We start from the raw sequence: 111,560 nt of genomic DNA on the forward strand, positions 1-111,560 counted from the left end.
GGAGGTCGTACGGGCGACGAACGAGCGGGGAGGCAGCCTCCTCTCCGGTCAGCGCCTTCTCGCGGGCTGTCGCCCAGACGGCGCCGTAACTGCTGTCCTGCAGGAGCCCGCCGCGTAGCGTTCTGAAGATTCTCCCGTCCGGTGCGGTGCCGTAGTCCTTCACGTGCTCTTGGAGCATCCGGACGAGGGACGGCGGGATGGGCACGGGGCGCGTGTCCTTGGGGGATCTTGCCTTCAGGCCGCGCTCCTCGTGGGCGTCCCCGTCGTCCGTCCAGTCCCGGCCGGGGTAGACGACGCCCTTGCGCAGGTTGAGCATGCCCCAGCCGCCCTGCGGTAACTGGCACTGGGCGATCCGCAGGTTGATCGCTTCGGCGGGGCGCATCCCTGCGTAGTAGAGGCAGCCGAAGAAGGCTTCCAAGCGGCTGCCGCGTGTGCCCTGCGCGCGTACCTGTGCCAGTAGGCGGCGCACCTGGCGGGGGTTGGCCACGCTCTCCGGGTCTACCTGTTCCACCGTCTTTGGCGCTGACCACTTGACCGTGCCGAGTGGATTGACCCGGGTCGAGAAGTAGCCCTTCTCGACGGCGACGCCGAGGACATCGCTGAGACATGCTCGCTTGCGCAGCGCCGTACGCGCAGCGGCCTTGGTGCCGTCGAGCTTCAGGGCCAGGGCATCCAGCGCCTTGCGGACGACTGCCGGGTCTTCGAAGTCGATGATCGGGATCGAGTGCTTCTCGATCCATTCGAGCGCCGCCGCCCACTCGGGCGGCGGCTCCCCCTCCCCGGTCCACCGCTTCTTGTTGTACGCCCAGCTATACAGCGCCCGACGGAGTACCCGCTGCCCGGGGCCACCCGCGTTGCTCGTCACTAGGGCAGGGGTGATAGTAGCCAGGGCATCCGCGAAGTTCCGCCGCGACTTCCCCGGAGCCTCGGCCCACTTCTGCTCGATGAAGGCGCAGGTGTGCTCATACCAGGTGACGGATTGCTTCAGGGCGCGCAGCTCGGACACCGGAAGCCCGTGCTCGGTATCGAACTGCTCACCCCGTCGCGCGGCCTCCATCAGCTCCGACCGGCGCCCGTCAGCCTGAGCCTTGAGCCGGTAGCTCTTCGAGTGCTTCCGCCGGCGTGCCCCTTCGCCGACGACCCAGCGCACCCGGTACGCCTTGGATCGGTCGGGGCGTACCTCGATGGAGTAGATCCTTACGTCGTAGCTCAGCACGCCAGGTCCTCCGTCCACGACTCAAGCCAGGCGTCCAGGTCGACCCGGCGGAAACGGAGCTGGCCGTTGGGGAGCTTGATGCACCGCGGGGCCTTGCCCCGGGCACGCATCCGGTAGAACGCCGCACGCGACATGCCCAGTTCTTCGAGCACTTCGCAGAGCTTGAGGTGACGGGTACGTGCTCCGGCGGCGGTGACGCTGTGACGGGTGTGACTGATCACTCCTGTGCCTCCTCCTGGTTCGGGACGACGTAGCCGCCGGACTGCCGGATGAGTTGGACGTCGTTGGCCATGCGGGCGCAGGTCTGCCGGACGAGGTCCGGGGCCAGGCCGGTGGCCTGGGTGATCTGCTTGGGTTTGGCGCCGGGGTGATCGCGGACGTAGCGCAGGATGACCGCTCGGGTCTGGTTGAGGGTGTGGTCGGCGGCGGGGCCTTCGAGAAGCTGCCAGGCGCCGACGCCCGAGTGAAAGCGCAGGGCGTATTCCGCCTCGTCCACGTCCCGGCCGGTGACGTGAAGGACACCGTCCGCCTGGCCGCGGGAGCGCTTGAGGACCAAGGTCGCGTCGGCGGCGCCGGCCAGGCCGTTGGTGCCGGAGACTTCGGTGAGGAAGTCGTCGGAAGCGGCCTTGCGGACGTGGTGGACCAGGACGACGGCGATGCCGTAGTGGTCGGCCAGGCGCTTGGCGTGGCCGACCGCGGCGTAGTCGGCGTCGTAGGCCGAGGCGCCGGGGGCGGAAGGGCCACGCATCTTCGCGAACACGTCGATCACGATCATGCGAGCGTCCGCGTGCCGCTCGACCCACTGCGCGATGGCTTCCCCGCCGCCCTGAGGCAGCGGCGGACAGGAGGTGGCGAGCGTCAGCGTGCCCGGTGCGCGGTTGGAATCGAGGAGCTTGCGCATGCGGGTCTGCAGCCGTCGCGGGGTGTCCTCCAAAGCGAGGTAGAGCACGGGGCCGCCGTCCACGGCGATGCTGTCCATCGCGCGCCCGCCGGCGGCGACGGCCAGGGCCAGGCCGAGGGAGAGCCAGGACTTGCCGACCTTCGGCGGTCCGGCGAGGAGGTTCACGCCCTCGGAGATGATCCCGGGTACGGCCCAGCGCGGCTCCGGGAACTCTGTGGCCATCAGCTCGTCCGCGGTCCAGGCGGTGCGGATGCGCTGCTGTGCCGGTTGCAGTGGGCTGGGCTCTGGGCCGGGTGGGACGGAGTACAGGTGGGGCGCGTTGGCGGGGTCCTGGCTCATGCGGCGGCCCTCCGGGCGACCGAACGGGGCCGGTTGGCACCCGCCCGTAGTCCGGACGCGATGGTGCGGTGGGCGGCGCGCTCGTCAAGGCCAACGCCTACAGCGGCGGAGGCGAGTAACGCGGTGACTTCCGCGGTGTCCAGTTCGCCTCCGGCGACGAGTTGACCGAGGGCGACGGAGGCGCGGTAGAGGGCGGTGTTGCGGGTGCCGACCGCAGCACCGGTGACCCGCTGCCACTCCCCCTCCATCGCGCCACGCAAGTACGCGCTCAGCCGCCGCGGACCCAGCTCGGGCAGCGGCACCGGACGCTGCGGGGGCAGCGGCGCGGGGGTGAGGAGTTCGGTCAGCCAGTGAGGGAGCGGGGTGGGCGGCGCGTCGTGGAGGACGGCATACCGCTCGCGACCGATGGTGCTTTCCGCTCCGACGATGTACCCGCCACCGGCCCGGGTGTCGATCTTCCAACCCAGCTTCCCGGCGGTGTTGCGGAGGCAAGTGTCTGCCGGTGCGGTGAAGTACAGGTGCGTGCCGCCGCTCGCGGTACGGACCGCGTAGGTCTGCGTCGGAAGCTCCTGGCCGTGCTCGTCGGCGAGGACGGCGAGCATGTCCGCGCCGTCGACCACTCCAGCGGGTGTACCAGGCGGCGGGGCGTCATCGTGCTTGGGTAGGTCCAGATCGATGACGACCAGCCGTGAGGGGCCGGTGGCGATGCCGAGGTTGTACGCGCCGGTCGACCAGCAGCGCGTGATGCGCGTGTGGTCGACGGTGGCGCGCTGCTCCCACGCGGCGACGGCGGGGCGCTTGGTGCCGGGGACGAGGGGGAAGACGTGCCAGCCGCGTTCGGCGGCGGCGATTGCGGCGTGGTGCAGTGGGCGGGTGGAGCCGTAGGGCATCCTGAAGACACCTCCTGATTCCTGATGGGATGGGAGGCCGGGGCAGCGGGCTTCGTTGACCCGTCGGCCGCTGCCCCGGGCCCTGGTCAGCCGCGGTTGGCGCAGGCTGCCTCGTACTGCCGGCGGACGTAGGCGCGGAAGTCCTCGTCCGTCGCCAGCTCCTCGCCGCGGAAGCTCAAGCCGTGAAATGAGGCGTCGTAGTCGGCGAGCTGGCGCGCGGCGCGACCGGCGGCCGAGACCGCCTCGGCGGCGGCCTCGGGGGTGAGCGTGGTCTCCTCGCGGAGCGCGATGCGGTCCAGCAGCGCCGCCTTGCGGAGCCAGAATTCGCGGTCGATGCCGTGGCTCAGGGGGTACTTGCGGAGGGCGCGCAGGACCCAGGAGATCTCCCACGCGATGCTCGGGGCGTTCGCGTACGCGGTGTCCGTGGTGCTGGTCTCGGGCTCGTTCATGGCGTCCCCTTTCAACCTGCGTCGTTCACGGCGTCGGCGAGTGCGGTCATGATCTGGTCGATGGAGTCGGCGGCTCCGGTCCGGGAGAGGTAGAAGCCGAACATGAGCGCGACGGCCGCGGAGGCAACGCCGACCGCGCGGAAGCGGATCAGCAGCGCCAGTAACAGGCCGAACAGGGCGAGTGCGGTGATCGTGATCGTCACGTGGACTCCTCGGGGTCAGCGGGTGCCTTCGCGGCGCATGTCGGAGAGGGAGTTGTAGACGTGGCGGCCGAAGCGGATGCGGCGCCCATTGCCGCGGCAGGGGCGGCAGTCCCGGCCGCGGACGAGCCGCCCGCGGCGGGTCTGGCGCGTGCGGAAGCCGAAGCCCCGGCAGCGGCGGCAGCTTCCGAACGGGCTGATCGCGCAGAGCGCGGCGTAGCAGAGGGTGATGATGAGGATGCCGGGCATAGCGGAGAGCAGGGAGGACACAACAACCCCTCTCAGGGCCGGAATCAGGGAGTGGGAGAGAAGAGCCGCTAGACACTAGAAAGCAGGTCAGCGGCGGTTTGAAGTGCTAGCGGGGGTGCTAGACCTAGCAGGGATGCCCGCTAGGTCTAGCGGTGCCCGCTAGTCAGGCGGCGACGGCGCTGCCGTCACGTTCTGCGATGGCGCGAAGGATGTCAGCGCGGCGGATGCCGCGGCGGTTGGCACCCTTGCCGTCCTCGGTGGTGCCCCAGACCTGCACCGTGCGGATGCCGTGCGGGCGCAGGGCGGCGGTGAGTTGGTCCGTGGTCCACTCGCCGTAGACCTCCGGCCGGAGGTCGGCCAAGCGGGCTAGAACGGACTCGTTCCAGAGCTTCGGCTTTGCTGCCGGGATGGCGGCGGTCAGGTCGCTCAGGAGGTCGTACGAGGACGCGGGATCGGCCTCCGGCTGTTCGCCGAGGGCGTGACCGGCGAGGGTGCCTGCGCGTTCCCGCGCGGCACGTGCGCGGAGGGAGATCTCGTCGGCCTGCAAGGCGTCGATGTTGGCGGAGCGGACGATACGGGCGTCGGCACCTTCGCCGAGGAAGTAGCAGACACCCTTGTCACCCCACGCGAACATCGACGCCCGCACACCCCGCTTGTACGCGCCGGTGCCCAAGACCATGTCGTTCTCGACCTGGCCCATGACCTTCAGGCACCAGCGGGCGGAGGCATTGGCGCTGATCGCGGTTGGGATGCTGTCCTTGTCCGGCCGCTGCGTCGACAGCAGAAGCACGATTCCGAGGGCCGGGCCGCGCTTGACCAGGTCGGTGCAGATCTCCTTGAACTCCGCGCCGTGCTTGTGGTGCTCGAACCACACCTGGCACTCGTCCACCCCGATCACGATCGGGTGCAGCCCGAGGGACCGTTTCGAGGCCAGCTCGCTCGTCACCTTCGACTCCGGGCACACGTCGCGCGGGAGCGAGCGGATCACCTTCGCGCGGCGGCGCAGTTCGCCCTGAAGCTCGCGCATAGCGGCGATGCCGTACGCGATGTCCTCCGGCTCCTCGCCGGCCCGGTGGCGGTACGCGACGCGGCCGAGGGGGTCCAGGTCGCCGGTGCCCTTCAGGTCGTACGTATGGAGTTCGGCCCGCGGGTCCAGGGCGGCGATGAGGAGGAGGAGCCGGAGAAGGAACGTCTTGCCCATCCGCGGGATGGCTCCGATGACGCCCGCGATGAACATCAGCGTCACGCCGACCCACCGGCCGCGCTGGTCCGTACCCCAGGACACGGGACGGAAGAGGTCCACCGTGCCCGACTTGGCAAGCGGCCAGGGCTCCTGCCGCGCCTGCGACATGTCCTGATCACCGACCCACAGCCGCAGACGGCCGGTGTGCTCGTCCGGCACCGGCTCCGGCCACACCGTGCCCAGCGGGCGGCGCAGGCCAGAAGCCAGCTTGTCTCGGCGCTCGATGACGTCCGTGACGGTCACGCCGTACGGGAGATCGCCCTCGGCGAGCCAACCGGGGCCGTCGCGCGTGATGGGCGCCGAGAAGGAGAAGCCGGGGCCGTCCTTCGACTGCTCCTGGTTTATCGCCTGTATCCCCAAGGCGCCGAGGGCGCGAAGGACGATGTTCGACGTGAGCTTGGTGGTTTTGGGGATCTCGACGGCGCGGTGGATCACCGGTTCGTCGGCCGACTGGCCGAGCCAGCCGAGGGCCGTGGCGACTACATACCCCGAGAAGGCCAGCAACCATGTGGGCGCCAGGACGTATAAGGCGAGCGCTGCGGCAAGCCCCAGGATGGAAGCCATCAGAGCGACGACCGTGCGCCACCTGACCCGGCGGTCACGCTGCCGGGAGAGCTTCAGGTAGTAGTCGATGTCCTCTTTGCTGGCCGCGGCGCTGCGGAACGGCTGTCCCTCGGCGTCGGCAACCCACCGCAGTGCGCCTCCGATGAAACGAGCCGTGCCCCGTGGCAGTTGGAGGGTGAGCCGGAGCTGGTACCAGGGCGTACGCACCGCGTGGTACACCACCACGTGCCAGCCGTACGCGGTGACACCGGAGCCGGCGGCCTTGAACTCACGCCAGGAACGAGCCCAGGGCGGGACAACCGGCCGCCGCTTCGAGCCCGTGACCCGGTCCATGAGCCGTACTGCGGAAGAGCCGCCGGGCCGGTCGACCAACGTGATCTCGTCGGGAGGAGGGCCGCCGGAATCGGCCGCGCTCTCCTCGTTCGAGTCGTCGTGCTTCACTGAATCTTCCTTCCGGTTCGGAGGGAAGCCAGGGCCCGGCCCTACCCGCCAAAGCAGCGGCCGGGCCCCGGCGGTAAGCGATTCAAGGGGCGCTACGGTCGCCCAGCAGCGGCGGACCGCGGGCCGCGTTCGGTATCGAGCCTTACGAACACGCCGTGCACGTAACTCGGTGCGCGGGTCGCTCGCTTCGCGGTCTCGCGTACGGTCAGGCCCTCGGCCCACCCGTTCTCGATGACCTGCTGCGCCTCAGCGGTGCTGAGCTTGTCCGGCTCCAGTTCGGGGACGTGTTCAGGTGAACGGCCACCCCCGTTCAGGGCGGCATCGAGGGTGAACACGCCTGGCTGGCCTCCCCGCCGGATGCTGTCCGTCGCCCGCCGCATCTGCCCGCGAACCTCCTCGGCGAGCGCGGAGGCAACCGGATCACCAGCCGCCTCCGTCCACGGGGAGGCCAGGGGCACCGTCGCCAGCTCGGCCGCGTGCCGCCGGGCCGCGAGCAGTTCGAGCAGCTTCCGCCGTTGCTCCCTGTCCGCTCCCACCGACGCCTTCGCCACCGCGGCCGACAGCCGCCGCGCGATGCGTCGCCCGAACCGCCCGGCCCGCTGTTCCGGCGGCAGGGCCGCCAAGCGCGCCGCCAGCTCGACCGCGCGAACGGTGGCGCGGTCCCGGCTGATCTGGGCCGCGTTCCGGTCCCGTTCGGTGATCCCCAACCGGGAAAGCAGCCGCTCCCGCAGTTCCCGCCCGGCTACGGCGAGCATGCCGCGGGACTCCGCGCCGGGCTTGCGGTGCCGGAGTTCGATACCCATGGCCAGGTGCCAGAGCACGGCCGCCATGACCGGCCCGACGAATGCGCGGACCGTGCCCCCGAGCGGCCCGGACTCGGCGTAGGCGGGGATGACCTGCACACCCGTGATGAGCCAGACGAGGAGCCCGGGGGCGCCGGGTGCCTTCATCGGGCCGTTGAGGTTCTGCCGCGCCATGAGCGCCGAGGCGAACAGCCCCAGTTCCGCGGCGGCGAACATCGCCGCCCGCTCGGCTGTGCTCCCCATGCCCAAGTAGTCCTCGGCGAACCGCCAGGACGTATCCGCGGTGTACGCCGTGCAGCTCGCGGCGGCGAGCGCCGCGACCCGCACGGCGGGGGTGTCGAGCTTCGCGTACCGGGCCAGCCGGCGCAGCGTGAACCAGAGAAGCGCCAGCCCGAGGAGCACCGCCGTGGCGGCAACCACGGCGTTCGTCCCCAAGGGGATGTGAGCGACGGGCTTCATACCGCCCGCCTCAGCCGCGGCGTCCACCGCCGGCCCCTGGCGTACCGGCTGAGCCGCGCCGCGTAGCGGGCGTTCGACCGGGCGATCTCGTCGCCGGCGGCCTCGTCCTGCAGTTCGACAAGAACGTCGTCGGCAACGGCGAGCCGCGCCGCGCGCTCCTCCGCCGACTCGACCGGCCCGGCCGGCTCGTCCGCCGCGGTCGGGCCGAGGAACAACCTGCGGAAGTCCTCGGCCCACGTGGTCTCGAAGCCGAGCGCTAACGCCTCGGACTCGAAGGCGTCCAGGCTCCCCCGGCCGCCGTCGTAAACACGCATGATCTCTCTGCCTCCTCGATGGGATGGGCGAGCCGGGGCGGCGGGCTTCGTGACCCGTCGGCCGCCACTCCGGCGCGGGTGGTCAGACTCGGAAGCGTCGCGGACCCGTGATCCGCTGTACGCCGCGATGCGCTGTCGCCACTGCGGTGAAGGCCCCGTAGCCGGAGAGCAAGGTCAGCAGCCATCCGGCGCCCGCCTGCTGTGCAGCCTGGCAACTGAGGTACGTGCCGATCACGCCAACCAGCAGCGTGAACAGCGCCAACAGTCCCCGGGTGGTCGACGCCGGCGCCGGTCTCCGAGCCGCGACCGTCAGTTCGTGGGGCGGCATCGGGCGGAGGCCGGCGCCGGGGATGTCGACGAGGACGAAGCGGCCGGTGCCGTGGGCGGCGACGCCGACGACGGCACCGAGGGCGTTGTTGCCGCCGCGCTCTTGAACGATGTCACCGATGGCGAGCCACATGGGAACCCTTCGCGTGCAGTAGCGGACGGGTTGCGTCGATCACTCGGCGGAGCGAGTGGTCATGACCTCCGACGCCGCTCGGCGGCGGCGCCAAAGATCAAAAACACTCGTTCGCTCGTCACGCTGTGGAGTTCTCAAGGTGCAGACCGTTCGAGGTAACTCCTTAAGAGATCAAGTCATCAAGTCCTCTTTAGGAGTGCCATGACTATGACGTACGTCGCTCAACTCGTCAAGTCCTCTTTAGGAGCGCTAGGCTGGTGTCACGTGACAGCGCCCTCCACCTGGGGCTCCGAGGCGATGACAAGGGACACGAGCCGTGGCGAAGGAATACGAGCGCATCGCGAACGACCTCCGCGGGTCGATCCGCGACGGCGACCTCAAACCCGGCGACCGGCTCCCCTCCGAAGCGGAGTTGGTGGAGCGGTACGGGAAGAGCGGGCCGACCGTGCAGGCAGCCCTCCGGGTACTGCAGTACGAAGGATTGATCGACAAGCAGCACGGCAGGGGCAGCTTCGTCCGGCGCCCGCGGAGCACGGTGCTGCGGACCAACGAACGCCACCAGTGGGAGAAGGACCGGGCGCGCGAGGCTGAGGAGCACCGGCTGAAGACCGGCGCGACTGAGTACGACACCGGCCTCAAGGTGGATGACCTGGTCTTCCACGCCTCGTACAAGCAGATCGAGGCATCGAAGGACATTGCCGACGCCTTCGGCGTGCCCCAGGGCACGGCCCTCGTCGAACGCACCTACCGCACGCGCTACGCCGCGGAGCGGGCGCCGTTCGCGCTGGTCACCTCGTACCTCGTCCGCGACATGGTCGCGGAGAACCCGGACCTCCTGGACGAGACGAAGGAGCCGTGGCCGGGCGGGACCATGAACCAACTCCACACAGTTGGCATCGAGCTGGCCCGGATAGAAGAACGCTTCACCACCCGGCCCCCGACGCCGGAGGAGGCGGAGGAGCTGGAACTTCCGCCGGGGATGCCCGTCCTCCTGGCGCGCAAGGTCTCGTACGACACGACCGACCGGCCGGTGGAGATCTCGGACATCACGCTGCCGGGTGACCGGACCCACGTGCACGTCGTCACGCACCTGGAGCGGTGGTGACCACGATGGCCCGCCGCATCTCGGTCGTAACCGCCGTCCACGCGCCGTCCGCCGCGTACCTTCAGGATGCGTACAAGTCCCTGGAGATGCAGGAGCTTCCGGCCGGCTGGGAGTGGCACTGGTCCATCCGGGAGGACGGCACGGGCGAGGAAGTGGCGCCCCACGTGCCGAACGACGTCCGCGTGACGTTCCGCCAAGGCCGCGGCGGCGGCCCCGGAGTGACGCGGACGATGGCGCTGGCAGAAGCGCACGGCGAATACGTGAAGGTGCTCGACGCCGACGACCAGTTGACGCCCGGCGCACTGGCCCGGGACATCGCCGTCCTGGACGCCAACCCGGACGTCGGCTGGACGACTTCGCGCGTCCTCGACCTCCTACCGGACGGCTCAACCGCCGGCTTCGACCAGGACCCGGACGACGGCCCGGTCGAGCGCGGAGCAGTGCTGGAACACTGGGAGGCCAACGACTTCCGCGCCCAGGTCCATCCGGCAACCCTCTGCGTACGCCGTGACCTGCTGCTCGCCCTCGGCGGCTGGATGGCCCTGCCGGCCTCGGAGGACACGGGCCTTCTCCTCGCCCTCAACGCGGTCAGCCGCGGCTGGTTCATCCGCGAATCGGGCCTGCTCTACCGCAAGTGGCCAGGCCAGATGACCAGCCAGGCGTCCCACAGCAACGCAGCGGAGCTGGAAGCCCGCATGTCCGTCATCGCGGCCAGGGCCCACACGCTGACGGACTTCGACTGGACCATTCCACTCCACGGCTGATCGGTGCCGTAGCTCAGCTCGACGCAACCAGAGGCAGGGGGAGCGCCACGAAGGCGCTCCCCCTAGCTGCACACACGCGGCACCCTGCCGCCCTCCACCACAGGCTCGACCACCAGTGAAGACCGTGGCTTGACTCCGCATCGCAACTCCTTAAGATAACTTAAGGAGTTGTGATGGCTTCTCCTCCCGGACGCTCATGAGGGAGGAACCTCCTCATGCCCACTCACGGTCCCAGCAGCGGCGCGCGCACTCGCCGGCGCCGCAAGTGGCGGTCCCGCTTCACTCCCGTTGCCGCACGAGCCGATTGGAGGTGATCACACGCATGGCGACTCAATACTGGGACGTCGCTGAGCAGTTGAGAACGCTGATCAGTCAGGGGAGCTACCCGAACGGCACACGGCTCCCTGCCGAGGACAAACTTGCAGTTCAGTACGGCGTCAGCCGCCCTACCCTCAGGCTCGCGCTCGAACAACTGCAGAACGAAGGCTTGCTGGACAAGCGCCACGGCAGCGGCAACTTCGTGCGCTGGCCCGCAGACCGACTGATCTACCCCGGCACTGCACGTATGACGGACGGGCACGACCTCAACACCTTCGTCAGTAGGACGGAGACGAAGGCAGACAACTCCGTTGCTGCCCTCCTTGAGATAGAGCAGGGCGACACAGTGATCGCGTACACCTACCTCGCCCGCCGGGGCACTCGCCCCCGGAGCCTGACCCACGCTTACGTGCCGGCACGGCTGGCTGCGCTGATCTCGCCGAAGCGCTCCTTGCACCCTTGGGGACACGACATCCGTCAGCAGTTGGCGGAGTCAGGCGTACGACTGGCCTCCAGCACAGAACGGCTCATTGCACGACTGCCCACGTCCACCGAGGCCCGCACGCTGCACATCAGCCCGAGGGGGACGGTGCTTGTGGTCGGACGGACGCTCATTGATGTCGCCGGCCGAGTGGTCGAAGCATCGGTAGTCGTCATCCCAGGCCAGTGCGCGGAGGCGATTTTCACCACCCACTTCGCGCTCTCCAGCGAAGAGTGCGAGTCCTCGGCACCGGCAGCCGACCACCACGAAGCAAACCAGCTCGTCCACGGCCTGAACCCGGCGGAGAGCGACAAGGAGGTATCACGTGATTGATGACTGGAAGAACGAGGTCGCGGACGAGAATTGCGGCGAATGCCTGGACCTGGACGAGCAGTTGCGCGCCGCGCGAGGTAAGTACGACTGGAGCGGCGTAACCGACGTCCGGGTCCTGCGGAAGCGACACGTCAAGAGCGCTCACGCAGAGGCCGAGGTGCAGACGTGAACCCACAGGGACCCGAACTACGGCTTTTGCCCTGGGTGAACGACCAGGGGCGCCCCTGCTATGTACGAGAGGGCGGGTGGCTCTCGGAGTACGCAGACCTTCTGGAGAGCCAGCAGCTCGACACCGGCGAGGACGTCCTGCGTATGTCCGAGGCCCTACTCAACGACAAGCCGAGCAAGACCGAACTGCGATTCGTGACGCAGCGGCTGAGCGAGGCACTGCGCGATGCTCTGCGAGTCGCCAAGTCTCGGGGAACCCGGCTGGACACGATTGGCGGTCACGGAGACGTGGCAAAGCGGCCTCTCACCGAGTGGTATCGGGCGTGGCGCCGCAAGGCCAGCAGAGCACTCAAGGCTCGACGCCCGTAGCTGAGAAGCGCTACAGCGAGGGCCGGTCCCCGACACCTCAGCGTCGGGGACCGGCCCTCGCTCGTCAGCTCACGCAAGTTCGTCCGCGTCCACCCTCGAAAAGATCAGATCGCTCTCGCCGTCGACCCGCCCTCGCAGTCGCGTCGGAACGGCCGCCGGTTGCCGAAGCGCCGGCGGATAGCTCCCCGGTGCATAGTCGTTGGCCAGGCGGTAGACGTGAAAGCCGGCCCGCGTCATGGTCTCCATCAGCTCGTCTACGGAGTCGCCCAGTTGCGCCATTCGCTCCGGAGTCACTTCGATCGTGATCTCTGCGTCAGGGCGGAGTTGGTCCAGCAGGGGAGCCAGGCCCCGGGCCACCTTCCCCTCCGCACCTTCGACGTCCACTTTGATGATGCGCGCCTGTGCGACTTCGGCCGGCTCCAGCAGCTCCGGCAGCGGGCACGCCTCGGCCTCGAAGGACGACTCAATCGGGCCGTCATACGGGACGATGCTGTTCGCCCCCGTGTTGATCGAACTGGCCAGGATGAACGTCAGAGTCTCCCGACTGTCAGACACTGCGGCGTTGACCGCCCGCACGTTGCCCAAGCCGTTGAGGCCGACATGGTGCCGGAGCCGGCCGTAGAACTCCGGAGACGCTTCGATGGCCACCACGTGTCCGGCATCCCCCACCAACCGCGATGCAAGCACGCTGAAGTACCCGACGTGAGCGCCGACGTCCACGAACGTGTCCCCGGGGCGGAGCCTCCCCTGTAGCCAGCTCGTCATGTTCGGCTCCCAGATGCCGAACAGGTACACGTACCGCTGGATGAGGTCGCGTGTGTCGACGGCGAACCGCGCCCCGAACAGTGCTTCCGTGACCCGCTGCCTAGGGTGATCGCGGAGATACGGGTTCAGGAAGCGCGCAGCCAGCGCCGCCTTCCCAACGGGCACCGGGGCGTCGCGCACGTACCGCCGGCCGAGGGTGACCAGCGTCTCTGCGATCGTGCTCCGCATTGCGTATGCCTCTCCGCCGGGGTTACCCCGAACGATAACGCCGCTGCCGAGACGCCCTAGGACTGGCTCAGGATGCCCGTTCCCTGGGCGCCGCCCCGTTCCCTAGAATCCTCAAGACGTCTTGACGAGTCTGGCCGGGGAGGGCGGAACGACGTGGAGCTGGGCCAGCAACTCCTGACGATCTCCGCGGTGCTCGTCGGCGCAGCGATGACCTACGTCACCAACACACTCTCGGAACGCCGACGCCTCCGCCACGAGTTGCACACGCGGTGGGATGACAAGAAGCTCGACGCCTACGGCGACTACATCGACCGGGTGCGCGCCTGCGTGTTTCTAGCCGTGTCCCTCTACGAGCACCGGGAGGGCATCCTTGAGGCCGAGCGGAGCGAACAGGACCTCTCAACGGAGCTGGCCGAGGCCATCCGCTTACGCGGCCGGGCCTTCGAGCGCATCATGCTCCTCGGCGGTGACCGAGTCGTAGAAGCCGGCCACGAGGTCAACGCCATAGCCCAGGAGATCGACTGGCAGGCCACCGGCCGCACCACGGGCACCCTCGCCGAGTGGCGCCAACGCCACCGCACAGTGTTCCAGCGAATCAATGCCTTCCACGACTCCGCCCGCGAAGACCTCGGAGTCTTCGGCCGCGTCACCGGTCAACAACACCCTCAACGCGACCTCCTGCTCCCACCGGCCCGACAGGGGCGGGACGACGACACTGTCTGAGACCTCGCACGCCTGAAGACGGAGGCGGCAACACCAGGGGTCACAGCCGTCACTTTGTCACACAGCTGAGCTCACTGCGATTCGTTGCTGGTGTGACTGGCATCGAGCAGCCCGGCCTGAGATAGTCGCGAAAGTGCAGTGTGGACGTGAGGATCAGTAAATAGCTGACGCTTGCGCTGATTCCAACTGCTTATGCATTCGAGTACCTTCTCAGGCGTTACCGGGCGCTCAATCAGCTCATCAGCAGCGAATGATACCGTGCTGAGCAATTCCATTCCGAAAGCGTCCTCAAACCCTGCAACAAGCTCCGAGAATTTATCGGACACCCGCCGGAATTCGACGGATCCCACCAAGAATCCCTCAGCTTCATCGACTGCATCTTTGTTGAGTTCAAGAATTGCTTGCGCTCCACTTGTACCATCACCGTATCCAGTGATGAAGTGGCCTTCCATAGCCGATACTGCCTTGTCGAGGTTCGAGGAATATGGGCCATAGATCCCCTTTTCGAACCGAAGCCCAAGAGGGAGTCCGAGTCTCTGCAAGAAGTACATCACCTTGTGCACTTCGAGCAGTGACACTCGGGCTTCAAAGGCCAGCCCCCGCCCGAGAGAACTTCGAATGTAGCGGTTCAACGCAGCAACGAACGCAGCACGTTGGGGGTTCATCGGAGGTTGATCAGTGAAGTTGGGCATCGCATCGGGGCGCGGAGCACCCGAAGGTTCCCACACTCGGATCTCCGCGTCTGGAATTGTTCCGAGGATTTGCGAGATCAATGGGCCAACATCACGCCACTCCAAGCCGCCATTACCACAACCCAACGGAGGCACCGCGATGGACTTAATCCCTCGCTCCACGATTTCATCGCGTAGCGCCGTCAGCCCGGAAGCAATGTCCTCCAGTCGCGATTTCGCTTTCCAGTGACGCTTGGTCGGGAAGTTAATAATGAACCGCGGACCGCTTAGTTGCTCAACCTCATAGACATGCATGCGACCTACGTCCACTTCACCACGGTCACACGCGTCTTTATAATCTTCAAAATTCCCTGGGAACGCCCGCTTGAACTGCAAAGCGATGCCTTTGCCCATGACACCCACGGTATTGACCGTGTTCACAAGGGCTTCAACATCCGCCAGAAGCAGATTGCCGGTACCACGGGTGATCATTGTGATCCTTCCTCTGCGTTGTCTAGACCTCAGCTGCCCTTGATTCAGTAGTACCACGTGCGTCTGACACTCACAGGCAAGTCAACCGATGCCGACCTGAGCACGCTGCTCACCTGCTCAGCGTGTGCATGGTCGTACGCAGCGACTTCACAGACCGCCGAGAGCGGCAGTCGTTCATGTACCAGGAACTCGGCCATACGACGCCTCATGCGATCACCGTCATCTGCCGTGTTCGCCCATATTCGAGCGGATATTACCTTCCAGTCAACCACTTCAGCGAGCAAATCGAGTTGATCGAAGTGGCGGGTGATCTCGGCGGCGCAGTTGCCGTCACTGAAGACGCAGCACTGACCTGTGGCAACGGCGGCATCAACCGTTGTGACGAAGTACACAAGCGGAGTCTGACCTTCCTGATAGGTAGGCACGCTGCCCTTATTGATCTTGTACAGCATCGGCGACCGTGGCGCGAAGTAGAACGGCACGTAGTCGGATGGCACCCCGTAGGGGTGCACCAAGACACGTCTAGTGCGTCGAGCAGCCTTGATGTCACGATCACCGCACTCCACAGGCACACCGCCGCGAAGTTGCATGGTCGTGTCGGACACCAAGCACTTGTCCGCGAAGATGCCTTGCAGGTTCCGTATGTGGGTGAAGTGGAACAACTGTCGTTCACCAACTTGTGTCACCGGGAGTGCATACCACAGTTCACTCCGTGTGCGGCACCCTCCATATGGCCCAGCGCCGGCAGGCCTTGCGTTGGCATCGCTGCGCGGGCCTGAAGGGCGCGCCCGCTCCCGTGCATGTCGGCATCGTTCGCTGCTGTGCGCCCACCCCCCGTCTGACCTGCCCCCTCGCCGCACAGCTAGTAGGTGGGCGGCGTCACCCAACAAGATCGAAGTTGATCACTCGTACCTTTGGGAGGCCTGGCGTTCCCTCCAACGCATCCGCCCCAAGCTGCGCCACCTCGTGCCAAGTCAGCCACTTCGGTTCCATCCCCGCTCCGCACGGGCACCAATTCGCCCTTGGACACCGCAGGTTCACCATCACTTGGCTGTCAGAGGTCAGCGCTACGCTGCCGCACGTGAACGATCTCCTGAGTAAGGTCCTGGAACTCCAGCCGTCTTGGTCGGCATCGAACACGGATGCGATGAAGGAGCGGGGTAACGTCATCCGCCACCAGCTGCCCGAGCTGTTGCGGGCGCACTCCACTCCTCTAGCGGGATCGCTGGGCGTTTCGCTCGACAACCTGGGCGTTGAGGGGCGCGACGGCACGGGGCTCAAGTCGGAGATCCCGTGGGTTCGCGTGTTCGGGCGCGAGCAATCACCCAGCTCGACCACCGGATGGTACGTCGTCTACCTGTTCAGCGCATCCGGACAGCGGGTCTATCTGTCGCTGAACCAAGGGACGACGATCTGGACTGGTGGTGTTTTCAAGGCACGGAGAGTCCAAGACCTGCGGGCCCGTGTCGAGTGGGCGCGCCCGATGCTGACAGAGATAATGGGCGTCCGGTCAGACCTGTCCGACACCATCCAACTGGACGCCAGAACCCCATTGGGGCGTGGATACGAGCCTGGCAACGTCGTTGCGATCACCTACGAGCGCAACCAGATCCCTCCACAGGACACCCTGCTGGCGGATCTGCGCTACATGACCCAGCTTCTACGCACCCTGTACGAGTCCGAGCGCATGGCTCCCTACATCCCGGGAGACCCCATCCCGGAGGTGATGGAAGCGGAACACAGCGCGGCGAGGACCGCCGGCCGCCGTACCCGCGGCGCCACGCGGCCTCACCAATCGGGTCAGGGCTTCCTCCTTACAGCCAGCGAGAGGAAGGCCATCGAGCTCCACAGCGTCCGCATGGCCACCGAGCACTTCCAAGCCCACGGCTGGACGGTCAAAGACGTCGGCGACAGAGAGTCGTTCGATCTTCTCCTTACGTGCGGAGAACGGAAGATGCGCGCTGAGGTCAAGGGGACGACTTCCGTCGGGACAGAGGTGATCCTCACCCGCGCCGAGGTCGAGAAACAGCGTACGTACTACCCGGACAACGCTTTGGTGGTCGTGCACTCGATCCAGCTCGACCGAACGGGCACGGAGCCGAGAACATCCGGGGGCGTCCTCCACTGCACCTCCCCATGGAAAGTGGAAGACGACGACCTCACGGTGATCTCGTACGCGTACCGCACGCAGGTGGACACTCAGCCCACTGAGGTCGCTGCTGTAGAGCAACCCCTGCTTCCCCCAAGTGTCCCCCACCAGCGCCATGAGGAGGAAGAAGCGCAGGCTGCAGGTGGTTGAGTCAGCCCGCTGTAAATCTGCCGGCTCAGCCTTCCCAGGTTCGAATCCTGGCGCCGCCACCATCACGAAAAGGGTCCGTGACCAGCATGCATGCTGGGCGGGCCCTTTCGCGTTCCCGGACTCCGTGTAAGTGCCGCGTTGCGGCCGGGGGTTGTGGGGTTGTGCTCGATTGGCTGCTGTGGGGGTGCGGGTGGGGGGTGGTTTGTTTAGGTTTTGGGCTGTATGGGTCTTGCTTGGGGTACGGAGCGGAGGAGCCGTTATGGCCGGTTGGACGGATGACGAGCTGGAGCGGATCGGGACCGCCGAGGAGTTGAATCTGCAGTCGTTGCGGGGCGACGGCAGTCTGCGGGATCCCGTGACCATGTGGGTCGTACGGGACGGGGACGACGTCTACGTGCGGTCCGTGAAGGGGGCGCAGGGGCCGTGGTTCCGGGGGACCCGGGCGCGGCTTGAGGGGCGGATCCGGGCCGGGGGTGTCGACAAGGAGGTCGCCTTCGTGGACGTGGGCGACGCGGGTGAGACCACGCCGCGGGTGGATGCCGCGTACCGGGCGAAGTACGGGCGCTATCCCGCCGACATCTTCGGCACCGTCGTGACGCCGCAGGCGCAGGCCGCCACCATCCGGCTCGTGCCGCGCTGACCCGGAGGCCCCTCCGAGGCCCAGGGCCGGGCCAGGCGCCGCCGGGCGCCGCCCGGTTCTCCGGCCGGCTGGAGAGGCGGGCGGCGTCCCGGCGCCGTCAGGGGCCCCCGCCGGCGTCGACGATTTCGGTGGGGTGGCCCGTAAGCCCTGGCTATAGGCTGCCCGCACACCCGTTCTCGTGGAGGGAGCCGCCGCCGTGACCGACACCACCGAGCCGCCCCCCTCCGGATTCAGCGCGGCCGGTCGCAGGCCGTGACCGGCCGCGTCGAGCTGACCTTTCTGTCGCGCGTCGCCTTCCGCGGGCGGGAGATCACCGCGCCGCGCGTACGCGGCCTGCTCGCCCTGCTCGCCGGGGAGCTGCGGGGCGGGTGCAGCGTGGGGCGGCTGGTGGACGGGCTGTGGGGCGAGGAGCTGCCGGCGGATCCGGCGAACGCGCTGCGCATCCTGGTCTCCCGTGCCCGCGCCCAGGTCGGGGCGGACGTCGTCGTCAGCACGCCGACCGGGTACCGGCTGGCGCTGGCGGCGGAGCAGGTCGACACCGCGGCCGTCGAGCGGTGCGCCGAGGACGCGGCGCGTGCCGTACGGGCCGGGGACCACGCCGCGGCGCTCGCCGCCGCCGAGGAGGGGCTCGGGTTCTGGGACGCGCCGCCGGAGGCGGCGGCGGTGCCCGGCGATCCGGTGGCGGAGCTGCGGGCCGAGCGGGCGCCGGTGTACGGCGATCTCGTACGGGCCAGGGCCCTCGCCCTCGCGCGGACCGGCCGGCGCGCCGAGGCCGCCGCGCCGCTGGCCCGGCTCCACGGCGACTCGCCCCGCGACGAGGAGGTGCTCGCGGAGCTGCTCCGCGCCGAGGCCGCGGCCGCCGGGTCCGCGGCGGCGCTCGCCCGCTACGACACGTACCGGCGCCGGCTCCGCGACGACCTCGGCGCCGACCCGGGTGCCGCGCTCAGGGCCGTCCACCAGGAGCTGCTACGGGCCGAGGCCCCCGTCGTCCGGCACGGCGTGCCGCACGACCCCAACCCGCTGCTCGGCCGCGACGGCGACCTCGCCGCGGTCGGCGCCCTGCTGCACTCCTCCCGGCTCACCTCGATCGTCGGGCCCGGCGGCCTCGGCAAGACGCGGCTCGCGTACACCGTCAGCCGGCGCGCGGAGCAGCGGCTCGTGCACTTCGTCTCGCTGGCCGGCGTCCGCGCGGACGAGGACGTGGCCGGCGAGGTGGCCTCCGCGGTGGGCGGCGGCAGCGGCGCCCCGGGCGCCGACGTCCACGCCACCCTCATCGCCGCCCTCGGCGGCCAGCCCGCGCTGCTCGTGCTCGACAACTGCGAGCAGGTCGTGCACGGCGCCGCCGATCTCGTACGTGACCTGCTGACCAGCGCCGCCGACCTCCGCGTGCTCGTCACCAGCCGCGCGCCCCTCGGGCTCAGCTCCGAGGCCGTCTACCACCTCCCCCAGCTCACCCCCGCGACCTCCGCCGAACTCTTCGCCCAGCGCGCCCGCGCCGCCCGCCCCGACGCCGAACTCCCGCCCGCCGCCGTCGCGGAGCTGTGCCGGCACCTCGACGGGCTGCCGCTGGCCGTGGAGCTGGCGGCGGCGCGGGTGCGGGTGCTGTCCGTACCGGAGATCGCGCGGCGGCTGGGCGACCGGTTCGCGCTGCTGCGCGGCGGGTCGCGGGACGCGCCCGAGCGGCACCGCACGCTGCACGCCGTCGTGGAGTGGAGCTGGAACCTGCTGGAGGAGGAGGCCCGCGCCGCGCTGCGGGCGCTGTCGGTCTTCCCCGGCGGCTTCACGGCGGAGGCCGCGGAGCAGTTGCTGACCAGTGGGGACGCGCTGGAGCTGCTGGAGCAGTTGGTGGACCAGTCGCTGCTGAAGGCCGCGGACACCGCCGCCGGGATCCGTTTCCACATGCTGGAGACGGTGCGGGAGTTCAGCGCCGCCCGGCGCGCGGCGGCCGGTGAGGACGAGGCGGTCAGGGCCCGTTTCCTGGGCTGGGCACGGGACTTCGGGGTCGCCCGCCACGACGCGCTCTTCGGCCCCGAGCCGCTACGCCACTGGGCGCCTCTGCGCGCCGAGCAGGACAACCTCGTACTCGCCCTGCGCTACGCCCTCGCCCGCGGCGACCACGCCGCCACCGCCGCGGCCGGCGCCGTCCTCGCCGGCATCTGGATCACCGACTCGGCGAGCTTCCACCGCAGCTTCGCCCTGGCCGCCGACACCGCCCGCCCGCTGTCGCACTACCGTCCCGACCCCCGCCACACCGAGGTCACCCGCACCCTGAGCGCCCTGTGCACCGCCGCCCCCTTCATGGGCTACGGGCCGCTCCAGCCGCGCCACCTCGCCACCCTGCGCCGCCTTCCGCCCGCCGAGCCGGACACCCTGCTGCGGGCGCTCGCCGTCGTGCTGTGCGCCGTGCCTGACGTACGCCCGCCGCACTTCGAAGCCCTGGACGAACTCCGCGCGAGCGACGCCCCGTTGCTCGCCGGCATCGCCGAGTGCGTCGTCAGCTACCTGCTGGAGCACGCCCACGAGCCGGAGCGCGCGCTGGCCGCCGCGCGCCGGACGCTCACCGCGGTCGACGCCGTGCCCAACCCGTCCCTCAGCCTCCTCGGCCACTCCCGCTGCGCCGAGCTGTGCCTGGAGGGCGGCCTGGGCGAGGAGGCGTACGGGCATCTGCTGGCGGCGCTGGACGCGATGGCGCACCTGAGCGACCAGTCGCCGACGACGGGGCTGCGGCGCGGGCTGGTGCTGGCGTGCCTCCAGCGCGGGAAGCCGGACGAGGCGGAGGAGTGGCTGCGGCTGGTGGAGGAGGCGCGGTCGGCGGCGGAGCAGCCGGAGTTGCTGGCGGCGGAGATGGCGGGGTGGGGTGAGATCGCGCTGTCGCGGGGACTGACGGAGCTGGGGCTGAAGCGGTGGCGTACGGCGGTGGAGAAGCTGCGGTCCGGGCGGCCGGCGGAGACGCCGTACCCGCCGGTCGCGGCGCCCGGGTCGGCGGCAGTGCCCGGGTCGGCGGCAGTGCCCGGGTCGGCGGCAGTGCCCGGGTCGGCGCCCGCGCCGGCTGCCGGGCCGGAGCCCGCGCCGGCCGCGCCGCCCGATCCCCTCGACGACTCCTGGGGCCTGCACATCGCCGCCGCGGCCGTCGCCGCGCACGCGTACGCCGGCCGCCTGGAGCCCGTCGCCGGGCTCGTCGCGGAGGTGGAGCGCAGGATACGTACCCTCCTGGCCGACGGCCCAGGACACGGCCCCCGACCCGACGGGGAGATCCCCGCCGAAGCCTCCGTCGACGGCACCGCCGTGCTGTGCCTCGGCCTGGTCCGCCTCGCCGAGGGCGAGCCGGACGCCGTACGGCTTCTGGCGCTCGCCGACCGGCTGTACGTGCCGCAGGCGTTCCACCCCACCCTCTCCGTCGACCGCGCCCGCCGCGCCGCGCAGGACGCCGACGGGGCGGCGTACGCCGACGCGGTGTCGGAGTACGCCGCCCTGGGGCGGAGCGAGCTGCGCGAGGTGGCCCGCGGGCTCATTCCGGTCACTTCGGGTCGCGGTTGAACGACGCCTTGGACCACAGGTAGCCGAGCACGATCAGCCCCAGGCACCAGGCGACGGCCAGCCACCCGTCGTGCCCGATCTCCGTGCCCAGCAGCAGCCCCCGCAGGGTCTCGATCGCCGGGGTGAAGGGCTGGTACTCGGCGATCGGCCGGAACCACCCGGGCATCGCGTCGAGCGGCACGAACGCGCTGGACAGCAGCGGCAGCAGGATCAGCGGCGTGGCGTTGTTGCTGGCCCCCTCGGCGTTCGGGCTGACGAGCCCCATGCCGACGGCGATCCAGGTCAGCGCCATCGCGAAGAGCACCAGCAGCCCGAGGGCGGCGAGCCACTCCAGCACGGTCGCGTCGGTGGAGCGGAAGCCGATGGCCACGGCGATGACGCCGACGAAGACGACGCTGGCCAGGCACTGCAGCACGCTGCCGAGGACGTGCCCGATGAGCACGGAGCCGCGGTGGATCGCCATCGTACGGAAGCGGGCGACGATGCCCTCGGTCATGTCGGTGGCGACGGAGACGGCGGTGCCGATCGTGGTGCTGCCGATGGTCATGAGCAGCAGTCCCGGCACGACGTAGGCGATGTACACGTCGCGGTCGGGGGCGCCGCCGGCGAGGCCGGCGCTCATGGTGTCGCCGAAGACGTAGACGAAGAGCAGGAGCAGCATGACCGGGGTGAGCAGCAGGTTGAGGGTCATGGAGGGGTAGCGCCGGGCGTGCAGCAGGTTGCGGCGCAGCATGGTGGAGGAGTCGCGTACGGCCAGGGCGAGGGTGCTCATCGGGCGGCTTCCTTCTCGGGCGTGGCGGTCAGGGCGAAGAAGACGTCGTCGAGGTCGGGGGTGTGGACGGTGAGGGTGTCGGCGTGCACGTCGGCGGCCTCCAGCCAGTCGAGGATCGCGCGCAGCTCCCGCTGGGTGCCGTCGCTGGGTATCTGCAGCGTCAGCGCCTGGTCGTCGCGTACGGTCTCGCGCAGCGCGCCGGCGGCCCGCTCGTACGCCCCGGGATCCTCGAAGCGCAGCCGCACGTGGCCGCCGGGGACGAGCCGCTTCAGCTCGGCGGCGGTGCCCTGGGCGGCGATCCCGCCGCCGTGCAGCACGGCGATGGTGTCGGCGAGTTCGTCGGCCTCTTCGAGGTACTGGGTGGTGAGGAAGACGGTGACGCCGTCGGTCAGCAGCTCGCGGATGATCTGCCACATGTTGTGGCGGGACCGCGGGTCGAGGCCGGTGGTCGGCTCGTCGAGGAAGATGATCCGCGGGCTGCCGACGAGGGTCATGGCGATGTCGAGGCGGCGGCGCATGCCGCCGGAGTAGGTGGACGCGGGCCGGGTGGCGGCGTCGGTGAGGTCGAAGCGCTCCAGCAACTCGGCGGTGATCCGGCGGCCCTCGGCGCGCGGCAGGTGGTGCAGGTCCGCCATGAGGCGCATGTTCTCCTCGCCGGTGATGAGGTTGTCGACGGCGGAGAACTGGCCGGTGACCCCGATCGCGGCGCGTACGGCGTCGGGGTGGGTGGCCGGGTCGTGGCCCGCGACGCTGATGGCGCCGGCGTCGGCGGTGATGAGGGTGGACAGGATCTTCACGGCGGTGGTCTTGCCGGCGCCGTTCGGGCCGAGGAGGGCGAAGACGGTGCCCTCCGGCACGTGCAGGTCGATGCCGTCGAGGACGGTCTTGTCGCCGTACGACTTGCGCAGCCCGGTGGCGGCGATGGCGGGTGTGTCGGTGGTCGTCGTCATGGCCCGAAGCTTGCGGGGCCCCGCGCTCAACGGCCTTTCAGCTCGGTTTCAACGCCCGGCGGGAACCTGAAAGCCGATGAAATCCGCAGGTCACGGCGGGCGCGGCGGGGAGTCGGGAGGGAACCGTGACGACCGTTCGCACAACCGTGACATGAATCACGGGCCTGCCGGACCCCGCGACCGGAATGCCCGATTCCAAGGTCTGGTCCAGACATGCGGTCACCGCTAGATTCCCTCGCCTCCACTCTGCGTTCACCTGGAGGATCTTGTGAGCATCTGCTTCTTACCGTTCAGAAAGTACGTGGACTTCACCGGGCGGGCGGGCCGGCGGGAGTACTGGTCGTTCTTCCTGCTCACCCTGATTCCGGCCGTCGCCCTCATGGCAGCGCGGGAGTTGTCCGGGTCGCTCGCCGTCTCGTTGGCGACCAGCACCTATCTCCTGGCGACCTTCCCGCCCTGGCTCGCGGTGAACGTCCGGCGACTGCACGACTCGGGCAGGTCGGGCTGGTGGCTTCTCCTGTGGTTCGCCGGCCCGGTGGGCTGGATCGTGTACTTCGTCTTCATGGTGGTGAAGAGCGGCCTGGGGGACAACCGGTACGGGCGCCATCCGGATGCCGCTCCGATCCCGGTGCGCGAAGCGCCCTGGCCCCAGGCAAGCGGCATGCCGCGCGCCGACGGAGCGTGAGTCCCGTACGCACCAGGTGTGGCGGCTGCCCCGCGGCCCTTCCGTCGGGTTGAATCCCCCTCGTCGGTCGTGCGGAGGGAGTGGTGACGGTGGAGCGTGGCGAGGAGCGGTTTCTGCGGCGGGCGTTCGAGTTGGCGAGGGAGGCACGTGGCGAGGGGAACGGGCCGTTCGGCTCGCTGCTCGTGGGGCCCGGCGGGGACGTGCTGGCCGAGGACCGGAACACCACCGTCACGGACGGGGACATCACCGCGCACCCCGAGCTGAAGCTCGCGCGGTGGGCGGCGCGGGAGCTGGACGCGGCGACCGCGGCGGGGACGACGATGTACACGAGCTGCGAGCCGTGCGGGATGTGCGCGGGGGCGCTGGCCCGGTCGGGGCTCGGGCGGGTGGTGTACGCCCTGTCGGGCGCTCAGCTACGTGAGGTGCAGCGCGGTGCCGCGCGGGCGGCGGTGCGGAGCGAGGGGCCGCATCTGTACGACGAGGCGCGGCGGGTCGTCGAGGGGTACGTCCCGTAGGCGGGGCCCGTCGCCGCAGAAGATAATCGGGATGTGTAGCATCCCCTTCATGCATATGGGCGAAGGCGTCGAGTGGGGGCTGCACAGTTGTCTGACCCTGGCCTGGCTGCGGGACGCGGGGCCGGTGCCCATCCGCAAACTGGCCGTCTGGTTCGACCTGCCGCAGGAGTATCTGAAGAAGCGGCTCCAGGCCCTCGCCCGCGCCGGGATCCTCGACTCCACGCCCGGCGCGCGCGGCGGGTTCTCGCTCGCGCGGGAGCCCGGGCGGATCACGCTCATGGACGTGGTGACCGCCCTGGAGGGGCCGCTCGAACCGTTCGTCTGCACCGAGATCCGGCAGCAGGGGCACGGGGGGCAGGGCGCGGGGCGGGAGTTCGCCCGGCCGTGCGGGGTGGCCACCGCGATGCGCCGCGCGGAGCTGGCCTGGCGGCGTGAGCTGGCGGGGCAGACGGTCGCCGATCTGATGGCCGCCGCGCCGAAGGCGAGCGCGGAGCGCACGCGGCGGCAGTACGCCCGGCTGACGGGCTGACCGGGCCGCGCCCCGTCATGCCGCACCCCTTCACGCCCCGCCCCGTCACGCCGCACCCCAACACCGCACCCCTGACGCCGCATCCCGTACGCGACGCACGAAGGAATGGGGATGTCCGATATCCCGGTCAATGGATCCGCGGAGCCGGCGGGAGCCGGCCAGGCGCGCGGGCTCTCCGCCACCCTCGTCCTCGCCCTCGGCACCTTCGCCGTCGGCACCGACGCCTTCGTGGTCGCCGGCTTCCTCCCCGCCATGGCCGGCTCGCTCGACGTCTCCGAGTCCGCCGCCGGGCAGTCCGTCACCGTCTTCGCCGCCGCGTACGCCGTCCTCTCCCCCGTGCTCGCCACCGTCTGCGCCCGCGTCCCGCGGCGGCCGCTGCTTGTCGGCGCCCTGCTCGTGCTCGCCGCCGCCAACCTCGGCTCCGCGCTCGCCCCCGACTTCGCCGCGCTGATGGCCGGCCGCGTCCTCGCCGCCGCCGGAGCGGCGGCGTTCACGCCCGGCGCCGGGGCCGTCGCCGCCGCGCTGGCGCCGCCCGAGCGGCGGGCGCGGGCGCTGGCGGTCGTCATCGGCGGGCTGACCATGGCCACCGCGCTGGGCGTGCCGCTGGGCACGTTCGCCGCGCGGGCGGTGGACTGGCGTACGGCGCTGGGCCTCGTCGCCGCGCTCTGCGCGGTGTGCGCGCTCGCGGTCTACGCCGTCATGCCCCCGCTGCCCGGCGGGGCGCCGGTGCCGCTGCGGGCGCGGCTGCGCGCGCTGCGCCGGCCCGGGGTGCTCGCCGTGCTGCCGCTCACCGCACTCGGCATGGGCGCGGGGTACACGGTCTACGCGTACACCGTGCCCGTCCTGGCGGACGTCGGCATCGGCGCCTCGGGGGTGGTGTGGATGCTGTGCCTGTACGGAACCGGGGCGGTCGCCGGCAACTTCGCCGCCGGGCTGGCCACCGACCGCTGGGGGGCGGTGCGGGTGCTGGCCGCCGGGTACGCGCTGATGGCGGCGGGCCTCGGCGTCATCGCCCTGTCGGCCGCGGCGGGGCAGCGCTTCCTGCCGCTGACGGCGGCTGCGATGGTGGCGTGGGGCGCGAGCAGTTGGTGCCAGACGCCGCCGCAGCAGCACCGGCTCATCTCGGCCGCGCCGCAGGAGACGGCGCTCGTCGTGGGGCTCAACGCCTCGGCGATCTACACCGGCGTCGGGCTCGGCACCCTGCTCGGCGGGGTGCTGCTGCCGCTCGGTACGGCGGAGGCCGCGACGGCGGGGGCGGCGCTCGCGGTGGCGGCGGGGGCGTGGCTGGCGGGGACGCGCCGGTACCGGTGAGGGCGGGCCGGGCGGGGCCCGGCGTGCTCGCCCGGCGGGCACCCCGCGCTTCTGCGGGCGCTCGACTCCCCCGCGCACGGGGGCCGTTGGCGGAAGCCGACGACCGTACGGGCCGAGGACTGTGGCCCCGGTGCACCTCCGCGGCGGCGGCCGCCGTGCTGCAATCGACTATGGCCACGACCACCGACGGCACCCCACCGGCCACCCCGGACGAGCCGGCACACCGGCTGCGTACCGAAGTGGAGCGGTTACGCCAGGACGCGACACGGCAGCGGAAACTCGCCCACCGCAGGGCCGAGTTCTGGGCCAGGACCGACATCGCCCTCGGCTTCCCCGCCGCCCTCCTCGCCGCCGTCTCCGGCGCCGCCGCGCTGGCCTCCGCGGACGCGCGAGTGCCGGCGGCGCTGGGCACCCTGGTCTCCGCGGGGTTCGCGGCGGGGGCGGCGTTCCTGCGGAGCGGGCGGCGGCGGCTGGCGAACAAGTGGTCCCGGCAGGCGTGGGCCGCGGTGGAGGCGCGGGCCACCGTGCTGCTCGCGCGGGACGGGATCGGCGCCGCGGATCTGGCCGGGCTGTTCGAGCTGCGGCAGGCGGCGCTCGCGGCGTACGACGGCGACGAGAACCCCTGGCCGCCTTGCCCGCCGCCGCCCGCCTCACCGGGCCCGACTTGATACGTAGGAAATTTCCTACGTATCATCTGCCGCATGAACATCACCCATGCGCAGTTCGTGACCCTGCCCGTCACCGACCAGGACCGGGCCAGGACCTTCTACACCGACGCCCTCGGCTTCGACGTCGTCGCCGACCGGCAGATGGGCCCCGTCCGCTGGCTCGCCGTCGCGCCCAAGGGCGCGCAGACCCACTTCGTGCTCGCCGCCGCGGAGCAGGGCTTCACCCCCGGCAGCGTCCGCGGCACGGCGCTCGTCAGCGCCGACCTGGACGGCGACTGCGCTGCTCTGCGCGCCGCGGGCGCTAAGGTCGAGGGCCCGGACGACCAGCCGTGGGGCCGCCAGGCGACCCTGGAGGACCCCGACGGCAACCGGTTCCTGCTCTCCCCGGAGGGCTGACGCCCGGGACGGAGAGGAGACGGCGGACTTGCCTGCGACACAGGAAACCCGCGGCGAGGACCGCGTCTTCGGCGCGCTGTCCAGTCCCGTACGGCGCGAGGTGCTGCGGCTGCTGCGCGACGAGGGCCCCCAGCCCGTACAGCAGTTGGCGGCGCACTTCGACATGCGGCGGCCCAGCCTCTCGGAGCATCTGAAAGTGCTGCGGGAGGCCGGGCTGGTCAGCGAGGAGCGGGCGGGGCGGCAGCGGATCTACCGGCTGGAGGCGGAGCCGCTGACGGAGGTACGGGACTGGCTGGGGCCGTACGAGCGGTTCTGGCGGGCCAAGCTGGCGGGCCTGGCGGAGCTGCTGGACGACCTGCCGGAGGCGGGGAGCGGAGACCGTACGGACCATACGGACCGTACGGACGACTCCCGGGCCGGGGCATGAGCGTCCCCGGCTTCCCCGAGCCCGCCGACCCCACCGAGATCCGGCTCGACGCCTTCCTCCCCCACCCGCCCGGCAAGGTGTGGCGGGCCCTCACCGAGCCAGAGCTGCGCGCCCGCTGGCTCATGCCGGGCGACTTCCGCCTCGAAGTCGGCCACCGCACCACGATGCGGGCGCTCCCCCGCCCCGGCACCGGCTTCTCGGGCACGGTGGCGGAGGAGGTCCTGGCGTACGAACCGGAGCGGATGCTCCGCGTCCGCTGGACCGACGCGGAGCCGGGCGCCGAGGACGGAGCGGGGACCGAGGCCGGGACCGGGGGCGAAGCCGGGACCGGGGGCGGAGCCGGGGCCGCCGACTGGACGATCACCTGGACCCTCGCCCCCGAGGGCCGCGGCACCCGCCTCTTCCTCGTCCACGCCGGCTTCGACCCCGACGACCCGCTCCAGCGCCGGGCCCACCGGATCATGGGCGGCGGCTGGGCCTCGCAGGTGCTCCCGGCGCTGGCGGAGATGCTGCGGGAGGACTGACCCGGGGCCGCCGCCCCGGGCCCCTACTCACTCCCCCGGGCCCACCGAAGGCAGGTACCGCGGCGCCCGCCACGCGTCCAGCCGCCCCTCCACCGCGGCGCCCAGCGTCAGCAGCTCACCGTCCTGCCGGTCGCCGGCCATCAGCAGCAGCCCGACCGGCAGTTCGCCGACGAACCCGGCCGGCACCGACAGGGACGGATACCCGGACACCGCCGCCGGCGTGGACGACGGGATCACGTCGTCGTCGCCGCGCGCGCAGTCCGTGGTCCAGGCGGGCGGGTTGGTCGGCGCGGCGATGGCGTCGAGGCGGTGGGCGGCCATCGTCTCGTCGATGGAGCGCTTCGAGAGGTCGTTCAGCTCGGCGCGCATCGCCCGGTACCCCGGGTCGGTGGGCGGCGGCGCGGCCAGCGCCTCCTCGAACAGCTCCTGTCCCGCGAAGCAGGTCCGCTCCTCCGGGTGCGTACGGTTGAACTCGATCAGCCCGGCGAGGTCCTCCGGGCCCTCGCGGGTGGCGAGGTAGGCGTCGATGTCCCGGTGGAACTCCGTCAGCAGCGCCGGGAACTCCAGCTCCCCGAGCCGGTCCTGATACGGCGGCGTCACCTCCACGACCTCCGCGCCCGCGCGCCGCAGCTCCCCCGCGGTCCTGGTCATCAGCGCATCCACCTCGGGGCCGAGCTCGGGCAGCCGCCACAGCCCGATGCGCTTGCCGCGGAGGGCGCCGGGGCGGGCGAGGGCCGCGTACGACGGGAGGGAGGCCCGTACCGAGTCGTCCTCGGCGAGGGCGGCGAGGGTGAGCGCGGTGTCGGTGACGTTGCGGGCCATGGGCCCCGCGGTGTCCTGCTCGGCGGAGATGGGGACCACGCCGTCCTGGCTGACGACGCCGAGGCTCGGCTTGTGCCCGACCACGCCTGTCATTCCGGCCGGGCAGACGATGGAGCCGTCGGTCTCGGTGCCGATCGCGACCTGGGAGAGGGAGGCGGCGAGGGCGGCGGCGGAGCCGGAGGAGGAGCCGCAGGGGTTGCGGTCGAGGACGTACGGGTTGCGGGTCTGCCCGCCGACGGCCGACCAGCCGGAGGTCGGCTTCGCGGCACGGAAGTTGGCCCACTCGGAGAGGTTCGCCTTGCCGAGGATCACGGCGCCCGCGTCCCGGAGGCGGGTCACGAGCGCGGCGTCGTCGGCGGGGGGCGGTCCCGCGAGGGCGAGGGAGCCGGCGGTGGTCGGCAGGTCGCGGGTGTCGATGTTGTCCTTGAGCAGGACGGGGATGCCGTCGAGGGGCCCGCGGGTCTGGCCGCGGCGGTGCCGGGCGTCGCTGGCGGCGGCCTGGCGGAGGGCGGTGGGGTCGGTGCGGAGAACGGAGTCGAGCCTGGGGTCGACGGCGTCGATGCGGCGGAGGTAGGCCCGGGTGAGCGCGGCGGAGGTGAGGGAGCCGCCGTGCATGCGGCGTTGCAGCTCGGGGATGGTGACCGTGTCGAGGTCGACCCCGAGGGCGGCGGGGGTGCCGGGCGGTGGATCGGCTGGGCGGGCTTGGGCGGCTTGGGCGGTGGCGGACGGGCTGGGCAGGCCACCGGGCCCGGCGAGGAGTGTTCCGGCGGCGAGGACGGCGACGAGTGTGGCGGTGCTCCTGTTCCCCATGGGCGACAGCGCACTACAGCCGTGAGGGGAGCACAAGGGCGCACGGCGGTATGGGCGGGGGGTGATGGGGGGCGGGTGCGTGGGTGGGGTGCGTGGGTGGGCCGACGGGGGGCGATCCCGTACGCGCGGAGGACGCGCGGCGGCGTTCTGGCAGGGACCGGCTGCGCGTGCACGAGGCGGTACGCACCAGGGCGGCGCGGGCTCAACGGGCCGCGCGGGCGCGGCGATCCCGCGGTGCGTACACGGCGATCCCGAACGGCCGCGGGACGCGGAACCGCCGGAATCGCCGACGCCGCCTGGTGCGCCTACTCCTTGGCCGCCACCGCCGCGACCGCGTCCAGCACGGAGGCGTTGCCCTCGACGAGTTCCAGCGTCAGGCCCACCGTCCGGGGCTCGTCCAGCAGCGCGACCAGCACGGCCGCCACGTCGTCGCGCGGGATCGCCGAACGGCCCGTCTTCGCGGCGAGGTTGACCTGGCCGGTACCGGCGTCGTTGCGCAGCATGCCGGGGCGCAGGATCGTCCAGTCCAGGCCGTCACGCGCCTGCACGTACTCGTCGGCGGCGGTCTTCGCCCGCAGGTACGCCGAGAACACCGCGTCCCCGCCGGCGGAAGGCTCGCTGCCGGCGCCCATGGACGAGACGACGAGGAAGCGCCGCACCCCGGCCGCCACCGCGGCGTCGGCGAAGAGCACGGCGGCACCGCGGTCGACGGTGTCCTTGCGCGCCTCGCCGCTGCCGGGTCCCGCACCGGCGGCGAACACGGCGGCGTCGGCGCCTTCGAGGAGCCGGGCGACCTCGTCGACACCCGCGGACTCCAGGTCGCAGACGAGGGGTTCGGCACCGGCGGCCCGCAGGTCGTCGGCTTGCTCCGGGCGGCGGATGATCCCCGCGACTTCGTCGCCCCGGGCGGCGAGCAACCGCTCGAGCCGCAGGGCGATCTGACCGTGTCCTCCAGCGATGACGATGCGCATGGCTCCGACCGTAACGCCTGGCCACCCGAAACGCGCGACGTGCGGCAATCGGCGGACCGGAGCCCCGTGTGACGTCCCCCGGCACATCCTCAGGCCCTGCCCCTACGCCCTGCCCCGCACCATTTCCACCCGCACGCCTTCCACTTCCACCCGCACGCCTCCCACGCGCCCACCGCTACCCGTCCACGGTTACCCGCCGTCACCCGCACTCCCGCCCAAGGGTATGCGCCTCCTCTGACAAAGACGATCAGCCCGCGGCGGCCCGCCCGCTCCCCGCCGCCCCCTCCCCGGGACCGCCGTCCCCTCCCTGGGAACGCCGCCCTCTCCCCGGGACCGCGCCCCTCGCACGCGGAGCCGGCCCCTCAGCCCGCCGTACGCGGCAGGCCCTGGCGGGGCAGGTCCAGGTCCGCGGCTCCCGAGTCGCAGTACTCCCGTACCGCGCTCGTACGGGCCACCACCCGCCCGCGATGGATCACGATCCGGCTGTACCCCAGCGACAGCGCACCCGCGACCGAGTCGCCCCGTACCGCCAGCAGCTCCGCCGGAAAGCCCGCCTCCACCCGCACCTCCGGCAGCCCCAGCACCGCGCGCGCCTGCCCGGCCACCGTCGCGTACGCCGCCGCCGGGTCGGCCTCGCCCGCCGAGGCGAGGAGGTACGCGGACTGCAGCGGATCCCCGCGCCCCACGGGGTTCGCCGCGTCGCGCAGGGCACCGGTCCCCGCCGCAACGCGCACGCCGGCGGCGCGCAGCAGCCGCACAGGGGCGTACGCAAACGGCCGCGCGCCGCGAGCGGAACCGCCGCCGCCCACCCCCCGCGCCGCACCGCAGTCCCCCTGCGGCAGACACACCACCGCCACCCCCGCACCCGCCAGCCGCTCGGCCACCCCCGCCGCCGTCTCGTACGGCACCCGCGCCAGCCCGCCGCACGGCCCGACAGCCACCCCGCACCGCAGCTCCCCCGCCACCGCCGCCACCCGGTCGAGCCGTGCGGGATCCGTACCGTCGCAGTGCAGATCGACCGCGCACCCGTGCTCCGCGGCCACGCGCAACACCGCCTCCGCGTACCCCGCCGGGTCCGGGTCCAGGTCCGGGCAGCCGCCGACCGCCGTCGCGCCCATGGCGACGGCGTCGTGGAGCAGCGCCCGCCCCCCGGCCCCCGCGACGCCGGTCAGCACCGGGGCGGCGGCGACCACGGCGACGTCGGCGAGCCCCCGCAGCGCGGCCCGGGCGGCGAGCACGGCGCGGAGTCCGTCGAGCCCGGCGCCGCCGCCGATCCGTACATGCGTGCGCAAGGCGGTTGCGCCGTGCCCGAGTTGGAGGAGCGCGGCCTCGACGGCCCGCCGCTGCACCCCGGCACCGGCACCGGCAGCCCCCGCACCCCCGCCGACCTCCCGGACACCCGCACCAGCACCAGCACCCCCGCCCGCACCAGCCGCACCCCCCACCCCCGTCAACGCCACGTCCAAGTGCGCATGCGCCTCCACCGGCGCCGGCAGCAGCACATATCCCCCGAGATCCACCCGCGCCCCGCATCCACCCGCCCGCCCCGCCAGGCTGCCCGCCGCCCCCACCGCCAGGATCCGGCCGCCGCCGAGACGTACGTCCACCGTTCTGCCGTCCGCGAGCCGTGCGCCGCACAGCACAGGTGTTCCGTCACCCCCCTGTACGGACCCGTGCCGGGGCTGCTGCGGGGGGTGACTGGCGGGCATGTGACTCCTGCGGGCAGGTCAGGGTAAACATCCACGGTGTGAGCAAAATCTCACAGTTGCGATCAGAAGACATCAGACTGCAGCAATCAGCGCGAACGAGCCTAGGTGGGGCGGACGCGCACGCCAGGGAGGAGGAAAAAGTCGTATCGGCGTGGCAACCGACCGGTGCCGCGCACGGCCGGCCCGGCTCCCGCGCACTGGCACCGCAGGTCCGGCCCACAAGCGGCGCGGGGCCCGCCCACAGGCGTTGATCGGCGCGTACGAGCGGGCGCGATCAAGGGAGGGTTACTGATTTCACCTTCGGCCGCTCAGCGTGTAGTGTCTTCATCGCTCGCCCCAATAGCTCAGTCGGCAGAGCGTCTCCATGGTAAGGAGAAGGTCAACGGTTCGATTCCGTTTTGGGGCTCTGATGCGGTTCGCACCTCGCTATCCTGGGAGGCGCAGAGCATCGCAGCGGTGTAGCTCAGTCGGTAGAGCAAGCGGCTCATAATCGCTGTGTCACCGGTTCAAGTCCGGTCACCGCTACTTACCTCAGGTAGCCGATTGCAGGCTCGGACCTTCGATCGGCTACTCTTTCTGCGTTGAAGAAGTTGTCCGTTCGTCAAGGAGCACTCACGTGGCTGCCACAGACGTCCGCCCGAAGATCACGCTGGCCTGCGTGGAGTGCAAGGAGCGGAACTACATCACCAAGAAGAACCGGCGCAACGACCCGGACCGTCTTGAGATGAAGAAGCACTGTCCTCGCTGCAACGCCCACACGGCGCACCGCGAGACTCGCTGAACGCAGGCCATCGAACCCCTCGTCCCACCCGGGACGAGGGGTTCGCCGCGCTTCACTCCACACACCCGGCGCCCGTCTCCCCACCCCCGCCCGCGCGACAGGAGGGTTCATGCCGCTCGATCAGTCCTTCGTGGGCCGGAGTTATCCGCCCACCGCCCCCTACGAGGTGGGCCGGGAGAAGATCCGCGAGTTCGCGGAGGCGGTCGGCGACGCGAACCCCGTGTACACGGACCCGGACGCCGCGAAGGCCCTGGGCCACCCCGACGTGATCGCGCCGCCGACGTTCGTGTTCGCGATCGCGTTCCGGGCGGCGGGACAGGTGATCGCGGACCCGCAGTTGGGGCTGGACTACAGCCGCGTGGTGCACGGGGACCAGAAGTTCGCGTACAGCCGTCCCGTACGGGCCGGGGACCGCCTCTCCGTGACGTCGACGATCGAGGCGATCAAGTCGATGGCCGGGAACGACATCATGGACGTGCGCGGCGAGGTCCGCGACGAGGCGGGCGAGCACGTGGTGACGACGATCATCAAGCTGGTGGCCCGCGCCGCCGGGGAGGACTGAGGGCCGATGGTGGCGAAGGTGGCGTACGACGCCGTCGAGGCCGGTACGGAGCTGCCGGCGCAGTCGTTTCCGGTGACCCGCGAGACGCTGGTGCGCTACGCGGGCGCGTCCGGGGACTTCAACCCGATCCACTGGAACGAGCGGTTCGCCAAGGAGGTCGGGCTGCCGGACGTGATCGCGCACGGCATGTTCACGATGGCCGAGGCGATCCGGGTGGTCACGGACTGGGTCGGCGACCCGGGCGCGGTGGTGGACTACGGGGTGCGGTTCACCAAGCCGGTGGTGGTGCCGGACGACGGCGTGGGCGCGGTGATCGAGGTGTCGGGCAAGGTCGCGCAGAAGCTGGACGACGACGCGCGTACGGTCCGGGTGGACCTGACGGCGACGAGCGCCGGGCAGAAGGTGCTGGGGATGTCGCGGGCCGTGGTCCGGCTGGCGTAGCGGAGCGGGAGGCGGGACCCGTACGCGAGCCCGGAGGTTGACAAGTTAGTGAGTAGCCAATAACTTACTTCGCATGGCAAGGATGAGCGCAGAAGAGCGACGCGAGAGCGTCATCCGGGCGGCGATCACGGAGTTCGGCCGGGGCGGTTACCACGGCACGTCCACCGAGTCGATCGCCAAGCGGGTCGGCGTCTCGCAGCCGTACCTCTTCCGCCTCTTCCCCAACAAGCGCGCGATCTTCCTCGCCGCCTCCCTGCGCTGCATCGAGGAGACGGCGGCCGTGCTCCGCGCCGCCGCCGAGGAGGCGCCGGCGGGCACCGAGGAGAAGTCGATGGCCGTGGCGTACCAGCGGCTGATCGAGGACCGCGACCGGCTGATGATGCAGATGCAGATGTACGTCGCGGTGGCCACGGCCGAGTCCTCGGGCGACCACGAGTTCGGCAAGCCCATCCGGGCCGCCTGGTCCGAACAGCTCTACGACTTCGCGCTGCTGACGTTCGGCGGGGAGGCCGACACGGCGGCCACCTTCCTCGCGTACGGAATGCTGATCAACACGTTCGTCGCGCTCGGCTACGCGCCGAGGGAGCGGGTGTGGGACGGATTCTGGCCCGACGCCCTGCCCCGCACGTAACCCCGCACAGCCACCCTCGTACGTCGCACACGCATGCCCGCGAAAGTTATTGACTGATAACTAATCCGGAGGGAACCATGTCCGCCCCAGCCCGCACCGGCGACCGCCGCCGCCTCGGCCCCACCTTCTGGGCCCTGCTCCTCACCAGCCTCGCCAGCTTCATGGGCGCGCTCGACAACCTCGTCGTCACCACCGCGCTACCCGCCATCCGCGACGACCTCGGCGGCGGCATGGAGGACCTGGAGTGGACGGTCAGCGCGTACACGCTCACCTTCGCCGTCCTCCTCATGCTCGGCGCCTCGCTCGGCGACCGCTTCGGCCGCCGCCGGATGTTCGCCGTCGGCATCGGCATCTTCACCGCCTCCTCCGCGGCCGCGGCGCTCTCCACCGGCATCGACGGCCTGGTCGCGGCCCGCGCCGCACAGGGCGTCGGCGCCGCGCTGCTGATGCCGCTGTCGCTGACCCTGCTCTCCGCCGCCGTACCCGCCGCCCGCCGCGGCATGGCCCTCGGCGTCTGGGGCGCGGTGCAGGGCCTGGCCGTCGCGTCCGGGCCGCTGGTCGGCGGGGCGCTGACCGAGCACATCTCGTGGCACTGGATCTTCTGGCTGAACGTCCCCGTCGGCATCGCCCTCATCCCGCTGGTCCGGCTGAAGCTGGCCGAGAGCCACGGCCCCAACAACCGCCTCGACATCCCCGGCACCGTGCTCGCCAGCACCGCGCTCTTCGGCCTCATCTACGCCCTGGTCCGCGGCAACGCCGACGGCTGGACCGCCGCCCCCGTCCTCGCCGGGCTGATCGCGGCACCGGTGCTGCTGACCGCCTTCGTCGCGTACGAGCTGCGCGCCGCGAACCCCATGCTGCCCATGCGGCTCTTCCGCAACCGCAGCTTCAGCGCGGTCAACGCGGCGAGCGTGCTGATGTTCGTCGGGATGTTCGGCTCGATCTTCCTGCTGAGCCAGTTCCTCCAGGGCGTCGGCGGCTACTCGCCGCTGGAGGCGGGCCTGCGCATGCTGCCGTGGACCGCGATGCCGCTGATCGTCACCCCGATAGCGGGCGCGCTCTCCGACCGCATCGGCGGCCGGCCGATCATCGCGGCCGGTCTGGCGCTGCAGGCGGTGGGCCTGGTGCTGTGGGCGGTGGCGGTCGAGGTGGGCTTCTCGTACGGGTCGATCCTGCCGGCGCTGACGGTGAGCGGCGTGGGCATGGCGATGTACTTCGCGCCGTCCGCGAACGTGGTCCTGTCCAGCGTCGCCCCGGAGGAGCAGGGCATCGCGTCGGGTGCGAACAACGCGCTGCGCGAACTGGGCGGCGCGCTGGGCATCGCCCTGCTGGCGGCGGTCTTCTCCGCCCAGGGCGGCCACGAGACGCCGCAGAGCTTCGTCGACGGCCTGGCGCCGGCGCTGTGGGTCGGCGCGGCGGGTGTGGGGCTGGGCGCGGCGCTGGCGCTGCTGATCCACAAGCACCGGGCCCCGGCGGCGGCCGCCCCTCGGGCGGCGTCGGCGGCGGACGGGGACCGTACCCCGGTGGGGGTCTGAGTCAGCTTCTGCGGGACCGCCCCGCGCCTTACCGGGCGCGGGGCGGTCCCGTACGCGCTCCGTTTCCGTCCGGGCGGCCGACGGGCCGATAATTGATGGGGAGGGACCGCATCAAAGCGAGTGTCCGGGAGAGGTGCCGATCATGAAGCCCTTGAACCTCCTCTTGAACGTGCTGTGGCTGATCTTCTGCGGAATCTGGATGGCGATCGCCTACACGGTGGCCGCGGTGGTCTGCTTCATCCTGATCATCACGATCCCGTTCGGCGTCGCGTCGCTGCGCATCGCCGGCTACGTACTGTGGCCATTCGGCCGAACCACGGTGGAAAGACCGGACGCGGGAACGCCCTCGGTCGTGGGCAACGTGATCTGGGTGGTCTTCGCCGGCTGGTGGCTGGCACTGGGGCACCTGCTCACGAGCATCCCGCTCTTCCTGTCGATCATCGGCATCCCCTTCGGCTGGGCGAACCTGAAGCTGATCCCGATCTCCCTGATGCCCCTGGGCCGCGAGATCGTCTCCACAGACGAACGCTTCGGCTACGCCCCGCGCTGACGGGACTCCCCCGCGCGTACGCCGTAGGCTCCACCGGTCCGCGAACTGCCGGGATGGTCCCGCGAGCCGTGGTTCCGGTCATGGTGCGGGAGCCGTGCTCCCCGCACAGGCGGGGATGGCTGTTGTAGCCCGGCTGTGCTGTCCTGGCCTTGATGGTGCTACCCGCCCGCGGCGGGATGGTCTCTCTGGCTCCGCTCTGGGAGCGTAGGCCGAACTGTGCTCTCCGCCCGCGCGGGGACAGCCCTCCGACGTTAGGAGACCCATGACGCATCACTGTCCTCCCCGCCCATGCGGGGATGGTGTCTGCCGACGCTCCGTCAGCGTCCGCACGCCCGCGGTGCTCGCCGCCTGCGCGGGGGCGGTTCCCGTGCATGCCCCCGCGCCGCGTACGTCCACCGGTCGGTAGCCGGTGAGTATGAACGACTTCGTGCAGGTCTACACCGCGGCCGAGACCCGCGAAGAAGCCGTGGCGCTCGGCCGGGGAGTGACGCGGGCGCGGCTGGCGGCCGGGGTGCAGGTGGTCGGTCCAGTGGTGTCGCTGTTTTGGCACCAGGGACAGTTCGGGGAGGGAGAAGAGTGGCAGGTCATCTTCAAGACCACTGCGGCCCGCTACCCGGAGTTGGAAGCGCACCTGCTAGAACATCACCCCTGGAGCAATCCGGAGATCACCGCCATCCCGATGTCTGCCGGCTCGCAGCCCTACCTGGATTGGGTACGCCGTACCGTCGAAGCCCCCGGCAACGAGACGGCCTGATCTACGCCCCGCGACGCAGCACCTCGGCCACAGGCTCCAGGGACCGATGTGGATGCAGGCGGGTCAAGAACGTCTGGATGCGTTGCCGGGGACGGACCGAGCCGATCCCTTCGGAGAGATCGATAGCCCTGCCGATCACTTGCGCCGACTGCTCGACCTCCCCGGCGTCAAGGTAGGCGTGCGCCAGCCAGGAGAGGTAGAGGGCCTTGTCTCTGGCTTGTGCGTCATCGAAGTCGGCCAGCGCCGCCTCCAGTTCCGGCACGGCGCGTAACGGACGGTGCAACTCCGTCCAGCAGCGACCCTTCATGATCCGCAACTCTCGCCCGTCGACCCACGAGGCCCACTCGGGGCCCGGTTCATCGGCGCTACTGCTCAGGGCCTCCTCTGCCTGAGCGAGCGCAGCCTCCGATTCCTTCGCCTCCCCGGCACGGGCATGAGCCCAGGCCCGGCGTTCGTGCAGCAGCCCGCGGACGGTGGGAGGCGCGTCGGAGCCTGCGGTACGGCACGCTGCCACCGCGGTGGCCACTCCCGAAGATGCGCCGCTGACCTGCTGATATGCCAGAAAGGCCAGAGAGTTTCCTTCGAGTGCGCGGTCACCGGCTTCGCTTGCCGCCTGATGCGCCCGCCGGTAGAGGATCGACGCCTCGCACTGGTCCCCCGCATCGAACGCGGCCCAGCCGGCTTGTTGCGCCAGTTCGGAAACGATGGTGAGCAACTGCTTTCCGGTTTTCTCCGAGTAACTGGCATGACGCATCAGACTCACCGTTCCGTCCAACTCGGTGCGGTAGATGTGACGCGTGTCCGCCCCGCCAAGAACGTCGTCCAGGCGGCGAAGCCGAGAAGAGCGCATTCTCAACTGCGCTACCTCACGGCGTCCGAGATGCGATCCCGCATTGCGCTCGGGGAGCACGCCGGCAATGCCTGCCACTCCCGATGCCGCGAGGAATCTTCTTCGCTCCACGTCGCCTCCTGCTCGACCGGCTGTTGCCCCAACTGCACGTGCGGAGACACCCGCGGCCCTCGCCTCAGGCGTGGGTAACCGGCAAGTGTGTTCGCCCTGCGGCAGCGCGTCCGGTTGCGTCTGTTCCCACGGACGCGCTGCCAGACCCACCAGGTGGCCAGGGATGGCCAGGGCGTCCGCAATGCGCGTGATCTTCTCGTAGGTGGTGATCGCACCTTCGCCCCGGGCCAACCGCCCCACCCGTTCGGGCTTGATGTCGCAGGCATCGGCGATCTTCACGAAGCTGATTCCGCCCCATTGCCGAGCCAGCTTGAACTCCTTGCCGAAATCATGACACCGCAAGGCGGCCCGCACATCGGCACGTTCGAGCACGTGCGGCGGAAGAGAGATTGACGACATGCGTCCTGACATGCGATTTCCCCGCGATCTACCGCTTGCGGAGTGAGTGCCGATCCGTCCGAGGAGTGTACCCACCATGGGTATCCCCTTCGTCGGGAAACGAGATCCCCAACACCTCGCCCATGGTGTCGGGCATGCAGATTCAGCAGGTGGATGGCGAAGAGAAGGCGGTGGTGTGGCAGTGGCGGCGGCATCGGAGGTGTGTGGGGCTGGCCCGGGCGCAGTTACGGAAGGCGTTGGCGGCGTGGGGGCTGGGTGAGTTGGAGTCTGCGGCGGTGGCGGTGTTGTCGGAGTTGATGGCGAATGCCGTCGTGCATGCACGGGTGTCCCCCGGGCGGGAAATTCGTACGCGGTTTCTGGTCGTGGAGAGCGGGGTGCGGATCGAGGTGCACGACGCCAGTGACCAACTGCCGGTGCCGCGCGTGCCGGATGAGTCCGGTGGGTACGGGCTGGCGCTGGTGGCGGCACTGGCGGAGCGGTGGGGGGTGGAGGAGCGGGGTGGGGTGGGGAAGTGTGTGTGGGCGACGGTGACTTGTTCCGGGGTGGATGCGCATTGAGTGCGCCTTCGCCCCGGTGGGTTCTCCACGCGCGCCGAAGCCCGGAGCCTCCTCTATCCGGGCTCCGGGCTTCGGCGTTCTCATCGCTGCGGTGTCGGTTCGTGGTCCATGAGTACCTTCTCCGTCTCCTCCATCTCCTCCGTCCCCGGCTCCTCCGGACCCGGTTCCTCCCCCGTGATCGGCGGGACCCGCCGGAGCAGTGCCGCCGCCACCGCCGCCGTCACCACCGCCAGCACCGTGCTCGCCACCGCCGCCGTGTGCAGGCCCGCCGTGAAGGCGTCGCGGGCCGCTGCCGCCAGGGCCGCCGCGCGGTCCGGGTCCGGGAGGGCGGTGGCCGTGTCCAGGGCTGCGCCTACCGTGTCGCGGGCTTCGGCGGGGGCGTCGGACGGCATCTCGTTGCGGTAGACCGCCGTTGCCAGGCTGCCGGTCACCGCGATGCCGAGGGCCAGGCCCAGGTCGTACGCCGTCTGCCCGGTCGCCGCCGCCGCGCCCGCCTTCGGCGGGGGTGCGCCGCCTACGGCCAGGGCCGTGCCCAGGACGCTGATCGGGGCGACCCCGAACATGACCACCGTCAGCCCCGCCGCCGTGGCGCCGACGCCCGTCACGGTCGTCAGCATCGCGTAGCCGACGAGCGAGACCAGCAGGCCGCCGACCAGCACCCACGCCGGCCGTACGCGCCGGGCGAGGACCGGCGTCAACTGGGAGCCGGCGACCAGCCCCAGCGCGCCCGGCACCAGCCACAGCCCGGCCGCCAGCGGCGACAGCTCCGTCACGGCCTGGAGGTACTGCGGCACCAGGTACTCGACCCCGTTGAGCGCCGTCATGCCCAGCAGCAGCGTCAGCAGTGCCCCCGTGAACTCCCGGCGGCGGAACAGCGCCAGGTCCAGCAGCGGGTCCGTCAGCCGGTTCTGGCGGCGGATGAAGGCGGCGACCGCCGCCGCGCCCACCGCCGTGGACAGCGCGGCCGTCGCGCCCGGGCCGTGCTCCGCGGTGTGCTTGACCGCGTAGACCAGCGGCAGCACCGAGGTCAGGAAGAGCGCGACGCTCGGCAGGTCCAGGCGGCCCGGGTCCGGATCGCGGTATTCCGGCAGGAGGAGCGGTGCCACGAGCAGCACCGGCAGCATCACGGGCAGCCCGATCAGGAACACCGAGCCCCACCACCAGTGCTCCAGCAGTACGCCGCCGACGATCGGCCCCGCCGCCAGACCGGCGGACAGCGCGGTGACCCACATCGCGATGGCCGTCGCGCGCTGCCGGGGGTCGGCGAACATGTGGCTGATCAGGGCGAGGGTGGAGGGCAGGACGGCCGCGCCGGCCACACCGAGGACGGCGCGGGCGCCGATCAGGGTCGCGGCGTTCGGGGCGTACGCCGCGACCACCGACGCGATCATGAACCCGGCGGAACCGGCCAGCAGCAGCCTGCGCCGCCCGACGCGGTCGCCGAGCGTGCCCATGATCACGAGGGTGCCCGCGGTGAGGAACCCGTAGATGTCGGTGATCCACAGCACCTCGGAGCCGCTGGGCTGGAGATCGGCGGCGAGGTACGGGGTGGCGAGCCAGAGCACGCCCAGGTCGGCGGTCATCAGGGCGACCGGCACCACCAGCAGCGCGAGACCGAGCCACTGACGCGCTCCCGCGCGCGGTGGCGGGGTGTGGCGGCCGGTGGTACGGGCGTTGGCGTCGGTGCTCATGAGGCCACCTCCACGCGCGCGGTTGCGGTGCCGCGAAGGGGTGCCTCACCGGGTTGCCGTGCGGGGTCGCCGAGGATCTCCTGCCGCGCCGCCTCCGCGGCGGCCAGCACGTCGCGCACCCGCGCGGGCCGTACGTGTACGGGGACGCCGGTCAGCTCGGTGCCGTGCAGCAGCCGTACCGCCGACGCGGTGATGCCGTTGTACTCCGAGATGCCGACCCGCAGTTGGGTGTCCATCGCCGTGTCCAGACCGAGGTCGGCGAACTCCGCGGCCGTGCCGCCGGCCAGCCCCAGCCACAGCATCCGCTTGGCGCCGAGTCGCGGGGTGCTGCGGCCGTAGGCGAAGCCGTAGTTCCAGACGCGGTCGATCCAGCCCTTGAGGATGGCCGGCGGCCCGTACCACCACACCGGGAAGACGACGAGGATGTCGTCCGCGGCGGTGATGCGGTCCATGTGGGCGTGGACCTCGGCGGAGTACCGCTTGTCGCGGTTCTCCCAGTCGGGTTCGTCCTCGGGGTACATGCGCGGGTCGAAGCGTTCTGCGTACAGGTCCAGGACGTCGACGGTGCCGCCCCCGTCCCGTATACGGGCCTGGAGGCCGGCCGCGGCCTGCGCGGTGAGGGAGTCGGGGCGCGGGTGGGCCACGACCATGAGCGTGTGGGACATGAGAGGTCTCCAAGGGAGGTCGTACGGGGCGGAGGGGGCGGCGCGTCAGATGCCGAGGCCGGAGCCGCCGCTGACGTCGATGTTCTGGCCGGTCACCCAGCGGGCGTCGGCGGAGGCGAGGAAGGCGACCACGTCGGCGACGTCGTCGGGGCGGCCCACGCGGTCGAAGACCGAGAAGGCGGCGGCGTGGGCGCGGGCCTCGGGGTCCGCGAGCCAGGGGTGGATGTCGGTCTCGATGGTGCCCGGGGAGACGGCGTTGACGGTGATGCCGCGGGCGCCGAGGGCCTGGGCGAGCGTCAGCGTCAGTACGTCGATCGCGCCCTTGGCGGCGGCGTACGCGACCATCGCGGGGAAGGCGGTCTTGGTGACGCCCGACGAGATGTTGACGATGCGGCCCCCGTCACGGAGGCGCGTGAGCCCCTGCTGGATCAGGAAGAAGGGGGCCTTGGCGTTGACCGCGAACACCTCGTCGAAGGCGGTCTCGGAGACCTGGTGGATCTCCCCGCCGCCGCTGACGCCGGCGTTGTTGACGAGGATGTCGAGGCCGTCGGCGTGGGCGTCGAACTCCTGCCACAGAGCGGCGGCGTCTCCGGGCTGACCCAGCTCGGTGCCGAACGCGAAGGCGTTGCCGCCCGCGGCCTCGATGGCGCGGACGGTCTCCTTCGCCGCCGCGTCGTTGGTCCCGTAGTGCACGCCGACGCGGGCGCCTTCGGCAGCGAGGCGCTCGGCGATGGCCCGGCCGATGCCGCGGCTGGCGCCGGTGACGAGGGCGGTCTTGCCGGTGAGGCGGGTGGGGGTGGTGGAGGTGGTCTGGCTGGGGTTCGTGGGGTGGGTGGTGGCGGACATGTCGCGGTCTCCTTGGGCGGGTCCGGACCGCCGGGGTGGCGTCCGGTGCACCTCACTGTCCGGGGGGCCGCATCGGATCGGGCTCGGGTGGTGTTCGGGCGGGGTTCGGGAGCGTTCGGAGGCGGCGGGGGCCGGGCGGGGACGCTCCGGGGCGGGCCTCCGGAGGCCGGTCGTACGGGATCCCGCCGCCGGTCCGGGCGCGGTGCGGGACGTCGGGCCGGTGTCGGTGGGCTGGGTTACCGTGATCGACATGCGATTCGGGGTGCTGGGGGAGACGGCGGTCTGGACCGACGCCGGCCGGCCCGTGCGCGTACCCGAGCTGAAGGTGCGTGCCCTCCTCGCGTCCCTGCTGGCGCAAGCCGGGCAGCCCGTCGCGACGTCGCGGCTGATCGACGACCTGTGGGGCGACGAGCCGCCGGGGAACCCGGCGCGTTCGCTCCAGGCGAAGGTCTCGCAGTTGCGGGGTGTGCTGGAGGCGGCCGAGGCAGGCGGGCGGGAGCTGGTCGCCACGCGCGCCCCGGGGTATCAGCTCGTGCTCGCGCCGGATGCCCTGGACGCCCGGCGGTTCGCGGCGCTGACCGCCCGTGCCCGTACGGCATCGGATCCCGCCGGACGGATCGCCTTGCTGAACGAGGCGCTGGCGCTGTGGCGCGGGCCCGCGTTCGCGGACTTCGCCGACGAGCCGTTCGCGCAGGCGGCGGTGGCGCGGCTGGCGGACGAGCGACTGGCCGCCGTGGAGGCGCGGGCGGACGCGCGGCTGGAGCTGGGTGAGCACGCCGGGGTGGTGGGCGAGCTGGCCGAGTCGGTGGAGCGGCATCCGCTGCGGGAGCAGTTGCGGGCCGTCTATCTGCGGGCGCTGTACGGGGCGGGGCGCCAGAGCGACGCGCTCGCCGGGTACGAGGACCTGCGCGCCCGCCTCGCCGACGAGCTGGGGGTCGACCCCAGCCCGGCGCTCGCCGCGCTGCACGGGGCGATGCTGCGGCAGGACGCGGCACTGGACGCCCCGCCCGCCGCGGCCTCTTCGGCTACGTCGGCCTCTTCGGCCGCTGGGCGCCGTGCTGCGACTGCGGCTCCGCCGCGTACGAACCTGATCGCTCCGCCGCTGGGCGACCTCGTCGGGCGGGACGAGGCGATCGGGGAAGTGGCCGGGCTGCTGGCGGAGCGGCGGCTCGTCACGCTGACGGGGCCGGGCGGGGTCGGCAAGACGCGGCTGGCGCTGGCGGTGATGGAGAAGCTGCGGGGGACGTACCCGGACGGCGAGTGGGTGGTGGAGCTGGCCGGCGCGGCGGGCGGGCCGGCGGGGGCGACGGGGCGGACGGCCCGTACGGAGGCGGACCGTTCGGACGCGGAGGGCCGGCCGGCGGGCGCAGACGGCGGGCGGGCGGGCGCCGACGAGCGGCGGCCGGGCTTCGGCGGCCCGCCGCCCGGTGCCGGGGGCCGGCTGGCCGAGACGGCGGCCATCGCCCTCGGACTGCGCGACGACGGTACGTGGGGCCGGCGCCCCGCGGGCGAGGCGGATCCCGGCGCCGCCGGGCGGCTGGCGGCGGCGCTCGCCGGCCGCCGGATGCTGCTCGTACTCGACAACTGCGAGCATGTCGTCGACGAGGCCGCCGAGTTGGTGGAGCTGCTGCTGCGCAGCGTGCCCGGTCTGACCGTACTGACGACGAGCCAGGAGGCGCTCGCGCTCGCCGGGGAGACGCTGTGGGCGGTGCCGCCGCTGGCGCCGGCCAGCGCGCTCGAACTGTTCACGGCGCGCGCCGCCGCGGCCGCGCCCGGCTTCACGCTCGACGCGGCGGGCAGGGCGGCGGCCGAGGCCGTCTGCCGCCGCCTGGACGGCATCCCGCTGGCGCTCGAGCTGGCGGCAACGCGCGTGCGCGCGCTGGGCGTACACCAGCTTGAGCAGCGCCTCGACGACCGCTTCCGGCTGCTGTCCGCGGGGCAGCGCGGCGCCCCGGCGCGGCAGCAGACGCTCCGGGCGATGATCGACTGGAGCTGGGAGCTGCTGACCGCACCGGAGCAGGCGGTGCTGCGGCGGCTGGCCGCGCACGCAGAGGGCTGCACCCTGGAGGCCGCGGAGGCGGTGTGCGCGGAGGACGGGGTGGCGGAGCAGGACGTACTCGGGATCATGGCGCGGCTCGTCGACCGCTCGCTGGTGGTCGCGGCGCCGGACGGCTCGCGCTACCGGCTGCTGGAGTCGGTCGCCGCGTACTGCCTGGAGCGGCTGGACGAGGCGGGTGAGCGCGAGTCCGTACGGACGCGGCACCTGGAGTGGTACGCGGAGCTGGCCGGGGGCGCGGAGCCGCGGCTGCGGGGGCCGTCGCAGGTGGCCACTCTTGAGCGGCTGGACGCGGAGAGCGCGAACCTGCGTACGGCCTTCGCCACGGCGGTGCGGCGCGGCAGCGCGTGGGATGCGCTGCGGCTCGTGGACGCGCTGGGGTGGTACTGGATCATGCGCGGCCGCCTCGTCGAGGCGCTGCGCTCGGCGACGGACGCGCTGGCGCTGCCGGGGGGCGACGCGGCGATGCGGGCGCGGGTGGGGGTGTGGCGGACGGGGTTCGCGATCCTGACGGGGGACGGGACGGACCGTTCGGCGCGTATCGGGGCTGCGGTCGGTGCGTACGAGGAGGAGCACACGGGGACGGCGGGCTGGCGGGGTCCGGCGTGGGCGGGGTGGTTCCTCGGGCACACGCTGTGCGGTACGGGGAGCATGGCGGAGGGCGAGGAGCTGACGGCCCGGGCCCTGGCCGCCTTCCGGGAGCAGGGTGACCGGTGGGGCGAGGGGGCGGCGCTGTCGGACCGGGCGGTGCAGCGACTGCTGAAGGGGGACCTGGCCGAGACGGCGGCGGCGGCGGAGCGCAGCGCGGAGCTGTTCGAGGGCGTGGGGGACGCGTGTTCGCGGCTGTGGACGGTGTACCCGCTGGCGTCGCTCGCGGAGATCCACGGCGACTACGCGCGGGCAACGGAGCTGTGGCGCAACGGCCTTGCGGTGGCCCGTCGCTTCGGCGCGTCACCGCAGGCCGTCGACCTGCTGGCCGGCCTGGGCCGGGCCGCGCTGCTGGCGGACGACCTGGAGGCGTCGTACGACCACCACGAGGGAGCCAGGCGCGCGGCGACCGAGATCGGCTTCCGCGCGGGCGAGATCAACGCCCGCCTGGGCCTGGCCCTCACAGCGCGCAGGGACGGCCGGCTGGACGCGGCGGAGTCGCACCTGCGGGCCGTACTGGACTGGCACTGCGAGGTGGGCCTGGAAGGAGCCAACGCGCTGATCCTCGCGGAACTGGGCTTCGTCGCGGAGCTGCGGGGCGATGCGGAGGAGGCGCGCCGCCGCCAGGAGGAGGGCTACGAAACGGCCCTCACGACAGGCGACCCGCGCGCGGTGGCCCTGTCCCTGGAGGGCCTGTCGGCGGCCCGCACCCTGACGGGAACGTCGGCCGCCCTACGAGAAGCGGCCCTGCTCCTGGGCGCCGCAACGGCGCTGCGCCGCGCCTCGGGAGCGCCGCTGCCTCCGGCGGAACGGGGGGATGTGAACCGGACGACGGGACGCATCCGGGAGGGCTTGGGAGACGCGGGCGCGGAAGAGGCGCTGCGGCGGGGTGAGGCACTGACACCTGCGGAGGCGGTGGCGGCGGGCCGCGAGTAGCAGGTGGGCTGTCTCCACGCGGCGGAGGCCCTGACCGAGTCGGGGCGGGAGCACGAGAGCAGGGCGGCCGGCGCGTAGGGGGGACATCTGCGCGCCGAGAGTGGCTGCCCGCGCACGACCACCACCATCGAGACGGCCGGGACGAATGTCACCGCGACAAACTCGCGGCAACCCGCCCCGGATACCCACCCAAATCGCCCACCCGACCCGACTTTTGCCCACCGAGGCGCACTCGACCGGGCTGGGCCCTGCCGCCGCCGTCCGCAGTACCCAAGTGGAGAAATTCGGTCGTAACTCCGGGTAACCCGCGGCGATCGGGGCCCAATCGGGCCCCGGAGCCGGGTTTTGCACCGCGGCACGCAGCCGCGCGGTCCCCGAAGCGGCGGCGCCGACCCCCTCCGATGCGGGGTCGCTCCGCGAACGGGGCAGCCGACTCCGGGCAGCCCGGCCACCCCGTCCGCAGGGCACGGCATCCGTAGTCCCATTCGAGGGCGCCCGCTCCCTCCGGGCCACCCATAGCCGCCCGCCTTTCGGGCCGGAGTCCGGTGTCAAGGGTGGGGCGAAGCCCCATCGCGAAGCGACGCTCCACGCAGCGAAGCGGAGAGGAGCGCCCTTGACACCGGACGCAGGCCCGCACACTCAAAAGCGGGGTGGCCCGGGGGGAGCCCTGACGACACAGCCACTCCCCTCGCCGCTCCCCCGATACGGGCCCACCCCACGCACCACCGCGCGCGCCCGGTGCCGTACCCCCGCACCCGGCCAGCACAGACACGACGTACCAGCTCAACGCCCCACCGCCACCGCACTGTCACACCAGCCGCCTACCCTTGGGCGGGTGTGAGGGGAGATGGGGTCCCCCGAGACGCCCGCGGGCCACGACCCGGCCCCGGCGCCCAGGAGAGTCCCGCCCCGGCGACTCCCCCCACCGCCCCACCCCTACCGCCGGCCCACCCCCATCCGCCAGGCCACAGCTCCCGCCGCCGCCAGCCCCCCAATCGCCAGCGCGCTGCTCACCACAAACGGGTTCCCACCCCCCACCGCCGGTGCGAACCCCACGCCCACGTACAGCGTGACCCCCGTCGCGCCGCCCAACTGGTCCGCCGCCCGCTGGACGCCCGAGGCGATGCCCGCGTCGGACTCCGTCACCCCGCTCACCGCCGCGTACTGCAGGCCGATGATCCCGAAGCCCAGGCCCGCCGCGATCAGCAGCATCGCCGGGGTCATCGCCAGCGGGCCCGCCTCGACGTGGGTCACGAACGCGAGCAGCAGCAGCGCCAGCCCCGTCAGCCCGATCCCCGTCAGCGCGCACATCCGCGCACCCCAGCGGCCCAGCAGCCGCGGTACCAGCATCGACGCCCCGATCAGCGTGAACGCCAGCGGCAGCATCGTCAGGCCCGCTTCCAGCGGGCTCAGGCCCCGGTGCTCCTGCAAGTAGTACGTGAACAGCAGGAACGACGTCGACAGCGCCGCGCTCAGCAGTGCCGTCGCCAGGTTCGCCATCACCCGCGGGCCGTTGCGGAAGAACCCCAGCGGCACCAGGGGGTTCGCCGAGCGGCGTTCCACCGCGGCGAAGCCCACCGCCGCCAGCACCGCGCCCGCCAGGGACACCGGCGGCAGCCACGATCCGCCACCGCCCTCCTCCCCCGCCTCCACGACGCCTACCGCGAACAGCAGCGGTGCCGCGGTCAGCAGCAGCGAGCCCGGCAGGTCCATCGGGGTGCGGGCCGGCGGCGGGTCTGCCGGTACGAGGAGGAGCGTCGCCGCGAGGACGACGGCGATGAACGGTACGGACACCAGGAAGATCCACCGCCATCCGAACAGCTCCGTGATCACCCCGGACAGCACGAACCCGAGCACCAGCCCGCAACTCGCCACCGCCCCCCACACGCTCAGCGCCCGCGACCTCCGCGGCCCCTCGGGGAACATCAGCACCACCACCGCCATCGCCGCCGGCAGCGCGACCGCCTCGCCCGCGCCCTGGAGCAGCCGGGCCGCCACGAGCCAGCCGAACGACGGCGCCAGCCCCGCCCCCAGCGACGCGAGGCCGAAGAGCGCAGTGCCGGACAGCAGGACGCGGCGGCGGCCCAGGACGTCGCCCAGCCGGCCGCCGAGCATGAGCAGCCCGCCGCCGGTGATCGTGTATCCGACGACCACCCACGTCAGTTGGCGGTCGTCGGCCGCGAAGTCCGCCCCGATCGACGGCAGGGCGATGTTGACCACGGTCACGTCGACCGCGATGAGGAACTGCAGCATGGCCATGCAGCACAGCACCAGCCATGCGCGCGCCGGGGACGCGGAGTCCGCGCGCGCGGAAAGAACGGAAAGAATGCCTGAGAACACCTGGAAGCTCCGTTGCTCGGAGTCGAGTGAGACGAGTTCCGGGCAGCACGAAGAGGCCGCTCCGGTCGATCGATCACGAAGCGACGGAAATGTACGAGCTTGTCCATGGGCCCGTAGAACGCCTATACGCGCCTACGGGCAGAAGGTGACGTACGTCCCGCCGCTAGCGGGACGTCCTCGTCACACCGGCGCAGCCGGCTCCAGAAGCACCTGACATGAGTCCTACGTTATCCCAGCCGGGCCGGCAGGCCACAGGCGGTTCTTCAGTGGCCGAGGTTCCTGCCCGCCATGCGCTCCAGCCGGGCGATACGTTCCGCCATCGGCGGGTGCGTCGAGAACAGCCGCGACATGTTGCCCGACCCCCGCTGGAACGGGTTCGCGATCATCATGTGGCTCGCCGTCTCGATCCGCGGCTCCGGCGGCAGCGGGAGCTGCTTCGTGCCCGCTTCGAGCTTCCGCAGCGCGCTCGCCAGGGCCAGCGGATCGCCGGTGAGCTGGGAGCCGGTCTGGTCGGCCTCGTACTCGCGGGAGCGGCTGACCGCGAGCCTGATGATGCTCGCCGCCACCGGGCCCAGGAAGAGGACGAGGAGCATGCCGAACGGGCCCGGGCCGTTGCCGTTGCGGTCGCCGCTCGGGATCAGCCAGGCGAAGTTCACCAGGAACATCACCACCGACGCGAGCGCGCCCGCGATCGACGAGATGAGGATGTCCCGGTTGTAGACGTGCATCAGCTCGTGCCCCAGGACGCCGCGCAGCTCGCGCTCGTCGAGGATCTGCAGGATGCCCTCGGTGACGCAGACCGCCGCGTTGCGCGGGTCGCGGCCGGTCGCGAAGGCGTTCGGGGCCTGGGTGGGCGAGATGTAGAGCCGGGGCATCGGCTGGCGGGCCTCGTTGGAGAGCTCGCGCACGATGCGGTACAGGTTCGGCGCCTCGATCTCGCTGACCGGGCGGGCGCGCATCGCGCGCAGGGCCAGCTTGTCGCTGTTCCAGTACGCGTACGCGTTGGTGCCGATGGCCACGACGAGCGCGATGATCAAGCCCGTACGGCCGAAGATGCTGCCGATGAGCAAGATCAGCGCAGACATGCCGCCGAGGAGCGCGGCTGTCTTCAGCCCGTTGTTCGACCGGTGCACGGTGTGCCCTCCAAAGCCTGCCGCCGCAAGTGTCGGCCGTCTCCTTCCAGTGGACCCCTCCCACGCACTGAACGCCCGGCTCACCGGATAAGTTCCCTGGTCAGCGCAGATTCCCCGGGCGCCGCGCGGGTGAGGCGGCGCTACAGCAGGGCTTCGCCCGCAAAGCGGAGTACGAGCTGCGGTGCGCCCGAGAGCGCGACGCCGAGCGCCGCCGTCAGGCCGATGGCGCCGCGCAGCGGGGCGGCCAGGGTGGTACGGACCGGGGCGGGATCGCCGTCCGGAGCCGCGGGGGCCGGGCGGAACAGCAGTGCCGTCCACTGGAGGTAGTAGTACAACCCCACCACCACGTTCGCCGCCATGACCACCGCTAGCCACCCGAGACCCGCGTCCACCGCGGCCCCCAGGACCGTCACCTTCGCGAACAGGCCGATGATCCCCGGCGGCAGCCCGGCGAGGTTGATCAGGAAGAAGGCCAGCGCCAGCGCGACCGGCAGCCGCGTCGCCGCCAGGCCCCGGTAGTCGGTGATCCGGCCGCCGCGGCCGCCCTTCGCGGCCACCGCGGCGACCACCGCGAAGGCGCCGAGGTTCACCACCCCGTACATCAGGGCGTACGAGAGGGTGGCGCCCACGGCGCGCTCCGGCTCGTCAGCGTAGGCCGCGGCGGCGATCGGGACCAGCAGATAGCCGGCCTGCGCCACGGACGACCAGGCCAGCAGCCGGACCGCGCTGTGCGGGGCGCCGACGCGCTGGCGCAGGGCGGCGACGTTGCCCGCGGTCATCGTCAGCGCCGCCAGGACCGCGATCGCCGGGCCCCACACCTCGTCGTACGCCGGGAAGGCCAGGACGGTGACGAGGATCAGCCCGCTGAAGCCCACCGCCTTGCCGACCACCGACAGGTACGCGGCGACCGGGATCGGTGCGCCCACGTACGTGTCGGGCACCCAGAAGTGGAACGGCACCGCCGCCGTCTTGAACGCGAACCCGACCAGAGTCAGCACCACCCCCGCCGCCGCCAGCGTCTCCAGCCGCTCCGGCGCGTCCGCGAGCCCGTCGGACAGGTGCGCCAGGTGCAGGCTGCCCCCGGCGGCGTAGACGAAGCTGATGCCGAGGAGCATGACGGCGGTCGCGGTGACGGAGGAGAGGAAGAACTTCAGCGCCGCCTCGGACGACAGCCTGTCCCCGCGGCGCAGGCCGACCAGCGCGAACGCCGGCAGCGAGGCGACCTCCAGGGCGATCACGAGCGTGGCCAGGTCGCGCGCGGCGGGCAGCAGCGCCGCGCCCGCTGCCGAGGCCAGCAGCAGGAACCAGAACTCCCCCGCGGGCAGCTTCGTCGCGCGCACGTCGTGCACGGACAGCAGCGCGGCGAGCAGCGCGCCCGCGAGCACCAGGAGTTGCACGACGAGCGCGAAGCGGTCGGCGGTGTAGCTGCAGACGTTCGGATCGCCGGTGAGACAGAAGGTGGTGCGGTCGCCGTCGAGGAGCGGCAGGAGCGCGAGCAGGGAGACGGCGAGCGCGGCGACCGCGCCCCAGCCGAGGAGGTGCTTGGCGCGCTCGGGTACGAAGAGGTCGGCGACCAGCAGCGCGACGGCGGCCACGGCGACGATCGTGGGCGGCGCGACGGCGAGCCAGTCGACGGACTGCACGACGGACTCGGCGAGGACCGTGTCCGCCGTCCCGCCTGCCGGGGGTGCGGCGGACGGGACTGCGGCGGCGTGTGCGTACGTCATCAGCTTCCTCCCGCGAGGAGCTTCTGCACGGCCGGGTCGGTCAGGCCGAGGAGTGCGGCGGGCCAGAGGCCGGCGAGGACGGTGAGCGTGACGAGCGGGCTCCAGGCGGCGATCTCGTACCGGCGTACGTCCCCGAAGGCCGGCCGCTCCCCCGGCGTCCTGTCACCCATGCAGACGCGGCGGACGACGACCAGGAGGTACGCGGCGGTGAGCAGGGTGCCGAAGCCGGCGACGGCCATGAAGACCAGGTACGCCGGCCGCGGGAGCCCTGCGGCCGGGTCGTACGCCGCGAACATCGCCAGCATCTCGCCCCAGAACCCCGCCAGCCCCGGCAGCCCCAGCGACGCGACCGCGCCGAAGACGAGCAGTGCGCCCAGCCGCGGGGCGCTGCCGTAGAGGGCGGCGCCGGTGCGGCCGGCGAGGGCGTCGAGGTCGGTGGTGCCGGTGCGCTCCTTGAGGGCGCCGACGAGGAAGAAGAGCAGGCCGGTGATGAGGCCGTGGGCGATGTTGGCGAAGAGCGCGCCGTTGACGCCGGTGGGGGTCAGCGTGGAGATGCCGAGGAGCACGAAGCCCATGTGGCCGACGGAGGAGTACGCGATGAGCCGCTTGAGGTCGCCGCGCGCTCCGGTCCTGGCGAGGGCGAGGCAGGCGAGGGAGCCGTAGAGGATGCCGGTGACGCCGAAGGCGGCGAGGTAGGGCGCGTACGTCTCCATGCCCTCGGGGGCGATGGGCAGCAGGACGCGCACGAACCCGTACGTGCCCATCTTCAGCAGCACGCCGGCGAGGAGCACGGAGCCGACGGTGGGCGCGGAGGTGTGGGCGTCGGGGAGCCAACTGTGCAGCGGCCACATCGGGGTCTTCACGGCGAGGCCGACGCCGATGGCCAGGACCGCGATGAGCTGCGTGGTGTGGGTGAGGTTGGCGCCGTTGTCAGTGGCGAGTGCCACCATGTCGAACGTGCCGCCCTGGAACCCGACGAGGAGGAGGCCGAGGAGCATCACGACCGAGCCGAGCAGCGTGTAGAGGATGAACTTCCAGGCGGCGGCGGTCCGGCCGGCGCCGCCCCAGCGGGCGATGAGGAAGTACATCGGGATGAGCACCATCTCGAACGCCAGGAAGAAGAGCAGCAGGTTGAGGACGGCGAAGGTGGCGAGCATGCCCCCTTCGAGGACGAGCAGCAGCGCGACGAACGCCCGGGGTGACGGCCCGGCGGGCATGACGAAGTAGCCGTAGACCGCGCAGAGGAAGGTGAGCAGCGCGGTGAGGACGAGGAGGGGGAGCGATACGCCGTCGACGCCGAGGTGCAGCCGGATCCCGAGGGCGGGGATCCAACTGACGTCGGAGTCGGCCTGCATGGTGCCGGCGTCGTCGTAGTCGAAGCCGGCGGCCAGGACGACGGACAGGACGAACACGGCGCCGGTGACGGTGACGCCGTGGCGCAGCACCGCCTGGTCGGGGCTCTTGCCCCGCAGGCCGGGCGGCGCGGGGAACAGGGCGGCCAGGGCGCCGAGAAGGGGGAGGACGACGATGGCGGCGAGGACGAGCTGCATCGCTGTGTGGTTCATACGCGGGTGACCTCCGCGGCTTCGGAGGACGGCCGGGGCGTGGGACGGGTGCCGGCGCGGTGCCCGGGCGGGCTGGTGCCGGGGCGGTGCGCGGGGGTGCCGGTGTCCATGCGGCGTCAGCCTCCCGTGACCGACGTGGTGGCGACGACGACCGCGACGGCCAGGACGAGTGCGCCGCCGAGCAGCGCGCTGAGGTAGCTCTGCACGTTGCCCGTCTGCGCGCGGCGGACCGCGGCGCCGAGCAGCCGGGGCGCGGTGCCCGCGCCGCGCACGTACGTCTCGACGACCTCCCGGTCCAGGAAGCGGACCAGCCGGGCCGCGGCCTGTACCGGGCGGACGAAGACCGCGGCGTACAGGGCGTCGACGTGGAAGCCGCGGGCGGCGTGCCGGTAGAGGGCGGGGCCGAGCAGTATGCGGCCAGGGTCCGTGGCGGTGCCGTCGGGGGCGGCGCCGGACGCGGCGGTGCCCTCGTCCGACGGGCTGCCGTACACCGCCTCGTGCGTGGCCTCCGCCTCCACCTCGGTGAGCGCCGGCTCGGCGTCGGGGTGGGCGGCGACGGCGCCCGCGGGCACGCGGGCGGCGAGCCCGGCGGTCTGCTTCCACGCCGCGTACGTCGCCATCATGCCGACGAGCGCCAGCCCCGTACCGAGGACGGCGGTGGCGAGCGTAGGCGTGAGGGAGTGGTCGCCGAGCCAGTCCGGCAGCGTCCAGACGCTCAGCCCGAACGCGAGGGTGGGCAGGAACAGCAGCCACAGCACGGCGTTCATGACGACCGGCTGGCGGCCGTGGTCGGGGGTGGGTTCGCCGCGGCCGTGGAAGGCGAGCAGCCACAGCCGGGCGGCGTACGCGGCGGTGAGCAGCGCGGCGGCGAGCCCGGCGACCAGCACGGTCCAGGCCGCGGCGGCGGGGATGCCCCCCGCGTCGCCGGTCGCGGCGTGCTCGGCCGCGCCCAGGACGGCTTCCTTGGAGAAGAAGCCGGCGAAGGGCGGGATGGCGGCGAGGGCGAGGAGCGCGGCGGTCATGGTCCAGTAGGCGTCCGGCACGCGGTGGCGCAGGCCGCCCATCCGGGCCATCGCGGCCAGCGAGTTGGTGCCGGCGGCGTGGATGACGACGCCGGCGGCGAGGAAGAGCAGCGCCTTGAAGGCACCGTGCGAGAGGAGGTGGAAGACGGCGGCGTCGCGGGAGCCCGCGGCCAGCGCGCCGGTCATGTAGCCGAGTTGCCCGACGGTCGAGTACGCGAGCACGCGTTTGATGTCGTCCTGCGCGAGCGCGGCGAGCGCCGAGCCGACCATCGTGACGGCGGCCATGACCGCCAGCACCACCAGCGCGGCGGCCGAGGCGGCGAAGACGGGCAGCAGCCGGGCGACGACGTACACGCCGGCCGCGACCATCGTCGCCGCGTGGATCAGCGCGGAGACGGGCGTGGGACCCGCCATCGCGTCGGGCAGCCAGGTGTGCAGCGGGAACTGCGCGGACTTGCCCGCGACGCCGGCGAGCAGCAGCAGCGCGATGAGCGTCGGGTGCGCGAGGCCGTCGCCGGAGCCGGCGGCGGTCAGGATGCCGCTGATCCGGAACGTACCGGCCTCGGACGCGAGCGCGAAGATGCCGATGAGGAAGGGGACGTCGCCGAGTTTGGTGACCAGGAACGCCTTGAGCGAGGCGGCGCGCGCGACTTCCGTGTCCCAGTAGTGGCCGACGAGGAAGTACGAGCAGATGCCCATGATCTCCCAGCCGACCAGCAGCACCATCAGGTCGCCGGAGTAGACGACGAGGAACATCGCGGCGGTGAAGAGGGAGACGAGGGCGGCGTACGAAGGGTAGCGCGGGTCGTCGCGCAGATAGCCGGTGGAGTAGATCTGCACGCACGAGGCGACGACGCCGACGAGCACGGCGACGAGCACCGCCATGCCGTCGAGGTGCAGCGCCAGTTCGATCGGCACGGAGCCGGTCGGGGTCAGTTCGGTGGCGGCGGTCACCGGCTCGTCGCCGCCCTGCCGCGCCGCGACGACGGCGGCGAGCACGGCGGCGGTGACGGTCGGCAGTACGGCCAGCGGCTGCACCATGCCCGGGGAGCGGCGGCCGAGGAGCAGGCCGGCGACGGCGCCGAGGAAGGGCAGCAGGGGGACGAGCGCGGCGAGGGTGGTGGTGGTCACGCGGTGGCCTCGGCCTTCTTCGACGCGGTCCCGGACTCGCCGCCGGCGGTGGCGCCCTGCGCCGCATCTTCCGCCGAGTCCTTCGCTCCGTCGCCGGTGTCACCGGCGCCCGCGTCCGTGTCCGTGTCCGTGTCGGCGAGGTCCCGCAGGCGGTCGACGGCGGAGGTGCCCCGGTTGCGGTACACCATCAGCACGATCGCCAGCCCGATGCCGATCTCGGCCGCGGCCACCGCGATGATGAACAGCGTGAACGACTGCCCGGCGCGCAGGGTGTCGCGCAGCCAGACGTCGAAGGCGACGAGGTTGAGGTTGACGGCGTTGAGCATCAGCTCGACGGACATCAGCACCAGGATGGCGTTGCGCCGCGCCAGCACGCCGTAGAGGCCGACGCAGAACAGCAGCACGGCCAGCACCGCCGGATACGCGAGATGCATCAGCCCTCCCCGCCGTCGTCGGCGGCCCCGGCGGCATCGGCGGCCCCGGTTGCGCCGGAGCTCTCGGCGGCGTCCTCGGCCGCGGACCCGCCGTCCTTGCGGGACAGCACGATCGCCCCCACCAGCGCCGCCAGCAGCAGCACCGACAGCGCCTCGAACGGCAGCACCCAGTGCCGGAAGACGCTGGCCCCGAGCAGGTCGGTGGTGCCCTTGGGCTCGTCGAGGTCGATCCACTGCGTACGGAACGCGTCCACCACCAGCGTCACCAGCAGCACCGCCGCCGCCCCCGCCACGCCCAGCGCCACCCACCGGTTGCCCGAGTCGGCGTCCGGCGAGCGGCCTATCGGCGCGCGGGTCAGCATCAGCCCGAAGAGCAGCAGCACGACCACGGAGCCGACGTAGATCAGCACCTGCACCCAGGCGACGAACTCGGCGGTCAGCAGCAGGTATTCGACCGCCAGCCCGCCGAGCGCGACCACCAGCCACAGCGCGGCGTGCACCAACTGCCGGGTGGTCACGGTGATCACGGCGGCGCCGAGGGTCACCAGGCCGGTGAGGAGGAAGACGATCTCGACACCGGTGGGCGACAGGAAGCCGTGGGTCTCGGCGGCGAGGGTCATGCGCCGTCGCCCTCCCCGGCCGCGGGCTCCCCCGCGTCCCGTACGCGCGGGGCTTCCGTCTTCTCCGGGGCTGCTGCCGCCCCCGCTGCCTCCGTTTTCTCCGCCGCCTTGCGCGCCGCGCCCAGTTCCTTCGGCTCCTCCCCCGCCGGGTCCGGCGCGGGCGGGACCGGCACGGTCCACATCCAGTCGCGCAGCCGGTCGCGCTCGTGGGTCAGCTCGTGGATGTCGGTCTCCGCGTACTCGAACTCCGGCGACCAGAAAAGCGCGTCGAACGGGCAGACTTCGATGCAGATCCCGCAGTACATGCACAGCGCGAAGTCGATCGCGAAACGGTCGAGCACGTTGCGGCTGCGCTCGCGCCCGCCGGGGGCGGCGGGCGGCACGGTCTCCTTGTGCGAGTCGATGTAGATGCACCAGTCCGGGCACTCGCGGGCGCAGAGCATGCAGACCGTGCAGTTCTCCTCGAACAGCGCGATGACGCCGCGGCTGCGCGGCGGAAGCGCGGGCAGGGTGTCGGGGTAGTGCGCGGTGTGCGAGCGCCGCGTCATCGTGCGCAGCGTGACCGCGAGCCCCTTGGCGAGCCCCTTCACCGTCAGATCACCACCTTCACGATGCCGGTCAGCGCGATCTGCGCGAGGGCGAGCGGGATGAGGGTCGTCCAGGCGAAGCGCTGGATCTGGTCCTCGCGCAGCCTCGGGTACGTGACGCGCAGCCAGATCACGGCGAAGGCCAGGATCCCGGTCTTCAGCAGCGTCCAGAGCCAGCCGAGCCCGTCGGCGTACGGGCCGTGCCAGCCGCCGAGGAAGAGCACGGCGGTCAGCGCGCTGAGGACGACGATGCCGGCGTACTCGGCGAGCAGGAACAGCGCGAAGCGCAGGCCGGAGTACTCGGTGTACGCGCCGAAGATGATCTCCGAGTCGGCGACGGGGGCGTCGAACGGCGGGCGTTGCAGCTCGGCGAGCCCGGCGGTGAAGAAGACGAAGCCGCCGACGAGCTGCCACGGCAGCCACCACCACTCGAACCCGTCGACGATCCCGACGAGCGAGACCGTCCCGGCGGCCATGGCGACGGAGGCGGCGGCGAGCAGCATGGGCAGCTCGTAGGCGAGAAGCTGCGCGGCGGTGCGGAGGCCGCCGAGGAGGGAGTACTTGTTGGCGGACGCCCAGCCGCCCATGAGGGACCCGAGGACGCCGACGCCCATGACGGCCAGCACGAAGAAGATGCCGGCGTCCAGTGCCTCGCCGACGCCGCCGTCGGGGTGGAAGGGGATGGCGACGAGCACGACGAGGTAGGGCAGGAGGGCGACGGCGGGGGCGAGTTGGAAGACGCGGCGGTCGGCACCGGCGGGGACGACGTCTTCTTTCTGTACGAACTTGAGCCCGTCGGCGACGAGTTGCGCCCAGCCGTGGAAGCCGCCGGCGTACATGGGGCCTACGCGGCCTTGCATGTGGGCCATGACCTTGTGCTCGGTCTGCCCGACGACGAGCGGAAAGAGCAGAAAGACGACGAGCACGCCGAGGAGTGTGAGCAGGATCGCGACCACGTCGTTCACGGACGATCACCGCCTTCGCCGCCCTCGGGGTCGGAGGAGGGTTCGCCTGCGGCGGGCTCGGCGGGTGGGGGGCCTTCGCCTGCGGTGGGTTCGGCCGGTGGGGTCGGCTCGTCGTCGGGCTGGGGGCGTTGCCAGGGGGCATCGGGCGTACGCGCACGGGGGCGCGGCTCCCCGCCCGCGGCGGCGGGCCCGCCGCCGGCGGCCCGCTGCGACGCGGAACCCTCACTGGCGGAACGCGCCCGCCGCGCTCCGCGAGGCGGCCGCCCGGCCCCGGCTCCGCCGGGAGCCGCGCCTGCCGAGTCGTCCGCCGTACCGTCGGCAGGCGCCGGTCCCCCGGTGTCGTCGCCGTCTTGCGTCTCACCCGGCCGGGACGCAGAACTGCCGTCGGCGGCCTGCTGCGACGCCGAGCCCTCACTCACCGAACGCGTGCGCCGCGCACCCCGTGGCGTGCGGGCGGCCCCGGCTCCGCCGGGAGCCGCGGCCGCGGCCGCGGCCGCCGGGGTCTCCCCGGACCCGTCACCCGCAGCAGACCCGCCCCCGGCGTCGCCCCGCGCGCCCTCGGCAGGCGTCCTGCCGCCAGACTTCTCGCCGCCGGAGACTTCGGGCGTCTCGCCCGAAGTCTCCTCGGCCGTCCGCTGCGAGGCGGAGCCCCCGCTCGCCGAGCGCGTCCGCCGTGCGTCGCGGGCCGGGCGGTCGCCGCCGGCTTCGGCGGACGTCGCGCGGGAGCGGCGGGACGGGCGGGCCGGGGCCGGCGGGAGGGTGCCTTTCTGGGGGCCCCAGTCGTTGGGGTCCGGGACGCCCGGGGGTTGCATCTGGCGCCGCTTCGGGCCGCCCGCGTGCGACTCGCCCGGCTCCTTCGCGCCCGGCCACGCCTTCGCCACCCGCGCCGCCAGGACGAAGTCCTTCCGCAGCGGGTGGCCCTCGAACTCCTCCGGCAGCAGCAGCCGCACCAGGTGCGGGTGGCCCGGGAAGTCGACGCCGAACATCTCGTGCGTCTCCCGCTCGTGCCACGCCGCCCCCGCGTAGACGCCCGTCGCCGTCGCCAGCGCCGGGGCCGCGTGCGGGACCGTCGTGCGGAGCAGCAGCCTGCGCGGCGGGGTGCCGACCGCGACGACGTGGGCGGCGATGCGGAAGCCCTCGGCCGGTTCGTCGACGGCGGTGAGCCAGTCGAAGAACGTGCAGCCCAGCTCGTCGCGCGCCGTCCGCAGCGCCACGGTCCAGGCGGCCGCCGGTACGTCCACCGTCAGGACGCCGTACGCCTCCTTCGCCACCGCCTCCGGGCCGAACAGCTCCGTGGCGGGGCGGGGCAGCCAGCCCTCCCCCTGCGGCTCCGTCATCCGGCGTCCTCCGGCGGCTTCACCAGCCCGCTCGTCAGCGCCCCCGCCGGCGCCCCGGACGACGACTTCCCGTACCGCTCGTCCAGCGACTCCCGCGCGATCTTCTCCTGGAGCTTCAGGATCCCCTGCAGCAGCGCCTCCGGCCGCGGCGGGCAGCCGGGCACGTACACGTCCACCGGGATGATCTGGTCCACGCCCTTCGTCACCGCGTACGAGTCCCAGTACGGCCCGCCGCAGTTGGAGCAGGCACCGAAGGAGATCACGTACTTCGGCTCCGGCATCTGCTCGTACAGCCGCTTCACCGCCGGCGCCATCTTGTCCGTCACCGTGCCGGACACCACCATCAGGTCCGCCTGCCGCGGGCCGGGCGCGAACGGGATGACGCCGAGGCGGATGAAGTCGTGCCTGGCCATCGACGCGGCGATGAACTCGATCGCGCAGCAGGCGAGGCCGAAGTTGAAGACCCACAGGCTGTAGCGGCGGCCCCAGTTGAGCACGACCTTCATCGGCTGGGGCGCCAGCCGCTGGAGCAGGCCCACGCTCCGCACGGGGGCGGGCGCGGCGGCGGGGACAGGGGCGGCGGGGTTCACGTCCATTCCAGGACGCCCTTCTTCCAGGCGTACAGCAGGCCCACGGCGAGGAAGCCGAGGAAGATGAACATCTCCACGAGCGTCACCGCCCCGTACCCCGGCGCGGCGAAGACCGTCGCCCAGGGGAAGAGGAAGATGACGTCGACCGCGAAGATCACGTACAGGAAGGCGTACACGTAGTAGCGGACCTGCGTGTGCGCCCAGCCCTCTCCGACCGGGTCCACCCCGCACTCGTACGTCAGCAGCTTCTCCGGCGTCGGCACCGCGGGCCGCAGCAGCCGGGCGCCGCCGAAGGCGACGCCGACGAAGAGCAGGCCCAGCACGGCGACGAGGCCGACCACCCCGTAGCCGTCGAAGTACCCGGCGGCAAGGGCGTCGGCGGCGAGCATGTCCGGCACGTCCGCTCCGCTCCTGACTGCTGTGGCTGGCTGACCCGTGCGTATTCGGTCAGGACATCGACCTGTACGGGCAAGGAGTGTAGGCCCTGCCCCGGGCGCTGTGGCCATCCCGTGTGCGCCAGTTCCTGCGAGCCGCCGACGGTACGGACCGCGCCCGCCTCCGCCGCGGGCCGCGGCGGAGCACGAACCGGAGACTTCTCCGCAAAGGGTGGGGTTAACCCCCGTACGTTCCCCGGTACACCCCCCATGGCGCCCCCGTGCCCCGGCGCGGCACCCTGGGAGGATGAGTCACAGCCGCCCGGGTGCGGAGCCGCCGGTCAAGCCGAGCGGCGACAAGCCGCTGCCCCCACCGCGCCCGCCGCTCAGCGGCACGACCTGGCTGGAGGTCGTGCACCTGCTGGTGAACCTCCCGATGGCGCTCTTCGGCTTCGTCTACGTCTCCTTCTGGCTGCTGCCGGGCGCCGCGCTGTCGATCACCGTCATCGGGCTGCCGATGCTGGCCGCAGGACTCGCCGGAGCCCGCATGCTCGGCTCCTGGGAGCGTGCGCGGGCGCGGGCGCTGCTCGGCGTGTACGTCGAGGAGCCGACGCCGATCCGGCGCAGCACGTACGGCGGCTTCCTGCCGTGGCTGTGGGCGACGCTGAAGGACCCGGTGGGCTGGCGGACGACGCTGTACTGCACGATGCGGCTGCCGTGGGGGATCTTCACCTTCGCCCTCATGTGCGTCTCCATGTTCGTGCTGTGGCCGCTGCTGCCCTGGCTGTCGCGCGCTCTGACCGAGGTGGACCGGGCGATGGTCCGCGGCCTGCTCGGTCCTTCCGACCCGCTGGAGCGGCGCATCAAGGAGCTGGAGGAGAACCGCGGCGTCGTGGTCGACACGGCGGCGGCGGACCTGCGGCGCATCGAGCGCGACCTGCACGACGGCGCGCAGGCCCGGCTCGTGGCCCTGGCCATGGGGCTGGGGCTGGCGAAGGAGAAGCTGCTGGAGGACCCCGAGGCCGCCGCCGAGATGGTCGGCGAGGCGCACGGCGAGGTGAAGCTCGCCCTGGAGGAGCTGCGCGACCTGGCCCGCGGCATCCACCCGGCGATCCTCACCGACCGCGGCCTGGGTCCGGCGCTGTCGGCCGTCGCCGCGCGCTGCACCGTGCCCGTCTCGGTGACCGTCGACCTCAAGGACCGCCCGGCGCAGGCCATCGAGGGCATCGCGTACTACACCGTCTCCGAACTGCTCCAGAACATCAGCAAGCACAGCGGCGCGAAGACCGCGAGCGCCGACGTGTGGCGGGCTGAGGGGCGCATCATGGTGCAGGTCACCGACGACGGGAAGGGCGGCGCCCGGCTGGACGGCGGCACGGGTCTGTCCGGGCTGACGGAGCGGCTGGGCTCGGTGGACGGGCTGCTGGCCGTGCAGTCGCCGAGCGGCGGCCCCACGGTCGTCACCGCGGAACTCCCCTGGCGCAACCGCGAGTCCGAGGCGCAGACGCGCGCGTAGCCCCCCCGCCGGGGGTGGGGTTTTCCCCCGTAACGACAGACCGACCTGCTCCATGGCCCGCGCCGCCCCCGCCGAGGAGGCTGGAGGCACAAGCTCGACAGACCCGTCACCAGCGCTCCGGCAGAAGGACTTCCGACGATGGACAGCACCGCGTACGCACCCGAGGCCCGCCGCCCGCGGCTTCCCCTCGCCCTGCGCGCCCCCTTCGAGGCACGCACCTGGCGCGAGTTCCTCTACCACCTGCTCAGCCTGCCGGTGTCGATCGTGTTCTTCGTCTACACGATCACGATGCTGTCGCTCGGCCTCGGCCTGCTGATCACGTTCCTCGGCGTCCCCGTGCTCGCCGGGATGCTGGCCGGCTGCCGCGGCATGGGCTACTTCGAGCGGACCCGCGCCCGGATGCTGCTGGGCCTGGACATCGACGACCCGGAGCCGCTGCGCCGCCGGGCCTCCGGGTTCATGGGCTGGGTCGGCTCGCTGTTCCGCAGCGGCGAGTCGTGGCGGACGATGCTCTACGGGCTGCTGCACATGTTCTGGGCGGTGTGCTCCTTCAGCATCTCGGTGGCCGTGATGTTCTGGAGCTGGTCCATGGTCACGTACCCGCTGTGGCAGTGGGTCTTCCCGGCGCACTGGGGCCAGGACGGGCTCCAGGTGTACGGGAACGCCGACGGCGACGGCTGGTACCTGGACTCGCCGCTGGAGCAGCTCTTCGCGGTCGGCGTCGGCGCGGTGTTCCTGCTCGCCTCGCCGTGGGTGGTGCGCAGCCTGTCGTACGTGGACCGGGCGATGGTCATCGGGCTGCTGGGCCCGTCGAAGCTGGCGACCCGGGTGCAGGAGCTGGAGACGGACCGCGGGGTCGTGGTCGACACGGCGGCGGCGGACCTGCGGCGCATCGAGCGCGACCTGCACGACGGCGCGCAGGCCCGGCTCGTGGCCCTGGCGATGGACCTCGGCCTGGCGAAGGAGAAGCTGCTGGAGGACCCCGAGGCGGCGGCCGCGATGGTCGACGAGGCGCACGGCGAGGTGAAGCTCGCGCTCCAGGAGCTGCGCGACCTGGCCCGCGGCATCCACCCGGCGATCCTCACCGACCGGGGCCTGGGTCCGGCGCTGTCGGCCGTCGCCGCGCGCTGCACCGTGCCCGTCTCGGTGACGGTGGACCTGCTGGAGCGGCCGGCGCAGTCGATCGAGGGCATCGCGTACTACACGACCTCCGAGCTGCTGCAGAACATCAGCAAGCACAGCGGCGCGAGCCGGGCCATGGTCGACCTGTGGCGCGCGGAAGGCCGGCTGATGATCCAGGTGACGGACGACGGCAACGGCGGCGCGCGGCTGGACGCCGGCTCGGGGCTCGCGGGTCTTGCGGAGCGGCTGGGCTCGGTGGACGGGCTGCTGGTCGTCGACTCGCCGCCCGGCGGCCCGACGGTGGTCACGGCGGAGCTGCCCTGGCGGGCCTGAGCGCTTCTGCGGGGACGCGGCCCCGTCGGGCGTACGGGGACGGGGCGGGCCCGCGGGCCGGCCCCGTCCCCGTACGCCCGACGGCCCTCCGCACCCCCGCCCCGGAAGTCCCGCGCGACCCCACGCCGCCTCGCGCGCCCGCGCCCCGGCCCGCCGCCGGGGCCTCCCGCGCGCCCCGCACCACCGCCGTTCTCCACCCTTTACCTGCCGTTATCCCCCTCCGGCACCTCCCCCGCCGCGGAATCCTGGGATGCTGGAGGTCTACACATCTTCGTATGGGGGGCAGGCAACGGTGGAGGACAGCGTGCGGGTGGTCATCGCCGAGGATTCGGTGCTGCTCCGGGAGGGGCTCACCCGGCTGCTCACCGACCGGGGCCACGAGGTCGTCGCCGGGGTCGGCGACGGCGTGGCGCTGGTCAAGACGGTCGGGGACCTGGCCGCCGAGGGCAGCGCGCCGGACGTCGTCGTCGCCGACGTGCGGATGCCCCCGACCCACACCGACGAAGGGGTCCGCGCGGCTGTCCAACTGCGGCGCGAGCATCCGGACGTCGGCGTGCTGGTGCTCTCGCAGTACGTGGAGGAGCAGTACGCCACCGAGCTGATCGCCGGCTCCAGCCGCGGCGTCGGGTACCTGCTGAAGGACCGGGTGGCGGAGGTCCGCGAGTTCGTCGACGCCGTCGTGCGCGTCGCCGAGGGCGGCACGGCGCTCGATCCGGAGGTCGTCGCGCAGTTGCTGGGCCGCAGCCGCAAGCAGGACGTGCTGGCCGGGCTGACCCCGCGGGAGCGCGAGGTGCTGGGCCTGATGGCCGAGGGCCGGACGAACTCGGCCATCGCCGGGCAGCTCGTGGTGAGCGACGGCGCGGTGGAGAAGCACGTCAGCAACATCTTCATGAAGCTCGGCCTGGCGCCGAGTGAGGGAGATCACCGCCGGGTGCTCGCGGTCCTGACGTATCTCAACTCCTGACCGCCCCCCGCCCCGGCGGTGCGCCCCGGCCCCCGTTCCGGTGACAAGGGATTGTCACACCGGCGGATGGGGTCAAGAGGGGCATTAGATAGTGACAAAAAGGGATATAACCTGACGTCTCGCCACCGTCCAGTTTGCGGACGGGCTCAGGAAGGCATGCCTAACCCGCGTACGATGTTCACTGGGTCAGGCGGTCGGAATCCCGTTCCCGAGCGGCCGCCGCGAGGGAGGTCCACGAAGGTGACCAGCGAGGTCAACAGCAAAGAGGTCAAGCGTCTGGACCGGGTGATCATCCGGTTCGCCGGTGACTCCGGAGACGGGATGCAACTGACCGGCGACCGCTTCACCTCGGAGACCGCGTCGTTCGGCAACGACCTGTCGACGCTGCCGAACTTCCCCGCCGAGATCCGCGCCCCCGCAGGCACGCTGCCGGGGGTTTCCAGTTTCCAGGTGCACTTCGCCGACCACGACATCCTCACCCCGGGCGACGCCCCCAACGTGCTGGTGGCGATGAACCCGGCCGCCCTGAAGGCGAACATCGGGGACGTCCCGCGCGGCGCCGAGGTGATCGTCAACACCGACGAGTTCAACAAGCGCGCGATGGCCAAGGTGGGCTACGAGGCGAGCCCCCTGGAGGACGGCTCCCTCGACGGGTACAGCGTGCACGAGGTGCCGCTGACCACGCTCACGGTCGAGGCGCTGAAGGAGTTCGGGCTGTCCCGCAAGGACGCGGGCCGCTCCAAGAACATGTTCGCCCTCGGGCTGCTGAGCTGGATGTACCACCGGCCCACCGAGGGCACGATCGGGTTCCTGCGGGCCAAGTTCGCCAAGAAGCCGGACATCGCCGAGGCCAACATCGCCGCCTTCCGGGCGGGGTGGAACTTCGGCGAGACGACGGAGGACTTCGCCGTCTCGTACGAGGTCGCCCCGGCCCAGTCTGCGTTCCCCGCCGGCACCTACCGCTCGATCTCGGGGAACCTGGCGCTCGCGTACGGCCTGATCGCCGCGGGGCAGCAGGCGGACCTGCCGCTCTTCCTCGGCTCGTACCCGATCACGCCGGCCTCCGACATCCTGCACGAGCTGAGCCGGCACAAGAACTTCGGCGTGCGCACCTTCCAGGCCGAGGACGAGATCGCCGGCATCGGCGCCGCGCTCGGCGCGGCCTTCGGCGGCGCGCTGGGCGTGACGACCACCTCGGGCCCCGGTGTCGCACTGAAGGCCGAGACCGTGGGCCTGGCCGTGTCCCTCGAGCTGCCGCTGCTGATCGTGGACATCCAGCGCGGCGGCCCGTCGACCGGGCTGCCCACCAAGACCGAGCAGGCGGACCTGCTGCAGGCGATGTACGGGCGCAACGGCGAGGCACCGGTGCCGATCGTCGCGCCGGCCACGCCGTCGGACTGCTTCACGGCGGCCCTGGACGCGGCCCGGATCGCGCTGACGTACCGCACGCCGGTGATGCTGCTCTCCGACGGCTACCTCGCCAACGGCTCCGAGCCCTGGCGGATCCCGGAGGTCGACGACCTGCCGGACCTGCGGGTGCAGTTCGCCAGCAAGACGAACCACACCATGGCCGACGGCACCGAGGTCTTCTGGCCGTACAAGCGCGACCCGCAGACCCTCGCCCGCCCGTGGGCGATCCCCGGCACGCCGGGTCTGGAGCACCGCATCGGCGGGATCGAGAAGGAGGACGGCTCGGGCAACATCTCGTACTCGCCGTCCAACCACGACCTGATGGTGCGCACCCGCCAGGCGAAGGTCGACGGCATCGAGGTGCCCGACATCGAGGTCGACGACCCCGAGGGCAAGGCGCGCACGCTGGTGCTGGGCTGGGGCTCGACTTACGGGCCCATCACCGCGGCCGTACGCCGCGTGCGCCGCGCCGGCGACCACATCGCGCAGGCCCATCTGCGCTACCTCAACCCGTTCCCGGGCAACCTCGGCGAGGTGCTGACCGCGTACGACAAGGTCGTCGTGCCCGAGATGAACCTCGGCCAGCTCGCGACCCTGGTCCGGGCCAGGTACCTCGTGGACGCCTTCTCCTACAACCAGGTCAACGGCATGCCGTTCAAGGCCGAGCAGCTCGCCACCGCTCTCAAGGAGGCCATCGACAATGGCTGAGACGACCGCCGAGGGACCGGCGATCGACACCCTTTCGCTGATCCCCAAGGCCGAAGCCAAGCAGTCCATGAAGGACTTCAAGACGGACCAGGAAGTGCGCTGGTGCCCCGGCTGCGGCGACTACGCCGTCCTCGCCGCCGTCCAGGGGTTCATGCCGGAGCTGGGCCTGGCCAAGGAGAACATCGTCTTCGTCTCCGGCATCGGCTGCTCGTCCCGCTTCCCGTACTACATGAACACGTACGGGATGCACTCCATCCACGGCCGCGCCCCGGCCATCGCCACCGGCCTGGCCAGCACCCGGCGCGATCTGTCCGTCTGGGTCGTCACCGGCGACGGCGACGCGCTGTCCATCGGCGGCAACCACCTGATCCACGCGCTCCGCCGCAACGTCAACCTCAAGATCCTGCTCTTCAACAACCGGATCTACGGGCTGACCAAGGGGCAGTACTCGCCGACCTCCGAGGTCGGCAAGGTCACCAAGTCGACCCCGATGGGCTCGCTGGACGCGCCGTTCAACCCGGTCTCGCTGGCGCTCGGCGCGGAGGCGTCGTTCGTCGCCCGTACGGTCGACTCGGACCGCAAGCACCTCACCGAGACGCTGCGCGCGGCGGCGGCCCACCCGGGCACGGCGCTGATCGAGATCTACCAGAACTGCAACATCTTCAACGACGACGCCTTCGAGGTGCTGAAGGACCGCGAGCAGGCGCAGGAGGCGGTGATCCGGCTCCAGCACGGGCAGCCGATCCGCTTCGGCGCCGACGGCCACAAGGGCGTCGTGCGGAACCCGGCCACGGGCGACCTGGAGATCGTGGAGGTGACGCCGGAGAACGAGGCGGACGTCCTCGTCCACGACGCCCACGCCGCCACCCCGACGACGGCGTTCGCGCTTTCCCGGCTGGCCGACCCGAACACCCTGCACCACACCCCGATCGGCATCCTGAGGGACGTGAACCGGAAGGTGTACGACACGGAGATGGCGGAGCAGCTCGACGACGCGGTGCAGCAGAAGGGCAAGGGCGACCTCGCCGGGCTGCTCGCGGGCGGCGACACCTGGACGGTGCTCGGCTGAGCCGAGTGCCGACCCCGGACTGACGGTCCTGCGACCGCCGGTCCCCCGCTGATACGACCCGGGCCCGGGCCTGAGCACCTCAGGCCCGGGCTTCGTCGTACCCCTCACGCGCCGCGGTCACCGCGGGCACGCTGTCGTTCGCCCAGATCGCCAGGGGCCGTACCCGCAGAGCCGCCTCCTCGCCGAGCGGCGTCAGCGAGTACTCCACGTGCGGCGGGATGACGGGCTTCGCCTCGCGCAGCACGAGGCCGTCGCGCTCCAGCGTCTGCAGGGTCTGGGCGAGCATCTTCTCGCTCACCCCGCCGATCCGCCGCCGCAGCGCGCTGAACCGCATCGTGCCGTCCAGCAGCGCGAGCAGCACCAGCACGCCCCAGCGGCTGACGACGTGCTCCATGATGTTCCGGGCGGGGCAGTCGGCCGTGATCAGGTCCGGAAAGTCCCGCAGCCGGGGCGCCGCATCTCCCTCTGCCTGCATGCTTACCTCCACACCAGTACCTTACGTGAAAGTGGGTACTTTCTCTTCGTAAGTGTGCAGCCTACGGTGGCTGACATGAAGATCACCGTCACCGGAGCCACCGGGCACCTCGGCCGCCACGTCATCGCCGCACTGCTGGAGCAGATGCCCGCGGAGCGGGTGGCCGCCGTCGTACGCAGCAGGGAGAAGGCCGCGGACCTCGCGGCGCTCGGGGTGGAGGTGCGGGTCGCCGACTACGACGAGCCGGCCACGCTGGCGGACGCCTTCCGCGCGGGCGAGCGGGTGCTGTTCGTCTCGGGCAACGCGGTCGGGCGGCGGGTGCCGCAGCACCGGTCCGTGGTCGACGCCGCCGCGGCGGCGCGGGTGGGGCTGCTCGCGTACACCGGCATATTGGGCGGGCCGAAGGCGGACTTCCTGCTGGCGGACGAGCACAAGGCGACCGAGCAGATCATCCTCGACTCCGGACTGCCGTACGCCTTCCTGCGCAACGGCTGGTACCACGAGGTCCACACCGACCAGCTCGCCGCCGTCCTCGAAAGCGGCGCCGTGCTCGGCAGCGCGGGCGCCGGCCGGATCGCCGCCGCCGCCCGCGCCGACTACGCCGCCGCGGCCGCCGCGGTGCTGACCGGCGAGGGGCACGAGGGCCGGGCGTACGAGCTGAGCGGCGACACGGCGTGGAGCCTGCCGGAGTACGCGGCGGAGGTCGCCCGGCAGTCCGGCACCCAGGTCGGCTACCGCGACCTGCCGCCCGCCGAGCACCGCCGGGTCCTGCTCGGCGCCGGGCTGCCGAAGGCGATGGCCGACGTGCTCGTCGACGTCGACGCGGCCGTCTCCCGCGGGCTGCTGGCCGGCACGTCCGGCGAACTGTCCCGGCTCATCGGCCGGCCGACGACGCCGCTGGCGGACGCGGTCGCGGCGGGGCTCGCGGCGGGGCTCGCGGCGGGGCTTGCGGGAGGCTCCGCGGCTCGGTGACCGTAAGGACCCAAATACTGATACAGATATGACAATGGGCTCTCCCGCCCGCTACCGTCGGCACGGCGCCCGCCGTGCGGGCAGCGGAACGGGAGGGCGGCCGTGGGGTCATCAGGTGAAGCACCGGATCGCGCGGCGAGCGAGGCCCGGCTCGGGCTCCTCTACGGCTTCGCCGCGTACGGCAGTTGGGGCGTCATCCCGCTCTTCTGGCCGCTGCTGGAACCCGCGAGTCCGGCGGAGATCCTGGCCAACCGGATGGTGTGGTCGCTGGTCGCCTGCATCCTGCTCCTGCTGGTGCTGCGCCGCTGGTCCTGGATCCGGCCGCTGCTGCGCGAGCCGCGGCGGCTGGCGCTGGTCGCGGGGGCGGCGGCGACGATCACCGTCAACTGGTTCGTCTACATCTGGGCCGTCAACTCGGGCCACGTCGTCGAGGCGGCCCTCGGCTACTTCATCAACCCCCTCGTGAGCATCGCCTTCGGCGTGCTGCTGCTGCGGGAGCGGCTGCGCGGGCTGCAGTGGATCGCGGTCGGGGTGGGCACGGCGGCTGTCGTCGTGCTGACGGTGGGCTACGGCCGGCTGCCGTGGATCGCACTGGTGCTGGCCTTCTCGTTCGGGACGTACGGGCTGATCAAGAAGCGGATCGGACTGGAGGGCATCGAGTCCTTCGCGGCCGAGACGGCGGTGCAGTTCCTGCCCGCGCTGGTGTTCATGGTGATCCTGGGCGCCCGCGGCGACTCGACGTTCCACACCGAGGGCGTCGGCCACGCGCTGCTCCTCGCGAGCTGCGGCGTGATCACCGCGTTCCCCCTGATCTGCTTCGGCGCGGCGGCCGTCCGGCTGCCGCTGTCGACGATCGGCCTGATGCAGTACCTGGCGCCGACGCTGCAGTTCGTGCTGGGGGTCCTGTACTTCCGCGAGTCGATGCCGGCGGAGCGCTGGGCGGGCTTCCTGCTGGTCTGGCTGGCGCTTGCCCTGCTCACGTACGACGCGCTGCGCACCGCCCGCCGCGGCCGGCTGGAGCTGCGCCGGGCGGAGGCGGAGGCGAGGGCGGCGGCCGCGGGCGGCGAGGCGGCCGCGACCGGGGAGACGAAGGCGGCTGCGGGGGGCGTGCCGGAAGCGGCGAACCCGGGCCGGGCCGGCTGAGGCACCGACTGAGACACCGGCCGAGGCAGCGGCCTGCGGGCGGCGTACGTGACGGCGGCGGGACGCCGGCCGGAACGGCGCACGTAAGGTGCGGGGATGGGGCGTGAGCGGGTGGACATGTCGGAGTTGCGGGCGCAGGTGGTGACCGCGGGGGTCATGGGTGCCCTCGCGGGGGCAGCCCTCGCCGGGGGTCGGGGAGCGCGTACGGCGGTCAAGGGGGCGGCCGCCGGGGCGGCCGGGCTCGGGGTCGCCGAGGCGGTCGCCCGGATACGGCAGCGGCCGGGCGAGATCCCGGCACTGTGGCAGCGCATCGCCGCGAGCGGCGCCCTGGCCGCCGGCGCGGGGTGGGCGGGCGCCCGGCTGACGGGCGCGGGCCCGGTGGCAATGGGCACGGTCGCGGGTGCGACGGCGGGTGCGCTGGGCATACGGCCGCACAAGGTCGCCCTGGGCCCGGTGGTGGGCGCGGCGGTCGGCGGCGCGTACGCGCTGCGCGGCGGCGCGGGTGCCCTTGCCTCCCCTCCGCGGCGGCCCCGCGGGACCCGTACGAGCGGGAAGGCCCGCCCGGCCGCGCCCGTCTCCGCGCCCCGCCTCCGGCCCGCGCTCATCCCCGGCCCCGCGCCGGCGGGTTCGTATCCCCTGCGCCGCCGCGGCCGCCCCCATCCCGGCCGGCCCGGGGTCGTCGCCGCGCGGGGTGCCGCCGTGGCGGCGGGGGCCGTGGTGGCGTTCCGGGTGGTCTCCGCGCTGGTGTTCCGGGAGGCGCAGGTCAGCCTCGTCGCCGAGGAGGCCGCCACCGAGGACCTGCCGTTCGTCGTGCCGCTCGAAGCGCGGTCCGCGTACGTCGGCACCTCCTACGTGCGCGACCTCGCCGGCGTCCTCGGCGGTACGTACACCGCCGACGCCCCCGACGTCGGCATCGTCGAGTCGCTCGACGCCCTCGCGGGACCCGGCTTCGACCCCGCGGAAGTGAACCCGCGGGTACGGGAGTTCTACGAGCACACCGCCCGCTTCACCCTCGACATCGAACCCCGCTGGCGCCTCTGGGTCCGTCCCGGCTACCTCCTCTACCGCGCCCTCGTCGCCCAGCCCCTGGGCCAGGCCAACGTGCCGATGAACCAGCGCGAGGTGCAGCGCGGCATGCGCAGCCGCATCGACACCATCACCCCAGCACCGGACAGGGCGGCCGCCGGGGAGACCGCGATCCGCGGCTGGATCCGCTCCTTCGCCGACACCGAAGAACCCATCTACGTCGGCATCTACACCACGTACCGGCACGGCGGCCGCGGCTACGTCAGCGTCGGATTCCCGCTCCCCCACGCCAGCTTCACCGCCACCCTCCTCCCCCGCGCCCGCCCCGGCGGCGGCCTGACGCTCACCAGCCACGCGGCGGACGAGGCGGGTGCCGGCGGCACCGACCACCCCGGCCACTACCTGACGTACATCGACCCCGAGACGCGCGAGCTGACCACCCTCGGCGTGCACAGCTTCGCCGAGCGGCTCGACGTCCACGTCGGCGGCGACGGCCGGCTCCGCGCCGAACACGCCTTCTCGGTCTTCGGCATCCCGTTCCTCGTCCTGCACTACCGAATGGACCGCAAGGCATGACGCACGACGACTGGACCCCCGTCACCACCGGCGAGTCCGGTGCCACCGTCCTCCGCAGCCCGGACGGCACCCGCTACGCCAAGCACGTACCCGCGGCGGACCCCGCCGGGGCCGCCGCACTCGCGGAGGAGCGCGACCGCGTCGCCTGGCTGGCCGGCCAGGGCGTGCCGGGACCCCGCGTCCTCGACTGGCGCTCCGACGGCACCGGCGCCCGCCTGGTCACCGCCGCCGTCCCGGGCATCTCCGCCGACCAGTTGCCGCCCGAGGACCTGCGGGCCTGCTGGAGCCGCATCGCGGAGGCGGTACGCGCCCTGCACGCGCTCCCCGCCGCCGGCTGCCCGTACCGCAGGGACCTGGACGACGTGATCGCCACCGCCCGCGACGTCGTCGCCCGCGGCGCCGTCCAGCCCGACTTCCTGCCCGAGGAGCAACAGCACACCCCGCCCGCGGAGTTGCTGGCCCGCCTCGAACCCCAGCTCGCCCGGCGCCGGAAGCAGGCCGCCGACGACACCGTCGTCTGCCACGGCGACCTCACCCTGCCGAACATCGTCCTCGACCCCGGGACCCTGGACGTGTCGGGCTTCGTCGACCTGGGCCGCCTCGGACTCGCCGACCGCCACAGCGACCTGGCCCTGCTCCTGGCCAACTCCCGCGAAACCTGGCCGGACGAGGCCCAGGCCCGCGCCCAGGACGCCGCCTTCGCCGAGCACTACGGCACGGCCCCCGACCCCGACCGCCTCCGCTTCTACCTCCACCTCGACCCCCTCACCTGGGGCTGACCGCTGGGGCCGACCGCCGCGGCAGCCGGCAAGGGCCCCTCCGTCCGCGCGGCCCGCGGAGGTCCGGACGGTGGCCGCCCCGCCCGCGGGTCGCTGCCGGTCACGGTGCGGGTCGGTCGTCCGCAGCCGCGTCCTGGGCTTCGGCGCCGTCCGGTATCCGGTAGCCCGCGCGGGCGACGGTGAGGATCACGTCGGGCGGGCCGAGCTTGCGGCGCAGGCGGGCCACCGTGACCGGGACCGTCTTGGTGAACGGGTCGGTGTTCTCGTCCCAGACCTGTTCCAGCAACTGCTCGGCGCTGAGGGGCGTCGGGGCCGCTGCCAGCAGAGCGGCCAGCACCTCGAACTCCTTGGGTGAGAGACGCAGGGGACGGCCCAGCCGTAGCGCGGTCCGCAGTACGGGGTCGAGTTCGATGCCCGCCGCCCGCAGGATCCGCGGCTTGGCGGACGGCCGGCGGCGGGCCAGCGACCGGATACGCAGGATGAGTTCGGGAAAGTGGAAGGGTTTGGGGAGGTAGTCGTCGGCGCCGAGCGTCAGGCCCGTGACGCGGTCTCCGGGCGAGCCCGCGGCGGTGAGCATGAGGATCATCGCCGGCTCCGGTGCGGCCGTGATCTGCCGGGTCAGCACGTCACCGTGCAGCCCCGGCAGGTCGCGGTCCAGGACGACGACGTCGTAGCCGGTGGCGGCCGCCTTCTCGGCGCCGGTCAGGCCGTCGTACGCGACGTCGACGGCCATGCCCTGGTCCCGTAGCCCCTCGGCGATGTCGTCGGCGAGGCGGCGCACGTCCTCCACGACCAGGATCCTCACAGTTCCACCTCCGCGCGCAGCCCGCCTGCCGCCCGGGCATGCAGGGTGAGTGTGCCGTGGTGCGCCGTCGCGATGGCCGAAACGATCGACAGACCCAGGCCCGTGCCGGGGCGGGACGTCCGGTCACCGCCAAGGCGCAGGAACGGCTGGCCGAGCAGGGCCACCGAGGCCGGTTCCAGGGGCTCGCCGCCGCTCTCGACGGTGAGCCGGGCCCGGGGGCCGCCGCCCGGCTCCGGCGGAAGCAGCGCCGTCGTGATCCGGAGCCAGCCCTCGGGTTCGTTGTGCGTGACCGCGTTGTCGACGAGGTTCTCGACGAGACTCGTCAGCAGCATCGCGTTCCCCTGCACCGTGACGGGGGCGAGCCGTAGCTCCACGGTGAGTCCGCCGGCGGCGATCGCGGCGGCACGGGCGGCCAACGCCGTCTCGGCGACCGCCGGCAACTCGACGGCCGAGGCCCCGGCGCGGCCGTTGTTCTGCGCCCGGGCCAGCAGAAGCAGCCCCTCCAGCAGCCGGTCGGCGGCGTCCAGACCCTCGTGGAGTTTGCCGGCGAGCACCGTGACCTCCCCGGCAGGCTGCGGCTTGCCGAGGGCGACGTCGACCGAGGTGCGCATCATCGTGAGGGGGGTGCGCAGTTCGTGCGAAGCGTTCGCGACGAATCGTCGCTGCGCCTCGAAGGCCAGCTCCAGCCGGGACAGCAGACCGTTGATCGTGTGCGCGAGTTCGGTGAGCTCGTCCCGGGGCCCGGCGGGGGCGAGCCGTTCATGGAGGTTCCGCTCGGAGATGTGCCGGGTCTTCGCGGCCATCGCACGCAACGGGCCGAGCACCCGCCCGGCGACGACCCAGCCGAGTGCGGCGGACAGGACGGCCATTCCGGCGAGTACCGCCAGGGACTGGGCGAAGACGGCGCGGACGGTGTGGGCGGTCGGGGCGACCAGTACATCCGCGCTCTTCACATTCGTCCCCGGGGGAAGGCCGGGCAGCGGCCCGGCGGCATCGACCGCGTCGGGTGCCGTCACCGAGGGCGGGTCCGGGGCGAAGGTCACGAGGACCGGCTGACGGAACACCACCAGCCATGCCAGGGCCACCAGCACGATACCGGAAACGAGGAAGAGCGAGGCGTACAGGATCGTCAGGCGCATGCGTATCGTGCGCGGACGCCACGTGATCGGCACTCCCTGCGCACCTCCCCCGTCGTACGGCCGTGTTGCCCGGCCCAGTATCGGCGTGCGGCGTCAACAACCCGATAACAGGTGCCGTAGAGCCGCTGTTGCCGCCCGGCGCGTAGACCTGTCGCGAACGGACCACCGGACCCGGAAAGAGGAGAAGACCATGGGTCAAGGGAAGCGAATGGGGGCGCTGGCGGCGGCGGCCGGGATCTGCCTCGGTCTGGCCGGCGCCGGCCCGGGAACCGCCGCCGGAGCCGCGGCGCCGGCGGTGAACTGGCGGCCCTGCCCCGAGTATTCCGACTCGGTGCTCGACTACCTGCGTATCCGGAAGGAGGACCGCGGGAAGTTCCGCGACCTGTGGGCACGGACCGAATGCGGAACCGTCGACGTGCCGTTGGACTACCGGCGCCCCGACGGCGAGCACATCACCGTCGCGCTCACCCGCCTCAAGGCCAGGGACCAGGGGCACCGCCTCGGCAGCCTGGCCACGAACCCCGGCGGCCCCGGGGGCAGCGGCTATCTGATGCCGGCCATGCTGAGCCTCGACAGCCCGACCGTGGCGGAGCTGGGCGACCGCTACGACCTCATCGGCTTCGACCCGCGCGGAATCGGCTACAGCACGTCCTGGGACTGCCCGCAGACCGGACCTGGCGGCCCGACGGTTCCGGACACGCAACCGCTGACGAAGGCCGAAGTCAGGCAGGTGTACGACGAGGAAGCCGAGCGCAACGCGGCCTGTTCGTCCGCCAGTCCCCCGTTCCTCTCCGGGCTGACCACCGCGAACGCCGCGCGGGATCTCGACCTCATCCGCCGTGCGCTCGGGGAGCGGCGGATGAGCTACTACGGGGCCTCGTGGGGGACGCAACTCGGCGCCGTCTACCGCAGCATGTTCCCGGCGACGATCGGCCGCATGTGGCTGGACAGCGTGGTCTCGCCGCGTGCGTACGACCTCGCCTACCGGTTCGACGACGCGGCGAAGACCCAGGAGCGGCTCTTCGACCTGTTCGCGCAGTGGCTGGCGGAGCGGGACGGCACGTACGGCCTCGGCACGACCGCAGCGGACGTCCGGGCGAAGGTGCTGGCGATGCGGGAGGCGGCGGACGCGGACCCCTGGCGCTTCACCGACGTCGACGGGGCGCTGGGCGGCGGCTTCATCGCGTTCCTGGCCTCGGCGACCAACTTCGACTATCCGCAGGCGGCCGGCATCCTGCGCGTCCTGACGACGGCGGTGAACGGCGGTCCCGCACCCCAGGCGGTCAAGGACGTGATCGGCGGCCCGGACGGCGCCCCGCCCGAGCCGCCGGCGGGTGCGCCCGTGGACTTCGACAGCACGGCGAGCAGGGCCTACCTGTGCAACGAGGACACCAGCTCGCGGGAGTTCGAGCCGCTGTGGCACGAGTACCGGCGCAACCTCGACCGCAACCCGATCACCGGCCAGATGACGGCACTCCGCCCGACCTGCGCGGGCTGGACGCTCCCGGTGCAGCGGTTCCCGCTGCGGTGGAGCAGCGGCTCGCTGCAGTTGTCCGGGCACTCGTACGAAACGGCGACCCCGTTTGCGTGGGCCCGTCAGATGCAGGACCGCATCGGCGGAAACCTGCTGACGGTCGAGGACTTCGCACACGCCTCGGTGCCGTTCGCACCGGAGTGCGCGGCACGCCTCGTCGCGTACTTCGAGACGGGCAGCCCGGACGACGGCACCTGCCCGGGCATCCAGCCCAAGGACGACCGCTCCGCCGCTTTCGCCGCCCCGCCGCCGGCCCTGACCTTCGTGCCGTAACCCGGGGCGGGCGGCCTGTCGCCCGCCCCGGGGTCTTCTCCGCGGCGCCGTGGTCCGGCGGCGCGGAGGAGGCACCGGGGCGCGTCAGGCCGGCGCGCCCGCCCTGATCAGGCGGACGTGTGCCTCCTGGAGTCCCTCCGGAAGGGCGTCCGGGCTGAACCAGTCCGCCGCGAGGATCTCGAAGTCGTCGAGCTTCAGGGTGCCGCCCACGTGCAGCGCCTCGTACGCGATCTCGGCGCGCAGCCGGTAGCCGCTGGTCACCTGGACCAGGCGGCCGGGCACGACGTCGAGGCCGGTCTCCTCCCTGACCTCGCGGACGACCGTCTGCGCGAACTCCTCGCCCTTGACCGCGAAGCCGGTCGGCAGGCCCCAGGGCCGGGAGTCGGGCCACATGCGGTGCTTGAGCAGCAGCACCTGGCCCCGCTCGTTCCGCACCACACCCGTCACGCCGATCATGAACTTGGCCTGGGTGAGCCAGAGGATCCGCCACTGCAGGGGACCGCGCAGGAGCTTCCAGGCCCGGGCGACGACACGCTTCATGTGTCGCATCTTGTCAGGAGTGGTCCGCTTCGCGCCGGGCTCTGAGGGTGCGGACCTTGTGGCGGTTGCCGCAGCGCTCCATGGAGCACCAGCGGCGGCGGCCCGGGCGGGAGGTGTCGGCGAAGAGGAGGTAGCAGCGCTCGCCCGCGCACTCGCGGATGCGGTGCGCGTACGGGCCGGAGAAGAGGTCCACCGCGTCGCGCGCGACCGTCGCCAGGAGCCGGGCCGTCGTCGCAGGTCCCGGGGCCCAGGACGGGGTGCCGTCGGGGGTGAGGCGGGGGGCGAGCGGGGGTTGGGCGGCGGCGGCGTTGAGGACGGCGAGGTCCGCGGCGGGGAGGGGTTCGGCGTGCGCGCGGGCCTGGGTGAGGCGGAACAGGGCGTCGCGCAGGTGGCGTACGGCCGGTACGTCGTCGTCGGTGACCGACAGCTCCGGCACCGGGCGCAGCCTGCTCGCCGCCGTCCACGCCACGACGTCCGCGGGGGTGTGCAGCACCTCGTACCGCGCGAAGGGACCCGGGCCGCCGGTCGTCAGCAACTCCAGGCTCAGCGCGCCCGGATCGAAGCGGAAGACCTGGCCGTCCGGGGGTCGCATCTCGACGCCCGGGGCGCGGGCGCTTGCCTCGTCCACCATGTAACCAGTATAACCGGTACATGGTTCCCACGCACTGGAAGCTCGTCATCGACGCCACCGACCCGCACGCCCAGGCCGACTTCTGGGCCGCCGCCCTCGGCTACGAGGTGGAGGACAACAGCCCGCTCATCGAGCAGCTCCTCACCGCGGGCGCCGTCCCCGAGGACGTGCTGACCCGCCACCACGACCGCCGCGCCTGGCGCACCGCCGCCGCCGTCCGGCACCCCGACGACCCGTACGACCCCACCTCCGGCACCGGGCTCGGCCGCCGGCTGCTCTTCAACCAGGTCCCCGAGCCCAAGCCCGCCCACAAGAACCGCCTGCACCTCGACCTCCACCCCGAGTCCGGGCGGCGCGAGGAGGAGACGGCCCGGCTCGCGGAGCTGGGGGCCGCAGTCGTCCGGCACGTCAAGGAACAGGGCGGCGAGTGGACCGTGATGACGGACCCGGAGGGGAACGAGTTCTGTGTGCACTGACGGGAGCGCACGCGCACGCAAAGGCCGCCGCGTGCCGGGGAGGCGCGCGGCGGCCTTGCGGTGCGGTACTGCGGTCAGCCCGCGGCGGCCGCCAGGGCCTCCGGGGTGACGGCGCCGACGTAGACCTTGTCGTCCGTGATCAGCACGTTGACGAGCCTGCTCTCGAAGACCCGGCCCGCGTCCGTCTTGTCGGTGAAGAAGTCGAGGGCGGCCCCGACCCCGTCCTCGCTCAGCGTGCCGCCGGGCAGCGAGATCTCGGCGATCGAGCCCCAGCCCTCGCCGTGGACCTTCACGTCCTCCAGGCCGCCGGCCTTGCCGCCCCCGGCCCGGTCGCCACCGGTCCAGTCGCCGCCGAAGCCGCCGAAGCCCTCGCCGAAGTCACCGCCGTGGCCCTCGCCGAAGCCCTCGTCGAGCCCCTTCTCGGTCACGTCGGCACCCGCGGGCGGCTTGAACAGGTCCGCGGCCGGCTTGTTGAAGTCGACCTTCGTGAAGCCGGCGTCCAGGACCGCCTTGCCGTCGTCCGCCGTGAGCGCCACCCGCAGCGGCACGCCGTTGTCGGCGTCCACCGCGATCGTGACGTCCCGGACCGTCGACTCGTCCTGCTTCGGCGTCAGCCGCAGCTCGTACGCGTCCTGCCCGGCCACCTGCGCCGTGCCGGCGACGTCCACGTCCGTCGTCTCGTCCGCGGCCTTCAGCAGCCGCTCCGCCAGCTCCTGCGGGGTGGCGTCCTTCAGGTCCTTCGGCAGGCCCAGGTCGTGCTCCCCGGCGTCCTTCTTCCCCGCGTCCTTCGGCAGCGTGGAGTGGGACACCTCGTCGGAGGCGCCGCCGAACGTCCACACGTCCTGGCCGTTGCGCACCACGGTCTGATCGCCGTCGGAGCCCTTGAGCGTGACCCGCTGCTTCTCCGGGCCGTCGGCCGCGACCTGCAGCTTGGTGTCGCCGGCGAGCAGCCGGGAGAGGTCCGCGCCTTCGCCACCGCCGCCGCCGAACGGTATGGAGGGCAGGCCCAGGTCGGTGCTGACCTTCACCGTGCCGTCGACCGACTCGACCTCCGACGCCAGCACCTTGGCGATCAGTTCCTCGGCCGTCACGTCGTCCTTGCTCGGTCCTTCGTCCTGCGCCAGCGCGGGGACCAGGCCGATGGTGGCGGCGGCAAGCCCCGCGATACCCAGGGGCACCCCGTACCGCACCGCCTTTCTGCGCCGGGCCGCGGCGAGGTCCGCGGCGCGGTCCTCTGCCTCGTCGGCGGGTCGCTCCGGTGGGATCAGTGCCATGGGAAGTACCTCCGTCTCCGCGAGGGTCCGCGGAAAGTCATTCGCTGCGTCACGGCTTCCCCTCCATCACAACAAACCGGACGGCCCCTGGCGTCAGCCCCTGGGTGCAGCTTCGATTACTCCTGTCGTATGACGGCATCCGCCCTGGGAGGGGGGATCACCCTGACTCCTTCTACGGGTCGTCCGCTCGGGGACCGCGGCCGGCACCGCTACCCCGCCCGGTCCACCACCGCGTCGCACAGCCCCTCCAGGGCCGTCCGCGCCGGGCACGCCGGCAGCGCCGTGAGGATCGCCCGGGCCTCCGCCGCGTACCGCACGGTGTCCCGCCTGGCCTGCTCCACCGCCGGGTGGACCCGCAGCCGGGCCAGGGCCTCCGCGTGCCGCGAGTCGTCCGTCAGGTCGTCGGCGAGCAGCGCCGCCAGCTCCAGGTCCGCCGGCTCGCGGTGGCGCTGGGCGGCGGCGCGCAGGTGCAGCACCGGCAGCGTCGCGACGCCCTCGCGCAGGTCGGTGCCGGGGGTCTTCCCCGACTCGGTGCCGTCGCTGGTGATGTCGAGCAGGTCGTCCGCAAGCTGGAAGGCGATGCCGATGCGCTCGCCGTACTGCGTCAGCACCTCCACCACCGACTCGTCGGCGCCCGCGGTCAGCGCGCCGAAGCGGCCGGAGACGGCGATGAGCGAGCCGGTCTTGCCGGCGAGCACGTCCAGGTAGTGGTCGACCGGGTCGCGGCCCTCGGTCGGTCCCGCGGTCTCCAGGATCTGCCCGGTGACCAGCCGCTCGAACGCCTGGGCCTGGATACGGACCATCTCGGGGCCCAGGTCGGCCAGTAGCCGCGAGGCGCGCGCGAAGAGGAAGTCACCGGTGAGGACGGCGACGGAGTTGGCCCAGCGGCTGTTGGCGCTGGGGACGCCGCGGCGTACGGCGGCCTCGTCCATCACGTCGTCGTGGTAGAGGGTGGCCAGGTGCGTCAGCTCGACGACGACGCCGGAGGGCGCGACGCCCGGCGCGTGCGGATCGCCGAACTGCGCGGCGAGCATGACAAGCAGGGGGCGGAATCTCTTGCCGCCCGCGCGGACGAGATGCCGCGCGGCCTCGGTGATGAACGGCACATCGCTCTTCGTAGCCTCCAGGAGCCCCTCTTCGACGGCCGCCAGTCCGGCGTCGACATCGGCTTCCAAGGCGCGGTCCTGAACGCTGAGCCCCAAGGGCGCGACCACGGTCACGAGGGCTCCTCCTGTCTGCAGACGTTCATGTGGAACAGATTGTCGATGTGTCGTTAGCAACCACCATGCACCACGTTCGCAGCGTATCCGGTCACGCGACGATCACGTCGGGCGGCTTCCCCTAGGCCGACCTGGGGGTCGTAACCTGAGGTCCCCAGCCCGCCGACCACGATGAGGCAGGACCCCGCGATGTCCGAGCACAGCCCGCTCGACGTGCCCGAAGGCGATCCCTTCGGGCCGCACAACCTTCCGTACGGTGTCTTCTCCGCGCCCGACGGCACGAACCCCCGAGTGGGCGTGCGCTACGGCGATTACGTCCTGGACACCGCCGCCGTCGCGGCGGCCCTCGGCTCCCCGCACGCGGCGCTGCTCGCCGCCAGGACGCTGGCGCCGCTGATGGCCGCGGGCCGGCCGGTGTGGCAGGCGGTACGGGCCGAGGTGACCGGCTGGCTGACCGGCCCGGCGCACCGCGCCGCCGTCGAGCCGCACCTGCACGAGGTGGACCGCGTCGCGCTGCACATGCCCTTCGAGGTCGGCGACTACGTCGACTTCTACTCCAGCGAGCACCACGCCGCCAACGTCGGCCGCATCTTCCGCCCCGGCGAGGAGCCCCTGACGCCCAACTGGAAGCACCTGCCCATCGGCTACCACGGCAGGTCCGGCACGATCGTCCCCACCGGCACCCCCGTCGTACGCCCCGCGGGCCAGCGCAAACGCGCCGCCGACGACCCCGCGCCCGAACCGGCTTCTCCCGCCCGGCCCGGCCCTGTGTTCGGACCCAGCATCCGCCTCGACATCGAAGCCGAAGTCGGCTTCGTCATCGGCGTACCGTCGCGGATGGGCACGCCCGTGCCCCGTACCGCCTTCCGCGACCACGTCTTCGGCGTCTGCCTGGTCAACGACTGGTCCGCGCGCGACGTCCAGCCGTGGGAGCAGCGCCCCCTCGGCCCCCACCAGGCCAAGTCCTTCGCCACGTCCATCGGCACCTGGATCACCCCCCTCGACGCCCTCGAAGCCGCCCGCGTCGCCCCGCCGGAGCGCACGCACCCGCTGCTGCCGTACCTCGACGACACCGGCCCCGGCGCCCCAGGCGACGGCTACGACGTGCGACTCGAGGTACGGATCAACGGCGAGACGGTCTCCCGCCCGCCGTTCGCCTCCATGTACTGGACCGCGGCGCAGCAGTTGGCCCACATGACCGTCAACGGCGCCTCCGTACGCACCGGCGACCTCTACGCCTCCGGCACCGTCAGCGGTCCTGAACCCGGTCAGGTGGGCTCGCTGCTGGAGCTGACGAAGGGCAAGGGCCCGTGGCTGGAGGACGGGGACACCGTCGCCATCGACGGCTGGGCCCCGGGACCGGACGGCGTGCGGATCGCCCTCGGCGGCGTCCACGGCCAGGTCAAGCCGGCCGGCTGGACCCCGCCGGAGCACTAGAGCCGAGCGGGGTCCGGGGGCGGCGCCCCCGGACCCCGCCGCTCAGCGGACGAACACCCCCGCGTTCCCTGCCAGATCCAGGAAGTACTGCGGCGCCACGCCCAGCACCAGCGTCGCGGCCAGGCCGACGGCGATGGCGGTGACGGTGAAGGCGCTCGGGACGGTCACCGCGGGACCCTCGGGACGCGGCTCGCTGAAGAACATCAGCACGATGACGCGGACGTAGAAGAACGCGGCGATGGCCGAGGCGATGACGCCGACGACGACCAGCGGCGTCGCGCCGCCCTCCGCCGCCGCCTTGAACACCGCGAACTTCCCGGCGAAGCCGCTGGTCAGCGGGATACCCGCCATCGCCAGCAGGAACACCGCGAAGACCGCCGCGACCAGCGGCGAACGCCGGCCGAGACCCGCCCACTTGGACAGGTGCGTCGCCTCGCCGCCCGCGTCCCGCACCAGCGTGACGACGGCGAACGCGCCGAGCGTCACGAAGGCGTACGCGGCCAGGTAGAACAGCACCGAGGAGATGCCCTCCTCGTTGGCCGCGGTGACACCCGCGAGGATGAACCCCGCGTGCGCGATCGACGAGTACGCCAGCAGCCGCTTCACGTCGGTCTGGGTGATCGCGAGGATCGCGCCGATGACCATCGTGAGGATCGCGACGCCCCACATCACCGGCCGCCAGTCCCACTTCATGCCCGGCAGCACGACGTACAGCAGCCGCAGCAGCGCGCCGAACGCGGCGACCTTGGTGGCCGCGGCCATGAAGCCGGTGACGGGGGTGGGGGCGCCCTGGTAGACGTCCGGGGTCCACATGTGGAACGGCACGGCGCCGACCTTGAAGAGCAGGCCGAGCAGCACCATCGCGCCGCCGATGAGCAGCAGTGCGTCGTTGCCCATGGTGTCGGCGAGCGCCGGGGTCATCTTCTGCGGGTTGCCCGCGACGACGTCGGCGATCTCGGCGTAGCGCACGCTGCCCGCGTAGCCGTAGAGCAGCGCGACGCCGAAGAGCAGGAACGCCGACGAGAAGGCGCCCAGCAGGAAGTACTTCACCGCCGCCTCCTGCGACATCAGCCGCTTGCGGCGGGCGACGGCGCAGAGCAGGTACAGCGGCAGGGAGAAGACCTCCAGCGCGATGAAGAGCGTCAGCAGGTCGTTCGCGGCCGGGAAGATCAGCATGCCGCCGGTCGCGAAGAGCAGCAGCGGGAACACCTCGGTGGTGGTGAACCCGGCCTTCACCGCGGCCTGTTCCGCCTTGCCGCCGGGTACGGCGGCGGCCTCGGCGGCGAAGGAGTCGACCCGGTTGCCGTGCGCGACCGGGTCCAGCCGGCGCTCGGCGAAGGTGAACACCCCGAGCACGCCGACCAGCAGGATGACGCCCTGGAGGAACAGCGCCGGGCCGTCGACGGCCAGCGCGCCCATCGCGGCGGTCTGCGCCTCGTCCGTGCCCTTGCCGGTGGCGGCCAGGGCGATGACGGCGCCGAACGCGCCGGCCATCGCGAGCGTCGCGAGCCCGACCTGGACGGCGTACCGGTGCCGCCGGGGCAGGAACGCCTCGATGGCGATGCCCAGCACGGCCGCGCCGATGACGATCAGCGTGGGCGCCAGCAGGTCGTACTCGATGTGCGGTGCCTTGATCTTGTCGACACCGTCCTGTGCCATCCACAGGCTGTGGACACCCCTAGTCATGCGTGGCCTCCACAGGCTTCACGTCGGGCTCCGGGTCGGACTTCTGCACGTCGGACATGGTGTGCTCGACGGCCGGGTTGACGATCTCGGTGAGCGGCTTCGGGTACACGCCGAGGCCGATGAGCAGCGCGATCAGCGGCGCGACCACCAGCACCTCGCGCACCCGCAGGTCGGGCAGCTTCGCGACCTTCTCGGTGACAGGACCCGTCATCGTCCGCTGGTACAGCACGAGGACGTAGATCGCGGCCAGCACGATGCCCACGGTGGCGATGATGCCGATCGCCGGGTAGCGGCTGAACGTGCCCACCAGCACCAGGAACTCGCTGACGAACGGCGCGAGCCCCGGCAGCGACAGCGTCGCCATGCCGCCGATCAGGAAGGTGCCGGCCAGCACCGGCGCCACCTTCTGCACGCCGCCGTAGTCGGCGATGAGCCGCGAGCCGCGGCGGCTGATGAGGAACCCGGCCACCAGCATCAGCACGGCGGTGGAGATGCCGTGGTTGACCATGTACAGCGTCGCCCCGGTCTGGCCCTGGCTGGTCATCACGAAGATGCCCAGCACGATGAAGCCGAAGTGGGAGATCGAGGCGTACGCGATCAGCCGCTTGATGTCCCGCTGCCCGATCGCGAGCAGCGCGCCGTACAGGATGCTCACCAGCGCGAGCACCAGCACCACCGGCGTCGCCCAGTCGCTCGCCTCGGGGAAGAGCCCGAGGCAGAAGCGGAGCATGGCGAACGTGCCGACCTTGTCGACCACCGCGGTGATGAGCACGGCGACCGGCGGGGTGGACTCGCCCATCGCGTTGGGCAGCCAGGTGTGCAGCGGCCACAGCGGCGCCTTCACGGCGAAGGCGAAGAAGAAGCCGAGGAAGAGCAGCCGCTCGGTGTTCGTCGAGATGTCCAGGTCGCCGTTGGCGCGCGCCTGGAGGATCTCCTGGAGCGAGAACGTGCCCGAGCCGAGCTGGTCGTTGGTGACGACGAAGAGGCCGATGACCGCGGCCAGCATGATCAGGCCGCCGGCCAGGTTGTACAGCAGGAACTTCACGGCCGCGTACGAACGCTGCCGCGCCGCCTCTTCCTCGCCGTGTTCGTGCGCCTTGTCCCCGAAGCCACCGATGAGGAAGTACATCGGGATGAGCATGGCTTCGAAGAAGATGTAGAAGAGGAAGACGTCCGTGGCCAGGAAACTGACGATCACCATCGCCTCGACGGCCAGGATCAGCGCGAAGAAGCCCTGGGTGGGACGCCACCGGGACGACTTCCCCGCGGCGGAGCCGCTTTCGGATGCAGTGACCGGGTCCGCGTCGTGCCAGCCCGCGAGGATGACGAACGGGATCAGCAGCGCGGTCAGCGCCACCAGCACGACGGCGATGCCGTCGACCCCCAGCTCGTACCTCACCCCGAAGTCGGCGATCCACGCCCGCGACTCGGTGAGCTGGAAGCGGTCACCGTCCGGGTCGTACCGGACCGCGATCACCGCGGCCAGCACCAGCGTCGCCAGTGACACGCCCAGCGCGAGCCACTTGGCCAGCTCGCGCTTGGCCGCGGGCACCGCGGCGGTGGCGATCGCGCCCACGGCCGGGACCGCCGCGGTGATCGTCAGCAGCGGGAAGGAAGAATCAGCCATGGGTTCAGACCGCCCTCATCAGCAGGGTGGCGGCGATGAGGACCACCGCGCCCCCGAACATCGAGACCGCGTAGCTGCGGACGTAGCCGTTCTGGACCCGCCGCGTCCGGGCGGAGAGCCCGCCGAACGCCGCCGCGGTTCCGTTGACGATGCCGTCGACCAGCTTGTGATCCAGGTAGACCAGGCCGCGGGTCAGGTACTCGCCTGGCTTGACCAGCGCCACGTGGTTGAAGTCGTCCTGCAGCAGGTCGCGCCGGGCGGCGCGGGTGAGCAGGGAGCCGCGCGGTGCGGCGGCGGGGACCGGGCGGCGGCCGTACTGCAGCCAGGCCACCGCGACACCGAGGACCATGCAGGTGACGGTGGCGCCGGTGACGATGCCGACGCTCAGGCCGTCCGGCAGGTGCCCGTGCTCGAAGCCGGTGACCGGCTCCAGCCAGTGCACGAACCGCTCGCCGACGTCGAAGAACGCGCCCGCGCCGACCGAGCCGATCGCCAGCACGATCATCGGGATCGTCATCGTCTTCGGCGACTCGTGCGGGTGCGGCTCGTTGCCGTTCGCGTCCGGCTCCCAGCGCTTCTCGCCGAAGAACGTCATGAGCATCACGCGCGTCATGTAGTACGCGGTGAGCGCCGCGCCCAGCAGCGCCGCGCCGCCCAGGATCCAGCCCTGCGTACCGCCCTTGGCGAACGCCGCCTCGATGATGAGGTCCTTGGAGAAGAAGCCCGACAGGCCCGGGAATCCGATTATGGCCAGATAGCCGAGGCCGAACGTGATGAACGTGACCGGCATGTACTTCCTGAGGCCGCCGTACTTGCGCATGTCGACCTCGTCGTTCATGCCGTGCATGACGGAGCCCGCGCCGAGGAAGAGCCCGGCCTTGAAGAAGCCGTGGGTCACCAGGTGCATGATCGCGAACGCGTAGCCGATCGGGCCGAGCCCGGCAGCCAGGATCATGTAGCCGATCTGCGACATGGTCGAGCCGGCCAGCGCCTTCTTGATGTCGTCCTTCGCGCAACCGACGATCGCACCGAAGAGGAGCGTGACCGCACCGACGATCGTGACGACGAGCTGCGCGTCGGGCGCCGCGTCGAAGATCGCGCCGGAGCGGACGATCAGGTAGACGCCCGCGGTCACCATCGTGGCGGCGTGGATCAGCGCGGAGACCGGCGTGGGGCCCTCCATCGCGTCGCCCAGCCAGGACTGCAGCGGCACCTGGGCCGACTTGCCGCACGCCGCGAGCAGCAGCATCAGCCCGATCGCCGTCAGCTTGCCCTCGCTGGTCTCGCCGACCGAGTTCATCACCGGCTCGAACGCGAAGGTGCCGAAGGTGACGAACATCAGCATGATCGCGATGGACAGGCCGACATCGCCGACGCGGTTGACGATGAACGCCTTCTTCGCCGCCGTCGCCGCGCTCGGCTTGTGCTGCCAGAAGCCGATCAGCAGGTACGAGGCGAGGCCGACGCCCTCCCAGCCGACGTACAGCAGCAGGAAGTTGTCCGCGAGGACCAGCAGCAGCATCGCCGCGAGGAAGAGGTTCAGATAGCCGAAGAACCGGCGGCGGCGCTCGTCGTGCTCCATGTAGCCCACGGAGTACAGGTGGATGAGCGAACCGACGCCGGTGATCAGCAGCACGAACGTCATCGAGAGCTGGTCGAGCTGGAACGCCGCTTCGGCCTGGAACCCCTCGACCGGAATCCAGGTGAAGAGGTGGCTGTGCAGCGCCCGCTCCTCGCCGTCCTTGCCGAGCATGTCGGCGAAGAGGACGAGGCCGAGGACGAAGGAGGTGAAGGACAGGCCCGTACCGAGCCAGTGGCCCGTACGATCCAGCCTCCGCCCGCCGCAGAGCAGCACCGCCGCGCCGAGCAGCGGCGCCGCGACGAGCAATCCGATGAGTGACTCCACTGGTGCGTCCCCTTACAGCTTCATCAAAGCGGCGTCGTCGACCGAGGCCGAGTGGCGGGAGCGGTAGAACGACACGATGATCGCCAGGCCGACCACGACCTCCGCGGCGGCGACGACCATGGTGAAGAAGGCGACGATCTGGCCGTCGAGGTTCCCGTGCATCCGGGAGAACGTGATCAGCGCCAGGTTGCAGGCGTTCAGCATCAGCTCGATGCACATGAACACCACGATGGCGTTCCGCCTGATGAGCACCCCGGCCGCGCCGATGGTGAACAGCAGCGCGGAGAGATACAGGTAGTTGACCGGGTTCACTCGCCCTCTCCCTTTCCGGCCTTACCGCCGGCGTTCGCACTGACGGAGCCGTCCCCGTCGTCGTCGCCGGTGTCCGGTTCCAGGGCCTTGCCCTGGTAGTCGGCGGTGCGCTGCTCGATCGCCGCGAGATCCGCCAGCGCCTGCGCGGAGACGTCCCGGATCTGGCCGCGGTCGCGCAGCGTGCGGTTGACGGTCAGCTCGGACGGCGTGCCGTCGGGCAGCAGGGCCGGGAGGTCCACCGCGTTGTGGCGGGCGTAGACGCCGGGCGCGGGCATCGGCGGCACCTGGACGCCGTCGCGTACGCGCTGCGCGGCCTGCTCGCGCTGGGTCGGGGTGCGCTCGGTCTTCTCGCGGTGGGTCAGGACCATGCCCGCCACCGCGGCGGTGATCAGCAGCGCGCCGGTCAGCTCGAAGGCGAAGACGAAGTCGCGGAAGATCAGCGCGGCCAGCCCGTGGACGTTGCCGCCGGCGTTGGCGTCCTCCAGGCCCTCGAAGGTGTTGAGGCTCGCGTTGCCGATGCCGGCCATCAGCAGGATGCCGAAGCCGATGCCGCAGAGCATCGCCAGCCAGCGCTGGCCCTTGATGGTCTCCTTCAGCGAGTCCGCCGCGCTGATGCCGACGAGCATCAGCACGAAGAGGAAGAGCATCATGACCGCGCCGGTGTAGACGACGATCTGCACGACGCCGAGGAAGTAGGCGCCGTTGGCGAGGTAGAAGACCGCCAGGATCACCATCGTCCCGGCGAGGCAGAGCGCCGAGTGCACCGCCTTCTTCATCAGCACGGTGCCCATCGCACCGGCGACGGCGAAGACGGCCAGCACCCAGAACTGGGTCGCCTCCCCGGTGGAGGTGGTGTAGCCGGCCTGGGCGAGGGCGTTCATGCCTGGGCTCCTTCGGAGTGCGCCGCCGGGTCCGCCGCCGACTCGCCCTTGCTGACGGCGACCTGGCGCTCCGTACCCGGGGCGGCCTCGGTGACCAGGCCGCTGTAGTAGTCCTTCTCCGTCATCCCCGGGTAGACGGCGTGCGGCGAGTCGACCATGCCCTCCTGGAGACCGGCGAGCAGCTCATCCTTGGTGTAGATGAGGGACTCGCGGCTGCGGTCGGCCAGTTCGTACTCGTTGGTCATGGTCAGCGCCCGGGTGGGGCACGCCTCGACGCACAGCCCGCACAGGATGCAGCGCAGGTAGTTGATCTGGTAGACGCGGCCGTAGCGCTCACCGGGCGAGTAGCGCTCCTCTTCGGTGTTGTCCGCGCCCTCGACGTAGATCGCGTCCGCCGGACAGGCCCACGCGCACAGCTCGCAGCCGATGCACTTCTCCAGCCCGTCCGGGTGCCGGTTGAGCTGGTGGCGGCCGTGGAAGCGGGGCGCCGTCGGCTTCTTGTACTCGGGGTACTGCTCGGTCAGCCGCTTCTTGAACATGGCCTTGAAGGTCACGCCGAAGCCGGCCACCGGGTTGACGAACCCCTGCTTGTCCTTCTTCTCGTCAGCCATTGTCGGCCTCCTCAGTGTCGCCTCCGGGACCGTTCGTGCCCACCAGCTCGCGCTCGCGGCGCGAGGGGCGGCGGGGCACGGGCGGGAGGGTCTGACCGGGCAGCGGCGGTACGGGGTAGCCGCCCGCCATCGGGTCGAACTCCGGCGTGGGCTTGGCCGCCTCGCGGGCCGCCTCCTCCTTGTCCTTGCGGTCGCGGAAGATGTCCACGACGAAGGACAGCAGCAGGATCACCAGGAGCCCGCCGGCGATGTAGAGCACGATCTCGGTGAAGTCCACGTCCTCGTTGCGCAGCGCCCGGACGGTGGCGACCAGCATCAGCCAGACCATGGAGACCGGGATGAGGACCTTCCAGCCCAGCTTCATGAACTGGTCGTAGCGCACCCGTGGGAGCGTGCCGCGCAGCCAGACGAAGACGAACAGGAGGACGAGGACCTTGCCGGTGAACCAGAGCATCGGCCACCAGGCGGTGTTCGCGCCCTCCCAGACGGTGCTGATCGGCGCGGGCGCGCGCCAGCCGCCGAGGAAGAGCGTGACGGCCACGGCCGACAGCGTCACCATGTGCACGTACTCGGAGAGCATGAACATCGCGAACTTGATCGACGAGTACTCGGTGGAGTACCCCGCGACCAGGTCGCCCTCGGACTCCGGCATGTCGAACGGCAGCCGGTGCGCCTCGCCGACCATCGCGATGAGGTACACGATGAACGAGACCGGCAGCAGCACCGCGAACCAGCGGTCGTCCTGCGCCGCGACGATCTCCGAGGTCGACAGCGACCCGGAGTAGAGGAACACCGCGGCGAAGGACAGGCCCATCGCGACCTCGTACGAGATCACCTGGGCCGTCGCGCGGACGCCGCCGAGCAGCGGGTACGTCGAGTTGGACGCCCAGCCCGCGAGCACGACGCCGTAGGCGGCGATGGACGCGGTGGCCAGCACGTACAGCATGGCGACCGGGAGGTCGGTGAGCTGCATCGCGGTGCGCTCGCCGAAGATCGACACCTGGTTGTCGGCCGGGCCGAACGGGATGACCGCGATCGCCATGAACGCGGGGATCACGGCGAGCAGCGGCGCCAGGATGTAGACGACCTTGTCGGCGCCCTTGACGATGATGTCCTCTTTGAACATCAGCTTCACGCCGTCGGCGAGCGACTGCAGCATGCCCCAGGGACCGTGCCGGTTCGGGCCGATGCGGAGCTGCATCCAGCCCAGCACCTTGCGCTCGAAGACGATCGCCAGGAGGACCGTCACCATCAGGAACGCGAAGCAGAAGACCGCCTTGAGGAGGATCAGCCACCAGGGGTCGCTCCCGAAGAAGCTGAGATCCTCCGCGGCGAGGACGCTCGCGCCCTGCGCCGCGGATGCGCTTGCGATCACCGTCGTGCCTCCGTCATGTACGCCTCTCCGCCGCGCGATCGCGCGCAGCGCTTCCGCATCGCACTCACGCTTCGACCTCCTTGGATACGGCGGACACCCGGACCACGTCGCCGGGGTTCGCACCCGTGGCCGCCGGCACGCCCGGGGCCTGCGACCGCATGGGCAGCCAGACGACCTGGTCGGGCAGCTCCGCGGTGATCCGCAGCGGGAGCGTCACCGTGCCGGCGGGTCCCGTGACCGCGACCGGGTCGCCGTCGGCGACGCCGGTGGCCTCCGCGGTGGCGGGCGAGAGCCGGGCCGCCGCCTCGTGGCGGGTGCCGGCCAGGGCCTCGTCGCCCTCCTGCAGCCGGCCCTCGTCGAGCAGCAGCCGGTGGCCCGCGAGCACCGCCTCGCCGGCGCCGGGCTGCGGCAGCGGCGCCGCGCGCTCGTCCGGCGGCGTGGGGCGGGGGCCTTCGGTGCGGACGCCGAGGCGGGCCAGCTCGGCCCGTGCCGTACGGGCGTCGGGCAGGCCCAGGTGGACGTCGAGGGCGTCGGCGAGCATGTGCAGCACCCGCTGGTCCGCGGGGGCGAGCCGCCGGGTCATCTGGTCCGGCTTCAGCGCGGCCTCGAACGGCCGGGCGCGGCCTTCCCAGTTGACGAACGTGCCCTGCTTCTCGGCGACCGCGGCCACCGGGAAGACCACGTCGGCCCGCTCGGTGACCTCGCTGGGCCGCTGCTCCAGGCTGACCACGAACGCCGCCCGGTCCAGGGCCTCGCGGGCCTTCTCCGGGTCCGGCAGGTCGGTGACCTCGATGCCGCCGACGAGCAGCGCGCCGATGTCGCCGGCCGCGGCGGCGTCGAGGATCCGGCCGGTGTCGCGGCCCTCGCCGGTGGGCAGTTCGGCCAGGCCCCACGCGGCGGCCGTCTCGCGGCGGGCCTCGGCGTCGCCGCCGGACCGGCCGCCGGGGAGCATTCCGGGCAGCGCGCCGGCCTCGATCGCGCCGCGCTCGCCGGCGCGGCGCGGGATCCAGGCGAGGGTGGCACCGGTGGCCTCCGCGGTGCGTACGACGGCGGACAGCGCGCCCCGTACCCCCGCCAGCCGCTCGCCGACGAGGATCACCGCGCCCTCCTGGCGCAGCGCGTCGGACGCGGCCTTGCCGTCCTCGCCGAGTCCGGCGCCGGAGCCGAGGGCGTCGAGCCAGCTCGGCTCGGTGCCGGGGGCGGCCGGCAGCAGCGTGCCGCCGGCCTTCGTCAGGCCGCGGGTGGCGAAGGGGGCGATCGAGTAGACCTTCAGGCCCTTCTTCCGCCACGCCTTGCGCAGCCGGAGGAAGACGCCGGGGGCCTCCTCCTCCGCCTCCAGGCCGGCGAGCAGCACCGCGGGCGCCTTCTCCAGCGCGCCGTACGTGACGCCGCGGCCGCTGCCCGCGACCTGCGCGGCCAGGAACGCGGTCTCCTCGGCGCTGTGCACCCGGGCGCGGAAGTCGATGTCGTTGGTGCCGAGCGCGGCGCGCGCGAACTTCGCGTACGCGTAGGAGTCCTCCAGCGTCAGCCGCCCGCCGGTGAGCACCCCGGCCCGCCCGCGGGCCGCCGCCAGCCCCGCGGCCGCGGCGCGCAGCGCCTCGGGCCAGCTCGCCGGCTGCAGCTCACCGCTGTCGTCGCGGACCAGCGGGTGCGTGAGCCGGTCGGGGAGCTGTGCGTACCGGAAGCCGAAGCGGCCCTTGTCGCACATCCACTCCTCGTTGACCTCCGGGTCGTTGGCGGCGAGCCGCCGCATGACCTTGCCGCGGCGGTGGTCGGTGCGGGTGGCGCAGCCGCCGGAGCAGTGCTCGCAGACGGACGGCGAGGAGATCAGGTCGAAGGGGCGCGAGCGGAAGCGGTACATCTTCGAGGTGAGCGCGCCGACCGGGCAGATCTGGATGGTGTTGCCCGAGAAGTACGACTCGAAGGGCACGCCCTCGCCCGTGCCGACCTGCTGGAGCGCGCCGCGGTCCAGCATCTCGATCATCGGGTCGCCCGCGACCTGGTTGGAGAACCGGGTGCAGCGGGCGCAGAGCACGCACCGCTCGCGGTCGAGCAGCACCTGGGTCGAGATCGGCACCGGCTTCTCGAAGGTGCGCTTCTGGCCGTCGAAGCGGCTCTCGGCCTGCCCGGCGGACATCGCCTGGTTCTGCAGCGGGCACTCGCCGCCCTTGTCGCAGACCGGGCAGTCCAGCGGGTGGTTGATGAGCAGCAGCTCCATCACGCCGCGCTGCGACTTCTCGGCGACCGCCGAGGTGAGCTGGGTCCTGACCACCATCCCGTCGGTGCAGGTGATGGTGCAGGACGCCGACGGCTTGCGCTGGCCCTCGATCTCGACGATGCACTGGCGGCAGGCGCCGACCGGGTCGAGCAGCGGGTGGTCGCAGAACCGCGGGACCTCGATGCCGAGTTGCTCGGCGGCCCGGATGACCAGGGTGCCCTTGGGCACGCTGACCTCGACGCCGTCGATGGTCAGCGTGACCAGATCGGTCTTCTCCGGTGCCTTCTCCGGCTCCGTGATGGTCACGCGGTCACCTCCTGGTGGTTCGTGGAGCCGGGGGTGTCGGCCCAGGCGGTGGATCTGGCCGGGTCAAAGGGGCAGCCGCCGCCGGTGATGTGCTGCTCGTACTCGTCGCGGAAGTACTTCAGCGAGGAGAAGATCGGCGCGGCCGCGCCGTCGCCGAGGGCGCAGAAGGACTTGCCGTTGATGTTGTCGGCGATGTCGTTGAGCTTGTCGAGGTCGGCGAGGGCGCCCTTGCCGGCCTCGATGTCGCGGAGGAGCTGGACGAGCCAGTACGTGCCCTCGCGGCAGGGGGTGCACTTGCCGCAGGACTCGTGCTCGTAGAACTCGGTCCAGCGGGTGACGGCCCGTACCACGCAGGTCGTCTCGTCGAAGCACTGCAGCGCCTTGGTGCCGAGCATGGAGCCGGCGCCGCCGACGCCCTCGTAGTCGAGGGGGACGTCCAGGTGCTCGTCGGTGAGCATCGGGGTGGACGAGCCGCCGGGGGTCCAGAACTTCAGCCGGTGGCCGGGGCGCATGCCGCCGCCCATGTCGAGCAGTTGGCGCAGGGTGATGCCGAGCGGCGCCTCGTACTGACCGGGGCGGGCGACGTGGCCGGAGAGCGAGTACAGCGTGAAGCCCGGGGACTTCTCGCTGCCCATCGTGCGGAACCACTCCTTGCCCTTGTTCATGATGGCGGGAACGGAGGCGATGGACTCGACGTTGTTCACCACAGTGGGGCAGGCGTACAGGCCCTCGACGGCCGGGAAGGGGGGACGCAGCCGGGGCTGGCCGCGCCGGCCCTCCAGCGAGTCGAGCAGCGCGGTCTCCTCACCGCAGATGTACGCGCCGGCGCCCGCGTGCACCGTGACGTCCAGGTCGAGCCCGGAGCCCAGGACGTTCTTGCCGAGGAAGCCCGCGGCGTACGCCTCGCGCACCGCCTCGTGCAGCCTGCGCAGCACCGGCACGACCTCGCCGCGCAGGTAGATGAACGCGTGGTTGGACCGGAACGCGTAACAGGCGATGACGATGCCCTCGATGAGGGAGTGCGGGTTGGCGAAGAGCAGCGGGATGTCCTTGCAGGTGCCCGGCTCCGACTCGTCCGCGTTGACCACGAGGTAGTGCGGCTTGCCGTCGCCCTGCGGGATGAACTGCCACTTCATGCCGGTGGGGAAGCCGGCGCCGCCGCGGCCGCGCAGGCCGGCGTCCTTGACGTACGCGATGACGTCGTCCGGCGACATCGCGAGGGCCTTGCGCAGCCCCTGGTAGCCCTCGTGCCGCCGGTACGTGTCCAGCGTCCAGGACTCGGGGTCGTCCCAGAAGGCGGAGAGCACCGGGGTCAGCAGCTTCTCCGGCGAGTCGACGGTCATCACGCGCCCTCCTCCTCGGTGGGCTCATCCGCGGACGCGGTGGGCGGGTGCGCCGGGTCGGACGCGGAGGTCTGCTGCGGCGCATCGTGGGAACTGGGGTGGCCGGCGGGCGGCTGGTCCTCCAGCGCGTCCGCCGGCGGGTTCGCCGGGTGCGGCTGGGCGCGCTGGCTGACCACGCGCGCGGCCGGCTCCTCGCCGTTGGCCATGCGCAGCCCGATCAGCGAGGCGGGACCCGCACCACCGGACTCCGCGACGGCGCCAGGGCGCTCGTCGGGGAATCCGGCCAGGATGCGGGCGGTCTCCTTGAACGTGCACAGCTTCGCGCCGCGGGTGGGGTGCACCTCCGCGCCGGCGCGCAGATCGTCCACGAGCCGCTTGGCGGACTCGGGGGTCTGGTTGTCGAAGAACTCCCAGTTGACCATCACCACGGGGGCGAAGTCGCACGCGGCGTTGCACTCGATGTGCTCCAGCGTGACCTTGCCGTCCTCGGTGGTCTCCTGGTTCCCGACGCCCAGGTACTCCTTCAGCTCGTCGAAGATGGCGTCGCCGCCCATCACCGCGCAGAGCGTGTTGGTGCAGACTCCGACCTGGTAGTCACCGGAGGGCTTGCGCCGGTACATGGTGTAGAAGGTGGCGACCGCCGTCACCTCGGCGGCGGTCAGGTCCAGCGTCTCCGCGCAGAACTGCATGCCAGTGCGCGTGACGTGGCCTTCCTCCGACTGCACCAGGTGGAGCATCGGCAGCAGCGCGGACCGGCTGTCCGGATAGCGGGCGATGATCTCCCTGGCGTCCGCGGCCAGCCGCTCACGCACCTCGGCTGGATAGTCCGGGGCCGGCAACTGGGGCATGCCCAGCGACACGGCCGCCTGGCCCTGCTCTGCTGTCGTCATCGGTCGACGCCTCCCAGTACCGGGTCGATGGACGCGATCGCCACGATCACGTCGGCGACCTGGCCGCCCTCGGTCATGGCCGCGATGGCCCCCAGGTTCACGAACGACGGCTCACGGAAGTGCACCCGGAACGGGCGGGTGGCGCCGTCGCTGACGGCGTGCACGCCCAGTTCGCCCTTGGGCGACTCCAAGGCCACGTACGCCTGCCCCGGTGGCACCCGGAAGCCCTCGGTGACCAGCTTGAAGTGGTGGATCAGGGCCTCCATCGAGGTCCCCATGATGTTCTTGATGTGGTCCAGCGAGTTGCCGAGGCCGTCGGGCCCCAGCGCGAGCTGCGCGGGCCAGGCGATCTTCTTGTCGGCGACCATCACCGGGCCCGGCTCCAGCCGGTCCACGCACTGCTCGGCGATCCGCAGCGACTGGCGCATCTCCTCCAGCCGGATGAGGAACCGGCCGTAGGCGTCGGCGGTGTCCGCGGTGGGGACGTCGAAGTCGTACGTCTCGTAGCCGCAGTACGGGTCCGTCTTGCGCAGGTCGTGCGGCAGCCCGGTGGCGCGCAGCACGGGGCCCGTGACGCCGAGGGACATGCAGCCGGGCAGGTCCAGGTGCGCGACGTCCTGCATCCGGGCCTTGAACGCCGGGTTGTTGGTCGCCAGCGCGTCGTACTCCGGGAAGTTCTTGCGGAGCGTCTTGATCGTCTCGCGGATGGAGTCGACCGCACCGGGGGGCAGGTCCTGGGCCAGGCCGCCGGGGCGGATGAACGCGTGGTTCATCCGCAGTCCGGTGATGAGCTCGAACAGGTCGAGGACCAGCTCCCGGTCGCGGAAGCCGTAGATCATGACCGTGGTGGCGCCCAGCTCCATGCCGCCGGTGGCGATGGCCACCAGGTGAGAGGCGATCCGGTTCAGCTCCATCAGCAGCACCCGGATGACGGTGGCCCGGTCGGGCACGTCGTCGGTGATGCCGAGCAGCTTCTCCACCGCCATGCAGTACCCGGCCTCGTTGAAGAACGAGGTCAGGTAATCCATGCGGGTCACGAAGGTGGAGCCCTGGGTCCACGTGCGGTATTCGAGGTTCTTCTCGATGCCGGTGTGCAGATAGCCGATCCCGCAACGGCACTCCGTCACGGTCTCGCCGTCGATCTCCAGGATGAGCCGCAGCACGCCGTGGGTGGAGGGGTGCTGCGGACCCATGTTGACGACGATCCGCTCGTCGTCGGCCCGGTGGACCGACTCGACGACCTCGTCCCAGTCACCGCCGGTGACGGTGTAGACGGTGCCCTCGGTGGTCTCCCGGGCGGCCCCGGTCGCGTGGGTGGTGCTCATCGGTACGACCTCCGCTGGTCGGGAGCAGGGATCTGGGCACCCTTGTACTCGACGGGGATGCCGCCGAGGGGGTAGTCCTTGCGCTGCGGATGGCCCTGCCAGTCGTCCGGCATGAAGATCCGGGTCAGCGCCGGGTGGCCGTCGAAGACGATGCCGAAGAAGTCGTACGCCTCGCGCTCGTGCCAGTCGTTCGTCGGGTAGACCTCCACGACGGACGGGATGTGCGGGTCGTCGTCGGGCGCGCTGACCTCGACCCGCAGCAGCCGGGAGTGGGTCAGCGAGCGCAGGTGGTACACGGCGTGCAGCTCGCGGCCCTTGTCGTCGGGGTAGTGCACGCCGGAGACGCCGGTACAGAGCTCGAAGCGCAGCGCCGGGTCGTCGCGCAGGACCCGCATCACGCGCACCAGGTGCGTGCGGTCGACGTGGAAGGTCAGCTCGCCGCGGTCGACGACGACCTTCTCGATGGCGTTGTCGGGGAGGAGCCCCTGCTCTTCGAGGGCACCCTCCAGTTCGTCGGCGGCCTCGTCGAACCAGCCGCCGTACGGGCGCACGGACTCGCCCGGCAGCCGGACGCTGCGCACCAGCCCGCCGTAGCCGGAGGTGTCACCTCCGCCCGCGGAGCCGAACATGCCGCGCTGGACGCGGATGGTCTCGCCGTGATCGCCGCGCCTGCCGGGCAGGTTCTCGGCGTTCAGGTCCTGGTCGGGGTTGACCCCGTCCGCGCTCTCCCCACTCACCGGAGAAGACCCTTCATCTCGATCGTCGGGAGGGCCTTCATCGCGGCCTCCTCGGCCTCCCTGGCCGCCTCCTCGCGGTTCACGCCGATCTTCTCGTGGCGGATCTTCTCGTGCAGCTTGAGGATCGCGTCCATGAGCATCTCGGGGCGCGGCGGGCAGCCGGGCAGGTAGATGTCGACCGGCACGACGTGGTCGACGCCCTGCACGATCGCGTAGTTGTTGAACATGCCGCCGGACGAGGCGCAGACGCCCATGGAGATGACCCACTTGGGGTTCGGCATCTGGTCGTAGACCTGCCGCAGCACCGGCGCCATCTTCTGGCTCACCCGGCCCGCGACGATCATCAGGTCCGCCTGGCGGGGCGAGCCGCGGAAGACCTCCATGCCGAAGCGCGCCAGGTCGTAGCGGCCGGCACCGGCGGTCATCATCTCGAACGCGCAGCAGGCCAGCCCGAACGTCGCCGGGAAGACGGACGACTTGCGCGCCAGCCCCGCGGCCTGTTCGACCGTGCTGAGGATGAACCCGCTCGGGAGCTTTTCTTCAAGTCCCATTCGTAGTACCCCCTAGTCCCATTCCAGTCCGCCGCGGCGCCACACGTAGGCGTACGCGACGAAGACGGTGAGCACGAAGAGCAGCATCTCCACGAGCCCAAAGATCCCCAGGGCGTCGAACGAGACGGCCCAGGGGTAGAGGAAGACGATCTCGATGTCGAAGATGATGAACAACATCGCCGTCAGGTAGTACTTGACCGGGAAGCGGCCCCCACCGGGGGGCATCGGCGTCGGCTCGATGCCGCACTCGTAGGCCTCGAGCTTGGCCCGGTTGTAGCGCTTCGGACCCACCAGCGCCGCCGCGACCACGGAGAACACCGCGAAGGCCGCCGCAATGGCTCCGAGCACGAGGATCGGCGTGTATACGTTCACCGCTGGCCCCGCTCCTCTCCAGTCGACGATGACTGCCTGCAAGTCCACACCGGACTCGCGTTCCTGCCCCACCAAGATCGCTCACATGTGAGGCAGTTCACAAGCCCTACTGATGGGCATCTTATGCCCATCGCTCTGTGATCTGTGACACGGGGGTCCCCTACGGGTTTGTGATCTTAACCACCCGGTGATCGATCGGACGCGCGAATGCCCGCGGAGCAGGCCGCGCGGTGCGACGGAACGATCACCGGATCTCCGCCACCGGCGGCCGTCCGCAGGTCAGCGAGGCGGGGGCGATGGGGTTCGGGGGACGGGCGATTTCACCGTGGCGCGACCGGAGGCGAATTCGAGCGCCGTCGCGCTCAATTGTTATTCGGGTGTCCCGGCACGTTCCCGCACACGCGCAAGCGCCTCCGCGGGCAGCGCGGGCGCGGAAACGGATCCGAGTGATTTGGACCACAGTACGAGTTACGGAGCAACCACCCTTGCTTGGTTTGCGGCGGCAGAAGTGATAACCGTCCGGCAACGTTCGGCGGGGCGGCCAAATGCCGGGCGTATCAGGGAGGTAACGACGCGGGGAAGGCCGGCCGCCGGAGAGCACCCGGGGAACAGACCGCCCAAATGCCTCATTTCACAGAGGGGGGCGCCAAGTGTGGCGCATCCCACGACTGTTGAAACACGGTCCTTCTCCCTGATAGCGCTGGTGTTCATGTCCCGTAAACCGCACATACCCAGCCACCGGAAGCCCCGGCGCCGGCAGGCCCCCGCGTGGGTCGTCCGCACCGGAGTCGCCGGTGGCGCCCTCGGCACCATGGTCGCGACGGCGGCGTCCGCTCCCGCCCTCGCCGACACCAGCAAGAGCACCGGTTCGACGGCCACGGAGGCCACCGCCGCACTCCCCACCGTGGACGTGAGCACGGCCCTCACCACCGGCGTGGAGCAGAGCGCCGACGCCACCCAGACCGCGGCCCTGCGCCTCGAACTGCGCACGAACGCGCAGGAGGCCGCCGAGGACGCCCGCAAGGCGGCCGCGAAGGCCAAGAAGGAGGCGGAGGCCCGCGCCGCCGCCGAGGAGCGCGCCAGGGAGCGCGCAGCGGCCCGTGCCGCGGAGCGCGAGGAACTGGCCGCCGCCTCGGCCTCCTCGGACGCCCCCGCCGAGGACTCCGCGCCCGCCGCCGAGACTCCCGCGGCAGCCCCGGCCGCGTCGGGCAGCGTCGGCACGGTGCTGGACTTCCTCAACGCCCAGGTCGGCAAGGCGTACGTGCTCGGCGCCACCGGCCCGTCGTCGTACGACTGCTCGGGCCTGACCCAGGCCGCGTTCCGCACCGTCGGAGTGGAGCTCCCCCGCACCGCCGCGGAGCAGTCCACTGTCGGCACCCCGGTCGCGGTCTCCGACGTCCAGCCCGGCGACCTGGTCTTCTGGGGCGGCACCGGCTCGGCGTACCACGTGGCCGTCTACATCGGCGACGGCAAGTACCTGGACGCGGCCAACCCGTCGAAGGGCGTGGTCATCCAGGAGATGTCGTACTACATGCCCACGTCGGCCGTGCGGGTCCTCTGAGCCCTGCCGCACACCCGCACACCCGCCTACGCGAGAAGCCCCCGCCGGACTGCCGGCGGGGGCTCTCGCGTAGGTGTCCCAGGCGCGTGTGCGCGAATTCTCAAGCTCGGGGGGCGACCTTCGTCAGGCCGTTGATGATGCGGTCCATGGCGTCCCCGCCCTGGGGGTCCGTGAGGTTCGCCAGCAGCTTGAGGGTGAAGCGCATCAGGACCGGGTGGGTCAGGCCGCGCTCGGTGGCGATCTTCATGACCTTCGGGTTGCCGATCAGGCGGACGAAGGCGCGGCCGAGCTGGTAGTAGCCGCCGTAGGTGTCCTTGAGGACCTTCGGGTAGCGCTGGAGCGCCAGCTCGCGCTGGGCGGGCGTCGAGCGGCCGTGGGCCTGGACGACGACGTCCGCGACGATCTGGCCGGACTCCATCGCGTACGCGATGCCCTCGCCGTTGAACGGGTTGACCATGCCGCCGGCGTCGCCGACGAGGAGCAGGCCGCGGTCGTAGTGCGGCTGGCGGTTGAAGGCCATCGGCAGGGCGGCGCCGCGGATGGGGCCCGTCATGTTGTCCGGGGTGTAGCCCCACTCCTCCGGCATCGAGGAGCACCACGCCTTGAGCACGTCCCGCCAGTCCAGCTCCTTGAAGGCGGACGAGGAGTTGAGGATGCCGAGGCCGACGTTGGACGTGCCGTCGCCCATGCCGAACACCCAGCCGTACCCGGGCAGCAGCCGGTCCTCGGGGCCGCGCTTGTCCCACAGCTCCAGCCAGGACTCCAGATAGTCGTCCTCGTGCCGCGGGGAGGTGAAGTACGTCCGTACGGCAACGCCCATCGGGCGCTTCTCGTTGCGGTGGAGGCCCATGGCCAGGGAGAGCCGGGAGGAGTTGCCGTCGGCGGCGATGACCAGCGGGGCGTGGAAGGTGACGGGCGTCTTCTCCTCGCCGAGCTTGGCGTGCACGCCGGTGATCCGGCCGCTGCGCTCGTCGATGACCGGCTGGCCCACGTTGCACCGCTCGTACAGCCGGGCGCCCGCCTTCTGCGCCTGCTGGGCGAGCTGCTGGTCGAAGTCGTCGCGCTTGCGCACCAGCCCGTAGTCCGGGTACGCGGCCAGCTCCGGCCAGTCGAGCTGCAGCCTGTTGCCCCCGGCGATGATCCGCAGGCCCTTGTTCCGCAGCCAGCCGGCCTCTTCCGAGACGTCGATGCCCATCGCGATGAGCTGCTTCGTCGCTCTCGGGGTGAGCCCGTCGCCGCAGACCTTCTCGCGGGGGAACGCCGTCTTCTCCAGCAGCAGGACGTCGAGCCCGGCCTTCGCGAGGTAGTACGCGGTCGTCGAGCCGGCCGGTCCGGCCCCGACGACGATCACATCGGCAGTGCGGGTGGACTCAGAGGCGTCGGTCACGGCGGCTCCCAGGAACGCAGGTCGTTCCCCGCATTCTAGGTGCCGCCACCGACACCCTCGCGTCCACCCCGGCCGTGTCCGGCCACCCCCCGGAACCCGGCCGGCTCAGCTCGGGGCGTATGCGCGGTGGAGGGCGACGATGCCGCCGCTGAGGTTGCGCCATGCGGGGCGGGTCCAGCCGGCGGCGCCGAGTTCCGCGGCCAGCGCGGGCTGGTCCGGCCAGGCGCGGATGGACTCCGCGAGGTAGACGTACGCGTCCGGGCTGCTGCTCACCCGCTCCGCGAGCGGCGGCAGCGCGCGCATCAGGTACTCCGTGTAGACCGTCCGGAACGGCGCCCACGTCGGGTGCGAGAACTCGCAGATCACCAGCCGGCCGCCGGGCCGCGTCACCCGCCGCATCTCGCGCAGCGCCGCGGCCGTCTCCTGGACGTTGCGCAGCCCGAAGGAGATCGTCACCGCGTCGAACACCCCGTCCGCGAACGGCAGCCGCGTCGCGTCCCCGGCCGTCAGCGGCAGCCGCGGGTGGCGCCGCTTGCCCTCGCGCAGCATGCCCAGCGAGAAGTCGCACGGCACCACGTACGCCCCCGCCGCCGTGAACGGCAGCGACGACGTGCCCGTACCCGCCGCCAGGTCCAGCACCCGCTGCCCCGGCCGCGCGTCGACCGCGCGGGCGACCGCCTTGCGCCACAGCCGCGCCTGGCCGAGGGAGAGGACGTCGTTGGTGAGGTCGTAGTTCGCGGCGACGTCGTCGAACATCGCCGCCACCTCGTGCGGCTGCTTCTCCAGGGTCGCGCGCGTCACCGGTCGGCCTCCACCAGCGTGAGTTCGGGGTGCGCCGTGCCGCCGTCGAGGGCGGTGGACGACAGGTGCGAGACGACGCGGTCGTCCACGGGGTCGTCCGCCGGGTCGTCGTGCACGACGAGGTGCTCGTACGTTGTCGCACGCTGCGCCGGCACCCGGTCGGCGCCGCGGATCATCTCGATGATCTCGCGCAGGTTCGAGCGGTGCCGGGCCCCGGCGGAGGACACCACGTTCTCCTCCAGCATCACCGAGCCGAGGTCGTCCGCACCGTAGTGCAGCGTCAACTGGCCGGCGTCCTTGCCCGTGGTCAGCCAGGAGCCCTGGATGTGCGCCACGTTGTCGAGGAAGATCCGCGCGATGGCGATCATCCGCAGGTACTCCAGCGTGGTGGCCTGGGTGCGGCCCTTCAGCTTGTTGTTCTCCGGCTGGTAGGTGTACGGGATGAACGCCCGGAAACCGCCGGTGCGGTCCTGTACGTCCCGGATCATCCGCAGGTGCTCGATCCGCTCCGCGTTCGTCTCGCCCGTGCCCATCAGCATCGTGGACGTCGACTCCACGCCGAGGCCGTGCGCCGTCTCCATGATCTCCAGCCAGCGCTCGCCGCTCTCCTTCAGCGGCGCGATGGCCTGGCGCGGCCTGGCCGGCAGCAGCTCGGCGCCGGCGCCGGCGAAGGAGTCCAGGCCCGCGGCGTGGATGCGGCGGATGGCGTCCTCGGCGGTGGTGCCGGAGATGCGCGCCATGTGCTCGACCTCGGAGGCGCCGAGGGAGTGGATGACGAGCTGCGGGTACGCCTTCTTGATCGCGGAGAAGTGCTCTTCGTAGTACTCCACGCCGAAGTCGGGGTGGTGGCCGCCCTGGAACATGATCTGCGTGCCGCCGAGCCGCACGGTCTCCTCGCAGCGGCGCAGGATGTCGTCCAGGCCGCGGGTCCAGCCCTTGTCCTTGGCGGTGGGCGGGGCGTAGAAGGCGCAGAACTTGCAGGCCGTCACGCAGACGTTGGTGTAGTTGATGTTCCGCTCGATGATGTACGTCGCGATGTGCTCGGTCCCGGTGTAGCGCCGGCGGCGTACGGCGTCGGCGGCGGCGCCCAGCGCGTGCAGCGGAGCGGAGCGGTACAGGTCGAGGGCCTCGCCGGGGGTGACGCGGCCGCCCGCGGCGGCGCGGTCCAGGACTGCCTGCAGATCGGTGGTCAAGGTGACCGGCCCCTTCCGCGAGTGGTGCGTACGAGCGGACCCCAGCCTACGCGGAGCAGGGCACCGGCTCCGGCGCAGGGGCGGGCGCCGGGGCGGGCGCCGCCGTCAGCCGCCGTCCTTCCGCAGCGTGGCGCGCGGGTTGCCGGAGGCTTCGGCGTCGGAGCGGTACTCCAGCGTCGTGCCGCCCTTGTGCATCAGCGTCACCTCCGAAGTGCCGGGGGCGCACACCCCTTCGCTGTTCTTCCGCGACGGGTCGTCCTCCTCGCGCAGCAGGAGGGTTTCGCCGGTGGCGTGGGTGAGCTTGGCGCGGCTGTAGCAGTGGGCGACGTCGTAGAGCGAGTAGTCGAAGTACGCGACGTACTCGCCCTTCCCGCCCTCCTCGATCTCGACGGTGACGCTGCCGTTCGGCACGCCGTCGTCCTGGATGACTTCGCCGTTCCAGGTGCCGAGGAACCGCTCGGAGACCAGGTCCACGCGCTCCGTCGGGTCCGGGAACGGGCTGTCGGTGGCCGCGCCGGAGTCCCCGCCGCTCCCGCCGCTGCCGCCGTCTTCGTTGCCGCTGTCGTTGCCGCCGTGGTTGCCGTTGCCCGCGGAGCTGCCGCCGGTGGTGTCCTGGGCCTGCGGGCGGTCGGCGGCGCCGTCGTCGCCCAGCAGCCCGGGCACGAGGAACAGACCGAGCACCAGCGCCGCGAGGACCCCGGCGACGGAGAGCACCAGGGTGCAGCTGAACCGGCGCGAGCGCAGGCCGACTTCCGCGCGCCGCTCGGGCGGCGTCGCCGCGACGGCGCCGAGCGCGGCGCCCGCGGCCCCGGCACCGGGCCCGCCCGGCGGCGTCGCCCCCGCCGCGGCCGCCTGCGCGTCCTTCACCCAAGGCCCAGACCCGGCACCGGCCGCCGTGCCGTCCAGCACCGGCGGCGGCCCGAACGCCCCCGGCCCGTACTCCGCCTGCTGCAGCGGCACGGGACCCGACGGCAGCCCGTCGTCCCGCCGCTCCGGCGCCGCCGCCGGATGCGCCTCCATCGCCAGCAGTTCCACCGCGCGCCGGCTGATCTGCTCCGTGACCGGCGGCGGCAGCCATCCGGGCCGTACGAGGTGCGCCGCCTCGCCGCCCGCTGTCAGCCGCTCCACCAGCTCCGCCGGCCCCGGCCGCGCCGCCGGCTCCTTCGACAGGCACGCGAGGGCCAGCTCGCCCAGCTCGCCGGTGAGACCGTGCAGTTGCGGCTTCTCGTGCACCACCAGGTACAGCAGCGTCGGCGCGCTGTCGCCCGGGAACGGCGACCGCCCGGTGGCCGCGAAGACCAGCACGGCGCCCAGGCTGAAGACGTCGCCCGCGCCGGTGACGGGCCGGCCGAGGATCTGCTCGGGCGACATGTAGCCGGGCGAGCCGACCGAGGCGCCGGAGGCGGTCAGCGAGGCGGTGCCGTCGGTGGCGCGGGCGATGCCGAAGTCGATGAGCCGGGGGCCGTCGAGGGTCAGCAGGACGTTGGAGGGCTTGACGTCCCGGTGTACGAGCCCGAGCCCGTGCACCGCCGCCAGCGCCTCCGCGAGCCCGGCGCCCAGGGGGCGCAGGGTCTCCCCGGGCAGCGGCCCGTGCTCGGCGACCGCGTCGCTGAGGCTGGGCCCGGCGACGTACCCGGTGGCGACCCAGGGCAGGTCGTCGTCGGGCCCGGCGTCGAGCACGGGTGCGGTCCACGCGCCGCCGACGCGGCGGGCGGCCTCGACCTCGCGGCGGAAGCGGGTTCGGAACTCCTCGTCGTGCGCGAAGTGCGGGTGGACGACCTTGACGGCCACGGTGGCGCCGCCCGGGCTGCGGCCCAGGAAGACCCGGCCCATGCCGCCGGAGCCGAGTCTGCCCAGCACCCGGTACGGCCCGACGACCCCGGGATCACCGCTCTGCGCTGGCTGCATGGACTCCCCCCGGCCCCGCCGCTCCTACGGCCCCTCGTACGCCCTCCTGTGGCCGCCCAGTTTAGGCCGCGCCCCCCGCCGGCAGCAGGCGTACCCGCGCCTCGTCCGGGAAGCCCGCGCGGCGGGCGAACTCGTCGATGCCCTCCAACTGGTCGGCGCCCAGCCTGAAGTCCAGGGTGCGGAAGTACCGTTCGAGCAGCGGCGGGTCGAACGACTCCCACCGTGCCGCCTGCTCCGCCACCTTGTCGACCTCGGCCAGCGACAGGTCGCGGGAGTCGAGGAACGCCCGGTGCACGTTCGCCACCAGCTCGGGCTCGCGGGCCAGGAAGTCGCGGCGTACGGCCCACACGGCGAAGACGAACGGCAGCCCGGTCCACTCCTTCCACATCTGCCCGAGGTCGTGCACGTGCAGCCCGAGCCGCGGGGCGTCGTGCAGCGAGGCGCGCAGGGCGGCGTCCCCGATGAGCACGCCGGCCTGGGCCTCGCGCATCATCAGGGAGAGGTCGGGCGGACAGGAGTAGTAGTCCGGCGTGATGCCGTACTGCTCGCCGATCAGAAGCTCGGCCAGGCGCACGGAGGTGCGGGAGGTGGAACCGAGCGCCACGCGCTCCCGGTCCAGATCCCCCAGCGGCCGCTGCGAGACGATCACGCAGGACATCACGGGCCCGTCGCAGCCGACGGCGATGTCGGACAGGGCGACAAGCTCGTCAGCGTGTCGCAGGTACTCCACGAGGGTGACGGGGGCGATGTCCAGCTCCCCGTCGACGAGCTGCTCGCTGAGCCGTTCCGGGGTGTCCTTCGAAAGCTCCAGGTCGAGCAGGGTGCCCGTGCGGGCGAGGCCCCAGTAGAGGGGGACGCAGTTCAGGAACTGGATGTGGCCGACTCGTGGCCGGCGCCGAGCTCCTGCGTCGGGTGGCGGTGCTGTCACGGCTCCGAGGCTAACCGCAGCCCCGACCGCACGCGGGTACGGGGGCTCACCGGAGGGTGATCTTTTCCCTACCGGGGCGGGCTCGCGCGTGCTAGGCTCAACCGCAAGTTGCAGTTTGGTTTCCTTGCAGTACCGTGCCTGCGGAGATTGTGACGCCGCGGGCATGTGTCGTTTTCAGGCTTCTTCGAGGCTCTGGGGCAGGGCGACCCTTTGGCCCAAGGAGGGCTCATGGCTACCGGAACCGTCAAGTGGTTCAACGCTGAAAAGGGCTTCGGCTTCATCGCCCAGGACGGCGGCGGTCCCGATGTCTTCGTCCACTACACCGCTATCAACGCCCAAGGCTTCCGCTCGCTCGAGGAGAACCAGCAGGTGACCTTCGACGTGCAGCAGGGCCCGAAGGGTCCGCAGGCGGCCAACGTCTCCCCGTCGTGACGCTGGCCCCACGCTGACCTGAGGAACCCCCGTCCGCCTGGCGGGGGTTTTCTCATGCCCGGGTGTCGGTGGGGCCGGATACGGTGGCGTCGTATGAGCGACGCGGAGACGGGCGCGGAGCCCGAGAACGAGACAGGCGTAACAGGCGTAACGGGCGGTACGGGGCACGCGGCGGGAGCCGGTGGCGCGACGGATGGCGCGGCCGCGGCCGATGCCGAGCGTACGGCCGGGAGCGCAGCCGAGGGCGGGGACGAGCGCGGGACCGAGGGCGCGGCCGAGCGCGAAGCCGGCGCCGGGGACGGCACCGCGGCCGGGCCCGCCGCCGCCTCCGGCACCGGCACCGGCCCCGAGATCACCGCGGACCTGATCCGCGAGCTGCTGCGCGAGCAGCACCCCGACCTCGCAGGGCACCCCCTCACCCTCGGCGCCCGCGGCTGGGACAACCAGCTCTGGCGGCTCGGCGACGACCTCGCCGTACGCCTGCCGTGGGCCACGGAGTCCGCCGACGAACTGCTGCGCAAGGAGCACGCCTGGCTCCCCGGGCTGGCCCCGCACCTGCCGCTCCCCGTGCCCGTACCGCAGCGCATCGGCGAGCCCTCGGAGCGCTTCCCGCGCCCCTGGATCGTCACCACCTGGGTGCCCGGCACCCCCGCCGACCGCGCCCCGGTCACCCGCGGCCCGGCCGCCGCCGACACCCTCGCCGCGTTCCTGACCGCGCTGCACCGGCCCGCCCCCGGCGGCGCCCCCACCGGACGGGGCCGCGGCGGGCCGCTGTCCGACGCGGCCGAGTGGTTCGAGCAGCAACTCGCGGAGGCGGCCGGGCTGGGGCTCGTCGCGGACGCGGATGCCGTACGGGCCGTCTGGGACGACGCCGTCGCCGCGCCCGCGTGGAGCGGCCCGGCGCTGTGGCAGCACGGCGACCTGCACCCGGCGAACGTCCTCACCGCCGACGGCACCTTCTGCGGCGTGATCGACTTCGGCGACCTGAGCGCGGGCGACCCGGCCCTCGACCTCGCCGCCCCGTGGATCCTGCTCCCCGACGACGCCGCCGCGAAGCGCTTCTACACCGCGTACGGACCGGCCGTCGACGCGGCGACGCTGCGCCGCGCCCGCGGCGTCGCGGTACTGCGGGCGCTGGTCGGGCTGCTCGTCGGGGAGGCGGGCGTGCGGGGCAGGAAGGGCGGCAAGGAGACGTGGGGCCCGCCGGCGCGGGCGTCGCTGCGGAGGTTGCTGGCGGACGCGGAACGGCGGTAGGGCGCACCCGCGTTCCCCGGGCCGCCGGGCCCGGGGGCCGTTCCCGGTCAGCCTCCGGCCGCGTACAGCTCGTCGATGACGTGCCCGAAGTCCCGTACGATCGCCGCCCGCTTGAGCTTCATCGACGGCGTCACGTGCCCGGCCTCCTCCGTGAAGTCCGCCGGCAGCACCGCGAACCTGCGGATCGACTCCGCCCGCGAGACCAGCTCGTTCGCCCCGTCGACCGCCCGCTGGAGGTCGGCGCGGAGCAGCGGGTCGCGTACCAGCTCCGTGACCGGGACGTACTCGCGCTTGCGCATCATCCGCCAGTGCTGCAGCCCCTCGGGGTCGAGGGTGAGGAGCGCCGCGACGTACGGGCGGTCGTCGCCGACGACGAGGCACTGGCTGACCAGCGGGTGCGCCCGCAGCCTGTCCTCCAGGGGCGCGGGCGCGAGGTTCTTGCCGGAGGCGGTGACGATGAGGTCCTTCTTGCGGCCGGTGATCGTCAGATAGCCGTCGGCGTCCAGTTCGCCGAGGTCGCCGGTGGCGAACCAGCCGTCGTCGGTGTCGAGCCGGGTGACGCCGGCCTCGGCGTCCCAGTAGCCGGAGAACAGGTGGCCGCCGCGGACCAGCACTTCGCCGTCGGGCGCGATCCGTATCGCGGTGCCCGGCAGCGGCCAGCCGACGGTGCCGAAGCGGGGCTTGAGCGGCGGGGTGACGGTGGCGGCGGCGGTGGTCTCGGTGAGTCCGTACCCCTCGAAGACCATGACGTCGGCGCCCGCGTAGAAGGCGGCGAGGCGGCGGCCGAGCGGGGAGCCGCCGCAGATCGCGTACTTGACGCGGCCGCCGAGCGCGGCCCTGATGCGGCGGTAGACGAGCGCGTCGTACAGCTTGCGCAGCGCCCTGAGGCGCGCTCCGGGGCCGGGGCCCTCACCGTGCAGCTCGGCCTCCATGGCCTCGGCGTAGCGGACGGCGACCTTCGCGGCGCGGTCGAACGAGGCGGCGCGGCCGATGCCTTCCGCGGTGGCGCGGCCGGTGTTGTAGACCTTTTCGAGGACGTACGGGATGCCGACGAAGAACGTCGGGCGGAAGGCGGCGAGGTCGCGCAGCAGGTCGCCGGTCTTGATGCTGGGCGCGTGGCCGAGCTTGACGCGGGCGCGGAGGCAGCCGATGGCGGTCATGCGGCCGAGGACGTGGGAGAGGGGGAGGAAGAGGAGGGTGGCGGGAGGGTCTTCGCTGACGGCGGTGAAGAGCGGGTAGAGCAGCTCGATGGCGTTGTCGACCTCGGCGAGGAAGTTGCCGTGGGTGAGGACGCAGCCCTTGGGCAGGCCGGTGGTGCCCGAGGTGTAGATGACGGTGGCGACGCTGGCCGGGCCGAGGCCGGCGCGGCGCTGGCGGACGAGGGTGTCGGGGACGTCGCGCCCGGCGGCGGCGAGCTGGCCGAGGATGCCGGTGTCGAGCTGCCAGAGGTGGGCGAGGTGCGGCAGGTCCTGGCGCCGGCCGCTGATGAGGCGGGCCTGCTCGACGCTCTCGACGGCGCAGGCGATGGCGCCGGAGTCGTGCAGGATGTGGCGGGCCTGGATGGCGGAGGACGTGGGGTAGACGGGGACGGTGATGAGTCCCGCGGCCCAGGCGGCGAAGTCCAGCAGGGTCCACTCGTACGTCGTACGCGACATGATCGCGAGCCGGTCGCCGGGGCGCAGCCCGTGGACGATGAGGCCCTTGGCGACGGCGAGGACGTGCTCGGCGAACTCGGCGGCGGTGACGTCGGCCCAGGTCCCGTCGGCGCGCGGGCGGGCGAGGGCGGGCTCGCCGGGGGCGTGGGCGGCGTTGTCGAAGGGGATGTCGGCCAGGGAGCCGTGCTGGGCGTGCGGGGCGGCGGGGGGCACCTCCGCTTCGCGGACGCCGCGGGCGTCGGCGTGGACGGCGGGCGGCAGCAGCGGGGGGACGACGGGGCCGGGGAGGAGTCTGGAGTTGATCTCCTTGAGGTACTGCGAGGGGGATGCGGGCGCCGGGTGCTGCTGCTGTGGTGCGGACTGCGTCATGGGTGGCTCCGTGACGTTCGCGTCGGCTTCGTACGACTCGCCGGGCGGCAGCGGACGCCGCATTCTCGCGAACGCCCGGCCACCCCGCCAGAGGACGCGTCGCCCGGTACTCCCGGTTCCGCTTGCCCCGGGCGCGCCGGCGCCCCGTTTCAGCGGCAGACGGCGAAGGCCCCCTGCCCCGCCTCGGGCTCGCCACGCATGGCACCCACGGCAACGGCGACGAGGGCGGACCCGACGAAGGTCCCCATGAGGATCAGCGCGACCCCGACGGCGAAGAGCCCGGAGTTGTCGTCCGACCAGTCGTAGTACGAGGCGAAGGTCAGCCCGGCGGTCGAGCCGAGCACGGCGGGCACGAAGTGCCGCACGTACGCGACGACGGCCACGGCGACGAGCAGCGTCAGCACCAACCCGCCGACCTGCCACGCCTCGTACGGCCCGGTCTCGACGTCACCGACCACCTCGCGCTCCTGGTCCCAGCCGAGCCACGCGGCCCAGGCCCCGGCGGCGGCACCGGCCAGGAGGGCGAGGGAGAGCAGTTGAAGGAGAAGAATCCGCAGCACACGACGCATACCCCCACCCTCGTGCCCCGCCCGCGACCCGAACCAGAGCGAAGGTACTCACCCCCACCTGAGTACGAACCCGCACCGTGGCTACGCCGGTTCGCCGACCACCCGCCGGAACACCTGCCGCGAGCCCCCCTCGGGCCCGGCCGGGGCAGCCTCGGCGGGGCTGAACCCCAGCCGCTCGTAGAAGACCCGCGCCCCGCTGGCGACGGCCCCGGGGTGATCGGCCCCGAACGTCACCACCTCGACGCACCCGGCCCCCCGCCCCCGTACGAACCGCCGCTCGGCCTCCCCCATCAACGCCTGCCCGACGCCTTGCCCCCGGGCGTCCTCGGCGACCACCAGCCAGTGCACCCGGAAGACGGGCGCCGCACCCCCGAACAACAACCCCCCGACGACGGACCCCCCGGAAACGGCGACGAGCGCCAGCCCACCCCGTATGTGCTCCCGCACGGCCTCGTGGAACCCGGGCTCGTCGACCATGGCCCCGAACCACTGCTCAACCCCGCCCGCAAGCCCGAGAAACCCGCCGAAGTCCCGCTCGCCCGCAAGTCTGACGATCACCCCCGCAGTCTGCCAGAGCCCCCCGGGGCTCCCCGCGAGCCCGGCATCGGCCCGGCATCGGCCCGGCCCGCTGCCGTGGTTCGCTCAAGCGGGCAGCCAGGAGGGCCACCAGGGCGGGATGTTGCTCGCCGGGCAGAGGCCGGAGTCGCCGGGATACCCGTCCGGCGTGCCGAGAACCGCGAATGCCGCCCAGCCGACGAGCAGGGAGACCTGCAACGCGATCGGCACCACGGTGAAGACGGCCGCCTTCCGGGAACCGGGCCGGACCAGGCGCCACAGAAGACCCGAGGCGATCACGGCCGCAAGGGCACTGACGAACAGGAGGGCTGGGAGTCCTATGAAGATGAGGCCGAAACGGTGCCCCGGCTCGTTCGCGGCATCGCAGTAGTCCCGCGAACGCAGGACGAGCAAGGCGGCGGGGACCCCGCACCCCACTCCGGTCAGCACCGCCAGCCAGAAAGCAGGCAGAAAGCGGCGCGACGGCCATTCGGTGTCCCTCACGCTCATAGGACGTCCCACCCGGGTCGGGGGGTTGCGCGGACACCGAGGCCGGACGTGCGTGATGCCCGCACCCCGGGTGGGCCGGGGTGCGGGCATCGCGTGGTCGAGGGTCAGGCCGCGGCCGTGACCGGGGTTTTGGGTGGGGTGGGGTCCACCGGGTCCGGGTTGTCGAGATCGAAGCTCGTGGCGTTGTCGTACATGTCGCGGTCCAGGATCTTCTCCTGCGACGCGACCAGCACCGGGATCACCGCCTGACCCGCGACGTTCACAGCCGGACCCCATGTAGGTACGTGAGGCCGGCCGGCCAGGGGGCGGCGGTCACATGGCGAGGCCGCAGCGCGTCGGGATCCACGTACGCATCAGCAGGACGCCGACGGCCAGGAACTCGGGATCACGCGCCTTCCGCCAGGGAAGGACCTCGCATTATCCTTCAGCAAGTTCGAGACAGGCGGCAACAAGGGAGTGGCAGATATGTCGCGGCGGCCAACGAGGCAAGATCGGTCCCGGCTTGCCCGGAGTCGCCCGCGTCCGAGG

At 72.0% G+C, this 111,560-nt stretch carries 106 protein-coding genes and 2 tRNA genes (1 of these 108 only partly in view); 42 read left to right on the forward strand and 66 right to left on the reverse strand.

The window, feature by feature from the left end; all coding sequences use genetic code 11:
* The 11 genes from ACFYVJ_RS02300 to ACFYVJ_RS02350 form a co-directional block, all read right to left on the reverse strand.
* Positions 1-1,213, reverse strand: partial view of a site-specific integrase gene (locus ACFYVJ_RS02300; RefSeq protein ID WP_388886143.1) — the 5' portion only. 182 nt of this gene lie to the left of the window's left edge; 1,213 of the gene's 1,395 nt are visible here — the first part of the coding sequence; its start codon is at positions 1,211-1,213; the stop codon falls past the left edge of the window.
* Entirely contained in the window at positions 1,210-1,434 is a 225-nt protein-coding gene (locus ACFYVJ_RS02305; RefSeq protein ID WP_388886145.1) for a helix-turn-helix transcriptional regulator, read from the reverse strand. Before ACFYVJ_RS02305 ends, ACFYVJ_RS02300 begins: the two co-directional genes overlap by 4 nt.
* Positions 1,434-2,456, reverse strand: coding sequence for an AAA family ATPase (locus ACFYVJ_RS02310; protein ID WP_388885695.1), 1,023 nt, complete (start codon positions 2,454-2,456; stop codon positions 1,434-1,436). Before ACFYVJ_RS02310 ends, ACFYVJ_RS02305 begins: the two co-directional genes overlap by 1 nt.
* The gene (locus tag ACFYVJ_RS02315; protein ID WP_388885698.1) at positions 2,453-3,346 is read right to left on the reverse strand and encodes a bifunctional DNA primase/polymerase; all 894 of its coding nucleotides are present in this window, start codon (positions 3,344-3,346) and stop codon (positions 2,453-2,455) included. The genes ACFYVJ_RS02310 and ACFYVJ_RS02315 overlap by 4 nt, the downstream gene beginning before the upstream one ends.
* Positions 3,347-3,432: 86 nt before the next feature.
* Positions 3,433-3,795 (reverse strand): hypothetical protein, encoded by a 363-nt coding sequence (locus ACFYVJ_RS02320; protein ID WP_388885701.1) that lies wholly within the window; start codon positions 3,793-3,795, stop codon positions 3,433-3,435.
* A gap of 11 nt (positions 3,796-3,806) precedes the next feature.
* A complete protein-coding gene (locus ACFYVJ_RS02325) occupies positions 3,807-3,998 on the reverse strand; it encodes a hypothetical protein (protein WP_388885704.1) in 192 nt (63 codons plus the stop codon).
* A gap of 15 nt (positions 3,999-4,013) precedes the next feature.
* Entirely contained in the window at positions 4,014-4,265 is a 252-nt protein-coding gene (locus ACFYVJ_RS02330) for a hypothetical protein (protein ID WP_388885707.1), read from the reverse strand.
* Positions 4,266-4,407: 142 nt separating this feature from the next.
* Positions 4,408-6,492, reverse strand: coding sequence for a cell division protein FtsK (locus ACFYVJ_RS02335; protein WP_388885710.1), 2,085 nt, complete (start codon positions 6,490-6,492; stop codon positions 4,408-4,410).
* A 92-nt stretch (positions 6,493-6,584) separates the two neighbouring features.
* Positions 6,585-7,754, reverse strand: a complete 1,170-nt coding sequence (locus tag ACFYVJ_RS02340; RefSeq protein WP_388885712.1) for a hypothetical protein — start codon at positions 7,752-7,754, stop codon at positions 6,585-6,587.
* Positions 7,751-8,068: a hypothetical protein gene (locus ACFYVJ_RS02345; protein ID WP_388885714.1), complete on the reverse strand. Its 318-nt coding sequence runs from the start codon at positions 8,066-8,068 to the stop codon at positions 7,751-7,753. The genes ACFYVJ_RS02340 and ACFYVJ_RS02345 overlap by 4 nt, the downstream gene beginning before the upstream one ends.
* Before the next feature lie 82 nt (positions 8,069-8,150).
* The gene (locus tag ACFYVJ_RS02350; protein ID WP_388885716.1) at positions 8,151-8,528 is read right to left on the reverse strand and encodes a hypothetical protein; all 378 of its coding nucleotides are present in this window, start codon (positions 8,526-8,528) and stop codon (positions 8,151-8,153) included.
* Between the two features lie 316 nt (positions 8,529-8,844).
* Between ACFYVJ_RS02350 and ACFYVJ_RS02355 the strand changes: the two genes are divergently transcribed.
* The 4 genes from ACFYVJ_RS02355 (at position 8,845) to ACFYVJ_RS02370 (ending at position 11,698) form a co-directional block, all read left to right on the forward strand.
* Positions 8,845-9,633, forward strand: coding sequence for a GntR family transcriptional regulator (locus ACFYVJ_RS02355; RefSeq protein WP_388885719.1), 789 nt, complete (start codon positions 8,845-8,847; stop codon positions 9,631-9,633).
* Positions 9,634-9,638: 5 nt separating this feature from the next.
* Positions 9,639-10,397, forward strand: a complete 759-nt coding sequence (locus ACFYVJ_RS02360; RefSeq protein WP_388886147.1) for a glycosyltransferase family 2 protein — start codon at positions 9,639-9,641, stop codon at positions 10,395-10,397.
* A gap of 322 nt (positions 10,398-10,719) precedes the next feature.
* Positions 10,720-11,529, forward strand: coding sequence for a GntR family transcriptional regulator (locus tag ACFYVJ_RS02365; RefSeq protein ID WP_388885722.1), 810 nt, complete (start codon positions 10,720-10,722; stop codon positions 11,527-11,529).
* A complete protein-coding gene (locus tag ACFYVJ_RS02370) occupies positions 11,522-11,698 on the forward strand; it encodes a hypothetical protein (protein WP_388885724.1) in 177 nt (58 codons plus the stop codon). The genes ACFYVJ_RS02365 and ACFYVJ_RS02370 overlap by 8 nt, the downstream gene beginning before the upstream one ends.
* Positions 11,699-12,135: 437 nt before the next feature.
* Here the strand turns inward: ACFYVJ_RS02370 and ACFYVJ_RS02375 are convergent, their stop codons facing one another.
* On the reverse strand, positions 12,136-13,059 hold the full coding sequence (locus tag ACFYVJ_RS02375; RefSeq protein WP_388885726.1) for an FkbM family methyltransferase: 924 nt from the start codon (positions 13,057-13,059) through the stop codon (positions 12,136-12,138).
* A 153-nt stretch (positions 13,060-13,212) separates the two neighbouring features.
* Here ACFYVJ_RS02375 and ACFYVJ_RS02380 point away from each other — a divergent pair, with 153 nt between their 5' ends.
* The gene (locus ACFYVJ_RS02380; RefSeq protein ID WP_388885729.1) at positions 13,213-13,782 is read left to right on the forward strand and encodes a hypothetical protein; all 570 of its coding nucleotides are present in this window, start codon (positions 13,213-13,215) and stop codon (positions 13,780-13,782) included.
* A gap of 71 nt (positions 13,783-13,853) precedes the next feature.
* On the opposite strand, the gene ACFYVJ_RS02385 is transcribed toward ACFYVJ_RS02380, so the two are convergent.
* Positions 13,854-14,945 (reverse strand): macro domain-containing protein, encoded by a 1,092-nt coding sequence (locus tag ACFYVJ_RS02385; protein ID WP_388885732.1) that lies wholly within the window; start codon positions 14,943-14,945, stop codon positions 13,854-13,856.
* 44 nt (positions 14,946-14,989) lie between these two features.
* Complete coding sequence (locus tag ACFYVJ_RS02390; protein WP_388886149.1) at positions 14,990-15,805, reverse strand: DUF4433 domain-containing protein; 816 nt, start codon at positions 15,803-15,805, stop codon at positions 14,990-14,992.
* 221 nt (positions 15,806-16,026) lie between these two features.
* Between ACFYVJ_RS02390 and ACFYVJ_RS02395 the strand changes: the two genes are divergently transcribed.
* The 3 genes from ACFYVJ_RS02395 to ACFYVJ_RS02405 all read left to right on the forward strand — a co-directional run bounded on the left by ACFYVJ_RS02395 (position 16,027) and on the right by ACFYVJ_RS02405 (position 21,421).
* Positions 16,027-17,244, forward strand: a complete 1,218-nt coding sequence (locus ACFYVJ_RS02395; RefSeq protein WP_388885735.1) for an MrcB family domain-containing protein — start codon at positions 16,027-16,029, stop codon at positions 17,242-17,244.
* A 259-nt stretch (positions 17,245-17,503) separates the two neighbouring features.
* Positions 17,504-17,884: a DUF2255 family protein gene (locus ACFYVJ_RS02400; RefSeq protein ID WP_101422343.1), complete on the forward strand. Its 381-nt coding sequence runs from the start codon at positions 17,504-17,506 to the stop codon at positions 17,882-17,884.
* Positions 17,885-18,136: 252 nt separating this feature from the next.
* Positions 18,137-21,421, forward strand: coding sequence for an ATP-binding protein (locus ACFYVJ_RS02405; RefSeq protein ID WP_388885738.1), 3,285 nt, complete (start codon positions 18,137-18,139; stop codon positions 21,419-21,421).
* On the opposite strand, the gene ACFYVJ_RS02410 is transcribed toward ACFYVJ_RS02405, so the two are convergent.
* Together ACFYVJ_RS02410 and ACFYVJ_RS02415 are read right to left on the reverse strand one after the other, a co-directional pair.
* Positions 21,402-22,193 (reverse strand): ABC transporter permease, encoded by a 792-nt coding sequence (locus ACFYVJ_RS02410; protein ID WP_388885741.1) that lies wholly within the window; start codon positions 22,191-22,193, stop codon positions 21,402-21,404. The genes ACFYVJ_RS02405 and ACFYVJ_RS02410 overlap by 20 nt on opposite strands.
* Entirely contained in the window at positions 22,190-23,143 is a 954-nt protein-coding gene (locus ACFYVJ_RS02415) for an ABC transporter ATP-binding protein (RefSeq protein ID WP_388885744.1), read from the reverse strand. The genes ACFYVJ_RS02410 and ACFYVJ_RS02415 overlap by 4 nt, the downstream gene beginning before the upstream one ends.
* A gap of 301 nt (positions 23,144-23,444) precedes the next feature.
* Between ACFYVJ_RS02415 and ACFYVJ_RS02420 the strand changes: the two genes are divergently transcribed.
* The 8 genes from ACFYVJ_RS02420 to ACFYVJ_RS02455 all read left to right on the forward strand — a co-directional run bounded on the left by ACFYVJ_RS02420 (position 23,445) and on the right by ACFYVJ_RS02455 (position 28,198).
* Positions 23,445-23,828, forward strand: a complete 384-nt coding sequence (locus tag ACFYVJ_RS02420; protein WP_388885746.1) for a DUF805 domain-containing protein — start codon at positions 23,445-23,447, stop codon at positions 23,826-23,828.
* Positions 23,829-23,917: 89 nt separating this feature from the next.
* Positions 23,918-24,343, forward strand: coding sequence for a nucleoside deaminase (locus ACFYVJ_RS02425; RefSeq protein WP_388886151.1), 426 nt, complete (start codon positions 23,918-23,920; stop codon positions 24,341-24,343).
* Between the two features lie 49 nt (positions 24,344-24,392).
* Positions 24,393-24,872, forward strand: a complete 480-nt coding sequence (locus tag ACFYVJ_RS02430) for an RrF2 family transcriptional regulator (protein WP_388885749.1) — start codon at positions 24,393-24,395, stop codon at positions 24,870-24,872.
* Positions 24,873-24,983: 111 nt separating this feature from the next.
* Complete coding sequence (locus tag ACFYVJ_RS02435; RefSeq protein ID WP_388885751.1) at positions 24,984-26,183, forward strand: MFS transporter; 1,200 nt, start codon at positions 24,984-24,986, stop codon at positions 26,181-26,183.
* A 170-nt stretch (positions 26,184-26,353) separates the two neighbouring features.
* Positions 26,354-26,851, forward strand: a complete 498-nt coding sequence (locus ACFYVJ_RS02440) for a hypothetical protein (protein WP_388885753.1) — start codon at positions 26,354-26,356, stop codon at positions 26,849-26,851.
* Between the two features lie 33 nt (positions 26,852-26,884).
* Positions 26,885-27,247, forward strand: a complete 363-nt coding sequence (locus tag ACFYVJ_RS02445; RefSeq protein ID WP_388885756.1) for a VOC family protein — start codon at positions 26,885-26,887, stop codon at positions 27,245-27,247.
* Positions 27,248-27,275: 28 nt separating this feature from the next.
* Entirely contained in the window at positions 27,276-27,674 is a 399-nt protein-coding gene (locus tag ACFYVJ_RS02450) for an ArsR/SmtB family transcription factor (RefSeq protein WP_388885758.1), read from the forward strand.
* Entirely contained in the window at positions 27,671-28,198 is a 528-nt protein-coding gene (locus ACFYVJ_RS02455; RefSeq protein WP_388885761.1) for an SRPBCC domain-containing protein, read from the forward strand. The genes ACFYVJ_RS02450 and ACFYVJ_RS02455 overlap by 4 nt, the downstream gene beginning before the upstream one ends.
* Positions 28,199-28,225: 27 nt before the next feature.
* On the opposite strand, the gene ACFYVJ_RS02460 is transcribed toward ACFYVJ_RS02455, so the two are convergent.
* From ACFYVJ_RS02460 to ACFYVJ_RS02470, 3 genes are all read right to left on the reverse strand, one after another.
* Positions 28,226-29,830, reverse strand: coding sequence for an amidase family protein (locus tag ACFYVJ_RS02460; protein WP_388885764.1), 1,605 nt, complete (start codon positions 29,828-29,830; stop codon positions 28,226-28,228).
* A gap of 305 nt (positions 29,831-30,135) precedes the next feature.
* Complete coding sequence (locus ACFYVJ_RS02465; RefSeq protein WP_388885766.1) at positions 30,136-30,801, reverse strand: SDR family oxidoreductase; 666 nt, start codon at positions 30,799-30,801, stop codon at positions 30,136-30,138.
* Positions 30,802-31,163: 362 nt separating this feature from the next.
* Positions 31,164-32,510, reverse strand: coding sequence for a hydrolase (locus ACFYVJ_RS02470; RefSeq protein WP_388885768.1), 1,347 nt, complete (start codon positions 32,508-32,510; stop codon positions 31,164-31,166).
* A 333-nt stretch (positions 32,511-32,843) separates the two neighbouring features.
* Here ACFYVJ_RS02470 and ACFYVJ_RS02475 point away from each other — a divergent pair.
* The 9 genes from ACFYVJ_RS02475 to cutA all read left to right on the forward strand — a co-directional run bounded on the left by ACFYVJ_RS02475 (position 32,844) and on the right by cutA (position 37,764).
* Positions 32,844-32,916, forward strand: a tRNA-Thr gene (locus ACFYVJ_RS02475).
* Positions 32,917-32,962: 46 nt separating this feature from the next.
* Positions 32,963-33,035, forward strand: a tRNA-Met gene (locus tag ACFYVJ_RS02480).
* Positions 33,036-33,126: 91 nt separating this feature from the next.
* Positions 33,127-33,291, forward strand: a complete 165-nt coding sequence (rpmG, locus tag ACFYVJ_RS02485; protein ID WP_004571794.1) for a 50S ribosomal protein L33 — start codon at positions 33,127-33,129, stop codon at positions 33,289-33,291.
* Positions 33,292-33,400: 109 nt separating this feature from the next.
* A complete protein-coding gene (locus ACFYVJ_RS02490) occupies positions 33,401-33,853 on the forward strand; it encodes a MaoC family dehydratase N-terminal domain-containing protein (protein WP_388885771.1) in 453 nt (150 codons plus the stop codon).
* Between the two features lie 6 nt (positions 33,854-33,859).
* The gene (locus ACFYVJ_RS02495; RefSeq protein ID WP_388885773.1) at positions 33,860-34,294 is read left to right on the forward strand and encodes a MaoC family dehydratase; all 435 of its coding nucleotides are present in this window, start codon (positions 33,860-33,862) and stop codon (positions 34,292-34,294) included.
* 82 nt (positions 34,295-34,376) lie between these two features.
* Complete coding sequence (locus ACFYVJ_RS02500; RefSeq protein ID WP_388886153.1) at positions 34,377-34,925, forward strand: TetR/AcrR family transcriptional regulator; 549 nt, start codon at positions 34,377-34,379, stop codon at positions 34,923-34,925.
* A 77-nt stretch (positions 34,926-35,002) separates the two neighbouring features.
* On the forward strand, positions 35,003-36,460 hold the full coding sequence (locus tag ACFYVJ_RS02505) for a DHA2 family efflux MFS transporter permease subunit (RefSeq protein WP_388885775.1): 1,458 nt from the start codon (positions 35,003-35,005) through the stop codon (positions 36,458-36,460).
* A 142-nt stretch (positions 36,461-36,602) separates the two neighbouring features.
* Complete coding sequence (locus tag ACFYVJ_RS02510; protein WP_388885777.1) at positions 36,603-37,010, forward strand: YccF domain-containing protein; 408 nt, start codon at positions 36,603-36,605, stop codon at positions 37,008-37,010.
* Between the two features lie 415 nt (positions 37,011-37,425).
* Entirely contained in the window at positions 37,426-37,764 is a 339-nt protein-coding gene (gene cutA, locus ACFYVJ_RS02515) for a divalent-cation tolerance protein CutA (RefSeq protein ID WP_388885779.1), read from the forward strand.
* 1 nt (position 37,765) lies between these two features.
* Here the strand turns inward: cutA and ACFYVJ_RS02520 are convergent, their stop codons facing one another.
* A complete protein-coding gene (locus ACFYVJ_RS02520) occupies positions 37,766-39,136 on the reverse strand; it encodes a twin-arginine translocation signal domain-containing protein (protein WP_388885782.1) in 1,371 nt (456 codons plus the stop codon).
* A gap of 122 nt (positions 39,137-39,258) precedes the next feature.
* Between ACFYVJ_RS02520 and ACFYVJ_RS02525 the strand changes: the two genes are divergently transcribed.
* The gene (locus tag ACFYVJ_RS02525) at positions 39,259-39,681 is read left to right on the forward strand and encodes an ATP-binding protein (RefSeq protein WP_388885785.1); all 423 of its coding nucleotides are present in this window, start codon (positions 39,259-39,261) and stop codon (positions 39,679-39,681) included.
* An 80-nt stretch (positions 39,682-39,761) separates the two neighbouring features.
* Here ACFYVJ_RS02525 and ACFYVJ_RS02530 read toward each other — a convergent pair whose 3' ends face one another.
* The 3 genes from ACFYVJ_RS02530 to ACFYVJ_RS02540 are packed head-to-tail and all read right to left on the reverse strand — an operon-like array spanning position 39,762 to position 42,883.
* On the reverse strand, positions 39,762-41,372 hold the full coding sequence (locus tag ACFYVJ_RS02530; RefSeq protein WP_388885787.1) for an MFS transporter: 1,611 nt from the start codon (positions 41,370-41,372) through the stop codon (positions 39,762-39,764).
* Positions 41,369-42,037 carry an NAD(P)H oxidoreductase gene (locus tag ACFYVJ_RS02535; RefSeq protein ID WP_388885789.1) on the reverse strand — a complete coding sequence of 223 codons (669 nt, stop codon included), beginning with the start codon at positions 42,035-42,037 and terminating at the stop codon, positions 41,369-41,371. Before ACFYVJ_RS02535 ends, ACFYVJ_RS02530 begins: the two co-directional genes overlap by 4 nt.
* A gap of 45 nt (positions 42,038-42,082) precedes the next feature.
* Positions 42,083-42,883 carry an SDR family oxidoreductase gene (locus ACFYVJ_RS02540; RefSeq protein ID WP_388885791.1) on the reverse strand — a complete coding sequence of 267 codons (801 nt, stop codon included), beginning with the start codon at positions 42,881-42,883 and terminating at the stop codon, positions 42,083-42,085.
* 250 nt (positions 42,884-43,133) lie between these two features.
* On the opposite strand from ACFYVJ_RS02540, the gene ACFYVJ_RS02545 reads away from it, so the two are divergent.
* Complete coding sequence (locus ACFYVJ_RS02545; protein ID WP_388885794.1) at positions 43,134-46,523, forward strand: BTAD domain-containing putative transcriptional regulator; 3,390 nt, start codon at positions 43,134-43,136, stop codon at positions 46,521-46,523.
* Between the two features lie 936 nt (positions 46,524-47,459).
* On the opposite strand, the gene ACFYVJ_RS02550 is transcribed toward ACFYVJ_RS02545, so the two are convergent.
* The 12 genes from ACFYVJ_RS02550 to ACFYVJ_RS02605 all read right to left on the reverse strand — a co-directional run bounded on the left by ACFYVJ_RS02550 (position 47,460) and on the right by ACFYVJ_RS02605 (position 60,363).
* The gene (locus ACFYVJ_RS02550; RefSeq protein WP_388885796.1) at positions 47,460-48,782 is read right to left on the reverse strand and encodes an MFS transporter; all 1,323 of its coding nucleotides are present in this window, start codon (positions 48,780-48,782) and stop codon (positions 47,460-47,462) included.
* A gap of 344 nt (positions 48,783-49,126) precedes the next feature.
* Positions 49,127-49,996, reverse strand: a complete 870-nt coding sequence (gene htpX, locus ACFYVJ_RS02555; protein WP_388885798.1) for a zinc metalloprotease HtpX — start codon at positions 49,994-49,996, stop codon at positions 49,127-49,129.
* 140 nt (positions 49,997-50,136) lie between these two features.
* Positions 50,137-51,723 (reverse strand): NADH-quinone oxidoreductase subunit N, encoded by a 1,587-nt coding sequence (locus ACFYVJ_RS02560; RefSeq protein WP_388885801.1) that lies wholly within the window; start codon positions 51,721-51,723, stop codon positions 50,137-50,139.
* Positions 51,723-53,288 (reverse strand): NuoM family protein, encoded by a 1,566-nt coding sequence (locus ACFYVJ_RS02565; protein WP_388885804.1) that lies wholly within the window; start codon positions 53,286-53,288, stop codon positions 51,723-51,725. Before ACFYVJ_RS02565 ends, ACFYVJ_RS02560 begins: the two co-directional genes overlap by 1 nt.
* A gap of 116 nt (positions 53,289-53,404) precedes the next feature.
* Positions 53,405-55,441, reverse strand: coding sequence for an NADH-quinone oxidoreductase subunit L (locus ACFYVJ_RS02570; protein ID WP_388885806.1), 2,037 nt, complete (start codon positions 55,439-55,441; stop codon positions 53,405-53,407).
* Positions 55,438-55,875, reverse strand: a complete 438-nt coding sequence (nuoK, locus tag ACFYVJ_RS02575) for an NADH-quinone oxidoreductase subunit NuoK (RefSeq protein WP_388885808.1) — start codon at positions 55,873-55,875, stop codon at positions 55,438-55,440. The genes ACFYVJ_RS02570 and nuoK (ACFYVJ_RS02575) overlap by 4 nt, the downstream gene beginning before the upstream one ends.
* Complete coding sequence (locus ACFYVJ_RS02580; RefSeq protein ID WP_388885810.1) at positions 55,875-56,495, reverse strand: NADH-quinone oxidoreductase subunit J; 621 nt, start codon at positions 56,493-56,495, stop codon at positions 55,875-55,877. Before ACFYVJ_RS02580 ends, nuoK (ACFYVJ_RS02575) begins: the two co-directional genes overlap by 1 nt.
* The gene (locus ACFYVJ_RS02585; RefSeq protein WP_388886155.1) at positions 56,492-57,043 is read right to left on the reverse strand and encodes a 4Fe-4S binding protein; all 552 of its coding nucleotides are present in this window, start codon (positions 57,041-57,043) and stop codon (positions 56,492-56,494) included. Before ACFYVJ_RS02585 ends, ACFYVJ_RS02580 begins: the two co-directional genes overlap by 4 nt.
* Positions 57,044-57,087: 44 nt before the next feature.
* Positions 57,088-58,047: an NADH-quinone oxidoreductase subunit H gene (locus tag ACFYVJ_RS02590; protein WP_388885813.1), complete on the reverse strand. Its 960-nt coding sequence runs from the start codon at positions 58,045-58,047 to the stop codon at positions 57,088-57,090.
* A complete protein-coding gene (locus tag ACFYVJ_RS02595; RefSeq protein ID WP_388885816.1) occupies positions 58,044-59,384 on the reverse strand; it encodes an NADH-quinone oxidoreductase subunit C in 1,341 nt (446 codons plus the stop codon). Before ACFYVJ_RS02595 ends, ACFYVJ_RS02590 begins: the two co-directional genes overlap by 4 nt.
* Positions 59,381-59,980, reverse strand: a complete 600-nt coding sequence (locus ACFYVJ_RS02600; RefSeq protein WP_388885819.1) for an NADH-quinone oxidoreductase subunit B — start codon at positions 59,978-59,980, stop codon at positions 59,381-59,383. Before ACFYVJ_RS02600 ends, ACFYVJ_RS02595 begins: the two co-directional genes overlap by 4 nt.
* Positions 59,971-60,363, reverse strand: a complete 393-nt coding sequence (locus ACFYVJ_RS02605) for an NADH-quinone oxidoreductase subunit A (protein WP_206337833.1) — start codon at positions 60,361-60,363, stop codon at positions 59,971-59,973. Before ACFYVJ_RS02605 ends, ACFYVJ_RS02600 begins: the two co-directional genes overlap by 10 nt.
* Positions 60,364-60,655: 292 nt before the next feature.
* Here ACFYVJ_RS02605 and ACFYVJ_RS02610 point away from each other — a divergent pair, with 292 nt between their 5' ends.
* From ACFYVJ_RS02610 to ACFYVJ_RS02630, 5 genes are all read left to right on the forward strand, one after another.
* Positions 60,656-61,864, forward strand: coding sequence for a sensor histidine kinase (locus tag ACFYVJ_RS02610; protein WP_388885822.1), 1,209 nt, complete (start codon positions 60,656-60,658; stop codon positions 61,862-61,864).
* Positions 61,865-62,002: 138 nt separating this feature from the next.
* Positions 62,003-63,319, forward strand: a complete 1,317-nt coding sequence (locus tag ACFYVJ_RS02615; protein WP_388885825.1) for a sensor histidine kinase — start codon at positions 62,003-62,005, stop codon at positions 63,317-63,319.
* Positions 63,320-63,623: 304 nt separating this feature from the next.
* Positions 63,624-64,283 carry a response regulator transcription factor gene (locus ACFYVJ_RS02620; RefSeq protein WP_047020276.1) on the forward strand — a complete coding sequence of 220 codons (660 nt, stop codon included), beginning with the start codon at positions 63,624-63,626 and terminating at the stop codon, positions 64,281-64,283.
* A gap of 240 nt (positions 64,284-64,523) precedes the next feature.
* On the forward strand, positions 64,524-66,401 hold the full coding sequence (locus tag ACFYVJ_RS02625) for a 2-oxoacid:acceptor oxidoreductase subunit alpha (RefSeq protein WP_388885828.1): 1,878 nt from the start codon (positions 64,524-64,526) through the stop codon (positions 66,399-66,401).
* On the forward strand, positions 66,394-67,470 hold the full coding sequence (locus ACFYVJ_RS02630) for a 2-oxoacid:ferredoxin oxidoreductase subunit beta (RefSeq protein ID WP_388885831.1): 1,077 nt from the start codon (positions 66,394-66,396) through the stop codon (positions 67,468-67,470). The genes ACFYVJ_RS02625 and ACFYVJ_RS02630 overlap by 8 nt, the downstream gene beginning before the upstream one ends.
* 79 nt (positions 67,471-67,549) lie before the next feature.
* Here ACFYVJ_RS02630 and ACFYVJ_RS02635 read toward each other — a convergent pair whose 3' ends face one another.
* Complete coding sequence (locus ACFYVJ_RS02635) at positions 67,550-67,945, reverse strand: winged helix-turn-helix transcriptional regulator (protein WP_388885833.1); 396 nt, start codon at positions 67,943-67,945, stop codon at positions 67,550-67,552.
* Between the two features lie 75 nt (positions 67,946-68,020).
* Here ACFYVJ_RS02635 and ACFYVJ_RS02640 point away from each other — a divergent pair, with 75 nt between their 5' ends.
* From ACFYVJ_RS02640 to ACFYVJ_RS02655, 4 genes are all read left to right on the forward strand, one after another.
* Positions 68,021-68,917: an NAD(P)H-binding protein gene (locus ACFYVJ_RS02640; protein ID WP_388885836.1), complete on the forward strand. Its 897-nt coding sequence runs from the start codon at positions 68,021-68,023 to the stop codon at positions 68,915-68,917.
* 102 nt (positions 68,918-69,019) lie between these two features.
* Complete coding sequence (gene rarD, locus ACFYVJ_RS02645; RefSeq protein ID WP_388885838.1) at positions 69,020-70,060, forward strand: EamA family transporter RarD; 1,041 nt, start codon at positions 69,020-69,022, stop codon at positions 70,058-70,060.
* Between the two features lie 96 nt (positions 70,061-70,156).
* On the forward strand, positions 70,157-71,662 hold the full coding sequence (locus ACFYVJ_RS02650; RefSeq protein WP_388885840.1) for a hypothetical protein: 1,506 nt from the start codon (positions 70,157-70,159) through the stop codon (positions 71,660-71,662).
* Positions 71,659-72,441, forward strand: coding sequence for an APH(3'') family aminoglycoside O-phosphotransferase (locus ACFYVJ_RS02655; RefSeq protein WP_388885843.1), 783 nt, complete (start codon positions 71,659-71,661; stop codon positions 72,439-72,441). The genes ACFYVJ_RS02650 and ACFYVJ_RS02655 overlap by 4 nt, the downstream gene beginning before the upstream one ends.
* Positions 72,442-72,541: 100 nt before the next feature.
* Here the strand turns inward: ACFYVJ_RS02655 and ACFYVJ_RS02660 are convergent, their stop codons facing one another.
* Complete coding sequence (locus ACFYVJ_RS02660; RefSeq protein WP_388885846.1) at positions 72,542-73,246, reverse strand: response regulator transcription factor; 705 nt, start codon at positions 73,244-73,246, stop codon at positions 72,542-72,544.
* The gene (locus ACFYVJ_RS02665; RefSeq protein WP_388885849.1) at positions 73,243-74,385 is read right to left on the reverse strand and encodes a sensor histidine kinase; all 1,143 of its coding nucleotides are present in this window, start codon (positions 74,383-74,385) and stop codon (positions 73,243-73,245) included. The genes ACFYVJ_RS02660 and ACFYVJ_RS02665 overlap by 4 nt, the downstream gene beginning before the upstream one ends.
* Positions 74,386-74,575: 190 nt before the next feature.
* On the opposite strand from ACFYVJ_RS02665, the gene ACFYVJ_RS02670 reads away from it, so the two are divergent.
* Entirely contained in the window at positions 74,576-76,192 is a 1,617-nt protein-coding gene (locus tag ACFYVJ_RS02670) for an alpha/beta fold hydrolase (protein WP_388885851.1), read from the forward strand.
* An 84-nt stretch (positions 76,193-76,276) separates the two neighbouring features.
* On the opposite strand, the gene ACFYVJ_RS02675 is transcribed toward ACFYVJ_RS02670, so the two are convergent.
* Positions 76,277-76,732 carry an NUDIX domain-containing protein gene (locus ACFYVJ_RS02675; protein ID WP_388885854.1) on the reverse strand — a complete coding sequence of 152 codons (456 nt, stop codon included), beginning with the start codon at positions 76,730-76,732 and terminating at the stop codon, positions 76,277-76,279.
* Positions 76,733-76,745: 13 nt separating this feature from the next.
* Positions 76,746-77,363 carry a CGNR zinc finger domain-containing protein gene (locus tag ACFYVJ_RS02680; RefSeq protein WP_388885856.1) on the reverse strand — a complete coding sequence of 206 codons (618 nt, stop codon included), beginning with the start codon at positions 77,361-77,363 and terminating at the stop codon, positions 76,746-76,748.
* Positions 77,364-77,383: 20 nt separating this feature from the next.
* Here ACFYVJ_RS02680 and ACFYVJ_RS02685 point away from each other — a divergent pair, with 20 nt between their 5' ends.
* Positions 77,384-77,839 carry a VOC family protein gene (locus tag ACFYVJ_RS02685; protein ID WP_388885858.1) on the forward strand — a complete coding sequence of 152 codons (456 nt, stop codon included), beginning with the start codon at positions 77,384-77,386 and terminating at the stop codon, positions 77,837-77,839.
* 74 nt (positions 77,840-77,913) lie between these two features.
* Here the strand turns inward: ACFYVJ_RS02685 and ACFYVJ_RS02690 are convergent, their stop codons facing one another.
* Together ACFYVJ_RS02690 and ACFYVJ_RS02695 are read right to left on the reverse strand one after the other, a co-directional pair.
* On the reverse strand, positions 77,914-79,113 hold the full coding sequence (locus tag ACFYVJ_RS02690; RefSeq protein WP_388885861.1) for an outer membrane lipoprotein carrier protein LolA: 1,200 nt from the start codon (positions 79,111-79,113) through the stop codon (positions 77,914-77,916).
* 209 nt (positions 79,114-79,322) lie between these two features.
* Entirely contained in the window at positions 79,323-80,333 is a 1,011-nt protein-coding gene (locus ACFYVJ_RS02695) for a polyprenyl synthetase family protein (RefSeq protein ID WP_101422419.1), read from the reverse strand.
* 189 nt (positions 80,334-80,522) lie between these two features.
* On the opposite strand from ACFYVJ_RS02695, the gene ACFYVJ_RS02700 reads away from it, so the two are divergent.
* On the forward strand, positions 80,523-81,770 hold the full coding sequence (locus ACFYVJ_RS02700) for a fumarylacetoacetate hydrolase family protein (protein ID WP_388885866.1): 1,248 nt from the start codon (positions 80,523-80,525) through the stop codon (positions 81,768-81,770).
* A 42-nt stretch (positions 81,771-81,812) separates the two neighbouring features.
* Here the strand turns inward: ACFYVJ_RS02700 and nuoN are convergent, their stop codons facing one another.
* From nuoN to ACFYVJ_RS02770, 14 genes are all read right to left on the reverse strand, one after another.
* Positions 81,813-83,456 (reverse strand): NADH-quinone oxidoreductase subunit NuoN, encoded by a 1,644-nt coding sequence (gene nuoN / locus ACFYVJ_RS02705; RefSeq protein ID WP_388885869.1) that lies wholly within the window; start codon positions 83,454-83,456, stop codon positions 81,813-81,815.
* A complete protein-coding gene (locus ACFYVJ_RS02710; protein ID WP_388885871.1) occupies positions 83,449-85,083 on the reverse strand; it encodes an NADH-quinone oxidoreductase subunit M in 1,635 nt (544 codons plus the stop codon). Before ACFYVJ_RS02710 ends, nuoN begins: the two co-directional genes overlap by 8 nt.
* Positions 85,084-85,087: 4 nt before the next feature.
* Positions 85,088-86,989 carry an NADH-quinone oxidoreductase subunit L gene (gene nuoL, locus ACFYVJ_RS02715; protein WP_388885873.1) on the reverse strand — a complete coding sequence of 634 codons (1,902 nt, stop codon included), beginning with the start codon at positions 86,987-86,989 and terminating at the stop codon, positions 85,088-85,090.
* Between the two features lie 12 nt (positions 86,990-87,001).
* Complete coding sequence (gene nuoK / locus ACFYVJ_RS02720; protein WP_347580120.1) at positions 87,002-87,301, reverse strand: NADH-quinone oxidoreductase subunit NuoK; 300 nt, start codon at positions 87,299-87,301, stop codon at positions 87,002-87,004.
* Positions 87,298-88,182, reverse strand: a complete 885-nt coding sequence (locus ACFYVJ_RS02725) for an NADH-quinone oxidoreductase subunit J (protein ID WP_388885876.1) — start codon at positions 88,180-88,182, stop codon at positions 87,298-87,300. Before ACFYVJ_RS02725 ends, nuoK (ACFYVJ_RS02720) begins: the two co-directional genes overlap by 4 nt.
* Positions 88,179-88,793 carry an NADH-quinone oxidoreductase subunit NuoI gene (nuoI, locus tag ACFYVJ_RS02730; RefSeq protein ID WP_388885879.1) on the reverse strand — a complete coding sequence of 205 codons (615 nt, stop codon included), beginning with the start codon at positions 88,791-88,793 and terminating at the stop codon, positions 88,179-88,181. The genes ACFYVJ_RS02725 and nuoI overlap by 4 nt, the downstream gene beginning before the upstream one ends.
* A complete protein-coding gene (gene nuoH / locus ACFYVJ_RS02735) occupies positions 88,786-90,168 on the reverse strand; it encodes an NADH-quinone oxidoreductase subunit NuoH (RefSeq protein ID WP_388885882.1) in 1,383 nt (460 codons plus the stop codon). Before nuoH ends, nuoI begins: the two co-directional genes overlap by 8 nt.
* Before the next feature lie 64 nt (positions 90,169-90,232).
* The gene (locus ACFYVJ_RS02740) at positions 90,233-92,692 is read right to left on the reverse strand and encodes an NADH-quinone oxidoreductase subunit G (RefSeq protein ID WP_388885885.1); all 2,460 of its coding nucleotides are present in this window, start codon (positions 92,690-92,692) and stop codon (positions 90,233-90,235) included.
* Positions 92,689-94,035, reverse strand: a complete 1,347-nt coding sequence (gene nuoF, locus ACFYVJ_RS02745) for an NADH-quinone oxidoreductase subunit NuoF (RefSeq protein ID WP_388885887.1) — start codon at positions 94,033-94,035, stop codon at positions 92,689-92,691. The genes ACFYVJ_RS02740 and nuoF overlap by 4 nt, the downstream gene beginning before the upstream one ends.
* Complete coding sequence (nuoE, locus tag ACFYVJ_RS02750) at positions 94,035-94,925, reverse strand: NADH-quinone oxidoreductase subunit NuoE (protein ID WP_388885890.1); 891 nt, start codon at positions 94,923-94,925, stop codon at positions 94,035-94,037. The genes nuoF and nuoE overlap by 1 nt, the downstream gene beginning before the upstream one ends.
* Complete coding sequence (locus tag ACFYVJ_RS02755) at positions 94,922-96,250, reverse strand: NADH-quinone oxidoreductase subunit D (protein WP_388885892.1); 1,329 nt, start codon at positions 96,248-96,250, stop codon at positions 94,922-94,924. The genes nuoE and ACFYVJ_RS02755 overlap by 4 nt, the downstream gene beginning before the upstream one ends.
* A complete protein-coding gene (locus tag ACFYVJ_RS02760; protein ID WP_388885895.1) occupies positions 96,247-96,987 on the reverse strand; it encodes an NADH-quinone oxidoreductase subunit C in 741 nt (246 codons plus the stop codon). Before ACFYVJ_RS02760 ends, ACFYVJ_RS02755 begins: the two co-directional genes overlap by 4 nt.
* On the reverse strand, positions 96,984-97,538 hold the full coding sequence (locus tag ACFYVJ_RS02765) for an NADH-quinone oxidoreductase subunit B family protein (protein WP_047017472.1): 555 nt from the start codon (positions 97,536-97,538) through the stop codon (positions 96,984-96,986). Before ACFYVJ_RS02765 ends, ACFYVJ_RS02760 begins: the two co-directional genes overlap by 4 nt.
* A 12-nt stretch (positions 97,539-97,550) precedes the next feature.
* Positions 97,551-97,910, reverse strand: coding sequence for an NADH-quinone oxidoreductase subunit A (locus ACFYVJ_RS02770; protein ID WP_018840719.1), 360 nt, complete (start codon positions 97,908-97,910; stop codon positions 97,551-97,553).
* An 811-nt stretch (positions 97,911-98,721) separates the two neighbouring features.
* On the opposite strand from ACFYVJ_RS02770, the gene ACFYVJ_RS02775 reads away from it, so the two are divergent.
* Positions 98,722-99,471, forward strand: coding sequence for a C40 family peptidase (locus tag ACFYVJ_RS02775; RefSeq protein ID WP_388886156.1), 750 nt, complete (start codon positions 98,722-98,724; stop codon positions 99,469-99,471).
* 100 nt (positions 99,472-99,571) lie between these two features.
* Here the strand turns inward: ACFYVJ_RS02775 and ACFYVJ_RS02780 are convergent, their stop codons facing one another.
* The 5 genes from ACFYVJ_RS02780 to ACFYVJ_RS02800 all read right to left on the reverse strand — a co-directional run bounded on the left by ACFYVJ_RS02780 (position 99,572) and on the right by ACFYVJ_RS02800 (position 105,688).
* Positions 99,572-100,858, reverse strand: coding sequence for a geranylgeranyl reductase family protein (locus tag ACFYVJ_RS02780; protein ID WP_388885899.1), 1,287 nt, complete (start codon positions 100,856-100,858; stop codon positions 99,572-99,574).
* Between the two features lie 105 nt (positions 100,859-100,963).
* Positions 100,964-101,659, reverse strand: coding sequence for a demethylmenaquinone methyltransferase (locus ACFYVJ_RS02785; RefSeq protein WP_388885902.1), 696 nt, complete (start codon positions 101,657-101,659; stop codon positions 100,964-100,966).
* On the reverse strand, positions 101,656-102,852 hold the full coding sequence (gene mqnC, locus ACFYVJ_RS02790) for a cyclic dehypoxanthinyl futalosine synthase (protein WP_388885905.1): 1,197 nt from the start codon (positions 102,850-102,852) through the stop codon (positions 101,656-101,658). The genes ACFYVJ_RS02785 and mqnC overlap by 4 nt, the downstream gene beginning before the upstream one ends.
* Positions 102,853-102,957: 105 nt before the next feature.
* Positions 102,958-104,760 (reverse strand): serine/threonine-protein kinase, encoded by a 1,803-nt coding sequence (locus ACFYVJ_RS02795; protein WP_388885908.1) that lies wholly within the window; start codon positions 104,758-104,760, stop codon positions 102,958-102,960.
* Positions 104,761-104,821: 61 nt separating this feature from the next.
* On the reverse strand, positions 104,822-105,688 hold the full coding sequence (locus ACFYVJ_RS02800) for a menaquinone biosynthetic enzyme MqnA/MqnD family protein (protein WP_388885911.1): 867 nt from the start codon (positions 105,686-105,688) through the stop codon (positions 104,822-104,824).
* A gap of 228 nt (positions 105,689-105,916) precedes the next feature.
* Here ACFYVJ_RS02800 and ACFYVJ_RS02805 point away from each other — a divergent pair, with 228 nt between their 5' ends.
* Positions 105,917-106,120, forward strand: coding sequence for a cold-shock protein (locus ACFYVJ_RS02805; protein ID WP_018840208.1), 204 nt, complete (start codon positions 105,917-105,919; stop codon positions 106,118-106,120).
* Between the two features lie 351 nt (positions 106,121-106,471).
* On the forward strand, positions 106,472-107,374 hold the full coding sequence (locus tag ACFYVJ_RS02810; RefSeq protein ID WP_388886158.1) for an aminoglycoside phosphotransferase family protein: 903 nt from the start codon (positions 106,472-106,474) through the stop codon (positions 107,372-107,374).
* A 47-nt stretch (positions 107,375-107,421) separates the two neighbouring features.
* Here the strand turns inward: ACFYVJ_RS02810 and ACFYVJ_RS02815 are convergent, their stop codons facing one another.
* The 5 genes from ACFYVJ_RS02815 to ACFYVJ_RS02835 all read right to left on the reverse strand — a co-directional run bounded on the left by ACFYVJ_RS02815 (position 107,422) and on the right by ACFYVJ_RS02835 (position 111,295).
* On the reverse strand, positions 107,422-109,398 hold the full coding sequence (locus ACFYVJ_RS02815) for an AMP-dependent synthetase/ligase (protein WP_388885915.1): 1,977 nt from the start codon (positions 109,396-109,398) through the stop codon (positions 107,422-107,424).
* Between the two features lie 149 nt (positions 109,399-109,547).
* Positions 109,548-109,967, reverse strand: coding sequence for a hypothetical protein (locus ACFYVJ_RS02820; RefSeq protein ID WP_388885918.1), 420 nt, complete (start codon positions 109,965-109,967; stop codon positions 109,548-109,550).
* An 81-nt stretch (positions 109,968-110,048) separates the two neighbouring features.
* A complete protein-coding gene (locus ACFYVJ_RS02825; protein WP_388885921.1) occupies positions 110,049-110,525 on the reverse strand; it encodes a GNAT family N-acetyltransferase in 477 nt (158 codons plus the stop codon).
* 84 nt (positions 110,526-110,609) lie between these two features.
* Positions 110,610-111,026 carry a hypothetical protein gene (locus ACFYVJ_RS02830; RefSeq protein WP_388885924.1) on the reverse strand — a complete coding sequence of 139 codons (417 nt, stop codon included), beginning with the start codon at positions 111,024-111,026 and terminating at the stop codon, positions 110,610-110,612.
* 110 nt (positions 111,027-111,136) lie between these two features.
* Positions 111,137-111,295 carry a hypothetical protein gene (locus tag ACFYVJ_RS02835; protein ID WP_388885927.1) on the reverse strand — a complete coding sequence of 53 codons (159 nt, stop codon included), beginning with the start codon at positions 111,293-111,295 and terminating at the stop codon, positions 111,137-111,139.
* Between the last annotated feature and the right edge of the window lie 265 nt (positions 111,296-111,560).

The organism is Streptomyces sp. NPDC004134 (assembly GCF_042874195.1).
In the GTDB taxonomy this organism is placed as follows: Bacteria; Actinomycetota; Actinomycetes; order Streptomycetales; family Streptomycetaceae; genus Streptomyces.

What these genes read in the sequence shown, in the direction of transcription:
- ACFYVJ_RS02310 (WP_388885695.1), bottom strand. Translation starts at nt 2,456, where the DNA reads ATGAGCCAGGACCCCGCCAACGCGCCCCACCTGTACTCCGTCCCACCC.
- ACFYVJ_RS02315 (WP_388885698.1), bottom strand. Translation starts at nt 3,346, where the DNA reads ATGCCCTACGGCTCCACCCGCCCACTGCACCACGCCGCAATCGCCGCC.
- ACFYVJ_RS02320 (WP_388885701.1), bottom strand. Translation starts at nt 3,795, where the DNA reads ATGAACGAGCCCGAGACCAGCACCACGGACACCGCGTACGCGAACGCC.
- ACFYVJ_RS02340 (WP_388885712.1), bottom strand. Translation starts at nt 7,754, where the DNA reads ATGAAGCCCGTCGCTCACATCCCCTTGGGGACGAACGCCGTGGTTGCC.
- ACFYVJ_RS02345 (WP_388885714.1), bottom strand. Translation starts at nt 8,068, where the DNA reads ATGCGTGTTTACGACGGCGGCCGGGGGAGCCTGGACGCCTTCGAGTCC.
- ACFYVJ_RS02350 (WP_388885716.1), bottom strand. Translation starts at nt 8,528, where the DNA reads ATGTGGCTCGCCATCGGTGACATCGTTCAAGAGCGCGGCGGCAACAAC.
- ACFYVJ_RS02360 (WP_388886147.1), top strand. Translation starts at nt 9,639, where the DNA reads ATGGCCCGCCGCATCTCGGTCGTAACCGCCGTCCACGCGCCGTCCGCC.
- ACFYVJ_RS02365 (WP_388885722.1), top strand. Translation starts at nt 10,720, where the DNA reads ATGGCGACTCAATACTGGGACGTCGCTGAGCAGTTGAGAACGCTGATC.
- ACFYVJ_RS02375 (WP_388885726.1), bottom strand. Translation starts at nt 13,059, where the DNA reads ATGCGGAGCACGATCGCAGAGACGCTGGTCACCCTCGGCCGGCGGTAC.
- ACFYVJ_RS02385 (WP_388885732.1), bottom strand. Translation starts at nt 14,945, where the DNA reads ATGATCACCCGTGGTACCGGCAATCTGCTTCTGGCGGATGTTGAAGCC.
- ACFYVJ_RS02400 (WP_101422343.1), top strand. Translation starts at nt 17,504, where the DNA reads ATGGCCGGTTGGACGGATGACGAGCTGGAGCGGATCGGGACCGCCGAG.
- ACFYVJ_RS02410 (WP_388885741.1), bottom strand. Translation starts at nt 22,193, where the DNA reads ATGAGCACCCTCGCCCTGGCCGTACGCGACTCCTCCACCATGCTGCGC.
- ACFYVJ_RS02415 (WP_388885744.1), bottom strand. Translation starts at nt 23,143, where the DNA reads ATGACGACGACCACCGACACACCCGCCATCGCCGCCACCGGGCTGCGC.
- ACFYVJ_RS02430 (WP_388885749.1), top strand. Translation starts at nt 24,393, where the DNA reads ATGCATATGGGCGAAGGCGTCGAGTGGGGGCTGCACAGTTGTCTGACC.
- ACFYVJ_RS02435 (WP_388885751.1), top strand. Translation starts at nt 24,984, where the DNA reads ATGTCCGATATCCCGGTCAATGGATCCGCGGAGCCGGCGGGAGCCGGC.
- ACFYVJ_RS02440 (WP_388885753.1), top strand. Translation starts at nt 26,354, where the DNA reads ATGGCCACGACCACCGACGGCACCCCACCGGCCACCCCGGACGAGCCG.
- ACFYVJ_RS02445 (WP_388885756.1), top strand. Translation starts at nt 26,885, where the DNA reads ATGAACATCACCCATGCGCAGTTCGTGACCCTGCCCGTCACCGACCAG.
- ACFYVJ_RS02455 (WP_388885761.1), top strand. Translation starts at nt 27,671, where the DNA reads ATGAGCGTCCCCGGCTTCCCCGAGCCCGCCGACCCCACCGAGATCCGG.
- ACFYVJ_RS02460 (WP_388885764.1), bottom strand. Translation starts at nt 29,830, where the DNA reads ATGGGGAACAGGAGCACCGCCACACTCGTCGCCGTCCTCGCCGCCGGA.
- ACFYVJ_RS02465 (WP_388885766.1), bottom strand. Translation starts at nt 30,801, where the DNA reads ATGCGCATCGTCATCGCTGGAGGACACGGTCAGATCGCCCTGCGGCTC.
- ACFYVJ_RS02470 (WP_388885768.1), bottom strand. Translation starts at nt 32,510, where the DNA reads ATGCCCGCCAGTCACCCCCCGCAGCAGCCCCGGCACGGGTCCGTACAG.
- ACFYVJ_RS02490 (WP_388885771.1), top strand. Translation starts at nt 33,401, where the DNA reads ATGCCGCTCGATCAGTCCTTCGTGGGCCGGAGTTATCCGCCCACCGCC.
- ACFYVJ_RS02495 (WP_388885773.1), top strand. Translation starts at nt 33,860, where the DNA reads ATGGTGGCGAAGGTGGCGTACGACGCCGTCGAGGCCGGTACGGAGCTG.
- ACFYVJ_RS02500 (WP_388886153.1), top strand. Translation starts at nt 34,377, where the DNA reads ATGAGCGCAGAAGAGCGACGCGAGAGCGTCATCCGGGCGGCGATCACG.
- ACFYVJ_RS02505 (WP_388885775.1), top strand. Translation starts at nt 35,003, where the DNA reads ATGTCCGCCCCAGCCCGCACCGGCGACCGCCGCCGCCTCGGCCCCACC.
- ACFYVJ_RS02510 (WP_388885777.1), top strand. Translation starts at nt 36,603, where the DNA reads ATGAAGCCCTTGAACCTCCTCTTGAACGTGCTGTGGCTGATCTTCTGC.
- cutA (WP_388885779.1), top strand. Translation starts at nt 37,426, where the DNA reads ATGAACGACTTCGTGCAGGTCTACACCGCGGCCGAGACCCGCGAAGAA.
- ACFYVJ_RS02520 (WP_388885782.1), bottom strand. Translation starts at nt 39,136, where the DNA reads ATGTCAGGACGCATGTCGTCAATCTCTCTTCCGCCGCACGTGCTCGAA.
- ACFYVJ_RS02525 (WP_388885785.1), top strand. Translation starts at nt 39,259, where the DNA reads ATGCAGATTCAGCAGGTGGATGGCGAAGAGAAGGCGGTGGTGTGGCAG.
- ACFYVJ_RS02530 (WP_388885787.1), bottom strand. Translation starts at nt 41,372, where the DNA reads ATGAGCACCGACGCCAACGCCCGTACCACCGGCCGCCACACCCCGCCA.
- ACFYVJ_RS02535 (WP_388885789.1), bottom strand. Translation starts at nt 42,037, where the DNA reads ATGTCCCACACGCTCATGGTCGTGGCCCACCCGCGCCCCGACTCCCTC.
- ACFYVJ_RS02540 (WP_388885791.1), bottom strand. Translation starts at nt 42,883, where the DNA reads ATGTCCGCCACCACCCACCCCACGAACCCCAGCCAGACCACCTCCACC.
- ACFYVJ_RS02545 (WP_388885794.1), top strand. Translation starts at nt 43,134, where the DNA reads ATGCGATTCGGGGTGCTGGGGGAGACGGCGGTCTGGACCGACGCCGGC.
- ACFYVJ_RS02550 (WP_388885796.1), bottom strand. Translation starts at nt 48,782, where the DNA reads ATGGCCATGCTGCAGTTCCTCATCGCGGTCGACGTGACCGTGGTCAAC.
- ACFYVJ_RS02560 (WP_388885801.1), bottom strand. Translation starts at nt 51,723, where the DNA reads ATGACGTACGCACACGCCGCCGCAGTCCCGTCCGCCGCACCCCCGGCA.
- ACFYVJ_RS02565 (WP_388885804.1), bottom strand. Translation starts at nt 53,288, where the DNA reads ATGAACCACACAGCGATGCAGCTCGTCCTCGCCGCCATCGTCGTCCTC.
- nuoK (WP_388885808.1), bottom strand. Translation starts at nt 55,875, where the DNA reads ATGCATCTCGCGTATCCGGCGGTGCTGGCCGTGCTGCTGTTCTGCGTC.
- ACFYVJ_RS02580 (WP_388885810.1), bottom strand. Translation starts at nt 56,495, where the DNA reads ATGACCCTCGCCGCCGAGACCCACGGCTTCCTGTCGCCCACCGGTGTC.
- ACFYVJ_RS02585 (WP_388886155.1), bottom strand. Translation starts at nt 57,043, where the DNA reads ATGACGCGGCGCTCGCACACCGCGCACTACCCCGACACCCTGCCCGCG.
- ACFYVJ_RS02595 (WP_388885816.1), bottom strand. Translation starts at nt 59,384, where the DNA reads ATGACGGAGCCGCAGGGGGAGGGCTGGCTGCCCCGCCCCGCCACGGAG.
- ACFYVJ_RS02600 (WP_388885819.1), bottom strand. Translation starts at nt 59,980, where the DNA reads ATGGACGTGAACCCCGCCGCCCCTGTCCCCGCCGCCGCGCCCGCCCCC.
- ACFYVJ_RS02605 (WP_206337833.1), bottom strand. Translation starts at nt 60,363, where the DNA reads ATGCTCGCCGCCGACGCCCTTGCCGCCGGGTACTTCGACGGCTACGGG.
- ACFYVJ_RS02610 (WP_388885822.1), top strand. Translation starts at nt 60,656, where the DNA reads ATGAGTCACAGCCGCCCGGGTGCGGAGCCGCCGGTCAAGCCGAGCGGC.
- ACFYVJ_RS02615 (WP_388885825.1), top strand. Translation starts at nt 62,003, where the DNA reads ATGGACAGCACCGCGTACGCACCCGAGGCCCGCCGCCCGCGGCTTCCC.
- ACFYVJ_RS02630 (WP_388885831.1), top strand. Translation starts at nt 66,394, where the DNA reads ATGGCTGAGACGACCGCCGAGGGACCGGCGATCGACACCCTTTCGCTG.
- ACFYVJ_RS02635 (WP_388885833.1), bottom strand. Translation starts at nt 67,945, where the DNA reads ATGCAGGCAGAGGGAGATGCGGCGCCCCGGCTGCGGGACTTTCCGGAC.
- ACFYVJ_RS02640 (WP_388885836.1), top strand. Translation starts at nt 68,021, where the DNA reads ATGAAGATCACCGTCACCGGAGCCACCGGGCACCTCGGCCGCCACGTC.
- ACFYVJ_RS02650 (WP_388885840.1), top strand. Translation starts at nt 70,157, where the DNA reads ATGGGGCGTGAGCGGGTGGACATGTCGGAGTTGCGGGCGCAGGTGGTG.
- ACFYVJ_RS02655 (WP_388885843.1), top strand. Translation starts at nt 71,659, where the DNA reads ATGACGCACGACGACTGGACCCCCGTCACCACCGGCGAGTCCGGTGCC.
- ACFYVJ_RS02665 (WP_388885849.1), bottom strand. Translation starts at nt 74,385, where the DNA reads ATGCGCCTGACGATCCTGTACGCCTCGCTCTTCCTCGTTTCCGGTATC.
- ACFYVJ_RS02670 (WP_388885851.1), top strand. Translation starts at nt 74,576, where the DNA reads ATGGGTCAAGGGAAGCGAATGGGGGCGCTGGCGGCGGCGGCCGGGATC.
- ACFYVJ_RS02675 (WP_388885854.1), bottom strand. Translation starts at nt 76,732, where the DNA reads ATGAAGCGTGTCGTCGCCCGGGCCTGGAAGCTCCTGCGCGGTCCCCTG.
- ACFYVJ_RS02680 (WP_388885856.1), bottom strand. Translation starts at nt 77,363, where the DNA reads ATGGTGGACGAGGCAAGCGCCCGCGCCCCGGGCGTCGAGATGCGACCC.
- ACFYVJ_RS02685 (WP_388885858.1), top strand. Translation starts at nt 77,384, where the DNA reads ATGGTTCCCACGCACTGGAAGCTCGTCATCGACGCCACCGACCCGCAC.
- ACFYVJ_RS02690 (WP_388885861.1), bottom strand. Translation starts at nt 79,113, where the DNA reads ATGGCACTGATCCCACCGGAGCGACCCGCCGACGAGGCAGAGGACCGC.
- ACFYVJ_RS02700 (WP_388885866.1), top strand. Translation starts at nt 80,523, where the DNA reads ATGTCCGAGCACAGCCCGCTCGACGTGCCCGAAGGCGATCCCTTCGGG.
- nuoN (WP_388885869.1), bottom strand. Translation starts at nt 83,456, where the DNA reads ATGACTAGGGGTGTCCACAGCCTGTGGATGGCACAGGACGGTGTCGAC.
- ACFYVJ_RS02710 (WP_388885871.1), bottom strand. Translation starts at nt 85,083, where the DNA reads ATGGCTGATTCTTCCTTCCCGCTGCTGACGATCACCGCGGCGGTCCCG.
- ACFYVJ_RS02725 (WP_388885876.1), bottom strand. Translation starts at nt 88,182, where the DNA reads ATGAACGCCCTCGCCCAGGCCGGCTACACCACCTCCACCGGGGAGGCG.
- nuoI (WP_388885879.1), bottom strand. Translation starts at nt 88,793, where the DNA reads ATGGCTGACGAGAAGAAGGACAAGCAGGGGTTCGTCAACCCGGTGGCC.
- nuoF (WP_388885887.1), bottom strand. Translation starts at nt 94,035, where the DNA reads ATGACCGTCGACTCGCCGGAGAAGCTGCTGACCCCGGTGCTCTCCGCC.
- nuoE (WP_388885890.1), bottom strand. Translation starts at nt 94,925, where the DNA reads ATGACGACAGCAGAGCAGGGCCAGGCGGCCGTGTCGCTGGGCATGCCC.
- ACFYVJ_RS02755 (WP_388885892.1), bottom strand. Translation starts at nt 96,250, where the DNA reads ATGAGCACCACCCACGCGACCGGGGCCGCCCGGGAGACCACCGAGGGC.
- ACFYVJ_RS02765 (WP_047017472.1), bottom strand. Translation starts at nt 97,538, where the DNA reads ATGGGACTTGAAGAAAAGCTCCCGAGCGGGTTCATCCTCAGCACGGTC.
- ACFYVJ_RS02775 (WP_388886156.1), top strand. Translation starts at nt 98,722, where the DNA reads ATGGTCGCGACGGCGGCGTCCGCTCCCGCCCTCGCCGACACCAGCAAG.
- ACFYVJ_RS02795 (WP_388885908.1), bottom strand. Translation starts at nt 104,760, where the DNA reads ATGCAGCCAGCGCAGAGCGGTGATCCCGGGGTCGTCGGGCCGTACCGG.
- ACFYVJ_RS02805 (WP_018840208.1), top strand. Translation starts at nt 105,917, where the DNA reads ATGGCTACCGGAACCGTCAAGTGGTTCAACGCTGAAAAGGGCTTCGGC.
- ACFYVJ_RS02815 (WP_388885915.1), bottom strand. Translation starts at nt 109,398, where the DNA reads ATGACGCAGTCCGCACCACAGCAGCAGCACCCGGCGCCCGCATCCCCC.
- ACFYVJ_RS02820 (WP_388885918.1), bottom strand. Translation starts at nt 109,967, where the DNA reads ATGCGTCGTGTGCTGCGGATTCTTCTCCTTCAACTGCTCTCCCTCGCC.